This is a genomic window from Variovorax sp. HW608 (assembly GCF_900090195.1).
Lineage (GTDB): Bacteria > Pseudomonadota > Gammaproteobacteria > Burkholderiales > Burkholderiaceae_C > Variovorax.
In genome coordinates this window covers 3,895,666-4,008,688 of record NZ_LT607803.1, presented here as the reverse complement: position 1 = coordinate 4,008,688, position 113,023 = coordinate 3,895,666, and the positions used below count along the sequence as shown (strand labels likewise).

Here is a 113,023-nt window from a genome sequence, read left to right as displayed (position 1 = left end):
TACGAGCGCCCGCTGCAATTGCTGGCGCGCGAGCTGCGCTTTCGCGATCCGCTCAGCGGCGTGGAGCGCTTCTTCGCCAGCAAGCGGTCGCTCGCACTGCCGCCAAGGTGACGCGGTTCTCCGGTGCGCCGCACTAAGCTTGCGGCAGCTTCATCAGGAGACAACCGCATGGACACCACCCGACTCTTCTCGCTCGAGGGCCGCACTGCCCTCATCACTGGCGGCTCGCGCGGCATCGGCCGCATGATCGCCGAAGGCTTTCTGGCACAGGGCGCGCGCGTCTACATTTCGGCGCGCAAGGCCGATGCCTGCGACCAGACCGCCAAGGAGCTTTCCGCCTTCGGCCACTGCGTTTCGCTGCCGGCGGACGTCTCCACGCTCGAAGGCGCGCAGGCGCTCGTCGATGCCTACGCCAAGCACGAAGACAAGCTTGACATCCTCGTCAACAACGCCGGCGCCGCCTGGGGCGCGCCCTACGACGAGTTTCCGGAAAGCGGCTGGGACAAGGTCGTCGACCTCAACCTGAAGACGCCCTTCTTCCTGACCAAGGCGCTCACGCCGATGCTCAGGAAGGCAGCGACCGACCACCTCGCAAAGGTGATCAACATCGCGTCGATCGACGGCATTTCGGTCAACCCGCAGGAAACCTATTCATACGCCGCGAGCAAGGCCGGCCTGATCCAGCTCACTCGCCGCATGGCACTGCGCCTGGCGCAGGACCGCATCGTGGTCAGCGCGATCGCTCCGGGCGCGTTCGCGTCGAACATGAACAAGGAGGCGCGCGACCACGCCGACGAGATCAAGGGCCACATCCCCGCCGGCCGCATCGGCGAGCCGGAGGACATGGCCGGCGCGGCGATCTACCTGGCCTCGCGCGCGGGAGACTACGTGATGGGGTCGACGCTCGTCGTCGATGGCGGCGTGACCCACGCAAGGTAAGAGCGCGGCGGATCGGCGGCGAGTGCGGATGTTCATCGGCCGCCATCCCCGCCAGATCGCGATCGGGTTGGGCGACATCATCATCCTCCAGAAGATTCGAGGGGCTGCAGATGCGGCGCACGCGCTCACCAGCGCGGCACCGCCTCGTCCTTGAGCTGCCGGCGCAGCAGTTCGTAGTCAGGCACCACGCTTTCGACTGTTTCCCAGAAGCGCGGGCTGTGGTCCATCACGCGCAGGTGGCTCAGCTCGTGGGCGACGACGTAGTCGATGACGGACATGCGGAAGTGCACCAGCCGCCAATGCAACCGGATGCCGCCGTCGGCGCTCGCGCTGCCCCAGCGGGTGGCGGCGTTCGAGAGGCTCAACTTCTTCCACCGCACTCCGAGGCGCGGCGCGAAGTGTTCGAGGCGCTCGATGAAGATGCGCCGCGCCTGCCGCATGAGCCAGGCCTGTGCGGCGTCGCGGATCTGCGCCGGCGTGGCGTTGTTGGCGAGCGCGATGCGCAGGGTCGGTGGGCCCTCGCTGGCGGTGGCGTCGAGCACGGCGCCGACGCCCTCGAAGGCATGGTGCGGATCGAGCCGCACGGTGACCTGCTGGCCCAGGAAGGGAAAGCTGACGCCGTCTTTCCAGTCGATGCGGGTGGCTTCGAGCCGGTCCTGCCGCTGCTGGGTTTCGGAGAGCTTGCGCAGGATCCAGCCGGACTTTTCGACCACGGCGGCATCGACGTCGCGCAGCGCGACCCAGCGCGGTGCGCGCACCGACAGGCCTTCGGCACCGACGACGAAGCCGATGGTGCGGCGCCTGCCGCGCGTGAATTCGTAGGCGACGCGGGCGTTGCCGAGCACGACTTCGCGGCTCGCGCGCGGGTGGATGAAGCTGACCCGGCTCCGCACATCGGCGAGCGGGGTCGCGGGTGGGTGTTGCTGTGCGTCGTCGTCGAGGGTGGGCCGTTGCGGCTGCTTGGGGGGCTGTTGTTGCGGCGAGCGCACGGGCGCAGGCGCGGGCGGATCGAACAGGTCGAGCGTGAACTGCAGCAGCGCGCGCATGCGGGCCTCAGGCGGTGGTGGATGCGGCCGACGAGGGTTCGGTGACGTAGGCCTCGGGGTCGAGGCGGCGCATTTCGCTTTCGATCCAGGTCTCGACTTCGCGCATGAGTTCGTCGGGCCGGCGGCCGGTGCTCGGGATGGCGGGGCCGATGGAGACATCGACGGTGCCCGGCGTCTTGACGAAGGCCTTGCGCGGCCACACCTTGGCCGAGGTGACGGCGATCGGAATGACCGGCACGCCGGTTTCGCACGCGAGGCGGGTGCCGCCGGTCTTGTAGTTGCCCTGCTTGCCGCGCGGGATGCGCGTGCCTTCGGGGAACATGATGATCCAGATGCCCTGCTTGAGCAGCTCGCGGCCCTGCGAGACGACCTTGTTGAAGGCCTGGGTGCGCTGACTGCGGTCGATGTGGATCATGTCCAGGCGCGACATGGCCCAGCCGAAGAAGGGCACGTAGATGAGTTCCCTCTTGAAGACGAATGCCAGCGGGTGCGGCATGAGCGTGGGCATCAGGAAGGTTTCGTAGGTGGACTGGTGCTTGACGAGCAGGACGGCGCCGGCGAGCTTGTCCTGCGGCAGGTTTTCCATGCCGGTGACGCGGTAGCGGATGCCGAGGATCAGACGCGCGCCGCCGATGGCCCAGCGCAGCCACCGCACGGCCATCCAGTAGAGCGGGATGCCGCGCTTCCAGAGCGAGTTCACGCACATGATGATTCCCCACGGAACCACGGTAACGAGCATCCACAGGGCGTGGATGACAGAGCGGACGAAGGACATCAGACGGCCACCTTCAGGGCGGCTTTTTCTTCGCGTTCGAGGAGGAAGTCGACGAAGGCGGCGAGGTCTTCGTGAACGCGGGTGTTGGGTGGATATTCGGGCGGCAGCGGGTCCACGCCGCGGCAGGCGGCGCCCATGCCGGTGAGCAGCAGGTGCGGTTCGCACCCGGCGGCGGCGCCGGCCTGCAGGTCGCGCAGGCTGTCGCCGGCCACCGGGATGTGGGCGAGGTCGACGCCGAAGCGTTCGCCGATCTGGAAGAACAGGCCGGGCTTGGGCTTGCGGCAGTCGCAGTTCTCGTCGGGGCTGTGCGGGCAGTAGAAGACCGCTTCGATGCGCCCGCCGACCGCGGCGAGCATCTTGTGCATCTTGGCGTGCATGGCGTTGAGCGATGCCACGTCGAACAGGCCGCGCCCGAGGCCGGACTGGTTGGACGCGATCACGACGTGCCAGCCTGCATGGTTGAGTCTCGCCACCGCTTCGAGCGCACCGGGGAGCGGCGTCCACTCGATGTCGCTCTTGACGAAATCCTCACGGTGCACGTTGAGGGTGCCGTTGCGGTCGAGGATGACGAGTTTCATGGTGCCTAAGCTTACGCCGCCAGCCGCTCGAGTTGTGCAACACGGTTCATCGCGCCGTGCAGGATCATGAGCAGGCCGAGGCGATTCAGGCGCAGATCCGACTGCTCGGCATTGACCATGACGTCGTCGAAGAAGGCGTCGACCGGGTCGCGCAGCGCTGCCAACGTTTGCAGCGAGGCGGTGTAGTCGCCGGCTTCGAACTGGCGGTTGGCCACGGGCACGACCTGCTGCATGGCGGCGTGCAGGGCCTTTTCGGCGGCTTCCTGCAGCAGCAGTTCGCTCACGTGCGCGTCGGCCTCCGGCGACTTCTTCAGGATGTTGCCGATGCGCTTGTTGGCGGCGGCAAGCGCGGGCGCCTCGGGCAGCGCGGCGAAGGCGCGCACGGCGGCGAGGAGCTTGGGCACTTCGGCCAGGCGCTGCGGGCGCGGGCTGAGCACGGCTTCGACTTCCTGCGCGCTGGCGCCCTGTTCGCGCAGGCTGCCGGCGAGGCGATCGTAGATGAAGGCTTCGAGCGCGTCGGTGGGGTCAGTCAGCGCGATCTCCCCGCCCTTGTGTGCGCTGAAGGCCGCGAAGGCCTGGCTGAGCGTGGCGCGCAGGTCGAGCGCGAGGTGGCGCTCGATCAGCATGCGGATCACGCCGAGCGCATGGCGGCGCAGCGCGAAGGGGTCGCGGTCGCCGGTGGGCAGGTTGCCGATGCCGAACATGCCGACCAGGGTTTCGAGCTTGTCGGCCAGCGCGACGACGACGCCGACGTTGCTGCGCGGCAGCTCGTCGCCGGCAAAGCGCGGCTTGTAGTGGTCTTCGATGGCATCGGCCACCGTGTGGTCGAGGCCGTCGTGCAGCGCGTAGTAGCGGCCCATGATGCCCTGCAGCTCGGGGAACTCGCCGACCATGTCGGTGACGAGATCGGCCTTGGCGAGCTGCGCGGCCTGCACGGCGCGCGGCGCGAGGTGGGCATCGCCGACGGGCATGCCGACCTGCTCGCCGATGGCGTGCGCGATGCGCATGACGCGCTCCACGCGCTCGCCCTGCGTGCCGAGCTTGTTGTGATAGACGACCTTGGCGAGCGATTCGACGCGCGAGGCGAGCGATTTCTTGCGGTCCTGGTCGAAGAAGAACTTGGCGTCGGCCAGGCGCGGGCGCACCACGCGCTCGTTGCCGCCGATGACGGCGCTCGCATCGTCGGGGCTGATGTTGCTGACGACCAGGAACTTGTTGGTCAGGCGGCCGGCGGCGTCGAGCAGCGGGAAGTACTTCTGGTTGGCCTTCATCGTGAGGATGAGGCATTCCTGCGGCACGTCGAGGAATTCGCGTTCGAATTCGCAGGTGAGCACATTGGGCCGTTCGACCAGCGCGGTGACTTCGTCGAGCAGCGCGTCGTCATTGATGGGCTGCATGCCACCGCCGACCTTGATGGCGGCTTCGGCGAGCTGGCGGGCGATCTCGGCGCGGCGGGCCTCGAAGCCGGGGATCACGGCGCCTTCGTCCTGCAGCTGCTGGTCGTAGCTGTTGGCATGATGCAGCACGACGGGATCGACGCTGGCCTCGAAGCGGTGGCCGTGGGTCTCGCGGCCGGCTTGCAGGCCGAGCGCCTCGACGGGCACGACGGTATCGCCATGCAGCGCGACGAGCGCGTGCGCGGGGCGCACGAAGCTCACGCTGGTCCAGCCCGGCAGCTCGCAGCCGGTTTCGAGCTGGTAGCTCATGACCTTGGGAATGGGCAGCTTGGCGATGGCTTCGGCGAGGGCCTTCTGGAGCCCTTCGGCGAGCGTCGCGCCCTTGGCGGTGCTTTCGTAGAAGAGCGCTTCGGCCTTGCCGTCCATGGCGCGGCGCAGTTCGGGCACGACGCTGGCGTCGGCACCGAGCGCGCCGAGGCGCTTCTGCAGCGCCGGCGTGGCGTTGCCCGATGCATCGAGGCCGACCGAGACCGGCATGAGCTTCTGCGAGACGGCCTTGTCGGCCGCCTGCGCGAGCACGTTGGTGAGGTGCGCGGCCAGACGGCGCGGCGAGGCATAGGGCGTGAGCACCGAGCCGGCATCGGCCAGGCCCGCGGCGACGAGCTGGTCGCACAGCACGGTGGCGAAGGCTTCGCCGAGCTTGCGCAGGGCCTTGGGCGGGAGTTCCTCGACGAAGAGTTCGACGAGCAGGTTGTTCTTGGTGGTCATGCTTTTTCGACCCACTCGCGCGGCGCCATCGGGAAGCCCAGGCGCTCGCGGCTGTCGTAGTAGCTTTGCGCGACGCTGCGCGCGAGGTTGCGGATGCGGCCGATGTAGGCCGCGCGTTCGGTCACGCTGATGGCGCCGCGCGCATCGAGCAGATTGAAGCTGTGCGCGGCCTTGAGCACCTGCTCGTAGGCGGGCAGCGCGAGCTGCGCTTCCATCAGGTGCTTGGCCTGCTTCTCGTGCGCGGCAAAGGCGGTGAAGAGGAAGTCGACGTCGCTGTGCTCGAAGTTGTAGGTGGACTGCTCCACCTCGTTCTGCTTGTAGACGTCGCCGTAGCTCAGGCCCTCGGTCCAGGTCAGGTTGTAGACGTTGTCCACGCCCTGCAGGTACATCGCGAGGCGTTCGAGGCCGTAGGTGATTTCGCCGGTGATGGGCCGGCAGTCGATGCCGCCGACCTGCTGGAAATAGGTGAACTGGGTCACTTCCATGCCGTTGAGCCAGACTTCCCAGCCAAGGCCCCAGGCGCCGAGCGTGGGGTTCTCCCAATCGTCCTCGACGAAGCGGATGTCGTTCTTCTTGAGGTCGAAGCCGAGCGCTTCGAGCGAGCCGAGGTAGAGCTCGAGGATGTTGCTCGGCGCGGGCTTGAGCACCACCTGGTACTGGTAGTAGTGCTGCAGGCGGTTGGGGTTCTCGCCGTAGCGCCCGTCCTTGGGGCGGCGGCTGGGCTGCACGTAGCCGGCCTTCCAGGGCTCCGGCCCGATGGCGCGCAGGAAGGTGGCGGTGTGCGAAGTGCCTGCGCCGACCTCCATGTCGTAGGGCTGCAGCAGCGCGCAGCCTTGTTCGGCCCAGTAGGCCTGAAGCTTGAGGATGATTTGTTGGAAAGTCAGCATGGTGAGCCCGGTGGCCGGCCGGAGCATCAGCCCCGACCCGGCGAACCGGGCATTTTAGGTTCCCCGGCCCAACGAGCCCACGAAGTACGCGAGCCTGGGGTGGGCTCAATATTCCCAGAAGATCCGCTGCAGTTCCTTGGTGTCGTTGGTCTTCGTCAGGGCCACCATGGTCAGGATGCGCGCCTTCGAAGGACGCAGGTCATGGGCCACCACCCAGTCGTACTTGTCGTCGGGCTGCTCGGCATTGCGGATCACGAAACCGTCCGGCACGCGCGAGCTGCGGACGACGAGGATGCCGTCGCTGCGCAGCTTCTGCAGATTGGGGACGTTGCGGTCGGCCACCGATCCGTTGCCGGTGCCGCCATAGACCAGGGCCTTGATGCCGCTCTTCGCCAGTGCGTCGACGGCCGTCGTCGGCACGCTCTGGTAGCCGTAGGCGATCTCCACCGGCGGCAGGGCGTTGATCTGGTCGATGTCGAACTCCGACTGCATCGTGTGGCGCTTCACCGGCGCGCGGAACCAGTAGTTGCGTCCCTCGACGATCATGCCGAGCGGGCCCCATTGGCTCTTGAAGGCCTCGGTCTTGATGTTGACCGTCTTGTTGACGTCGCGCCCGGTGTGGATCTCGTCGTTCATCACCACGAGCACGCCCTTGCCGGCGGCGTCCTTGCTGGCGGCGACGTTGACCGCGTCGAACAGGTTCAGCGCGCCGTCGGCCGACAGGGCGGTGCCCGGCCGCATCGAACCGACCACGATGATCGGCTTGGGCGTGTGCACCGTGAGCGTCAGGAAGTACGCCGTTTCCTCGATCGTGTCGGTGCCGTGGGTGATGACGATGCCGTCGACGTCGGCCTGCTTCGACAGCGCCGAGACGCGCTTGGCGAGGGTCAGCAGGTTCTCGTTGGTCAGGCTTTCGGAGGCGATCTGGAAGACCTGTTCGCCGCGCACGTTGGCGACCTTCGACAGCTCGGGCAGGCCGGCGATGAGCTTGTCCACCGGCACCTTGGCCGCCGAGTAGGTGGCGCTGTTGACGGCCGAAGCGCCCGCGCCGGCGATGGTGCCGCCGGTCGCGAGGATGACGACATTGGGCAGGGCCGCCTGGGCGTGCGCAATGGCACTGGCGGTGATCAACGCGGCCGCGCCCGCGAACGCGCGAAGTCTGGAAGCAAAGTACATGGAAGCTCCTTTTGACAGTTGTGTGACGGAAGCGGGCGAGACGATAGCCAAACCACGCCTTCGTGGCACATGCACGCAATGCCAAGCACGCATGCCGTCATGCGGCCGGGAGGGCGAATGCGGCCGTGGAAGGATCCGGGCAAGCGCTACCATCGCCGACGCGATGACCGACACATCCCCCTCCGCCGCCGTAACCGCCCAGCAGATGCCCGCCCCGATGGGACCGCTGTCGCGCGCGCGGCCAGGGCGCGAGCGCATCCTCGCGGCGATCCGCACGGCGGCGATCACGGAGTTCAGCCTGCATGGGCTCAAGGGCGCATCGACGCAGGCGATCGCGGCGCGCGCGGGGCTCACCAAGCCGCAGCTGCACTACTACATCCCCGGCAAGGAGGAGTTGTACGAAGAGCTGCTGATGCAGGTGCTGCACGACTGGAAGGTGGTATTCGACTTCCAGGAGAACGCCAACGACCCCGGCGCGGTGCTGGCCGACTACATCCGCAAGAAGCTGGACCACGCCTTCGACAACCCGGAAATCTCGCGCATCTTCACGCGCGAAGTGCTGGATGGCGGCCGCAACCTGGAGCGCTACTGGCCCAACGCGCGGGCCTGGACGCAAAAGAAGGTGGACATCATCAACGGCTGGATCGCGCGCGGACAGATGCGACCGCTCGATGCGCGCCTGCTCCTGATGCACATCTGGGCGATGACCCAGAGCTACGCCGACTACGCCCTGCAGGCGCGGGTGATGCTGGGCCTGCCGCCCGACGCGCCGATCGACCGCGAGCCGATCGCGCGTGAACTGGTCGCCTTCGTGCTGGGCGGCTGCGGCATCAAGGCCTGATACTAAGTTGCGTTCAAAGATATAGAAGTTATCCAATCGAAACCGGTCATCGATCGGGTTCTCTCGTGATCTGATTCGAGCGCCACCAGCCCTGTCGTGAGGGCGCGTTCGACGGCGTCGAGGTTGGCGAAGACATGGTTGGCAAAGCAGTCCTCGCGAATCGCCTCCCACAGATGCTCGGCCGGGTTGAGTTCGGGGCTGTACGGAGGCAGGTAGATCAGTCGCATGTGATCCGGGACCGCGAGTTGACCTGCCAGATGCCAGCCCGCCTGGTCCATGACCATCACGATGAATTCCTCGACATGGCGCTGGGCGACCTCGGCCAGGAATAGCGACATGGTCTCGGCGTTCACCCAGGGCAGCACGAGGCTGTCCATCACGCCGTCGTGTGGGCTGACGGCACTGAAGGCATAGATGTACTTGCGCTCCAGGCGAGCGCCGACGACAGGTCGAATGCGGTGTGGCGCCCAGCAGCGACGCGGCGTGCCCAGCAATCCGAATCGCCCCTCGTCCTGGAACATCAGCCGCACCGCGCGACCTTGTTCAGCCTGGCGCACGACCTCTTGGCGTACCTGGCGGCGGAGTTTTTTTAAAGGCGGCCTGTGCCGCGACGTCCGCCTTGGGATGCCGGGGCCGGGGCACGACCTTGCGCCAGCCGTGACGGTCGAGCAGCCGATAGATCGTCGAGGGCGCCACCGCCTTGCCGAGTTGCTTCTGGTAGGCCTGCTGGATCTCAGCTACCGTCAACATCCCGCCTGCCTGTGCGCGTTCGACGAAGGGTGCCAGCAACTCCTGCTCCTGTTCGGCGCTCAAATGCTGGTGGTGTCTGCCACCGCGGCCTCGAAGATCGAAGATGGCATCACCTTCCTTGGCCCATCGAGAGTGCATCACATGCACGGTGGTGGTTGACCAACCCAGCAACTGTGCAATCTGCGCGGCCGAGCTGCCCAGCGTGGCCCTGATCAGCACGCACTGGATGCGCTGGTACTGCGCATGGCTGTCGGCTTGCTTGAGCCGTTCTGCCAAGCGCATCACGGTCGCCTTATCCCCAACGATCAGACTCTTCATCCACGACTCCTTGAAGTACGTGGACAGACATGATATCTAATCTATTGAACGCAAATTGGTATGAGAGCTTCTGTCGATGCGGCCGCCGCCGGGCCGCCCCAAGGCGGCCGCGCCTCCCCCTCGGGGGGTGGCGTTACACGCCGCGCAGCGGCGTGAAAAGCCGGGGGGCCTTCATTTCGCCGTGGGCATGACGAATTCGGCCCCCTTGCCGATGCTCTCCGGCCAGCGCTGCATGATCGACTTCTGCTTGGTGTAGAAGCGCACGCCTTCCTCGCCGTAGGCATGCATGTCGCCGAAGAGCGATTTCTTCCAGCCGCCAAAGCCATGCCAGGCCATCGGCACCGGGATCGGCACGTTGATGCCCACCATGCCCACCTGGACGCGCCGGCCGAACTCGCGCGCCACGTTGCCGTCGCGCGTGAAGCACGAGACGCCATTGCCGAACTCGTGCGCGTTGATCAGCTCCGCCGATTCCTTCAGGTCCTTCACCCGCACGCACGACAGCACCGGGCCGAAGATCTCCTCCTTGTAGATGCGCATGTCGGGCGTGACGTGGTCGAACAGCGTGCCGCCGAGCCAGAAGCCCGCGCCGCAGCCTTCGCCGGCCTCGGCACCCTGGAAGCCGCGGCCGTCCACCAGCAGCTTCGCGCCTTCCTTCTCGCCCTGGGCGATATAGCCGGTGATGCGCTCGTGCGCGGCGCGCGTCACGATCGGGCCCATCTCGGCCGCGAGGTTCTCGCCGTCCAACACCTTCAGCGCCTTGGTGCGCTCGACGAGCCTGGGCAGCAGCCGGTCGGCCACGTCGCCCACCAGCACCGCCACGCTGATCGCCATGCAGCGCTCGCCGGCCGAGCCGTAGCCGGCGCCGATCAGCGCATCGACCGCCTGCTCGATGTCCGCGTCGGGCATCACCACCATGTGGTTCTTGGCGCCGCCAAGCGCCTGCACCCGCTTGCCGTGGCGCGCGCCGGTCTCGTAGATGTAGTTGGCGATCGGGGTGGAGCCGACGAAGCTCACGGCCTTGACATCCGGGTGTTCGAGCAGCGCATCGACCGCCGCCTTGTCGCCCTGCACCACGTTGAACACACCGTCGGGCAGCCCCGCTTCCTTGAGCAGCTCGGCGATGCGCAGCGACGGGCTCGGATCGGTCGGGCTCGGCTTGAGGACGAAGCAGTTGCCCGCCGCGATCGCCACCGGGAACATCCACATCGGCACCATGACCGGGAAGTTGAAGGGCGTGATGCCCGCCACCACGCCCAGCGGCTGGCGCAGCGTCCAGTTGTCGATGCCGGTGGAGACCTGGTCGGTGTAGTCGCCCTTGAGCAGCTGCGGAATGCCGCAGGCGAACTCCACGATGTCGATGCCGCGCGTGACCTCGCCCTGCGCGTCGGTGAAGACCTTGCCGTGCTCGGCGGTGATCAGGTGCGCCAGTTCGTCGCGGTGCCTGTTGAGCAGCTCGAGGAACTTGAACATCACTCGTGCCCGGCGGATCGGCGGCGTGTCGGCCCAGGCCGGGAAGGCGGCCTGCGCGGCGGCCACGGCTGCATTCACCTGGTCGGCGGCGGCGAGGCCGGCACGGCCCGTGAGGGCGCCGGTGGCGGGGTTGAACACGTCCTGCGTGCGGCCGGAGGTGTTGGCCACGACGCGGCCCTGGATGTAGTGGTCGATGGCGGCGATGCTGTTCTTCATGGGTGGAATTCTCGAGGTCGGGCGAATGAAAGACGGATGCGGTCAGCGCGGCTCGTTCAGCGCTTCTCCGAGGGCGTTGACCAGCGCATCGATCTGCGACCGGTCGCTGACGAAGGGCGGAGCGAGCTGGATCGTGTCCCCGCCGAAGCGCACGTAGAAGCCCTTCTCCCAGCAGCGCATCGCGATCTCGAACGGCCGCCGCGCGGGTTCGCCCGGCAGGGCCTCGATCGTCAGGCCGGCCGCAAGACCGAAGTTCCGGATGTCCAGCACATGCTTCGATCCCTTGAGCTGATGCACCGCGGACTCGAAATACGGCGCCAGTTCGCGAACCCGTGCCGGCATGTCCTCCTTCTCGAGGATGTCCAGCGTCGCAAGCCCCGCCGCACACGCCACCGGGTGCGCCGAATAGGTGTAGCCGTGCGGGAACTCGATCGCATACGCGTCGCCGCCCGCGGCCATGAAGGTGTCGTGGATCTCCTTGCTCGCCACGATGCCGCCCATCGGGATCACGCCGTTGGTCACCTGCTTGGCGAAATTGAGGATGTCCGGCACGACGCCGAAGGCCTCCGAACCGGACCACGCGCCGGTGCGTCCGAAGCCCGTGATCACCTCGTCGAAGATGAGGAGGATGTTGTTCTGGGTGCAGATCTCGCGCAGGCGCTTGAGGTAGCCCACCGGCGGGATCACCACGCCGGCCGAGCCCGAGAAAGGCTCGACGATCACGGCCGCGATGTTCGAGGCGTCATGCAGCGCGATCAGGTCCAGCAGGCGGTTGGCCAGCGCCTCGCCGCCCTCGGCCGGCATGCCCTTGGCGAAGGTGCCCGGCGCCGGCTGCGTGTGGGGCAGGTGGTCTGCCTCCACGCCCTGCCCGAAGGTCTTGCGGTTGCCGGCGATGCCGCCCACCGAGATGCCGCCGAAGTTCACGCCGTGGTAGCCCTTCTCGCGGCCGATCAGGCGCGTCTTGCCGGCCTGGCCCTTGGCGCGCCAGTAGGCGCGCGCCAGCTTGAGCGAGGTATCGGCCGCTTCCGAGCCCGAGCCGACGAAGAACACATGGTCGAGCCCAGTGGGCATCTTCTGGACGATCCGCTCGGCCAGCCGGAAGGCCAGCGGATGGCCGAACTGGAACGGCGGCGCATAGTCGAGCTCGGCCACCTGGTGGCTCACCGCCTGCACGATCTCCGCGCGCCGGTGGCCCAGGCCGCAGGTCCAGAGGCCCGACAGTCCATCGAACACGCGCCGGCCGCGTGCGTCGCGGTAGTAGCAGCCCTCGGCTTCGACCAGGAGCCGCGGGTCTTTCCTGAACTGGCGGTTGCCGGTGAAGGGCATCCAGTGGGCATTGAGCTGTGCTTCGCTGACGAGGCTGCGCGGGAGGTCGCTGAGGTCCATGGGTTTGCTCGAAGGGAAATATTGATCCGACAAATTCTGGAGAGACCGTCGGTTTCGGTAAACTGACTTCATTGCCAGTTCACATTCAAGGGACTGAAACTTTCATGGTCAAGAAGGCCTTGCTGGGCCAGGTCAGCGACAACGAGATCCGGCTCTTGCGCATCTTCCGGACGGTGGTGGCGTGCGGGGGACTGGCCGCCGCCGAGCTCGAGCTGAACATCGGCCGTTCGACCATCAGCCGCCACATCAAGGAACTCGAGGAACGCCTCGGGCTGGTGCTGTGCCGCCGCGGCCGCGCCGGCTTCGCGCTAACGCCGGACGGCCAGCGGATCCACGAGGCCGGCCTGCAACTGCTGGGCGCGATGGAGGCGTTTCGCAGCGGCGTGCACGACATGCATGCCGAACTCGTGGGAACGCTGTCCGTCGGACTGTTCGACAAGACCGCGACGAACCCGCAGGCGCGCATCAGCCAGGCGATCCGGCGCTTCCGCAGGCAGGCGCCGGACGTGCTGATCGACGCCTCCGTCGGCACCCTGCAGGACATCGAGTCGGGCGTGATCGACGGCCGGCTCCACGTCGGCATCGTGCCCGATCACCGTCGCTCCGACAGCCTCGCGTACGTCGATCTCTTCGGCGAGACGATGTACCTCTACTGCGGACGGCAGCATCCGCTCTACGGGACCTCTGCCGAGCTGCACTGGGAAGACCTCCGGGACTACGACTACGCGGGCCTGGCCTTCCACTCGCCCAACATGGACGCGACGCATCGATTCCACCTCCGGCGCAAGGCCGTCGCGAGCGACCAGGAGGCGATCGTCTCGCTGATCCTCTCGGGCTGCTACCTCGGGTTCCTGCCCGACCACTACGCGGCAGGCTTCGTGAACGCGGGCCAGATCGAGCGCGTGGCGCATGCGGAGTGCATGTACGAATTGCGATTCGTCGCGATCTCGCGCCGCTCGTCGTCCGCCTCGCGCCTGGCCGCGACCTTTCTCGAAGCGCTGCAGCGCTCCCACCAGGCGCCGTGAGGCTCAGGCCGCCGTGACCCGCCCGGCCCACCGTCGCGGCAGCCTCAGCCTCCCCCACCTTCCCGCTCACAAAAGTCCGTCGCGGACCTCGACAACGGATCACGGCAGAACGCCCCCACGTAGCGCGGCCCGCTCATGTCATCCAGGTACTGAACAGCCGAGGTCTGGTTCAAGAGGTCCTGGAATGTGAACTCGGGCGCGGTGACCTTTTCAAGCACCTCGCTTAGCTCGAAATCGAGCGATAGCACGGGGACCATCTCTCTCGAGTCCGTATCGGTCGGATGCAGGGGGGCCTTCGCCACGAACCGGACGAGCCGGTTTTCGATCTCAGGGAAGAACTCGCGCATCCGTCGCAAGACCACCAATGCGTCGCTGGCGAATCCGGCCACCACGCTCGCCGGGTACATCGGCGATGCCTCCACAAGCGTGATCTCCAGCGCTCCGTCATGCGGCGCCTTGTCGACCACATCGCTGATGTTGGGATGGAGTTCTCTGACGTCCAATGGGGCGGAAACCAAGCTCCGCGGCAGATCGCGGCCCTCCTTGTCCATCAGGATCGCGCTCCCGAATGCCAGGAATATCGCCGCCAGGGCGGCAGAGAAGACCCATTCGGACCAGTCCGACACCTTCCGGCTTCGCTGCGGCGGCTTTGGCGTCGGCGGGGTGCTGCGCTTCGGCCGCTGATCCCGCGCTTCCAATGGCGCCCGCGAAGTGACGATTTCGCCAGGATGCACCTCCGCCGTCGCTTCTTCGTCATCGGCAAGCATGTCGGATGTCTCGTGATGGCCGCTCCTGACCCGGACTGTGCCACATCCGCCATTGCCCAGACCGCGCGAGGCCGCCCAGCACACGCTATTCGCTGAAGTGCATCGATTCGAACGGAATCGGCCGGGCGTTCCAACTGGTGTTGCATCCCGACGTCGGGTATTCGAAGTCGAATGCCACGGCCTGGCTCCCGTCGAGGCCGATCAGCCGCGCATGCGTCCCGTTGTCCGCGACGGCATAGCTGACCAGGACCGATGCGCCCGCCGGCGCCTCGTAGGCGCTCGAGCACACGCTGGAGTAGATGCTCTTGTTGTCGTCGAAGCGCCGGACTTCCGTCGCAGCCTGCTGCCCCGCATCGATCGAATAGGCCGAGACAGCACTGTAATTTCGGCTTTCTCCCGGCGCGGCGCCGGCCGGCTGATTGACGGAGCCCAGGCCGTCGTCGAACACCTGCACCAGGCCGTCGTGCGTGATCGACACCGCGTGCTGCCCGATGGGGTACAGGCCGCCGGCCGCGAGGGTCAGGCTCCTGGCCGCCAGCGAGGGAAACGTGTGCCAGTACTTCGCCGGGTCGCCGAGTATCCAGATCAGGCTGCCGCTGGCGTAGTCGATCTTCGCAATGAAGTTCTCGCGGCTGGAGACGATGAGCGAATCATCGCTCGGATCGTAGGTCGCGGCGTTCATGTGAAACCAGTCGGCCCCCGGCCGCACGAACGAAGCCGGGTCATCGCCCTGACTTTGCATGTAGCGCGACAAGATGTCGCCCAGGTCCCATCGCGCGAGCACGCTGCCGCTGTTCGGGTCGATTTCGACGAGCGTGCTCTCGATGTTCAAAACGCCGTTGAGCGTGGCGTCGACTTCGGCCAGCAGGCCGACCTTGCCGGGATCGACGTTGTGGTGAAAGTCGTTGATGTCGGTGGCGCCCAGGGGCGCCACGCTGGCCGTTCCGTCCAACTCCAGGCGCCGGACCTGAAGCGGTGTGTTGTCGCCGATGACGAATCGGTTGCCGACGAAGAGCGACGAGAAAGACGGCATCGCCGTCGGCACCACCCACCGGATCTGGCCGTCGGTGTCGACCACCACCGGACTGCCCAGCGCGGACTTCATGTAGAAGTAATCGAAACTCAGCGCATCGCCAACTGCACGAGCCTTCAAGGCGACCGGCCGGTCATAGATGCCGTTCGGATCGGTGTAGGCAGCGGTGTCGACTTCGATGCGCAATTCCTGGGTCGGTTCGCCTGCGGATTGCACGTCGACGTCGACCTGGTTTGCATAGTTCGAGTACAGGCCGAAGACGGGCACCGTGATGGTGCTGCTACCCGCGGCGGCATAGCCCCGCCGCTGCAAGGAGGCGATTGCATAGCTGACATCGACCGGACGCGACACGGTGCCCGGCTTTGCCTCGATGCGGTAGTGCACCGTGGTCGGGACCTCCCCGCCTGAAAAGTGCAGGTCCACGAAGGCGATGAACGGCGAGACCCCGGCGCGCACGGCGGACACGGTGAGAGGCGCCACCGCGGCCGGGTCTGCCAAGGCCGTGCTGCTTGCGTCTTGGCCTCCACCTCCGCCCCCGCAACCGCAGAGGACAAGCGCCGCCGCGGCGCACGGAATCAGGCTTGGCCGGCACATACCCAGCCTGCGAGCACGATGGAACACGATGCACCCCGCTTCTTTTCTTGTTGGCGCGCCAGGTCGCCCGCGATGATGCCGGTGCATTTCTGAGCTGGGAATTAGCGCCGGCAGATTCCTCCTCTTGGGCTGCCGCCGGACAAAGAAAAGGCCCCGGGCATCGCTGCGCGGGGCCGAGATCGGGTCCTTGCCGGACCCGAGGAGACATTCGGTCGATCAGAGCTGCTGGTCACCCTCGGAGGTGTGGACGCCGTGGATAACGAGGCCAGCGGCGGCGGCGAGTACGAGCGCGAGGGTGAGCATGTGAGCCTTGTGAATCGGTAAGGTCAATTTTAGGGTAAACCCTAGCCATCGCGTGGCACCCCTCCTGAAATAGCCACACAGCCCGAAGGCTCAACCTGGGGCCAGCCGCCGCCAGCAGCCGGGCGGGTGAGCCGACCGCTTCCCGCTCTTGGTGCAGGCCGGATTGGCACGTCGCTTGCATAACCTGACCGCTTGCTCTGATTAAGCGGTCAAACACACCATGCGAGTGCTCGTCGTCTACTGCCATCCGGTCGAAACCAGCTTCCATGCCGCCTTGCACCAGGAGGTGCTGCGCAACCTGCGCGCGGCGGGTCACGAGGTGGACGACTGCGACCTCTACGCCGAAGGCTTCGATCCGGTGCTGTCGCGCGAGGAGCGGCTGGGCTACCACGAGGTGCCGAGCAACCAGATTCCGCTCAAGCCCTACATCGAGCGGCTGCAACGGGCCGAAGGCATCGTCTTCTGCTTCCCGACATGGTGCTTCGGGTTGCCGGCCATGCTCAAGGGCTACTTCGACCGGCTCTTCATGCCGGGCGTGGCCTTCGACCTCTCCGACCCAAAGGACGTCAAGCCGATGTTGACGAACATCCAGCGCATCTCGGCGGTGGTGACCTACGGCCGGCCGCGCTGGGTCGCGTGGTACATGGGCGACCCGCCGCGCAAGATCGTCACGCGCTACATGCGCCGCCTGACCGGCCAACAGGCGCGGGTGGACTACCACGCGCACTACCACATGAACATCGCGACCGAGCCGCAGCGGAGGCGCTTCCTGAAGCGCGTGGGCCATGCGATGGCGCGCTTTGCCTGAAACGCTTTACAGGACTTTGCCCATGCTCCACGGCTACATCCCACCCCACCGCTTCCTGCCCTATCTGAGCTGGACCGAGATCGACGCGCTGCCCGATCGCGAGAACACCGTGATCGTGCTGCCCTGCGGCGCGATCGAGCAGCACGGCCCGCATCTGCCGTGTTCGGTCGACAGCGTCATCTCGTCCGGCGTGATGGGCAAGGCGCTCGAACGGCTGCCCGCCGAGGTGCGCGCCTTCGCGCTGCCGACGATCACCTATGGCAAGTCGGAAGAGCATCTGCACTTCCCCGGCACGATGACCTTGACGGGCACCACGCTGCTCGCGACCGTGATCGAGATCGGCGAATCGGTGTACCGCTCGGGCTTTCGCAAGCTGCTGTTCGCCAACGGGCACGGCGGCCAGCCGCAGGTGCTCGAGATGGCGGCGCGCGAGCTGCGGCTGCGCCACGGCGATTTCGTGGTCGTGCCACACGGCGTCTCGCGGCTGCCGAGCGCCGCGAGCAGGCAGGTGAGCGAGCAGGAGAAGCGCCTCGCGATGCATGCCGGCCATTCCGAAACCGCGCTGATGCTCGCGCTCGCGCCCGACACGGTGCACATGGAACGCGCGGCCGCCAACTTCCCGCCGCCCTTCCCGATCAAGCTGCTGTCGGCCGACGGCCGGCCCGCCTGCGCGTGGACCGCGCGCGACTTCGGTCCGAGCGGCGTGATCGGCGACCCGACCAGCGCGACGCGCGAACAGGGCGAGGAAATCCTCGACACGCTGGCCGACAGCTGGGTGCAGGCGCTGACCGAGCTCTACGCCCTGCGCTGGGTGGTGCGCGACGAACCCACCTGGGGGCGCAGCCATGAGCAGGGATTCATCCAGACCAGCCAGCCGGCCGTTGCCGGCTGATGCGGGCCGAGGCTCGTTCCTTGCATCGGCACGTTTCGTCCCTTTCCTTTCCCACCTCGAAGGTCTCACCATGCGCCAACACTTCGCTCCCACTCTCGGTCGTCTTGCCGCTGCCGCAGCGCTCGCCATCGCGGCGACTGCGCCCGCTCATGCGGAGGACAAGTTCGTCTACATGACCAACTGGTACGCGCAGGCCGAGCATGGAGGCTTCTACCAGGCGGTGGCGCAGGGCATCTACAAGAAGTACGGGCTCGATGTGACCATCAAGATGGGCGGCCCGCAGGTCAACATCACGCAGATGATGGCCGCCGGCCAGGCCGACTGCATCATGGGTTCGAGCGACATCCAGATGATGCAGGTGCGCGAAGGCGGCGTGCCTGTCGTCAACGTCGCGGCCTTCTTCCAGAAGGACCCGCAGGTGCTCATCGCGCATGACGACGTGAAGAAGTTCGAGGACCTGAAGGGCAAGACGATCCTGATCGGCTCGCAGGCCAACCGCGGCTACTGGCCCTGGCTGAAGGCCAAGTTCGCCTTCACCGACGAGCAGACGCGGCCCTACACCTTCAACATCCAGCCCTTCGTCGCGGACAGGAACACGGCGCAGCAGGGCTACCTCACGTCCGAGCCTTATGCGATCCAGAAGGCCGGCGTGAAGGCCACGGTGCTGATGTTCAGCGACCACGGCTTCCCGTCCTATGCCACCACAGTGTCGTGCATGGACAAGACGGTGAAGGAGCGCGCCAGGCAGGTCGCCGCCTTCGTGAAGGCATCGGCCGAGGGCTGGAAGAGCTACCTCGCCGATCCGGCGCCCGCCAACGCGCTGATCAAGAAGGACAACCCGAACATGACCGACGACCAGCTCGCCTACAGCGTCGCGAAGCTCAAGGAGATGGGCATGGTCACCGGCGGCGATGCGGCCACGCAGGGCATCGGCGTGATCACCGATGCGCGCACGAAAGCGAGCTACGACTTCCTCGTTGCCGCCAAGCTGCTCGACCCCGCGAAGGTCGAGATGGGCAAGACCTACACCACCGAGTTCGTGAAGGACGCGAAGGTCCTGCCCTGAAACACCGGCAGCCCGCACCGCGGGCCGCCTCTCGAAAGGCTTTGCATGAACGATCCCGAAACCGCCGCCTACGACCTGCCGATGCGGATCGCATCGACGCCCGCCGTGGAAGTGCTCTCGGCCGAGAAGACCTATCCGAACGGAACGCGGGCGCTGATGACCGTGGACCTCTGCATCGGCGAAGGCGAGTTCGTCACGCTGCTCGGTCCCTCGGGATGCGGCAAGAGCACGCTCTTGAAGATGATCGCCGGCATGCTCGAACCGACCGACGGCCGGCTCAAGGTGTTCCGCAAGCCGGTGCAGCAGATCGAGTCGAGCGGCCGCCGCATGGCCTTCGTGTTCCAGTCGCCCACGCTGATGCCGTGGGCCAGCGTGCGCACCAACGTGCGCCTGCCGCTGGACTTGGCCGGCGTGCCGCGCAAGGAAGCCGAGGCGCGTGTTTCGGAAGCGCTCGAACTGGTCGGGCTCGAGAAGTTCGGCTCGGCCTTGCCGCGCGCGCTCTCGGGCGGCATGCAGATGCGGGTATCGATCGCGCGCGGCCTGGTCACGCAGCCCGACCTGCTGCTGATGGACGAACCCTTCGGCGCACTCGACGAGATCACGCGCCACAAGCTCGACGCCGAACTGCTCGACCTGTGGCGCGAGAAGAAGCTGACGGTGATCTTCGTGACGCACTCGATCCACGAGGCGGTGTTCCTGTCGAGCCGCGTGATCATGATGGCCGCGCGCCCCGGCCGCGTGGTGGAGGAGTTCGAGATTCCCGAGCCCTATCCGCGCACCGCCGATTTCATGGTGTCGCCGCAGTTCAGCCGCCATGCGAAGAAGCTGCAGGACAGCCTGCTGCGCGCGAGCAGCGCAGCCGACGAGGTGGTTGAATGAGCGCGATCGCACCGACGAATGCGGCCGCCGCGTCGCCTGCGCCCACGAAGGCAGGTGCCAGCTCACCCACCGCCGCGAAGCCGCAAGCCAAGCCCGAGGCCAAGCGCACGCCGCTGCTGCAGCAGCCGCGCGTCCAGCGCATCGCCTATCCGCTGCTCGTCGGCGTCGTGCTGGTGGCACTCTGGCAGGGCATCGTGACCGCGATGGAGCTGCCGCCGTACCTGGTGCCCTCGCCCTACCTGATGCTGCAGACGCTGGTCACCGACTGGATGCCGCTCGGCATGGCGCTCTTGGTGACGCTGAAGATCACGGTGCTCTCGTTCGTGGTCGCGACCGTTGCGGGCGTGCTGATCTCGTTCCTCTTCGTGCAGAGCAAGCTGATCGAGACCGCGCTCTTTCCCTACGCAGTGCTGCTGCAGGTGACGCCGATCGTCGCGGTCGCGCCGCTGATCATCATCTGGGTCAAGAACCCGACCGCCGCGATGGTGGTCTGCGCGGCGCTGGTGGCGCTGTTCCCGATCATCAGCAACACCACGCTGGGCCTGCGCAGCGTGGAGCCCGATCTGCAGAGCTACTTCAAGCTCAACCACGCATCGCGCTGGCAGCAGCTGGTGCGCCTGCGCATCCCGAGCGCGCTGCCGTACTTCTTCGGTGGGCTGCGCATCTCCAGCGGCCTCGCGCTGATCGGTGCGGTGGTGGCGGAATTCGTCGCGGGCACCGGCGGCTCCGGCGCGGGGCTGGCCTACCAGATCCTGCAGGCGGGCTTCCAGCTCAACATCCCGCGCATGTTCGCCGCGCTGCTCCTGATTTCACTGACCGGCGTCGCGCTGTTCGTCCTGATGGCGTGGCTCACCAAACTCGCACTCGGTTCCTGGCACGCCAGCGAACTTTCACAGGATTGATTCGATGAATGCACCCGTTTCACCCATCGAGCGACTCCACCTCGAGTTGCCCGAGCTCGAATGGATCACCGACCCGGGCCGCATTGCGAGGCTGTCGCAGGACTTCGCATGGTTCAGCCCCGTGCTGGACCGGCAGCTCAAGGACAAGCGCGCCGATGCGGTCGTGCGCCCGCGCACCGAAGAAGAAATTCGAGCACTGGTCGGCGCCTGCGCGCGCATGAACGTGCCGATCACGATCCGCGGCAGCGGCACCGGCAACTACGGCCAGACGACGCCGCTCGCCGGCGGCGTGGTGCTCGACATGACCGGCTACAACGCGGTGCAATGGGTGCGGCCCGGCGCGGCGCGCGCGCAGGCGGGCATCCGGCTCGGCGAGCTCGAAAAGCACACCAGGCCCAGCGGACAGGAACTGCGCTGCCTGCCGTCGACCTACCGCAGCGCGACGCTCGGCGGGCTGTTCGGCGGCGGCTTCGGCGGTGTGGGCTCGATCAACTACGGACCGCTCGGTGCGCCGGGCAATGTGCTGGGGCTGCGCGCGATGACGATCGAGCCCGAGCCGCAGATCGTCGAACTGCGTGGCGCCGAGGCATTGCGCCTGCATCACCTGTGGGGCACGAACGGCCTGGTGCTGGAGCTCGAAGTGGCGCTGGCGCCTCAGCACCCGTGGCTCGAAAGCCTGGTCGTCTTCGATGCCTTCGACAAGGCGCTCGCCTTCGGCAACGCGCTTGCGAACGCGCCGGGCATCGTGAAGCGCGAGGTGGCGTTCTTCGCGAGCCCGGTGCCCGACCATCTCGCGCAGCTTGCCGACTACCTGCCGAAAGGCTGCCACGCCGTGCTCTCGCTGGTCGATGAATCGTCCGAATCCACGATGCTCGAACTGATGCAGGCGCACGGCGGCACGATGAGCTACCGCAAGACGGCCGAAGAGGTGCGCAAGACCAACCGCACGCTGATGGAGTTCACCTGGAACCACACGACGCTGCACGCGCTGAAGGTCGACAAGTCGCTGACCTATCTGCAAAGCAGCTTCGTGCCGGGGCAGCACGTCGAGCAGATCACGGCGATGGAGAACCTCTTCGCCGGCGAGATCCTGATGCACGCGGAGTTCCTGCGCAACCTCGATGGCGTCCTCACCTGCAGCGCGCTGCAGCTGGTGCGCTTTTCCACCGAGGAACGGCTGGGCGAGATCATCCGCATGCACCGCGAGCACGGCGTGCGCATCAACAACCCGCACACCTTCATCGTCGAGGACGGCAAGGCCGGCGGTGCGCTGGCACCGGAGGTCATCGCAATGAAGAAGCGCTTCGACCCGCAGGGCCTGCTGAATCCGGGGAAGCTGCGCGACTGGCCGGTCAGCCGGTGACGACAGAGGCCTGCATGCGCCGGCGGCGCTGCGTCCACAAGGTGGCCGCGACGACGGCGAGCGCGAGCCCCCAGAGCGGCCAGAGGCGCAAGCGCGAGACCCAGACGGCATAGGGCGTGAGGCCGGTGCGGCCTTCGACTTCGGCTTCGAGCACGCCGCGCGTGAGCCTCGGCAGTTCGTGCGTCACGCGGCCGCGGTGGTCGATGACCGCCGTCGCGCCGGTGTTCGTCGCGCGCACCATCGGGCGCTGGAATTCGAGCGCACGCATGCGCGAGATCGCGAGGTGCTGGTCGATCGCGACCGAGTCGCCGAACCACGCGATGTTGCTGACGTTGAGCAGGATGGTCGGCGCCTCGGCCTCGCTGCGGAAGTTCGCGCCGATCTCGTCGCCGAACAGATCCTCATAGCAGATGTTCGGCGCGATGCGCTGGCCCTGCCAGACGAACGGCGCCTGTGCGAGGCCGCCGCTGTTGAAGTCGCCCAGCGGGATGTTCATCATCTCGGTGAACCACCGGAACAGGCCCGGGACGAATTCGCCGAAGGGCACGAGATGGTGCTTCTCGTAGCGGTAGGGATGCGGCTCGCCGGGACGCAGCCCGACCACCGCGTTGCTGTAGCCATTGCGGTCGCCGAGCGGCAGGCCGACGATCGCGGCCTGGTTGCCGCTCGTGTAGCGCGCCGCGATGGCTTCGAGGTAGCCGGGGGGCAACTGCGAAGGCAGGAGCGGCAAGGCGGTCTCCGGCGTGATGACCAGCGGCGCGGTGGCGCTGTGCAGCTGTTCGCCATACCAGCGCAGCGCGGTCGCGATGCCGCCGCCGGGGATGAACTTCTCGTCCTGCGGGATGTTGCCCTGCAACAGCGCGATGCGCAGGTGGCCCTGCGATCGCGCGCTGTCATCGCCAGGCGTGCCGCGGATGGCCATCAGCAATGCCGGCGCGCACAGCACGATCAACGCGAGTCCCGCTTGGGTCGCGAAGGGGCGAACTCGGGCGCGGCGCAAGGCGATGGCCGCGAGCGCCGTGATGGCTGCCGCCACCGCGCCGATGCCGTAGACGCCGATCCACGGTGCATAAGCGGCCAGCGGGCCATCGACGTGCGCATAGCCGCCGGCGCCCCATGGGAAGCCGGTGAACCAGCTTCCGCGCACCAGCTCGGCCAGCGTCCACAGCGCGGCGAAGAAAGCGGCCGAGCCCCAGGCATTCGAAGGCGCAAAGGCCACGTAGAGGCCGCATGCGACCGCGTAGTAGAGCGCGAGCGCCGCCGACAGGGCGAACACCGCGATCGCGGCCAGCGGCGCCGGCAGGCCGCCGTAGGTGTGCATCGAGATGAAGAGCCACCAGAAGGTGCCGCAGAGCCACGCGGTCGTGAAGACCCAGCCGAGGAACGCGCCGCTGCGCCACGCGCCGCCGCGGCCATCGGCGTTGCGCAGGCCATCGAGCTGCCAGACGAGCGCAGCCAGCGAAAGAAGCTGGAGCCACCATTGCGGCTGGCCGTTCCACGGCGCGGCGATGGAAGCCGCCTGGGCGAGCCCCGCGAGCCCGAAGCCCAGGGCGCGGAGGAGCGCGTTCAATCGGAGGCGTCGTCGCCGCGCGCCGGCGAGACCTTGAACCAGCGCACCGCGCCACCCTTGGTGTGCAGCACCACGAAATCGAAGCTGCCGAGCGCGTAGTGTTCGCCGCGCTTGGGCACATGGCCCATCTCGTGCGCGATCAGGCCGCCGATGGTGTCGAACGCCTCGCCGTGTGCCTGGTCGTCGAAGTTGATGCCGAAGGCTTCGGCCACGCGCTCGATCGGGGTGTCGCCGGCGACCCGATAGGTGTGATCGGCGAGGCCGAAGATGTCGCCCTCGTCCTCGGGGATGTCGAACTCGTCCTCGATCTCGCCGACGATCTGTTCGAGCACGTCCTCGATGGTGATGAGGCCGGCCACGCGGCCGAATTCGTCGATCACCACCGCGAGGTGATTACGGTTGCCGCGGAATTCGCGCAGCAGGTCGTTGAGGCCCTTGCTTTCGGGCACGAAGGTGGTCGGCCGGAGCAGCGCGCGAATGTTCAGGCCCGGCGCGCGCTGCAGCTTGAGCAGATCCTTCGCGAGAAGGATGCCGATGATGTTTTCCTTCTCGCCCTCGTAGACCGGGAAGCGCGAGTGCGCCGTGTCGATGACCAGGTTCAGCAGCGTGTCGTAGGGCGCGTCGATGTTGACGAGATCCATGCGCGGCGCCGCCACCATCACATCCCCGGCCGTCATGTCGGCCATGCGAAGCACGCCCTCGAGCATCACGCGCGATTCGGCGCCGATGACCTCGTTGTCCTCGGCGTCGGCGAGCGTTTCGATCAGCTCGTCGCGCGAATCCGGGCCAGGGTTGATGAATTCGGCCAGCCTCTGGAAAAAGCTGCGCTTGTCCTCGCGTTCGGCGGGCGCGCGTTCAGGGTGAGGTTCGGCCACTGCAGGAGGGCAGAGTTGGGGAAGCACAAGGATACACCCCCAGCCTCGCCCAACCGGGGGCGAGCCTATTGCGCAGAACGGTCGCGGGCGGCTCGCACGCCGCTGCGGATGTCCTGCAGCTCGGCCAGGAAGGCCCAGAACTGCTTGGCGCGGGTCTTGAGTTGGTAGTCGACCTGGGCGAACTGCTCCAAGGCAAGCTCGCTCATTCGGCTGTCGAAGGTCGCAGCAGGCAGTTCGAGGTGCGCTTCGGATTCGGAGCCGCTGCGCACGACGGTCGCGCCGGCGTTGCGGGCGATCTTCAGCATGGCGGCGTTCTCGCTGAGCGCGTGGATGAACAGCATGCCGACACCTTCGTTGCGGGCGACGACCACGGCGCGCTCGAACAACCGGGCGCCAAAGCCGCGGCCGCGCGCATGTTCGGCCACGGAGACGCCGAATTCGGCGCAATCCTGCTCTTGATCGGCAGGCGGGAAGGCCAGGTGGGCCATCGCGATCAGGTCGAGCCGGCGGTTGTAGATGCCGAAGAGTTCGTCGCGTTCGAAATCGAGCCCGTCGACATAGCGCTGGACCTGCTCGTCCGAGGCGACATAGCCGAAGCGCAGATAACGGTCGTGCTGGGAAAGAGCAAGCAGGTGCTGCGCGATGCGATCGCGCTCGCGCGGTCCGATCGAACGGATCGGAACCATCACAGGAGCGGGCGTGGCTGCCCGTGGTTGCGCCTCAACCATCGGCGCCTTCAGGAACGAGCCGACGCCGAGTGAGGCTTTGAGGAGGGCCTTGGCGGTAAGCATGCCTCAAATATAAGGGTTTTCCCCTAACCCTCAAGTCCGTCGGGTCGCTTCCGTGTCTCATTGGTGAACAAATACCAGTTTCACGCGATACCCGAAGCCACACATGTAACGGCGCCGCTCAGATCGGCACGGCCGTCGTGGCCTTGACGAGCGCTTTTACAGTTGCAAACGGACGTCGCAAACCCCGCGGCGTGAAACTGAACCCCTCCCGAAACCCCACCCGAGAGACAGCGCCATGAGCAGCACCGCTACCCCAGCCTTCACGCCTTGGGAAAACCCGGCGGGCACCGACGGCTTCGAATTCATCGAGTACGCCGCACCCGACCCCGCCGCCATGGGCAAGGTCTTCGAGCAGATGGGCTTCCGGCCAATCGCGAAGCACCGCCACAAGAATGTGCTGCTCTATCGCCAGGGCACGATCAATTTCATCATCAACTCCGAGCCCGATTCGTTCGCGCAGCGCTTCGCCCGCCAGCACGGCCCGAGCATCTGCGCGATCGCGTTCCGGGTGCAGGACGCGAAGGCCGCCTACGAGCGCGCGATCTCGCTCGGCGCCTGGGGCTTCGCACCCGGCGCCGGGCCCGGCGAGCTGAACATCCCGGCCATCAAGGGAATCGGCGACAGCCTGATCTATTTCGTCGACCGCTGGCGCGGCAAGAACGGTGCAAAGCCCGGCGACATCGGCAACATCGGCTTCTACGACGTCGACTTCGAGGCGCTGCCGGGCCTCTCGGCCGTCGAGGCGCTCGCGCCCGAAGGCCATGGCCTGACCTACATCGACCACCTGACCCACAACGTGCACCGCGGTCGGCTGAAGGAATGGGCGGACTTCTACGAGCGCCTGTTCAACTTTCGCGAGATCCGTTACTTCGACATCGAAGGCCGGGTCACCGGCGTGAAGAGCAAGGCCATGACCAGCCCGTGCGGCAAGATCCGCATCCCGATCAACGAAGAGGGCAACGAGAAGGCCGGCCAGATCCAGGAATACCTGGACAACTACCACGGCGAGGGCATCCAGCACATCGCGCTGGGCTCGCGCGACCTCAAGCATTCGGTGGATGCGCTGCGCGCCTCGGGCGTCAAGCTGCTGGACACGATCGACACCTACTACGAGCTGATCGACAAGCGCATCCCGGGCCACGGCGAAGACGTGAGCGAGCTGAGGAAGCGCAAGATCCTCGTCGACGGCAAGAAGGGCGCGCTGCTCTTGCAGATCTTCAGCGAGAACCTGCTCGGCCCGATCTTCTTCGAGTTCATCCAGCGCAAGGGCGAAGAAGGCTTCGGCGAAGGCAACTTCAAGGCGCTGTTCGAGAGCATCGAGCTCGACCAGATGCGCCGCGGGGTACTGGCCGCCGCACAATAAAGCTCCACTTCATTTCAAGGAACTGCGCATGCGTCTCGCGACTTCGCTTCGTACATCTCTCTTCATGGCAGCTGTGGCGTTGACGTTGGGCGGATGCGCGATGCCCACGCAGCCAGGGGCAACGACCACGACTTCGCGTCTCGACGCGGTCCAGAAGGCCGGCGCGCTTCGCGTCTGCACGCCGGGCGACTACCGGCCCTTCAGCTTCCAGAAGACCGATGCGAGCTACGAAGGCATCGACGTCGACCTGATGACCGCCTTTGCCGGCAGCCTCGGCGCGAAGCCCGAGTGGGTCAAGACGACCTGGGCCAACCTGCTGCCGGATCTTGCCGCCGGCAAGTGCGACATCGCAGTGGGCGGCGTTTCGGTGACGACCGACCGGCAGAAGCGCGCCTTCTTCAGCGCACCGTACATGGTCAACGGCAAGACGCCGATCGCGCGCTGCGCGGACGTGGCCAAGTACCAGACCGTGGAGCAGATCGACAAGCCCGAGGTGCGGGTGATCTTCAATCCGGGCGGCAGCAACGAGCGCTTCGCGCGCACGAACTTCAAGCGCGCCAAGCTCACGCTGCACGGCGAGAACGTGACCATCTTCGACGAGATCCTCGCGAACCGCGCCGACGTCTTCGTCACCGAATCGGCCGAAGCGATCACGCAGCAGAAGCTCAAGCCCGGCCTGTGCGCGATCAACCCCGACAAGCCGCTGCAGTACGGCGAGATGGCCTGGATGCTGCCGCGCGACGACGTGGCCTTCAAGGCCTACGTCGACCAATGGCTGCACCTCTCGCAGGCGAGCGGCGACTTCCAGCGCACGATGGATCGCTGGCTCAAGTAGTCAGCCGCAGCACGCGGCGGGCGGCCGATCAGTCGAGCAGGGCGAGTGTTTCTCGCCTGAGCCGCTCGTCGAAGGCCGCTTCGACGTGGCCCCGCCCCGGGATCAGGCGGTTGTCCGCGCCGGCCAACGTCGCCACCGACGGCGGGAAGACGATGTTGTCGCTGTTCGAGTGCCAGCAAGTGAAGGGCACATGCCGGGCGCTGGTCTGATCGCAATCGATCTTCTGGAGCCACTCGCCGCCCATCCGCATTTCCCTGCCGTTCGCCGTACGGCCGAATCGCGCGAGCCAGGTGCCCTTGTGCGGCGTGGCGATGGTGACGATGCGGTGCACGCGCACACCGTCGCCATCGCGCAGCCAGGCCCTTGCGGCGAGGCCGCCCATGCTGTGGCAGATGAGAAGCGGTGGTCGGCCGGTCGCTCGGGTCACTCGCAGGATCGCGTCATCGATGGTGCGAACGTAGTTGTCGATGGAGCCGAAGGGCGGCTCCAGGTTGACCGCGACGAAGCTTCGCCCGCGGGCGCTGAGCTCGCGCAGCCAGGGATTCCAGAAGCCGCGGTTGCCGACGAAACCGTGAACCAGCACCGCGCCGCGGCGGTCGTCGGCCTGAAGGCGGTCGGGGAACGACGCCCACCGAAACGGCTGCTGCCAGCTGAAAACACGCGGCGCGACACAGCATTCGGCGAGCCATGCGCGCAAGTACTGCTTCATGCTGGCGCGCGGTATCGGGTCATTCGCTCCCACCCGATAGCTCGCGATGAACTCGATTGCCAGAAACCCCGCGTGGCCGAAAAGCACGACGCACAGGCCGATGAGTGCGATGGCCGGCGAGGACCTCCACCAGTAGCTCACCCAAAGGATCGCGATGAAGAGTGAACCCAGCACCAACCATCGCTGCAGCCGCGCAACCATGGGCGCAACTATCGCACGCGGGGCCAGGCAATCATTTCCCCTTAGGACAAGCCCGGTGGCAGTGGGAGGCGACAGCCTCTCACAATCCGCGCCAAAGGAGATCACACATGCAGACCGCTGCACGACCGAGCTACCCGCCGGGTGTCCCGCACGAAGTGCACCCCGAGCAGTACCGCAATCTCGGGCAACTTTTCGGAGAGTCGTTCACGCGCTATGCGACGCGGCCTTTTTCGGTGTGCATGGAAAGGTGGATGTCCTATGGGGAGCTCGACACGCTGTCCCAGGCCATGGGCGCGTGGCTTCAGGCACGCGGCCTCGAGCCGGGGGCGCGCGTGGCCATCATGCTTCCGAACATCCCGCAGTTTCCGGTGACGATGTGCGGCGTCTTGCGCGCGGGATTCACCTGCGTCAACGTCAATCCCCTGTACACCGCGCGCGAATTGGAGCATCAGCTCGGAGACTCCGGCGCCACGGCGATCGTGATCCTCGAGAACTTCGCGGCGACGCTCGAGCAGGTCGTCGACCGCACCGCCATCCAGCATGTCGTCGTGGCATCGATGGGCGACCTTCTGGGGGGTCTCTATGGCGCCTGGATCACGCTGGCCGTTCGGCATCTCGCCAAGATGGTCCCGGCGTACAAGCTGCCGCTGGACAAGGGGCGGACGGTGACGCCATTTTCCAAGGCGATCGAAGAAGGCCGCGGACGCTCGCTGGCTGCGGACCCGAGCACGCTCGATTCGATCGCGTTCCTGCAGTACACGGGCGGCACCACGGGGCTCTCGAAAGGCGCGGTGCTCACGCATCGGAACATCGTCGCGGCGACGCTCCAGGCAGAAGCCTGGTTCTCGCCGGCGCTCGCGCGCGCCGGCGATCTTTCGAAGGTCAACAGCATTGCTGCGCTGCCGCTTTATCACATCTTCGCTTTGACGCTTTGTCTGCTGGCCATCCGGCAAGGCTCGCATCTCACGCTGATCCCGAATCCACGTGACTTCGACAAGTTCGTCGCCGTTCTCAAGCGGCGTCCGTTCCACATGCTGCCGGCGGTCAACACCTTGTTCAACGCCCTGCTGGTGCATCCGCAGTTCAAGACGGTGGACTTCTCTTCCCTCTTCGTTTCGCAGGCCGGAGGCATGGCGGCATCCGAGGGCACGGCGCGCAAGTGGTTCGAGGTGACCGGGTGCCCGATGATCGAAGGATGGGGCATGAGCGAGACCTGCGCGATCGGCACCAACAACCCGGTCTCCAACAGCCAGTTCACGGGCACGATCGGCCTGCCTCTGCCGGGGATCGAAATCGCGATCAAGGACGACGAGGGGCGCTCGCTGCCTCCAGGCGAAGCTGGAGAGCTTTGCATCAAGGGGCCCAATGTCATGGCCGGCTACTACAACCAGCCCGCGGAGACCGCCGCGGCGTTCACGGCCGATGGCTTCATGCGGACGGGCGATATCGCCATGATGGAGCCAGATGGCTACAGTCGCATCGTGGACCGGAAGAAGGACATGATCCTGGTCAGCGGCTTCAACGTCTTTCCCAACGAACTCGAGAACGTGATCTCCCTATGTCCCGGCGTCGTCGAATGCGCCGCGGTGGGTGTGGCCGACGAAAAGCAGGGGGAAGCGATCAAGGTCTTCGTGGTTCGCAAGGACCCCTCCGTGACGGAAGAGACGGTCATGCGCTACTGCCACGATCAACTGACCGGCTACAAGCGGCCGAAACACATTGAATTTCGGGAATCGCTGCCCAAGACCAATGTCGGGAAGATTCTGCGCCGGGAACTGCGAGCGGCTGCGCAACACTGAGCAGAACGAAAAAGCGGTTGATCGATGCCGCTTTCCCTTTGCAGGCGAGGCATGAAGCCGCAATAGCAAAACAAAAAGCCCAGCCTTTTGAAGGGCTGGGCTTTTTGAGGCTGTAAGAGCCTGACGATGACCTACTTTCACACGGGAACCCGCACTATCATCGGCGCTGAGGCGTTTCACTGTCCTGTTCGGGATGGGAAGGAGTGGGACCACCTCGCTATGGTCATCAGGCATAAAGGGTTGTCGTGCTGATTTTTTGGTCAGCACGACGAATTCATAGAGTTTGGAATCAGCTTGGTGTTTTGACTGCGTCAACTTGGCATAACACCTTGATCTGACAGATCAAAGTTATAGGGTCAAGCCGCACGAGCAATTAGTATCGGTTAGCTTAACGCATTACTGCGCTTCCACACCCGACCTATCAACGTCCTGGTCTTGAACGACTCTTCAGGGGGCTCGAGGCCCCGGCAGATCTCATCTTGAAACGAGTTTCCCGCTTAGATGCTTTCAGCGGTTATCTCTTCCACACTTAGCTACTCGGCAATGCCACTGGCGTGACAACCGATACACCAGAGGTGTGTCCACTCCGGTCCTCTCGTACTAGGAGCAGGCTTCCTCAAATCTGCAGCGCCCACGGAAGATAGGGACCAAACTGTCTCACGACGTTTTAAACCCAGCTCACGTACCTCTTTAAATGGCGAACAGCCATACCCTTGGGACCGGCTACAGCCCCAGGATGAGATGAGCCGACATCGAGGTGCCAAACACCGCCGTCGATATGAACTCTTGGGCGGTATCAGCCTGTTATCCCCAGAGTACCTTTTATCCGTTGAGCGATGGCCCTTCCATACAGAACCACCGGATCACTATGTCCTGCTTTCGCATCTGCTCGACTTGTCAGTCTCGCAGTTAAGCACGCTTATGCCATTGCACTATCGTCACGATGTCCGACCGTAACTAGCGTACCTTCGAACTCCTCCGTTACGCTTTGGGAGGAGACCGCCCCAGTCAAACTGCCTACCATGCACTGTCCCCGATCCAGATGATGGACCTAGGTTAGAACCTCAAACACACCAGGGTGGTATTTCAACGTTGGCTCCACAGGATCTAGCGACCCTGCTTCAAAGCCTCCCACCTATCCTACACAGATCTGTTCAAAGTCCAATACAAAGCTACAGTAAAGGTTCATGGGGTCTTTCCGTCTTTCCGCGGGGAGATTGCATCATCACAAACATTTCAACTTCGCTGAGTCTCAGGAGGAGACAGTGTGGCCATCGTTACGCCATTCGTGCAGGTCGGAACTTACCCGACAAGGAATTTCGCTACCTTAGGACCGTTATAGTTACGGCCGCCGTTTACTGGGACTTCAATCAAGAGCTTGCACCCCATCATTTAATCTTCCAGCACCGGGCAGGCGTCACACCCTATACGTCCACTTTCGTGTTTGCAGAGTGCTGTGTTTTTAATAAACAGTCGCAGCCACCGATTTCTTGCAACCCGTTCATGCTCCGTTGTTCACTTCACACTAATAGGGCACACCTTCTCCCGAAGTTACGGTGTCAATTTGCCGAGTTCCTTCTCCTGAGTTCTCTCAAGCGCCTTAGAATACTCATCTCGCGCACCAGTGTCGGTTTGCGGTACGGTCGTCAATAGCTGAAGCTTAGTGGCTTTTCCTGGAACCTCGTTCAGTCACTTCACAAGCAAGCTTGCTCGATCGCTGGCCTCGGTATATGACGGGCGGATTTGCCTACCCATCGCCTACATCCAGCTAAACCGGGATATCCAACACCCGGATGACCTATTAAGATCCGTCCCCACATCGCACTATTGATCGGTACAGGAATATTGACCTGTTTCCCATCAGCTACGCATCTCTGCCTCGCCTTAGGGGCCGACTCACTCTACGCCGATGAACGTTGCGTAGAAAACCTTGCGCTTACGGCGAGGGGGCTTTTCACCCCCTTTAACGCTACTCATGTCAGCATTCGCACTTCTGATACCTCCAGCATCCTTTACAAGACACCTTCACAGGCTTACAGAACGCTCTCCTACCACTTGCACTTGCGTGCAAATCCGCAGCTTCGGTAACTGGCTTAGCCCCGTTACATCTTCCGCGCAGGACGACTCGATCAGTGAGCTATTACGCTTTCTTTAAATGATGGCTGCTTCTAAGCCAACATCCTGACTGTTTTAGCCTTCCCACTTCGTTTCCCACTTAGCCAATTTTAGGGACCTTAGCTGGCGGTCTGGGTTGTTTCCCTCTTGAGTCCGGACGTTAGCACCCGGTGCTCTGTCTCCCAAGCTGTACTCTTCGGTATTCGGAGTTTGCCTTGGTTTGGTAAGTCGCCATGACCCCCTAGCCAAAACAGTGCTCTACCCCCGAAGGTAATACTTGAGGCACTACCTAAATAGTTTTCGGAGAGAACCAGCTATTTCCAAGTTTGTTTAGCCTTTCACCCCTATCCACAGCTCATCCGCTAGTTTTGCAACACTAGTCGGTTCGGACCTCCAGTACCTGTTACGGCACCTTCATCCTGGCCATGGATAGATCACTTGGTTTCGGGTCTACACCCAGCGACTGGACGCCCTATTCGGACTCGATTTCTCTACGGCTTCCCTATTCGGTTAACCTTGCCACTGAATGTAAGTCGCTGACCCATTATACAAAAGGTACGCCGTCACCCTTGCGGGCTCCGACTTTTTGTAAGCATGCGGTTTCAGGATCTATTTCACTCCCCTCCCGGGGTTCTTTTCGCCTTTCCCTCACGGTACTAGTTCACTATCGGTCGATGATGAGTATTTAGCCTTGGAGGATGGTCCCCCCATCTTCAGACAGGATTTCTCGTGTCCCGCCCTACTTTTCGTCAGCTCAGTACCACACAAGTCTTTTCACATACGGGGCTATCACCCACTATGGCCAGCCTTTCCAAGCTGTTCTGTTAAGTCTCGTGCTATCACTGACAGGCTCTTCCGATTTCGCTCGCCACTACTTTCGGAATCTCGGTTGATGTCTTTTCCTCGAGCTACTGAGATGTTTCAGTTCACCCGGTTCGCCTCGCACCCCTATGTATTCAGAGTGCGATACCTTTCGGTGGGTTTCCCCATTCGGAAATCTCCGGATCAAAGCTAATTTGCCAGCTCCCCGAAGCTTATCGCAGGCTATCACGTCCTTCGTCGCCTATCATCGCCAAGGCATCCACCACATGCTCTTATTCACTTGACCCTATAACTTTGACGTTTCTTCACAGAAACCAAAGTCCATCAAGGAATTGCCAGGTCTTTCACCTGGCGCGTTATGCCGTCTTCAGACTTCGAGTTCCCTCGAAATTGAAGTTCATTTGACGCAATCAAAAATTCAAGTTGCCGGCGGCACGGTGAGCCATGACGCTCTTTCCGCCAGCAACGCTGATTCGACTCTATGAATTTTTAAAGAACAGCCGATCGATCGAGAGATCCCGATCAACAACAAAAATGCCTCTTGCAAAGCATCTTTGGTGTTGATGAATTCTTGTCGGAATGGTGGAGGATGACGGGATCGAACCGACGACCCCCTGCTTGCAAAGCAGGTGCTCTCCCAGCTGAGCTAATCCCCCAGGCCTCGCAAGAGCCGCCACCGCGGCACCCGCAACCATTGGAACGAACCATTGGAGGAATTTGGTGGGTCTAGTTGGGCTCGAACCAACGACCCCCGCCTTATCAAGACGGTGCTCTAACCAGCTGAGCTACAGACCCATGTCGATGGAATCGACTTCATCCAACAACCGATAAGTGTGGGCGTTCAATTGGAACGGCACGTTTTCCAGAAAGGAGGTGATCCAGCCGCACCTTCCGATACGGCTACCTTGTTACGACTTCACCCCAGTCACGAACCCTGCCGTGGTAATCGCCCTCCTTGCGGTTAGGCTAACTACTTCTGGCAGAACCCGCTCCCATGGTGTGACGGGCGGTGTGTACAAGACCCGGGAACGTATTCACCGTGACATTCTGATCCACGATTACTAGCGATTCCGACTTCACGCAGTCGAGTTGCAGACTGCGATCCGGACTACGACTGGTTTTATGGGATTAGCTCCCCCTCGCGGGTTGGCAACCCTTTGTACCAGCCATTGTATGACGTGTGTAGCCCCACCTATAAGGGCCATGAGGACTTGACGTCATCCCCACCTTCCTCCGGTTTGTCACCGGCAGTCTCATTAGAGTGCCCAACTAAATGTAGCAACTAATGACAAGGGTTGCGCTCGTTGCGGGACTTAACCCAACATCTCACGACACGAGCTGACGACAGCCATGCAGCACCTGTGTTACGGTTCTCTTTCGAGCACTAAGCCATCTCTGGCAAATTCCGTACATGTCAAAGGTGGGTAAGGTTTTTCGCGTTGCATCGAATTAAACCACATCATCCACCGCTTGTGCGGGTCCCCGTCAATTCCTTTGAGTTTCAACCTTGCGGCCGTACTCCCCAGGCGGTCAACTTCACGCGTTAGCTTCGTTACTGAGTCAGTGAAGACCCAACAACCAGTTGACATCGTTTAGGGCGTGGACTACCAGGGTATCTAATCCTGTTTGCTCCCCACGCTTTCGTGCATGAGCGTCAGTGCAGGCCCAGGGGATTGCCTTCGCCATCGGTGTTCCTCCGCATATCTACGCATTTCACTGCTACACGCGGAATTCCATCCCCCTCTGCCGCACTCCAGCAATGCAGTCACAGATGCAGTTCCCAGGTTGAGCCCGGGGATTTCACAACTGTCTTACATCACCGCCTGCGCACGCTTTACGCCCAGTAATTCCGATTAACGCTCGCACCCTACGTATTACCGCGGCTGCTGGCACGTAGTTAGCCGGTGCTTATTCTTACGGTACCGTCATGAGCCCTCTTTATTAGAAAGAGCCTTTTCGTTCCGTACAAAAGCAGTTTACAACCCGAAGGCCTTCATCCTGCACGCGGCATGGCTGGATCAGGCTTGCGCCCATTGTCCAAAATTCCCCACTGCTGCCTCCCGTAGGAGTCTGGGCCGTGTCTCAGTCCCAGTGTGGCTGGTCGTCCTCTCAGACCAGCTACAGATCGTCGGCTTGGTGAGCCTTTACCCCACCAACTACCTAATCTGCCATCGGCCGCTCCATTCGCGCAAGGTCTTGCGATCCCCTGCTTTCATCCGTAGATCGTATGCGGTATTAGCACAGCTTTCGCTGCGTTATCCCCCACGATTGGGCACGTTCCGATGTATTACTCACCCGTTCGCCACTCGCCGCCAGGATTGCTCCCGCGCTGCCGTTCGACTTGCATGTGTAAGGCATGCCGCCAGCGTTCAATCTGAGCCAGGATCAAACTCTATAGTTCGATCTTGAATATTCGCCTCTCTCGAGGCAACTCATAAAAACGGAATTGAAGTGAACTTCACTTCTATTCTCATGAGCGTTTAAAAGTCCGAAGACTTCGTTCCGAAGAACTTGGCCATTCGCCTCAAACGCCCACGCTTATCGGCTGTATGTTTTTAAGGATCCCAACGCTCGACATCTGCTGTCTTGCGTCGTTTGCTTGCTGCGATCAGCGAAGCCCTCTACTATAACACGATTTTTTCGAAGATCAGAAAATATTTTAAAAATCTTTTCTTTTCTTCCCCCGCCCAACTCATCACATTCCGAAGAACCTGATTCGCTGCCGTGTTTGGCGGAGCCTGCGATTATTACACGCTTTTTGAAGAATCGAAAAAACTTTTTGAAGATTTTTTCTTTTCCTCTTCCTCTTCCTCTTCCTCTTCCTCTTCCTCTTCCTCTTCCTCTTTCCTCCGCTTAACCCTTGAGCCCTTTCACCGACCCTCTCGGGCGTCATAAGCACTGTCGCGTTTAGCGGAGCCTTGAATTATGGCACTGTTTTCGAGCCATCGGCAAGCCACCAGAACTTTTTTTGTTCGCCCCTACTGCCGCGCCGTGCGCACGTTCTCGGGCAGGGCCTGCGGCCAGCTCGTGCGGAAGGGGTTGATATCCAGTCCCCCCCGACGGGTGTACCTCGCATACACGGCCAGCTTGTTGGGCTGGCAGCGGCGCCAGACGTCCGTGAAGATCCGCTCCGCGCACGGCTCGTGAAACTCGTTGTGATTGCGAAAGCTGACGATGTACGCCAGCAGGCCGGCCTGATCGATCGGCGGCCCGCTGTAGCGGATCTCCACGCTCCCCCAGTCCGGCTGGCCCGTGACGAGGCAATTGCTCTTCAAAAGACGGCTGGTCAAGGTTTCCGTCACGGGCGCCTGGGTCGTGTCGCTCGCCAGCAGTTCGGGCGCGGGCTGGTATTGGGAGCACTCGATGTCCAGTCGATCCAGGTCGAGGCCACTCAGCTCACGCACCTTCTCGTTCTCGAACGCCGCCGGCGGCACCAGCTTGACGCCGACGCTGCCCGTACGGCCGCTCCCGCGCCAGACCGCCTCGCTCAGGTCCGCGCGCAGGCGCTGCCGAACGGCATCCTGGTCCACGAAGACGCTGCTGTTGAAGCTGTTGAGATAGAGCTTGAATGACTTGCTCTCGATGATGTTGGGCGTCTCGCAAGGCACCGTGAAGTGCGCGATGGCGAGTTGCGGCTTGCCTCGGGGATTGAGCCAGCTCAGTTCGAAAGCCGTCCAGAGATCCGCGCCGAAGAACGGCAGCGCGCCTTCCCTGATGCCCATGGCTTCACGCTGCGTCGCGCGCGGGATCGGGAAGAGCAGGCTCGGGTCATATTGATCAGCGTAGGCGGAGGCGCGGCCCAGCTTCGACTGTTCGGGCGTGTTGTCGAGGCTCATGATCGGTTCTCGGCAGTCTGTAGAAAAGGAACGATGTGCTGCAGGAGGATTTCGATCACGGGCGGCGGCAGATCGTGCCCCATGCCAGGAATGCCGACGAAACGAGCCCCGGGAATGCGCCTTGCGGTGTCCCTGCCGCACGCGATCGGCACCAGCGGATCGACCTCGCCGTGCAGGACCAGGGCCGGGCTTTCGATGCGCGAGAGCAGGTCCGCACGCCCGCTGTCGGCGGTGATCGCGAGCATCTGCCGCACGACGCCGGCGGGCCGATACGCGCGTCGCAGCGCACGGGTGATGCGGTCCGCCTGCGTACGCTCGTCCCGCGCATAGGCGGGGCTCGATATCAGGCGGGAGAACTTGAGGCCGTGTTCGACCAACGCCGCCTCGGTCCTGCTGGCGGGCCGCCGCAGCAGCGCGGCGGCCACGTCCGCCCGCGGCCCCGGCAGATTGCGCGCGCCGCTCGAGCTCATGATGCTGACCAGGCTCGCCATCCTGCCGGGTGCGCCGGCTGCGAGGCGCTGCGCGATCATCCCGCCCATCGAAGCCCCGATCACATGGGCGCGTTCGACGCCCAGCGCGTCGAGCACGCCGAGCGCGTCATCGGCCATGTCCTGAAGCGAATAGGCCGAACGCACCGGCAGCCCCAGCCGCTGCCGGACGCTCTGCCAGACCACATTGCCGGTGCCGGCCTGGTCGAAGCCCTGGCTCAGTCCGATGTCGCGGTTGTCGTGCCGGATCACCCGGAATCCCGCATCGACCAGCGTCTGGACGAATTCCGCCGGCCATGCGATCAGCTGCATGCCGAGCCCCATGATGAGCAGGATCACAGGGCGGCCATGGGCGCCACTGTCCTCGACTTCGATCTGGATGCCATTTGCCGTGACTTGCATGCCGGGGCGCGCTCAGTCGGTCACTTGAATTCGCGCTCGCGCAGCCACTTGGTCGCGACCCACTTCTCACCTGCAAGGACCGGGGCGCCGCCGTGCAGGGTGCGCGTCGCCGGGTCCGGCCGCTCGTAACTGAAGAAGACGGCGGTGCCGCGTTTGGGCGCGACTTCGAGGCCGACGTCCGGGAAGGTCGTGCCGCCGCCCTGCTCAGGCTCGTGCAGATACATCACGAGCGTGCCGACGCGCTGCCCGCCCCGCCTCAGGATGATCGGCGTGCCGGGTTCGGCCGGATCGAAGTAGTCGTAGTGCGGCCGGTACTGCGCGCCCGGCGCATAGCGCAGGATCTGCAGCCCCTCGCCGAATTCGAGCGGCCATCGAAGAAGCGTGGCGATCCGCTTCTCAATTCGTGCGACCAACGGGTTTTCGCCGCGCTCGAAGAACATGCCGTCGCTGGTCCGGTCGACGTTGAGCGCCTCGCCGCCGGTCTGCGTCTCGACGGTCAGCGAGCGCGCGAGCCGCTGGCGTGCCGCCGAGATCAGTGCTTCGCACTCCTCGTCGGACAGCAGGTCCCCGAAAACGACGACGCGTGGATTGCGCATGGTCTGCAGCACGTGGACTCGGCGGTCGCCCGCGTCGATGTAGAGCGGCGAGTTCGAAAGATCGGGCCCGGGCATTGCCTTCGTCGACTCGGTGGCCCCCATGGCCTGCCGCTCGACCTCGGCCAGGGCGGCATCCGCGGCAGCGTCGTGCCAGCCGGCTGCCTGCATGGACGCGCGCAGGCTCGGCACCGAATGGCCGGCGGCCAGCTGGGTCGTGATCCACTCGCGAAGCTCTGCGCTGATGACTTGTCCGTGACTCATGATGCCCTCCGTCGAAACACCAACCGATCGGGCCTCGAGGCCGAAGCGTCGAAGCCATAACCCTCGAGGTCGAACTTCTCCAGTGCCTTGGGCGTCACGGCCTTGTGAAGGACCGCCCAGCGCGCCATGAGACCGCGTGCCCGCTTGGCGAAGAAGCTCACGATCTTGTAGCGGCCGGGATCGGCCGCACCCGCGCCGCCCTTCCACTCTTCGAACACGCACTCGACGACGCGCGCCTTGAGTGCGCTCCGGTCGACCGACTTGAAATATTCCTGCGAAGCGAGGTTGATGACAACCGGCGTCCGATCCGCGGCAAGCCGCTCGTTCAGGTAGCCGGAAATGCGATCGGCCCAGAAAGCGTAGAGATCCTTGCCGTGCCGGTTGCCGAGCTGGGTGCCCATTTCCAGCCGGTAGGGCTGCAGCAGATCGAGCGGCCGCAGCACGCCGTAAAGCCCGCTCAGGATGCAGACATGGTCCTGCGCCCACGAAAGCTGGCTCTCGGTCAGCGTCTTCGCGTCGAGTCCGCCGTAGACATCGCCATCGAACGCCAGCGCGGCCTGCTTGGCGTTCCTGCTGGTGGCCTTGGACGACCATGCCGCATAGCGTGCCACGTTGAGCGCCGAAAGCTTGTCCGACAGGTGCATCAATTCGCCGATCTGCTGGGGCGACTGTTCGCGCAGGATCCTGATGAGTTCGGAGGCCGGACCCCGGGGCCCTTCGAAGCGGGGCTGGGTGGCCAGCAGGGTGTCGGGGACGGGGGTTTCGAAATCGAGCGACTTGGCGGGCGAGAGCAGGAAAAGCATCGCGGGATTATCAGCGGCTCATCCATGGCCGCTCCCGGGCGCCGCCATCCGGGCGTCGAATAAAATCTCCTCACTTCCACCCACAAGCGGCATCCTGCGGGATGCCGTTCGTCTTTGTACCGCCATGAGTGAGACCCTGCCCCAACCCGGCCTCGAGAGCCTGTCCAAATCCTTCGAACCTGCCGCCATCGAAGCGCACTGGGAGCCCGAATGGGAGCGGCGCGGCTATGCGGCCGCCGGCTTCCGCGGCACGCAGAGGCCGAAGGAAGGCGCGCCCTCCTTCGCGATCCAGCTGCCGCCGCCGAACGTGACCGGCACGCTGCATATGGGGCATGCGTTCAACCAGACGATCATGGACAGCCTCACCCGCTATCACCGCATGGCGGGCGCGAACACGCTGTGGCTGCCGGGCACCGACCACGCCGGCATCGCGACGCAGATCGTCGTCGAGCGCCAGCTGCAGGAGCAGAAGGTCAGCCGCCACGACCTCGGCCGCAAGAACTTCGTCGCGCGCGTGTGGGAATGGAAGGAAAAGTCCGGTAACACCATCACCAACCAGATGCGCCGCATGGGCGACACGGTGGACTGGAGCCGCGAGTACTTCACCATGGACGAGAAGCTCTCGAAGGTCGTCACCCAGACCTTCGTGCAGCTCTACAACGAGGGACTCATCTACCGCGGCAAGCGGCTGGTCAATTGGGACCCGGTGCTCAAGACCGCGGTGAGCGACCTGGAAGTCGAGAGCGAGGAAGAAGATGGCTTCCTCTGGCACATCGCCTATCCGCTGGAAGACGGCTCGAGCTCGCTCACGGTGGCCACCACCCGTCCCGAAACGATGCTGGGCGACGTCGCGGTGATGGTTCATCCCGAGGATGAGCGCTACAGGCACCTGATCGGCCAGCGCGTGAAGCTGCCGCTGGTCGACCGCCTGATTCCCGTCATTGCCGACGACTACGTCGACAAGGAATTCGGCACCGGCGTCGTCAAGGTCACACCGGCCCACGATCACAACGACTATGCGGTCGGGCTGCGCCATGGTCTGCAGACCATCGGCGTGCTGACGCTCGATGCGGCCATCAACGACAACGCGCCCGAAAAATACCGGGGCCTCGACCGCTTCGTGGCACGCAAGGCGGTCGTTGCCGATCTCGAGGCACTGGGCCTGCTCGTCGAAACCAAGAAACACAAGCTCATGGTGCCGCGCTGCGCGCGCACCGGCGCCGTGGTCGAGCCGATGCTGACCGACCAGTGGTTCGTCGCGATGACCCGCCCCGACGCCAACGGCCAATCGATCGCGCAGAAGGCGATCGAGGCGGTGCGTTCCGGCGAGGTGCGCTTCGTCCCCGAGAACTGGGTCAACACCTACAACCACTGGATGGAGAACATCCAGGACTGGACGATCTCGCGCCAGCTCTGGTGGGGTCACCAGATTCCGGCCTGGTACGACGAAGAGGGCAAGGTCTACGTCGCGCACGACGAGGCCGAGGCCCAGGCGCAGGCGCCCGGCAAGAAGCTCAGGCGCGACGAGGACGTGCTCGACACCTGGTATTCGTCGGCGCTCGTCCCCTTCTCGTCGCTCGGCTGGCCCGAGAAGACCGAGGACCTCGACCTCTACCTGCCGTCCACGGTGCTGGTCACCGGCTACGACATCATCTTCTTCTGGGTCGCCCGAATGATCATGATGACCAAGCACTTCACGGGCAAGGTGCCCTTCAGGCATGTGTACATCCACGGCCTGGTGCGCGACTCGCACGGCAAGAAGATGAGCAAGTCCGAAGGGAACGTGCTCGATCCGGTCGACCTGATCGACGGCATCGCGCTGCCCGAGCTGCTCGACAAGCGAACGCAGGGCCTGCGCCGGCCGGAGACCGCGCCGACGGTGCGCAAGAACACGCAGAAGGAATTCCCGGACGGCATCCCGGCCTTCGGCGCCGATGCACTGCGCTTCACCTTCGCCTCGCTCGCGTCGCTGGGCCGCAGCATCAACTTCGATGCCAAGCGCTGCGAGGGCTACCGCAACTTCTGCAACAAGCTCTGGAACGCCACGCGCTTCGTGCTCATGAACTGCGAGGGCCACGACTGCGGCCTGCGCGAGCACACCAAGGAAGAGTGCGCGCCCGGCGGACCGGCCCACGGCTACCTGAGGTTCAGCCAGGCCGACCGCTGGATCGCGTCCCAGCTGCAGCGCGTCGAGGCCGAAGTCGAGAAGGGCTTCGAGGAGTACCGCCTCGACAACGTCGCCAACGCCATCTACCAGTTCGCCTGGGACGAGTTCTGCGACTGGTATCTGGAAATCGCCAAGGTCCAGATCCAGCAGGGCGACGACGCCCAGAAGCGCGCCACGCGCCGCACGCTGATCCGCACGCTCGAGGCCCTGCTGCGCCTGGCTCATCCGGTGATCCCGTTCATCACCGAAGCACTCTGGCAGAAGGTCGCGCCGGTGGCGGGCCGCGCCGGCGATTCGGTCATGACGGCCGCTTACCCCAAGAGCCAGCCCGAGAAGATCGACGAGGCGGCCGAGGCCCACGTCGCGCGCCTCAAGTCGCTGGTCGATGCCTGTCGCACCCTGCGCGGCGAGATGAATGTCTCGCCGGCCACGCGGCTGCCGCTCTATGCGGTGGCCGACGATGCGGCGAGCGCCGCGTTCCTGCGCGAGGCGGCACCCGTGCTGCAGGCGCTCGCCAAGCTCAAGGAAGTGAAGGTCTTCGACGACGAGGCCGCCTGGGCCGCAGCGGCCGAAGCCGCGCCCGTCGCGGTGGTCGGCAGCGCCCGCCTCTGCCTGCACATGGAAATCGACAAGGCCGCGGAAAAGGCACGCATCGGCAAGGAACTTGCTCGCATCGAGGCTGAGATCGCAAAGGTCAACGCTAAGCTCGGCAACGAGTCCTTCGTCGCGAAGGCGCCGGCGGCGGTGATCGAGCAGGAGCGCAAGCGGCTCAGCGACTTCAGTGCCACGCTCGAGCGCTTGCGGGATCAGCTTGTCCGCCTAGGCTGACAGACGTGTGGCACGGCGGTAAATAGTATGTGAGCATCCGGGGTGGGCGTCTGGGACGCCATCCCCTTCCTTCGATCCACGTCTTCGATTCACACGAAATTCACATGTCCAATTCCTCGACGCCCTCGACGCGCATTCGCAAGGCCGTGTTCCCCGTAGCCGGCTTTGGCACCCGCTTTCTGCCCGCCACCAAGGCGCAACCCAAGGAAATGCTTCCGGTGGTGGACAAGCCCCTGATCCAGTACGCGGTCGAGGAAGCGTACGCGGCAGGCATCCGCGACATGATCTTCGTGACGGGTCGCAACAAGCGGGCGATCGAGGACCACTACGACGCCGCCTACGAGCTCGAATCGCAGCTCGAAGCCAGCGGCAAGAAGGAACTGCTGGCGATCGCGCGTTCGGTCATGCCCGACGACATGACCTGCTCCTACGTACGCCAGCCGCGCATGCTGGGCCTCGGTCACGCCGTGCTGTGCGCCGAGCACCTCGTCGGCAACGAAGCTTTTGCAGTCCTGCTCGCCGACGACCTGATGGTCGGTCCGCCGGGCGGCGAACCGGTGCTGGCGCAGATGACCCGCGCCTTCGAAAAGCTCGGCGGATCGCTGCTCGCCGTGCAGGAAGTTCCGCTGGAACACGTCAAGCGCTACGGCATCGTGGCCGGCGACGTGATCGAGGAAGGCCTGGTCAAGGTCAACCGCATGGTCGAAAAGCCGAAGCCGGAAGATGCACCTTCCCGGCTGGGCGTCGCCGGCCGCTACATCCTGACGCCGGCCGTGTTCAGCCACATCCGCAACCAGCCCAAGGGCGCGGGCGGCGAGATCCAGCTCACCGACGGCATCGCCGCGCTGATGGCCAAGGAGGCGGTCTACGCCTACTCCTACGCGGGCACGCGCTACGACTGCGGCAGCAAGGAAGGCTTCCTGCAAGCCTCGGTCGAACTGGCGCTGGCGCACCCTGAAGTGGGCGCCTCGTTCCGCGAGTACCTGAAGAGCCTGGAGCTCTGAGCTTCGTTCGGCTGCTGCGCCGTTCGTTCAGCGGCGGCGCAGCACGTGGATGAACTCGTCGCCGACCGTCTGCTGTTCGACGAGGTCGTTGCCGGTCTGCCGGGCAAACGCCTGGAAATCCCGCACCGAACCCGGGTCGGTGGCCACCACCCTCAGCAACTCGCCGCTCTGCATCTCATTGAGCGCCTTCTTGGCCTTGAGAATGGGCAGCGGGCAGTTGAGCCCGCGCGTGTCGATTTCCTTATTCACTTGCATCTGATTTCCTCCTTCGCGCGGCTCAACTGGCGAGCCCGCGTCGACGCTCCTCGTTCTCGGCGTCGGTGAAAAAGCGCGGCTCGTGGCCGCGCGTGCGGAGCCAGTCGGCCAGCGCATAGCCGGTTCCGGCGGGCCAGCACTTCAGGTCGGGCAGGTCGTAAAGGCGATAGTCCACCAGCTCCGGCGACAGCGACACTTCGCCATCGGCCACCACGTGGTAGGCGATGATGACCTGGTTCATGCGCTGGAAGTCGTAGACGCCCACGAGATTCACCTCGCTCACGTCGAGGTTCGTCTCTTCCTTGACCTCGCGCGAGATGCCTTCCTGCGGCGTCTCGCCGGCCTCCATGAAGCCGGTGATCAGCGCAAACATCTTGGCCGGCCAGGCCGCGTTGCGGGCGAGCAGCACCTGCCCCCCGTATTCGACGATCGCGGCCAGTACCGGCGTGGGGTTGTTCCAGTGCGTCCAGTCGCAGGCGGGGCAGCGCAGACGGGACTTGGGGCCTCCATCCTCCAGCGCTTCGATTTGCGCCAGCGGCGTGGCGCACGAGGGGCAGAAGCGGGGATCGTTCATGGCGGCTCAGGCAGGGAAGACGCCGGTCGACAGATAGCGGTCGCCCCGGTCGCAGACGACGAAGACGATGGTCGCGTTCTCGACCGTCCTGGCGATCTCGAGCGCCACCCAGAGTGCGCCCGCGGCCGAGATGCCGCCGAAGATGCCCTCTTCCCGCGCAAGGCGGCGGCACATTTCCTCGGCGCTGTCCTGGCTCACATTGACCACCTGGTCGACATGGCTCGGGTCGTAGATCTTTGGCAGGTATTCCTGCGGCCACTTGCGAATGCCCGGGATGCGCGAGCCTTCATCGGGCTGCGCGCCAACGATCCGCACGGCCGGGTTCTTTTCCTTCAGGAAGCGCGAGACGCCCGTGATGGTGCCGGTGGTCCCCATCGCGCTCACGAAGTGGGTGATGCGGCCTCGCGTGTCGGCCCAGATCTCGGGGCCGGTCGTCTCGTAGTGGATGCGCGGGTTGTCCGGGTTGGCGAACTGGTCGAGCACGCGCCCCTTGCCCTGCTGCATCATCTGCTCGGCGAGATCGCGCGCGTACTCCATGCCGCCGCTCTTCGGCGTCAGCAGCAGCTCGGCGCCGAAGGCCTTCATGGTCTGCGCCCGCTCGACGGACAGGTCCTCCGGCATGATGAGCACCATGCGGTAGCCCTTGATGGCGGCCGCCATCGCGAGGGCAATGCCAGTGTTGCCCGAGGTCGCCTCGATCAGCGTGTCGCCGGGCTTGATTTCGCCGCGCTCCTCGGCGCGCTTGATCATCGACAGCGCGGGCCGGTCCTTGACCGAGCCGGCCGGATTGTTGCCTTCGAGCTTGCCAAGGATCACGTTGCCGCGCTTCGCATTCGCTTCTGCGTCGATGCGCTGCAGAGCAACGAGCGGCGTCTTGCCGATCGCGTCTTCAATCGTTGGATATTGCATGGGGGGTCACTGTGCCATAATTTCTGGCTTTCCTCCTTCCCGCCCGGGTGGTGAAATTGGTAGACGCAGGGGACTCAAAATCCCCCGCCGCAAGGCGTGCCGGTTCGATTCCGGCCCCGGGCACCAGCGCTCTTCAGCGGTGGTTCGAGGCATCTGGCGCGAGCCCTGCTTCGACGGTCGGATAGCGCAGCCGGATGCGCAGTTCACGCTTGAGCCGCGCGTTGTCGAGCCGGCGCGATTCACCCATGAAGCTCAAGAGCGAAAGCGGAAGGTGCGCCTTGGCATCTTCGCGCGCGATGCGCGGCGGCGGCGGCATCCCGTACAGCCTGGCAGCCAATTCGACGTAGTCGCCCATCTTGATCTCGCTGTCGTCGCTCGCATGAAACACGCGCTGCGGACCGCCGCGCCACAAGGCGAAGACGCAGGCCCGGGCGAGATCGTCGGCATGGATGTGGTTGGTGTAGACGTCGTCTTCCGCACGCAGCACCGGCGTGCCGCGCTGGAGCCGCTCGCGGGGCGTGCCGCCTTCGCGGTCGGGCGCGTAGATGCCCGGGATGCGCAGGATGCGGACCGACACCCCGGCGCGGCCGAGCCACCGCACGCTGCGTTCCGCGTCGACGCGCCGATGCGCGCGCGGCGTCTCGGGCCGCACGGCGCGCGTCTCCGTGACCCGGGCACCGCCGCAATCGCCGTAGACGCCGCTGGTGGAGCCGTAGACGAACGACGAAGGCATCGTCCTCAGGCGCAGCACCCGAACGAGCGCGAGCGTGCGCGCATCGCGCCACCATTCGCCGCCTTCGACGCGCGGCGGTGGCGCGAGATGCAGCACGCGGGTCGCGATGCCTGAAAGACGCTTCAACGAGGTCGGATCATCGAGATCCGCGACAATCGGCCTCACGCCCGCCTGTCGCAGCGCAGGCACGCGTGGCGGCGACGAGGTCGATGCGAGCACGCTGACACGCCCACCCAGCAGACCGACCACCCGCAGGCCGACATCTCCGCATCCCACGACGAGCACGCGCTCGCGACGGAAGCGCGAGGGCTTCGCGCCGAGAGGACTGTTGATTGAGGGCAAAATTCATCTCCCTTCGAGTAGCGTTAAAGAATAACCATGACCAGCACGGCCCCGAACGAATCGGGCTTTCACATCACTGTGGAACCAAGCGGACGCCACTTCCAAGCGTATTCGGACGAAACCATTCTCGCGGCCGGCATCCGCCAGGGCATCGGTCTTCCGTACGGCTGCAAGGACGGCGCCTGCGGTTCTTGCAAGTGCAAGAAGCTCTCGGGCACGGTCACGATGAAATTGCACCAGAGCAAGGCCCTCTCCGCGGACGAGGAACTGGCCGGCTACGTCCTCACCTGCTGCGCGACCGCCGAGAGCGACGTGGTGCTCGAATCGCGCCAGGTCACCGAAGCGGGCGCCTTCCCGATCCGCAAGATGCCGGTGCGCGTGGCCGCCATCACGAAGATGTCGCACGACGTCGTGATGCTTCGCCTGCAACTGCCGGCAGGCGAGCCGCTGCAATTCCATGCGGGCCAGTACATCGAATTCATCCTGCGCGACGGCACGCGGCGCAGCTATTCGATGGCCAACGCGCCGCACACGCTGCAGGAGCCGGGCACCGGCATCGAACTGCACATCCGCCATCTGCCCGGCGGCAAGTTCACCGACCACGTGTTCGGCACGATGAAGGAAAAGGAAATCCTCCGCGTCGAAGGCCCCTACGGCAGCTTCTTCCTGCGCGAGGAATCGGCCAAGCCGCTCGTCTTCCTTGCCTCGGGCACCGGCTTCGCGCCGATCAAGGCGGTCATCGAGCACATGAAGCTCAAGGGGATCACGCGCCCGACCAGCCTGTACTGGGGCGGCCGCCGCCCGGAGGATCTCTACATGGACGAGTGGGTGCGCGCGCAACTCGCCGAGCTGCCGAATCTTCGCTATGTGCCCGTGATCTCGAACGCGGTGCCGGAGGACAACTGGAACGGTCGCACCGGCTTCGTCCACCTCGCGGTGATGGAGGACTTCGACGATCTGTCGGGCCATCAGGTGTATGCCTGCGGCGCGCCGGTGGTCGTCGACTCCGCCCGGCACGACTACGTGTCGATGCGCGGCCTGCCCGAGGAGGAATTCTTCGCCGACGCCTTCACGACGGAAGCGGACAAGGCCATCCCCTGAACCTCGAGAAGACACCAACGCACAACCGAGACACATGAACGCCAGAAGACATTTCCTCGCCGCGCTGGCCGCCACCACGGCAGTCATCGCCGCGCCCCACACCATCGCCCAGAACCGTCCGATCCGCCTCGTCGTCCCCTATGCGGCAGGCGGCCCGATCGACGTCACCGCGCGCGCTCTCGCCGAAGGCGTGAAGGACTCGCTCGGGACGGTGATCATCGACAACAAGCCCGGCGCCGGCGGCAACATCGGCGCGGACATGGTCGCCAAGGCGCCGCCGGACGGCCTCACGATCGGCATCGCCGCGACCGCCACGAACGCGGTCAACCCCTGGCTCTACGCCAAGATGCCGTTCAACGCCGCAACCGACTTCGTGCCGATCACGCAGATGGTCCGCGTGCCCAACGTGCTGGTGATGAACGCGGACACGGCTAAGCGGCTCCACATCGACAACCTGCGCGACCTGATCGCCTACGCCAAGGCGAATCCCGGCAAGCTCAACTACGGCAGCGGCGGCAACGGCAGCGCCGGGCACCTGGCCGGCGAGATGTTCAAGAAGGAAGCGGGCATCTTCGCGGTGCACATTCCGTACAACGGCGGCAATCCGGCGCAGCTCGCGCTGTTGTCGGGCCAGGTCGACTTCAATTTCGACAACCTCGCCACCGCCGCGCCCAACATCCGTTCAGGCAAGCTGAAGGCCATCGCCGTCACCACCAACGAGCGCAGCAGCGCGCTGCCCGACGTTCCGCCGGTCGCCGCGACGCTGAAGGGTTTCTCGATCGACACCTGGTGGGGCCTGGTCGCGCCGGCGGGCACGCCGCCGGACGTGGTGGCCAAGCTCAATCGGGCCTTCGTGGCGGCGCTCAAGACGCCGGAGACGAAGACCCGTTTCGCTTCGTTGCTCGCCGAGCCCGTCGCCAGCTCGCCCGAGCAGTTCGGCGCGTTCATGAAGAGCGAACTCGCCAAGTACGAAAAGGTGGTGAAGGCGACAGGCGCCCAGGTCGACTGACGACCAGCCCCTGGAAGGGGGTTGGCGGCTACGCGAAGCGAGCAAGCCTGGGGGTCATTCCCCCAGGTACGCCGCCCGCACCTTCGGGTCGCTCAGCATCACCTTGGCATCGCCGCTCATCGTGATCAGCCCCGACTCCATCACGTAGCCGCGATCGGCCAGTTGCAGCGCGCGGCTGGCATTCTGCTCCACCAGCAGCACGGTGACGCCCTGGTCGTAGACCTGCTTCACCACCTCGAAGATCTTGTCGACCATGATCGGCGACAGGCCCATCGAGGGCTCGTCGAGCAGCAGCACCTTGGGCCGTGCCATCAGCGCGCGACCCATCGCAAGCATCTGCTGCTCGCCGCCGGACATGGTGCCGGCGAGCTGCGTGGCACGCTCCTTGAGGCGCGGGAAGGTCGCGAAGACGCGCTCGATGTCGCGCGCGATCTCGGCCTTGTCGTTGCGGATGTAGGCACCGATCTGCAGGTTCTCGGTGATCGACATGCGCGCGAACACGCCACGGCCTTCGGGCACCATCACGAGCCCCTGGCCCACCAGGTCCCATGCGCCCCGGCCTTTGATACTCTTGCCCAGGAACTCGATGTCGCCACCGAGGAACGGCAGCGTGCCGGTGATCGCCTTCATGGTCGTGGTCTTGCCCGCGCCGTTGGAGCCGATCAGCGAGACCAGCTCGCCTTCGCGGACCTCGAAGTCCACGCCCTTCACGGCCTGGATGCCGCCATAGGCGACCTTCAGGCCGCTGATCTTCAAAAGGGTTTGCGCCATCTCAATGTCCTCCGGTGCCGAGGTAGGCCTCGATCACCTTTTCGTTCTTCTGCACGTCCGCGGGCGTTCCCTCGGCGATCTGTTTTCCGTAGTCGAGCACCGTGACCCGGTCGCACAGGCCCATCACGAGCTTCACGTCGTGCTCGATCAGCAGGATGGTGCGATCGTCCTTGCGGATGCGGTCGATGAGCTGGCGCAGCTGCACCTTCTCGGTGGCGTTCATGCCGGCCGCCGGCTCGTCGAGTGCGATGAGCTGCGGATCGGTGGCCAGCGCGCGGGCGATCTCCAGCCGCCGCTGGTCGCCGTAGCTCAAGGTGCGCGCCTTGTAGTCGGCGAACTTGCCGATGCCCACGTAGTCGAGCAGTTCGTGCGCGCGCTTGGCGATCGCAGCCTCCTCGGCCTTGAAACCGCCGGTGCGGAAGATCGCACCGAACAGGCCCGAGTGGGTGCGGATGTGGCGGCCCACCATGACGTTCTCGAGCGCGGTCATCTCCGCGAACAGGCGGATGTTCTGGAAGGTGCGCGCGATGCCGGCCTTGGCGACCTCATGCACCGCGGTCGGCTGGTAGGGTTTGCCGGCCAGCTCGAAGGTGCCGCCGTCGGGCGTGTAGAGGCCGGTGATGACGTTGAAGAAAGTGGTCTTGCCCGCGCCGTTGGGGCCAATCAGTCCGTAGACCTGGCCGCGCATGATTTTCATGCCCACGTCGGACAGCGCCTGCAGCCCGCCGAAGCGCTTCGAAATACCTTGGACGTTGAGGACGGTGTCTGTCATGTTCTCTCTCCCATCCCTCACGGATTGATCGACATCGGACGCGAAGCGATACCCGGCACTTCGTCGGCCGGTTCTTCCACGCCCGGCGCAGCGGCCGGCATGCCCGAAGCGGGCGCCGTGCCCTTGCGCGCCAGCGACTTGCCGTGCTCGGGCGAGGGCCACAGGCCGCGCGGACGCACCAGCATGATGATGATCATCGCCAGCGCGACGAAGAGCTGGCGCAGGATGGAGGCATCGAGCCGGCCGCCGGTCATCGCCTGCAGCGGGGCCGCGACGTAGCGCAGCACCTCGGGCAGTGCCGACAGCAGCACCGCGCCCAGAATCACGCCCGGCAGATGCCCGATGCCGCCCAGCACGACCATCGCGACGATCATCACGGACTCCGAGAGGGCGAAGGACTCGGGCGACACGAAGCCCTGGAAGGCCGCGAACATCGAACCCGACACGCCGCCGAAGCTCGCACCCATGCCGAAGGCCAGCAGCTTCATGTTGCGCGTGTTGATGCCCATCGCCTTGGCGGCGATCTCGTCTTCGCGGATCGCCATCCAGGCGCGTCCGATGCGCGAGACCTGCAGGCGGTGCGAAATCAGGATGGTGATGAGCACCAGCGCCAGGAACAGGTAGTAGTAGAGCGTGACGGAGGAGATCGTGAAGCCGTTGAACTTCAAGGCCTTGCCGAGGTTCAGGCCCCAGAAATGGATAGGCTCGATGCCCGTGATGCCCTTCGGGCCGTTCGTGATGTTGAAAGGCTGATCCAGGTTGTTCAGGAACACGCGGATGATCTCGCCGAAGCCGAGGGTCACGATCGCGAGGTAGTCGCCGCGCAGCTTCAGCGTCGGCGCACCGAGCAGCACGCCGAACGTCGCAGCAAGACCCAAGCCCAGCGGTATGACGATCAGCAGCGAGCTGTGCAGCCCGTTCGGGAACATGGCCTTGAAGGCCGGGAATGTCTCGCTCAGGTGCGGCGATTCCAGGAGCGCGTACATGTAGGCACCGATGGCGAAGAAGGCCACGTAGCCGAGGTCGAGCAGGCCGGCGTAGCCGACCACGATGTTCAGGCCCAGCGCCAGCAGCACGTAGAGCAGCGCGACGTCGGCGATGCGCACCCAGGCGTTGCCCTGGGACTGCAGCAGCAGCGGCAGCACGAGCAGGCCGATCGCTGCGATGACGATGATGAGGAGTTTCTTGCCTTGTTGCATGGCCGTCTCCTCAGGCGCGATCCGCCACACGCTCGCCGAGCAGACCGGACGGCCGCAGCGTGAGCATGATGATCAGGACGATGAACGCGATGATGTCGCTGTACTGGCTGCCCAGCACATCGCCGGTGAGGGTGCCCAGATAGCCCGACCCGATGGCCTCGATCACCCCGAGCAGGATGCCGCCGACCACCGCCCCCGCGAGGTTGCCGATGCCGCCGAACACCGCGGCCGTGAAGGCCTTGAGGCCGGGAATGAAGCCCATCGCGTGCTGCGCGATGCCGTAGTTGGAGGCATACATGACGCCGGCGATCGCCGCCAGCACCGCGCCGATGATGAAGGTGGCCGAGATGACCATGTCGGGGCGGATCCCCATGAGCGCCGCGACGCGCGGGTTCTCGGCGGTAGCCCGCATCGCGCGGCCGAGCCTGGTGTAGTTGACCAGCCAGGTCAGGATCGCCAGGCAGATCGCGGTCACGCTCAGGATCATGACCTGCGTCGGCGAGATCACCGCGCCGCCCAGGTGAATCGGCGTGGTGGGGAGCAGGTTGGGATAGGCCTTGTACGTCGGCTTCCAGATGATCATCGCGAGCGTCTGCAGCAGGATCGAGACGCCGATGGCCGTGATCAGCGGCGCCAGCTTGGGGCTGTTGCGCAGCGGCCGGTAGGCCACCTTCTCGATCACGAAGTTGAGCGCGGCGGCCACCACGCACGCGATGATGAGCGCCAGCAGCAGGATCAGCCAGCCCGGGGTGCCCGGCATCGACTGCTGCATGAGACCGATGACGCTCCAGCTGGTCAGCGCTCCGACCATGAGCACTTCACCGTGGGCGAAATTGATGAGGTTGATAATGCCGTACACCATCGTATAGCCCAAGGCTATCAAGGCGTACATGCTGCCCAGAACCAGACCGTTGATGATCTGTTGCAGCAAGATGTCCATAGCGAGATTCCCTTTTTTGTGTCGACACCCTTGAGAGGTGCCTTCAGCCGACCCGGCGTACCGGATTGACGCCTGGTTTCACTTAGCAAAAAACCCGCCAGCATGTGTCGACGGCGGGTTTTTTGTGGGCGGAATTTTAGACACGGCTCCCTGACATTTCGGCCGTTGTCGGACCGGGGTTTTCCCGCTGGCGCAAAAACTCAGGCGCGCGGGGGCACAAGTCGCTCACCTTACGCGCAAATGCGTATCAGCGCGCACCTTCGTTGCGCCTGCGCAGTTCGCGAACCTTCTCGGCGATCCTGATTTCGAGGCCCCGCTCCACCGGCCTGTAGAAGGGCGGCGGATCGATCCCGTCGGGCATGTAGCGCTCGCCGGCCGCGAAGCCGCCCTCCTCGTCGTGGGCGTAGCGATAACCCTTGCCGTAGTCGAGTTGCTTCATCAGGCGCGTCGGTGCGTTGCGCAGGTGCATCGGCACGGGGCGCGTTCCGTCCGACTTGATGAAGGCCTTCACCTCGTTGTAGGCCTTGTAGACCGCGTTGGATTTCGGCGCGATCGCAAGGTAGACCACGCACTCGGCCAGTGCGAGTTCGCCTTCCGGCGAGCCGAGGCGCTCGTAGACCTCGGCGGCGTCGAGCGCGAGGCGCAGCGCCCGCGGGTCGGCCAGCCCGATGTCCTCGCTCGCCATGCGCACCAGCCGCCGCGCCATGTAGCGCGGATCGGCACCGCCATCGAGCATGCGCACGAACCAATAGAGCGCGGCATCCGGATCGCTGCCGCGCACCGACTTGTGCAGCGCGGAGATGGTGTCGTAGAACTGGTCGCCGCCCTTGTCGTAGCGGCGCATCCGCTCGCCGAGGACGCGCAGAAGCCATTCGTCGCTGATGTGGTCGAGCGACTCCGCACCGGCCGCGATCGAAAGCGTCTCGAGCGTGTTGAGCAGGCGCCTCGCATCGCCGTCGGCGTAGGCGATGAGCCGCTCGATCGCCTTGGCCTCGATCGCGGGCACCGCCTGGATCGCCTGCGCGCGGCTCACGATCTGCTTCAGGTCGTCTTCGCTCAGGGGTTGGAGCACATAGACGGCCGCACGCGACAGCAAGGCGGAGTTGACCTCGAACGACGGGTTCTCCGTCGTCGCGCCGATGAAGGTGAAGAGGCCCGACTCCACATGCGGCAGAAACGCATCCTGCTGGCTCTTGTTGAATCGATGCACCTCGTCGACGAACACGATGGTGCGGCGCTGCTCGAGTCCGTCGCGCGCCACGAGCGCACGATCGACCGCATCGCGGATGTCCTTCACCCCGCCCAGCACGGCGCTGATGCTGAGGAACTGCGCGTCGAACGCATCCGCCATGAGCCGCGCGATGGTCGTCTTGCCGACGCCGGGCGGCCCCCAGAGAATGCACGAGTGCGGCTGACCGGACTCGAAGGCGATGCGCAACGGCATGCCGGGCCCGAGCAGATGCTGCTGACCGATGACCTCGCCGAGGTTCCTGGGGCGAAGCCGCTCGGCGAGCGGTTGATGCGCGGAAGTAGCCATCAAAGGGATGAAGACCGCCTATTGGCGGACCACATCGGCGCCCGGTGGCGGCTTGAACTGGAAGGTGTTCGCGGGAAGAGAAGGATTCACCTCGACCCGGCCGAACTTCAGCACCGACTTCTGGCCGAAGCTGTCGAGAATCTCGAGCGCCGCGAGCGAGTCGCCCTGAAAGCCGATCTGCACGCTCTGGAGCTGGCCATCCTTGCTCTTCGGTGTCGCCTTGACCCACTGCAAGCCGTCGCGCTCGGGTGCGGACTCGAGCGCGAAATCGGCCTGCAGGGCCTTCAGGTCGGGCGCGGACGCGATCAGCGCGGCCGGCGTCGACCCGAGCGCCTGCGCCTGCTTGCGCTGCGTGACCTGGTTCAGGTCGGCGTCGAAGAGCCAGAGGGTTTCGCCATCGGCGACGATGTTCTGCACGAACGGCTTCTTGTAGTCGAAGCGGAATCTGCCGGGCCGCTGGAATTCGAAGGTGCCGGTCGACACCTTGTCGCGCGCGGTCTGACCTTCCTTCGGCGGGGAGGTCACGGTCTGCGTGAACTCGGCCCGCCCCGACCGGGCGTTCTTCACGAAGGCCTCGAGGCTTTCCATGCCACCGGCCGATGCGCTCGCCACGAGCGCCGCGAGCCCGAGGCCCGCGATCAGTTTCTTCAACGACATCTCTGCTCTCCCTGGAAGCGCGCCGGACTCACTCGGTTCGGGCCGGCACCAGGATCTCCCGCTGGCCGCTGCCGCTCATCGCGCTCACGAGGCCGGCCTGTTCCATTTCCTCGACCAGCCGCGCAGCGCGGTTGTAGCCGATCTTCAGGTGGCGCTGCACCAGCGAGATGCTGGCCTTGCGGTTCTTGAGCACGACTTCGACCGCCTGGTCGTACATCGGGTCCTTCTCGCCGCCTTCGCCGCCGCCCTCGCCCAGCAGGTCGCCGTCGCCATCGACCGTGCCGCCTTCGAGCACGCCCTCGATGTAGTCCGGCTCCCCCTGCGACTTGAGGTAGGCGACGACGCGGTGCACCTCGTCGTCGCTCACGAACGCGCCGTGGACGCGCACCGGCAGCCCGGTGCCGCTCGGCATGTAGAGCATGTCGCCCATGCCGAGCAGCGCCTCGGCGCCCATCTGGTCGAGGATGGTGCGCGAATCGATCTTGCTCGACACCTGGAACGCGATGCGGGTCGGGATGTTGGCCTTGATGAGGCCGGTGATCACGTCCACGCTCGGGCGCTGCGTCGCGAGGATCAGGTGGATGCCGGCCGCGCGCGCCTTCTGCGCCAGGCGGGCGATCAGCTCCTCGATCTTCTTGCCGACGACCATCATCAGGTCGGCCAGCTCGTCGATGACGACCACGATGTGCGGCTCGCGCGCCAGTGGCTCCGGGCTGTCCGGCGTGAGGCTGAACGGGTTGTAGATGAACTCCTCGCGCGCCTTCGCCTCGTCGATCTTGGCGTTGTAGCCCGCGAGGTTGCGCACGCCGAGCTTGCTCATGAGCTTGTAGCGGCGCTCCATCTCGGCCACGCACCAGTTGAGGCCGTGCGCCGCCTGCCGCATGTCGGTGACCACGGGCGCGAGCAGGTGCGGGATGCCTTCGTAGACCGACATTTCGAGCATCTTCGGGTCGATCATCAGCAGGCGGACATCGCGCGCCTCGGCCTTGTAGAGCAGGCTCAGGATCATCGCGTTGATCCCCACCGACTTGCCGGAGCCGGTGGTGCCGGCCACCAGCACGTGCGGCATCTTCGCCAGGTCGGCGACCACCGGATTGCCCACGATGTCCTTGCCGAGCCCCATCGTCAGCAGCGACTTGCCTTCGTTGTAGATCTGCGAGCCGAGGATCTCGCTCAGGCGGATCGATTGGCGCTTGGCGTTCGGCAGCTCGAGCGCCATGTAGTTCTTGCCGGGGATCGTCTCCACGACGCGGATCGACACCAGCGACAGCGAGCGCGCGAGGTCCTTCGCCAGGTTCACGATCTGCGCGCCCTTGACACCGGTGGCCGGCTCGATCTCGTAGCGGGTGATCACCGGTCCCGGCGACGCGAGCACGACGCGGACCTCGACACCGAAGTCCTTCAGCTTCTTCTCGATCAGCCGCGAAGTCATCTCGAGCGTATCGGCCGAGACGGTCTCCTGGCGCGACTGCGCAGCGTCGAGCAGATCGATCTGCGGCAGCTTGCTGTCGGGCAGTTCGCGAAACAGCGGCTTCTGGCGCTCCTTGGCGACGCGGTCGCTCTTGGGCACTTCCACCATGGCGGGCTCGATCTGCACCGGCGGCGACGGCGCGCGCCGCTTGGGACGCGGCACCGCCCGCAATTCTTCGTCGGGAGCGTCGGGCTCCGGGCTTGCGTCGAAGGCCGTCACCTCTTCACGCTCGCGCACGGCCTGCTTGCCCATCGCGATGTCCTGGGCGATTTCGCGCCGCTCGCGCCGCATCTCGAACAGCGAGTACAGCCGGGCACCGATGCGCTCGGCGATCTGCCCCCAGGAAAACCGGAACACGAGCGCCGAACCGATCACACCGCCGGCGATCGCGATCAGGGCCGAGCCCGTGAACCCCATCCACTTGACGCTCGCCGGCCCGACGAAATAGCCCAGGATGCCGCCACCGTGCCCCGGCAGGCGGAATTCGAGGCGATAGAGCCGCGACCATTCCAGGACGGCGCTGGCGCACAGGAGCAGGATCAGGCCGAACCAGAAGGCGAGGCGACTGCGGTTGAACCGGCCGCGCGGCGGCTCCTCGGTATGCGCCTGCCCACCGGCGCGCATCCAGTTGGCCAGCGAAGACAGCCAGACACGCAGGCCCGCGGCGAGGCACCACCAGACCGAGTAGCCGGCGAGGAAGTAGCTCGCGTCCGCGAGCCACGCCCCGATGCGTCCGCCCCAGTTCTTCACCTCGCCGCCGGTCCCGGACGTCGACCAGGCGGCGTCCGAAGGCGTGAAGCTCAGCATCGAGAGGAGCCAGAACAACAGTGCGACGAAGCCCGCGATCAACGTGATCTCGTGCGCGAAGCGCAACGCACGCGCCCGGACCGGTTGTCCCTCGGCCGACGACGATTGAAGGGTGTTGAGCGAATAAGTCATGAAAGGCAAAGCGACCCGTCCGGGGCAACGGACCGGTGGCTTGAGGAAACTACAACGAAACCCATCGCGGCCAGGTTGTCACGGCCGACGAAGCACAGGGCCGGTGCGCCGCGGCGCGGCCGGCAAGAAGATTAGGCCAGCGATGAAAGCCGTTCCTTGATGATCATCGAGCCGTCGGACTGAGTCTGCACGAATCCGCGCTCTTCGAGGTCCTTCATGACGCGGCTGACCATTTCGCGCGATGCGCCGACCATTTTCGCCAGGTCCTGGCGCGAGATCTTGTCGCGCACCTTCAGGTTGCCGGCGCCGTCGTCGACCGCGAACTCCAGCAGCGAGCGGGCGACGCGGCCATAGACGTCCATGAGCGCCAGCGATTCGATCTTCCGGTCGGCGTGGCGCAGGCGCGTCACCAGGCCGCGCATGATGTTGTACGACATCGAAGAGCTTTCGGGCAGGCAGCGCGCGAAGGCTTCGCGGCCGAGCATCAGCACGTCAGTCTGGATTTCGGTGCGGACGGTGGCCGAATGCGGCTCATCGTCGATCATGCTCATCTCGCCGATGTAGTCGCCCGGATGAAGCGTCGCCAGGATGACCTCGCGGCCGCGGGTGTCCGTGCTCATGACACGGGCACGACCGGTCAGGATGATGTAGAGGGCGTCCGACTTCTTGCCCTGCTCGACCACGACCTCGGCGCGCTTGAAGCGCTTCTTGACGATCGCATCGGCAATGCTCGCCGACTGCGTGGGCGTCAGCGCCGAGAAAAGCGGCACGCGGCGGAGCAATTCAAGATTGGACAGCATCGACATTCATCAATCCCCGGATTCCGCGCGATTCGAACCCCATGGATTAATACAATCGCGCGCATTGAAAACAGCCCCCGCCCGGTCTTGAACCGAACGGTGATACTCCATACCTATCACCCTTGAAAATGTACACGCTGACGCAGCGTCAATCCTAGGTTTTCTACACATGTCAACGCCACGCCACGCCAAGGTTCTCATTCTCGGCTCCGGCCCCGCCGGTTATACCGCTGCAGTCTACGCGGCCCGAGCCAATCTCCAGCCCCTGCTCATTACCGGAATTGCACAGGGTGGCCAGCTCATGACGACCACCGACGTCGACAACTGGCCAGCCGATGTTCATGGCGTGCAGGGCCCCGATCTCATGCAGCGTTTTCTGGAGCACGCCGAGCGCTTCAAGACCGAGATCGTCTTCGATCACATCAACAAGGTCGACCTCGGCAAGGGCCCCTTCACCCTGACCGGCGACAGCGGCACCTACACCTGCGATGCGCTCATCATCGCGACGGGTGCCTCGGCCAAGTACCTCGGGATCGAATCGGAACAGCACTTCATGGGGCGCGGCGTGTCGGCGTGCGCGACCTGCGACGGCTTCTTCTATCGCGACCAGGAAGTCTGCGTGATCGGCGGCGGCAACACCGCGGTCGAGGAAGCGCTCTACTTGTCCAACATCGCCAGGAAGGTGACTCTGGTGCACCGCCGCGACAAGTTCCGCGCCGAGCCGATCCTCGTCGACAAGCTCAATGAAAAGGTCGCCGAAGGCAAGATCGAGCTCAAGCTGCACAGCACGCTCGATCAAGTGCTGGGCGATGACTCCGGCGTCACCGGTATCCGGATCAAGAACATCCAGACGAACGAAACGGAACAACTCGACCTGAAGGGCTGCTTCGTCGCGATCGGCCATCACCCGAACACCGACATCTTCCAGGGGCAACTGGAGATGAAGGACGGCTATATCGTCACGCGAACCGGCCTGCAGGGCTTCGCCACCATGACCAGCATCCCGGGCGTGTTTGCCGCCGGGGATGTGCAGGATCACGTCTATCGCCAGGCCATCACGAGCGCAGGCACGGGCTGCATGGCTGCTCTGGACTCGCAGCGCTTTCTGGAACAGGACTAGCCTTCACGGCCGGCCCGGCGTCGGAGTGCTTCCGGCTCGGGCTCGCTAGCGCTATAATGCTTGGCTTTGCTGAATTTGCCGGCTCCCGGCCAGGAGCTCCGGCAGAAAGCGGCAACTCCGGGATACCGCCACCCGACACTGGCGAGGTCAAGCTGCAAACCACCCCGCAACCCTCGTTGCATCAGGTGCCAGCTGTTCAAGAAAGAGTGTCCTCATGGCACGCGTATGTGAAGTTACGGGCAAGGGCCCGATGGTCGGGAACAACGTTTCCCATGCCAACAACAAAACCAAGCGCCGGTTCCTGCCGAACCTGCAATACCGTCGTTTCTGGGTCGAATCCGAAAACCGTTGGGTTCGCCTGCGCGTTTCGAGCGCTGCCCTGCGCCTGATCGACAAGAACGGCATCGACGCCGTGCTCGCAGACCTGCGTGCGCGCGGCCAAGCCTAAGGAGCTGAATCATGGCAACGAGCAAAGGCGGACGCGAAAAGATCAAGCTGGAATCCACCGCGGGTACCGGCCACTTCTACACGACGAGCAAGAACAAGAAGACGATGCCTGAAAAGATGTCGATCATGAAGTTCGACCCCAAGGCACGCAAGCACGTCGAATACAAGGAAATCAAGCTGAAGTAATTCAGCCCCTTCCTTGCCAAAGAACCCGCTGCAACCCAGCGGGTTTCTTTTTTGACAGGTACAAAAAAGCCGGCTCGATGAGCCGGCTTTTTGCTTTGGGATGGAGACCGTCAGGCGCGCGCGGCACGCAGGCGCGTCGAGAACTCGCGCAGGCCGGCAATGCCGCTCGCTTCGGCGCGGTGGCACCAGCCCGCGAGATCCGCCGCGAGTTGTTCGCGCGACTGCGAAGTGTTGAGCCACAACTGGCGCAGCTCTTCGCGCATCGTCACCATCTTGTCGAGCACCGGGTGCGCGGCACGCGCCTGGACCAACTGGGTCCGTGCAGCTGCGGGCACCTTGTCGTCGTCGCGATGAAGCCAGCGCTTGGCCGCCTTGAGCGCGGAGAGGTCGGCCCCCTTCGCCTTGAGCAAGGCCAGCTCGCCCTTCGTGGTGCGGCGCATCTCGCGCGCGAAGTTCGCCATGACTTCGTAGCGGTTGGCGATGACGGCTTCGAGCGTCTTCGCGTCGGCCACGGGCTGGACATCGCCGATCTGCATCTTCGGCGGCACTTTCTTGACCTTGGCCCAGCCGATCTTCTGCATCAGGCTGATATAGATCCAGCCGATATCGAATTCGTACTTCTTGACCGAGAACTTGGCCGAAGTCGGATAGGTGTGATGGTTGTTGTGCAGCTCTTCGCCGCCGATGATGATGCCCCAGGGAATCAGGTTGGTGCTGGCATCGGCGGCTTCGAAGTTGCGATAGCCCCAGTAGTGGCCGATACCGTTGACCACACCGGCCGCCCAGAACGGAATCCAGAGCATCTGGACCGCCCAGACCGTGAGGCCGAGGGCGCCGAACAGCGCAACATTGAGGATCAGCATCAGGCCCACGCCCTGCCAGCTGTAACGCGAGTACAGGTTGCGCTCGACCCAGTCGTCAGGCGTGCCGTGGCCGAAACGGTCCATCGTGTCCTTGTTCTTGGCTTCCTTGCGGTACAGCTCCGCGCCGCGCCACAGGACTTCGTCGATGCCCTTGACTTGCGGGCTGTGCGGGTCTTCTTCGGTTTCGCACTTGGCGTGGTGCTTGCGGTGGATGGCCACCCACTGCTTGGTCACCATGCCGGTGCCGATCCACAGCCAGAAGCGGAAGAAGTGCGACGGGATGGGGCCGAGATCCAGGGCCCGGTGCGCCTGCGCCCGGTGCAGGAAGATCGTGACCGCCGCGATCGTGATGTGCGTGGTGGCGAGCGTGTACAGCACGATCTGCCACCAGGTGAGATCCCACAAGCCGTTTCCGAGCCAATCGATGGCCGCGCTCAGGACGGCAGAGTCAGGAAGCAACATTGAATTCGGTACTCCATGGCCACACGAAGGTGCAGCCTTCAGGTAACCCGCGATTTTAAAGGCTCACCCCCTTGAACGGGGGCTAAATCCTTGATGCGCCGCAAGTTTCGACCGTCTTTGGAGCTTTGTACCTACTTCCGGTTCCACACGGCGGCAAAGAATCCGTCGGTCGCGTGCCGGTGGGGCCAAAGCCGAAGGAAGCGCTTGCCGGCCTCGCCGCCCGAGCACAGGCTTTCGGCGCCGTCGACCTTGAGGCCGTGCAGCAGTTCGGCCGCATCCATCGGCGCGAAATCCGGGTTCGCGGCGCCGAAGGCCTCGGCGATCGCCTCGTTCTCCTCGGGCAGCATGCTGCAGGTCGCGTAGACGAGTCGCCCCCCCGACTTCACGAGTCGCGCCGCGCTCTGCAGGATGGCGGTCTGCTTCGCCGTGAGCTCCTGGACCGATTGCGCGGACTGGCGCCATTTGAGGTCGGGATTGCGCCGCAGGGTGCCGAGCCCCGAACACGGCGCATCGACCAGCACGCGGTCGATCTTGCCTGCGAGCCGCTTGATGCGATCGTCGCGCTCGTGGGCAATGGCGGCCGGATGCACGTTCGAGAGCTTGCTGCGCGCCAGACGCGGCTTGAGCGCATCCAGCCGGTGCGCCGAGGTGTCGAAGGCGTAGAGCCGGCCGGTGTTCCGCATCGTCGCGCCGATCGCCAGCGTCTTGCCGCCGGCGCCGGCGCAGAAATCCACCACCATCTCGCCACGCTTCGCTTCGAGCAGCAGCGCGAGCAGTTGCGATCCCTCGTCCTGGACCTCCACCGCGCCACGGGCGAAGGCATCGAGCTTCGTGAGCGCCGGCTTGCCTTCGATCCGGAGGCCCCAGGGCGAAAACGGGGTCGCTGTCGACTTGATGCCGGCCAGGCCCAGCTCCTTCTGCACGTCGGCCCGCTTGTCCGTCAGCATGTTGACCCGGAGGTCCAGCGCTGCCGGCTGCTGCAGGCTGTCCGCCAGCGGCCAGAACTCGTCGCCCAACTGGGCCTTGAGGGGTTCCGCGAGCCACTCCGGAAGGTTGTGCCGGTGGCGGTCGAGCAGTTCGTCGGGCTTCACCGAATCGCAGCTGTCCAGCCAGCGCCGCTCCGTTTCGTTCAGGGCGCTCTTGAGGAAATCCCTCTGGCCGTGAAAGCCGAGGATCGCCATCCGGCGCTCCTTGGGGCCGGTTCCCGAGCGCGCCAGGTGCTCGAACAAGAGCTTCTTGCGCAGCACGGTGTACACCGTCTCGGCGAGCGTGGCGCGCTCGCGCGGACCGAGTTCGCGGTGTTCGCGGAAGAAGCGGGAGACGACCTGATCGGCCGGATGATCGAATTTCAGGACGAGGCCGACCAGGTCGGCCGTGGCCTCGAGCAGGGCTTTGGGATGCATGCCCCGATTGTCTCAGCCACCACCGGCCTCAACCTGCGGCGCGTGTCCAGACCGGCGTGAAAGCATGCCGCTCGATCTCGGCGAGCGTCGGCGAATGTCCCGCCCACAGGACCAGGGCGGCGCCCGGCAGCGAGAGGGTCTGCTCCAGTTCCCGGCACAGGCTCCAGCGCTCGTCGTCCGTGAGCCCCGGCAGTTCGAGGAACACGATGTAGGCACGCCGCCACGGAAATTCCCGAAGGATCTTGCGCACCACCCAGGCCCGCGCGACCGCACCGCCGCACACGAGGTCCGCACGCAATTCGCCGAGCTCGAATTCGCTCAGGTCGTGTCGCGCGATCTGGGTGAAGAGCGGGGTCGCCGTCATCTCTTCCCAGGCGCGCTGTTCGGCGGCTTCAGCCGTCTTCGCCCGTTCGCGCCAGAGCTTGAGGGCCCGCTCATCGTGCCCTCCCGCATCGGGATCCTCCAGGATCGACACCGCGGTCTTGGCCGCCCACCACTGGCTGGCGTTGCTGGTTTCGTGCAGGCGCTCGAGCATCGCGAGGCGGGGCGCGCGGTCGCGGGCGGGCAGCACCTGCGCCAATCCGCGCAGGGCACCGGCATGGTTCGGCGTGATCTCCAGCGCACGGTCATACAACGCGCGAACGTCGGCGTCGGCATCGAGGCGGCGGGCGCAATCGGCCCATTCGACCATTTCCTCGGCGTTGTTGCGGCCGGCGCTGCCGGCGAGCGCCGCCACGCGCTCGCGCACGCGCATCAGATAGGCGTGGTGCTGCTTCCAGTCGTTTGCATGACCGCTGCACCACTCGGCGTCGAAATGCGCGATCCACTTCGGCGCGTCGGCCAGGAGCGCAAGCGCCGATTTGGACGACCAGGAAGGCGCGGTGGGCTTCTCATCCAGCGCTTCGAGCCGGTCGCGCAGCACGGGATGGGTGTCGTCGACGTCGCTGATGCTGCGCAGCGCGCCGCGCAAGGCGGCCCGGGCGAATTCCTCCTCGATCGGCGCACTGAATTTCGGCGCCATGGACGAGAACGGCCCCACGGGCAGCGGCGCATCGATCGCAAGCGCCCAATGGCCGGGCCAGAACCGGTCCGCGTACCAGGCGCTCTTGATCGAAATCTCCTTGAGTGCCGCAGCCACCACGCGCGTCCCGAGGAGCCGGGCGGCGACGCGGTCGGCCTCGTACTCGTCCTGGCGCGCCAGGGCGAAAGTCTTGGCGGCAAAGCGCGGGAAGTACCAGCGGAAGAAGGCCTGCGACGCGAACGCCATCAGGCCCTCGTTGCGCTGGAAGTTGGCATCCAGCTTGAGCCACGACAGGCGCGTACGGTAGATCCACGCGCTCAACCTCCCGTGATTGCCGCGCAGGTGGCCGTACTCGTGCGCCAGCACCGACACCAGGCGGCGGCGGTCCAGCGCCATCAGGAGCGGAAGCCCCACGTTCAGGTAGTTGATCGCGCCACCGAAGAGCCCGTAGCGCGGCAGCTGGCGGATGCTGGCGTTGAAATCGCTGTCGAGGTACACGCGATGCACCGGCGGCCCGTCGATGCGCTCGCGGATGCGGTCGAGCGTCTCGAAGAGACCGGGCGCGTCCTCGCGCCGCAGCTCCACGCCTTCGGGCTCCTCCAGCCGGACCCACAGCGCGCGCAAGGTGGCCCACAGCAAGCCGAGCGCGAAAAGCAGCAGCCATCCGCGCGTGAAGTTGAAGCGCCCGGCCTGCCCCAGGCCGCCGATCACCCAGGCGATGATGCCGACGGCCAGCGCGAGGCAGGCGAAGACCCACAGGTATCCCAGGGCGGCGAAGAAGGCGACGCCCCGCCGGTAGCCGAGGCTGTCGTCGGCACTGGCATGCTCGCTCAGTCGCACCAGATGTACAAAATCCGCCCGATTCATCCTGACCTCTCAGCCCTTCGAAGGAAATGACCCGCTTGTCAGACCACAGCCTCCCCCCATTGATCGAAACCCCACCCGGCCGCTACCGCCACTACAAGGGCGGCGAATACGAAGTGCTCGGCACAGTACGCCACAGCGAGACGCTGGAGCCGATGACGCTGTACCGCGCCCTCTACGGCGAGCGTGGACTCTGGGTTCGCCCGGCCGCCATGTTCGGCGAGACCGTGGATGTGAAGGGGGCGCCCCAGCAGCGCTTCGTCAAGATCGATTGACCCTCCATCCGACTCCCTCGGCACGCGAAGGGGGATTGTGTCAGTTTGTTTCCACGCGCTGGAGCCAGTCGGCCACCGCCCTAGGGTAAACCCTGTGTTCCTGAGCCAACACTCGTGCGGCCAGCGTTTGCGGTGTGTCTCCTTGCAGGACCGGCACCGCGGCCTGGGCCAGGATCGGGCCGTGGTCGAGTTCGACCGTCACTTCATGCACGGTCACGCCGGCGATCCGGCACCCCGCTTCGATCGCGCGCCGGTGGGTGTCCAGCCCCGGGAAGGCGGGCAACAGCGACGGGTGGATGTTGAGCAGCCTTCCGGCGTAGTGCGTGACGAAGCCCGGCGTGAGGATCCGCATGAATCCCGCAAGCACCACCAAGGTCGGCGCATGAGCATCGATCTCCCGGGCCAGCGCGGCGTCGAATTCCTCGCGGCTCGCGAAGTCCCTGTGCGAGACCACGGCGGTCGCGATGCCGTGCTCGCGGGCGATCGCCAGCCCGCCCGCGTCCGGCTTGTTGCTGATGACCGCGGCCACCCGCGCATCGAGGCGCGCCGCCCAACGCTCGCTTTCGGCTGCCTTGACGATCGCCGCCATGTTGGAGCCGCCGCCGGAAATCAGGATCACAATGTTCTTCATGGGACGCGGGATTATCTGTGTTCGCCCGGGCCGCCCCGGCTTGTCGCGGCGCGGACACCCCAAACCCGCACGACCGTGCTAAAACCGCCGCTTCCGGAGACATGCCGCCTTTCGCGGCGTTCGATCAACACAGAGAGGCACGCATGGATTTGAGCTTCACGCCCGAAGAACAGAAGTTCCGCGAAGAGATTCGCGCCTGGGTCAAAGAGAACCTCCCCGCCGACATTTCGCACAAGGTGCACAACGCCCTGGAGCTCACGCGCGACGATCTGCAGCTGTGGGCCAAGATCCTCGGCAAGAAGGGCTGGCTCGGCTACGCCTGGCCCAAGGAATTCGGCGGCCCCGGCTGGACCGCGGTCGAGAAACACCTCTTCGAAGAAGAAGCCGCGCTCGCCGGCGCGCCGCGCATCATCCCCTTCGGCCCGGTGATGGTCGCTCCGGTGATCATGGCCTACGGCAATGCGGAGCAGCAGAAGCGCTTCCTTCCCGGCATCGCGAGCGGCGAAGTCTGGTGGAGCCAGGGCTACAGCGAGCCGGGCTCGGGCTCCGACCTCGCGTCGGTCAAGACCAAGGCCGAGCGCAAGGGAGACAAGTACATCGTCAACGGGCAGAAGACCTGGACCACGCTCGGCCAGTACGGCGAGTGGATCTTCTGCCTGGTCCGCACCAGCAACGAAGGCAAGCCGCAGACCGGCATCAGCTTCCTGCTCGTGGACATGAAGTCGCCCGGCGTCACGGTGCGGCCGATCAAGCTGCTCGACGGCAGCTACGAGCTCAACGAGGTGTGGTTCGACAACGTCGAAGTGCCGGTCGAGAACCTCATCGGCGAAGAGAACAAGGGCTGGACCTATGCCAAGCACCTGCTCTCGCACGAGCGCACCAACATCGCCGACGTGAACCGCGCCAAGCGCGAACTGGAGCGCCTCAAGCGCATCGCGAAGAGCGAAGGCGTCTGGGAAGACCACCGGTTCCGCGACGAGATCGCCAAGCTCGAGGTCGACATCGTCGCACTGGAGATGCTGGTGCTGCGCGTCCTCTCGGCCGCGACCTCGGGCAAGAACTCGCTCGACATCGCCGGCCTGCTCAAGATCAAGGGCAGCGAGATCCAGCAGCGCTATTCCGAACTGATGATGCTCGCGGGCGGCCCCTACGCGCTGCCGCTCGTGCGCGAAGCGATGGAGGCCGGCTGGCAGGGCGACTTCCCCGGCGGCCATCCGCAGCTCGCACCGCTTTCGTCGACGTACTTCAACCTGCGCAAGACCACCATCTACGGCGGCAGCAACGAAGTGCAGCGAAATATCGTCGCTCAGACTGTTCTCGGCTAGAGCCGAGAACAGTCTGCGCTATGCGCTCATGTTTGGCTCCCCCACACCCCCTCCGGGAGGGGGCTCCAGCTAGGCTTACGCAAGGATTTGGATATGGACTTCAATTTTTCTGACGACCAGCAACAGCTTCGCGACGCGGTCGCCAAGTGGGTCGAAAAGGGCTATGGCTTCGAGCGCCGCCGCGCCATCGAGGCCGCGGGCGGCTTCTCGCGTGAAGCCTGGGACGAACTGGCCGAACTCGGCCTGGGCGGCCTCTACATTCCCGAGGACGAAGGCGGCCTGGGCATGGGTCCGGTCGAAGCCATGGTCGTAATGGAGGAGCTGGGCCGCGGCCTCGTGCTGGAGCCGCTCGCGCAATCCTTCATCGCTGGCGCCGTGCTGGCCGGCCACGCCGACGAAGACACCAAGGACAGCTGGCTGCCGCGCATCGCGGGCGGTCAGGCGCTGGTGGCGCTCGCCTACCAGGAGCGCAAGGCGCGCTACCGGCTCGACGTCTGCGAGGCCCGGGCCACGAAGGCCGGCAAGGGCTGGACGGTGACCGGCGCCAAGAGCCTGGTGCCGGCCGGCGACGAGGCCGATGCCTTCATCGTGCCGGCGCAGCAGGACGGCAAGATCGCCCTCTTCCTCATCGAGCGGGCGGCCGACGGCGTCGCCGCGCGCGGCTACGGCACGCAGGACGGCAGCCGCGCCGCCGAGGTCGTCTTCGAGAAGGCGGCCGCCATGCTCATCGCGCAGGACGGCCTGCCGGCCCTCGAACACGCGGTGGACATCGGCATCGCCTCCGTCTGCGCCGAAGCGGTGGGCGTGATGGACAAGACGCTCGCGATCACCGTCGAATACATGAACACCCGCAAGCAGTTCGGCGTGGCGATCGCCACCTTCCAGGCGCTGCGCCATCGCGTGGCCGACATGAAGATGCAGCTCGAACTGGCCCGTTCGATGAGCTACTACGCCACGCTCAAGCTCAATGCCCCTGCGGCCGAACGCCGGCAGGCGCTGGCGCGCGCCAAGTACCAGCTCGGCGTTTCGATGCGCTTCGTCAGCCAGCAAGCGGTGCAACTGCACGGCGGCATCGGCGTGACCGACGAATACATCGTGAGCCACTATTTCAAGAAGCTCACGCAGCTCGAAATGACCTTTGGCGACAGCCTGCACCACCTGGGCGAGGTGTCGGCACGCATGCACGACACCGCGGGCGTCTTCGCCTGAGCTCGAACCGCTGCCCGCGACGACAGCACGCGACGCCCGCCGGCCCCAAGCTGGCGGGCGTTTTTCTTTGGAAACCCCCTCTCGCCATGCACACTCGCCGTCAACTGCTTCTTCTCGGTTTCTCGACGACCATGCTCGCCGCCTGTACGACCCTGCCTTCCTCCAACGAACGTCCGCCGATCGTGTTCGTGCACGGCAACGGCGAATCGGCGGCGCTCTGGCAGACGACGATCTGGCGCTTCGAATCCAACGGCTGGCCGCGCGACCGGCTGTTCGCGCTCGACCAGCCCTTTCCGCTGGCGCGCGACGACGACACCGTGGTGCAGGCCGGGCGGAGTTCCACCGCCGATTCGATGGCCTTCCTGAAGTCGGAAGTCGAGCGCGTGCTGAGGACGACCGGTGCCACGCGGGTGGTGCTGATCGGCAATTCGCGCGGCGGCAACGCGATCCGCAACTACGTCCAGAACGGCGGCGGCGACCGGGTCGTGAGCCATGTAGTGCTCGGCGGCAATCCGGCGCATGGCATCTGGGCGATCAAGGGGCGGCAGGAGCGCAGCGAGTTCTCCGCCCTGAGCCCCTTTCTCCAGCAGCTCAATGCACCGAAGAACGGCGACGGCGACGAAGTCACGCCCGGCGTGAAGTGGTTGACGCTGCGCTCCGACAGGAACGACAAGTACGCCCAGCCCGACGGCATCTGGATCGGCATCCAGGGAACGCCGACCAACGTCGGCTTCGATGGCCCGGCGCTCAAGGGTGCAACCAACGTGGTGCTGCCGCGCGTGGACCATCGGGAAACCTCGTTTTCGCCCGCCGCTTTCGCCGCCACCTGGCGCTTCCTGACCGGCGAAGCGCCGCGCGCGCTCGAGGTCGAGCCTGAAGCGCAGATCACCCTGTCCGGCCGGGTCACCGGTCTCGGCCTCGATCCGCAGAAGCCGGACAGCGGCGCCTTCAGCAACAACCTGCCCTTGGTCGGCGCCCGCCTCGAAGTGTTCGCCATCGATGCCGTCACCGGCGCTCGAAACGGCGCTGCAGCGTGGCAGCAGACCATCGCGCAGGACGGCCGCTGGGGTCCGTTTGCCGCGCAGCCCGATACGCGCTACGAGTTCGTGCTGAGCGCGCCGGGCTATGCCACGACGCACATCTACCGCAGCCCGTTCCCGCGCTCCAGCAGCATCGTCCATCTGCGGCCGGAACGCATCGCCGAGGCCGACCGGGACGCCAAGGCGCTGGTGACCTTCACCCGGCCGCGCGGCTACTTCGACGCCGAACGCGACAGCCTGCGCTTCGACGGCCAAGCCCTGCCGCCGGGCGTGCCGCCCAGCGGCTCGGGCGTTTCGAGTTCGAAGATCAAGCTCGCGAACGACGCGCCCCGCACCATCGCGGCCGAATTCAACGGCGAGCGGCTGGTCGGCCGGACCTGGCCGGCCTCGGGCGGCGATGTCAGCGTGCTCGAACTGACGTACTGAGCACGGCTAGCCGTGCAGCCGGGAGCTCTGGGGCAGATGCGCCATCAGGAACTCCATCTGGTCCGCCAGGATGCGGCGGTTGCGCAGGATGAAGTCCTCCCACAGGCTCGGCACGTAGGGCGTGTACAAGAGCGGCATGCCGGCCTGTTCCGGGGTGCGGCTGCTCTTGCGATGGTTGCAGGGCCGGCATGCGGTCACGACGTTCATCCAGCTGTCGATGCCGTTCTGCGCAAAGGGGATGATGTGCTCGCGCGTCAGGTCTTCCTCGTGGAAGTGGCCGCCGCAATAGGCGCAGACATTCCGGTCGCGGGCAAACAGCTTGGCGTTGGTCAGCCCCGGCCGCTGCGTGAAGGGATTGATGCGCGGCACGCCCTTGGTGCCGATGATGCTGTTGACGGCGATTTGCGACTGCTGGCCCGTGATCGCGTTGTGGCCGCCCCTGAACACCGCCACCTGAGCGCCCACCTCCCAGCGAACCTCGTCGGAGGCATAGTGGATCACCGCCTGCTCGAGCGAAATCCACGATTGGGGCAGCCCTTGGGCCGACAGCTTCAAGACCTTCACCACACGCTCCTCATTCGAAGGAAACACGACAAAGACCAAGACATGGCACCCGCCGGAACGGCTTGCGCATGACGCAGTGCGTCACAATATACCGGCTTTGTGACAAAACGCGCTGATGTGCCCATTCTGCGGGCTCAAAGTGCTATCAAAAAGATAACGACCGATGCAGATTTTCCGGGGTTTTCGGCATCCTGGGGTGGCTCCGGCCTGCGCCCTGACGATTGGCAACTTCGACGGTGTCCATCGCGGCCACCAGGCCATGCTCGGGCTGCTCAACACCGAGGCGCGGCAGCGCGGCCTGCCGAGCTGCGTCCTGACTTTCGAGCCGCATCCGCGCGACTACTTCGCCGCGATCGCCAAGCGGCCCGAACTGGCGCCGGCCCGCATCGGTACCCTGCGCGACAAGCTCAGCGAACTGGCGGCCAGCGGCGTCGGGCAGACCATCGTCCTGCCCTTCGATGCCCGGCTCGCCTCGCAGGCGCCCGAAGACTTCATCCGCCATGTGCTCATCGAAGGGCTGGGCGCCAGGTACGTCCTGGTCGGCGACGATTTCCGCTTCGGCGCCAAGCGCGCCGGGGACTACGCGATGCTCGATCGCGCCGGCGAACAGAACGGCTTCGACGTGGCGCGGATGAACAGCTACGAGGTGCACGGCCTGCGGGTGTCGAGTTCGGCGGTGCGGGAGGCGCTTTCCGAAGGCCGGATGGCCGATGTGCAGGCGCTGCTCGGCCGGCCCTACGCGATCTCGGGCCATGTGGTCCACGGTCGCAAACTGGGCCGCGCGCTGGGCGCTTCGGCGCCGGGGCGCAATGACGGCTTTCGCACGCTCAACCTGCGCTTCAAGCACTGGAAGCCCGCTGCCAGCGGCATCTTCGCGGTGCTCGTGCATGGCCTGACCGAGCAGCCGCTGCCGGGCGTCGCCAACCTCGGCGTGCGGCCTTCGCTGGACGCCAACGACGTCAACGCGGGCCGCGTATTGCTCGAGACCCATTGCCTCGACTGGCCGGCCCATCTCGGCGCGGAGGGGGCCTACGGTAAAATCGTCCGCGTGGAACTGCTGCACAAATTGCACGACGAATTGCGCTACACCAGCCTCGAGGCCCTCACGGCGGGCATCGCGAAGGATGGTCGCGACGCGCGTGCATTCTTTGCCTCCACCCACGCCGAGACCCGTCGCCAGACCACGCGCGACCGAATTTAAAGCGGAACCTCGCTTTCCGCCGCGTCCGGCCGCGCCTTGTCCCGCGAAGGCCGAACGCTCCCTCGATCCTCTCGATCCGATCCCTTCGCGCTGCACGGCAGCGCAGATTTTGGAACTTCCATGGCTCTCGACAACAAGACCGACGGCGGCACCGATTACCGGGCCACGCTGAACCTGCCCGACACCCCCTTCCCGATGCGCGGCGACCTGCCCAAGCGCGAGCCGGGCTGGGTCAAGGAATGGAACGACGAGGGCATCTACCAGCGCCTGCGCGACGCCCGCCACGGCGCCCCCAAGTTCATCCTGCACGACGGCCCGCCCTATGCCAACGGGCAGATCCACATGGGCCACGCGGTCAACAAGATCCTGAAGGACATGATCACCAAGGCGCGCCAGCTCGAAGGCTACGATGCGCTCTACGTGCCCGGCTGGGACTGCCACGGACTGCCGATCGAAAACGCGATCGAAAAGAAATACGGCCGCAACCTGAGCCGCGACGAGATGCAGGCCAAGAGCCGCGCCTACGCCACCGAGCAGATCGCGCAGCAGATGGCCGACTTCCAGCGCCTGGGCGTGCTCGGCGAATGGGACCATCCCTACAAGACGATGGACTTCGCCAACGAGGCGGGTGAGATCCGCGCCTTCAAGCGCGTGATCGAACGCGGCTTCGTCTATCGCGGGCTGAAGCCGGTGTACTGGTGCTTCGACTGCGGCTCGTCGCTCGCCGAGTTCGAGATCGAATACGCCGACAAGAAGTCGCAGACGCTCGACGTCGCCTTCAGGGCGCACGACCCTGCCCGGCTCGCCGCGGCCTTCGGCCTGCCGGCGCTGCACAAGGATGCCTTCGCCGTCATCTGGACCACCACCGCGTGGACGATCCCGGCCAACCAGGCGATCAACCTCAATCCCGAGCTCGAGTATTCGCTGGTCGACACCGAGCGCGGCCTGCTCGTGCTCGCCGCCTCGCTGGTCGAGATGTGCATGACGCGCTACGCCCTCGACGGCAAGGTGCTCGCCAGCGTCAAGGGCGAGCGGCTCGGCGGCCTCGAATTCGAGCATCCGCTCTACGACGTGGATGCGGGCTATCGCCGTCTGTCGCCGGTCTACCTGGCCGACTATGCGACCGCGGACGACGGCACCGGCCTCGTCCACTCCTCGCCGGCCTACGGCGTGGACGACTTCAACTCCTGCATCGCGCACGGCGTCAAGTACGACGACATCCTCAATCCGGTGCAGGGCAACGGCTCCTATGCAGCCGACTTCCCGCTCTTCGGCGGCCAGAACATCTGGAAGGCGGTCCCGGTCATCATCCACGCGCTGCGCGATGCCGGCCGCCTGATGACGACCGAGCAGATCAGCCACAGCTACCCGCACTGCTGGCGCCACAAGACGCCGGTGATCTACCGCGCCGCCGCGCAGTGGTTCATCCGCATGGACGAGGGCGAAGGCGTGTTCACCAGGGACAAGGCGCCGAAGACCCTGCGCCAGACCGCGCTCGAGGCGATCGAAGAGACCCGCTTCTACCCCGAGAACGGCCGGGCGCGCCTGCACGACATGATCGCCAACCGGCCCGACTGGTGCATCAGCCGCCAGCGCAGCTGGGGCGTGCCGATCCCGTTCTTCCTGCACAGGGATTCCGGCGAGCTGCATCCGCGCACGATGGAGATCCTCGACCAGGCCGCCGAGATCGTCGAGAAGGGCGGCATCGAGGCCTGGAGCCGCGTGACGGCCGAGGAGATCCTCGGCGCCGCGGATGCGCCGCACTACAGCAAGAGCACCGACATCCTCGAGGTCTGGTTCGACTCGGGCTCGACCTTCTCGCACGTGCTGCGCGGCACGCACCCGAACGTGCACCACGAGACCGGCCCCGAGGCCGATCTCTACCTCGAAGGCCATGACCAGCATCGCGGCTGGTTCCATTCGTCGCTGCTGCTGGCCTGCGCGCTCGAAGGGCGCGCGCCGTATCGCGGCCTGCTGACGCACGGCTTCACGGTCGACAGCCAGGGCCGCAAGATGAGCAAGTCGCTCGGCAACGGCATCGACCCGCAGGAGGTCAACAAGAAGCTCGGCGCCGAGATCACGCGCCTCTGGGTGGCCGCGAGCGACTACTCGGGCGACATCGCGGGCGACGACAAGATCCTCGCGCGCGTGGTCGATGCCTACCGCCGCATCCGCAACACGCTGCGCTTCCTGCTCGCGAACACCAGCGACTTCGACATCGAGAAAGACGCGGTGCCGCTTCGCGAGCTGCTCGAGATCGACCGCTATGCGCTCAGCCGCGCCGCGCAGTTCCAGGCCGAGGTGCTCGCGCACTACAAGGTCTACGAGTTCCACCCCGTGGTGGCCAAGCTGCAGGTGTACTGCTCCGAAGACCTCGGCGCCTTCTACCTCGACGTGCTGAAGGACCGGCTCTACACCACCGCGCCAGGCTCTCGCGCGCGCCGCAGCGCACAGACCGCGCTGTGGCACATCACGCAGGCGATGCTGCGCTGGATGGCGCCGTTCCTGAGCTTCACCGCCGAGGAAGCCTGGAAGTTCTGCGGCGACGGCCGGTCGATCTTCGTTCAGACCTACTGCGACCTCGGCACGCCGGACGAGGCGCTGCTGGCCAAGTGGAACCGCATCCGCGAGATCCGCGATGCGGTCAACAAGGAGATCGAGACGGTGCGCACCGAAGGCCGGGTCGGTTCCTCGCTGCAGGCCAACGTGACGATCACGGCGCCCACCGACGACCATGCGCTGCTGGCCTCGCTGGGCGACGACCTGAAGTTCGTCTTCATCACCTCGGCGGTCGCGCTGGCTGCCGGCGATACGCTCGCGGCCGCGGTGTCGGCCAGCAGCGCCACCAAGTGCGAGCGCTGCTGGCACTGGCGCGACGACGTCGGCCACGACCCGGCGCACCGCGGCATCTGCGGACGTTGCACCAGCAATCTCTACGGCGCGGGCGAAGCAAGGAACATCGCCTGATGGCCCGCCGCTCCTCCGGCTCCAGGGGCCTCGGCATCTGGCCCTGGCTCGGCCTTGCGCTGGTGATCGTCACCATCGACCAGTACACCAAGACGCTGATCCTCGGCTACTACAAGTACGGCGACGCGACCTACGTCACCAGCTTCTTCAATGTGGTCCGGGCGCACAACACCGGCGCGGCGTTCTCGTTCCTGGCCGATGCGGACGGCTGGCAGCGCTGGTTCTTCATGGCGATCGGCGTCGCCGCGGCGGTCTTCATCATCTGGATGCTGAAGTCGCACGCGGGCCAGAAGCTTTTCTCGTTCTCGATGGCCGCCATCCTCGGCGGCGCCATCGGCAACGTGATCGACCGCATCATGCACGGCTACGTGGTCGACTTCCTCGACTTCCACCTCGCGGGCCGGCACTTCCCGGCCTTCAACGTGGCAGACAGCGCCATCACGATCGGCGCGATCTGCCTCGTCATCGACGAACTCCGGCGCGTCCGCAAAGCGAAATAGCTCACAACGTGAGAATGGTGCAGCCCGTGGTCTTGCGGGCCTCCAGGTCGCGGTGCGCCTGCTGCACGTCTTCCAGGCGGTAGCGCTGGCCGATCGGGATCTTCACCGCGCCGCTCTCGACCACGGCGAACAGATCGTCCGCCATGGCCTGCGTGCTCTCGCGCGTCGCCATGTGCGAGAACAGCGTCGGCCGCGTGACGTAGAGCGAACCCTTGGCAGCGAGCAGTCCGAGGTTGAACGGCGGCACCGGCCCCGATCCATTGCCGAAGATCGCCAGCAGCCCGAAAGGCCGCAGGCATTCGAGCGATCCTTCGAAGGTGTCCTTGCCCACCGAGTCGTAGACCACCTTCACGCCCTTGCCGCCGGTGATCTCCTTCACGCGCGCGGCGAAGTTTTCCTTGCTGTAGTTGATCGCGTGCGCGGCCCCGTGGTCGAGGGCCAGTTGGCACTTGGCATCGGTGCCCGCGGTGCCGATGAGCTTCAGGCCCAACGCCTTGGCCCACTGGCAGGCGATCAGGCCGACACCGCCCGCCGCCGCGTGGAACACGATGAAGTCGCCGGGCTGCAGCCCCTCGGCCGGCAGCGTCTTCTTCAGCAGGTACTGCGCGGTGAGGCCCTTGAGCATCATCGCGGCGCCGGTCTCGAACGAGATCGCATCGGGCAGCTTGCAGACATTGCGGCCCGGCATCACGCGCAGCTCGCTGTAGGCGCCGGGCGGCTGGCTGGCATACGCGGCGCGATCGCCGGCCTTCAGGTGCGTGACGCCCTCGCCCACCGCCTCGACCAGCCCCGAGGCTTCCATGCCGAGCTGCAGCGGCATCGGGAAGGGATAGAGGCCGCTGCGCTGGTAGGTGTCGATGAAGTTGAGGCCCACCGCCTTGTGGCGGATGCGGATCTCGCCGGGGCCGGGGTCGCCGACTTCGACGTCGACGATCTTCAGTTCCTCGGGACCGCCATTGCGGTCGATGCGGACGGCTTTGCTCATGTTTGAGGCTCCTTCGTGTGAGCCGCGTATGCTGCCACGGTCCGCGATTCACTGCCGGCGCCCGGAAACGCCACGCGCACCCGGTACAGTCCAACCGCATGCAGCAGCGATTGACTCCGGGCACCGCCCTTCTTCTCGCGGTGCCGCCCCTGCTGTGGGCCGGCAATGCCGTCGTCGGCCGCATGGTGCGGGACTTGGTCTCGCCGATGACGCTGAACTTCATCCGCTGGCTGCTGGCGTTCATGGTGCTGCTGCCGTTCGCCGCTTCCATGCTGCGCCGCGAGAGCCCGCTGTGGACGCACTGGAAGCGCTTCACTGTGCTCGGGCTGCTGGGCATCGGCTGCTACAACGCCTTCCAGTACCTGGCGCTGCAGACCTCGACGCCGGTCAACGTGACGCTGGTCGGATCGAGCATGCCGCTGTGGATGCTCGCGACCGGCACGCTCTTCTTCGGCGCGACGATCACGCGGCGCGAGCTGCTCGGCGCCGCGCTCTCGATGGCGGGCGTGCTGCTGGTGCTGAGCCGCGGTCGCTGGGAGCACCTTGCTGCGTTGCGCCTCGTGCCCGGCGATCTCTACATGATGCTGGCCACCATCTCGTGGGCGTTCTACAGCTGGATGCTGTCGCGCACCACCGAGCCTGCCGAGGCACGGCGCGACTGGGCCTCGTTCCTCATCTCGCAGATGGTGTTCGGGCTCGCGTGGTCGGCGCTCTTCGCGGCCGGCGAATGGACGGTGACCGATGCGCACATCGACTGGGGATGGCCGCTCGCCGCCGCGCTGGTGTTCATCACGCTCGGCCCGGCGCTCTTGGCCTACCGGTGCTGGGGCCTGGGCGTGCAGCGCGCCGGCCCGCAGACGGCCGGGTTCTTCACCAATCTCACGCCCCTCTTCGCGGCGCTGCTCTCGGCGGCGTTCCTCGGCGAGCTGCCGCAGTGGTTCCACGGCGCCGCGTTCGGCCTCATCGTGGGCGGGATCTGGGTGTCGTCCCGCCGCTGACCGTCAGTAGGTTCCGGGGTAGGCGCCGCCGTCGGCCAGCACGTTCTGCCCGGTCATGTAGCCCGCATGCGTGCTGCAGAGGAAGGCGCAGATCGCGCCGAACTCGGCCGGCGTGCCGAAGCGCCCGGCGGGGATGGTCTTCTGCCGCGCGGCGCGGATCGTCTCGATGTCCTGGCCGGTCTTCTTCACCGCGCCCTGCATCGTTCCGCGCAGACGGTCGGTGTCGAAGGCGCCGGGCAGCAGGTTGTTGATCGTCACGCCCTTGGCCGCGATGCCCGAGCGCGAGAGCCCGGCCACGAATCCGGTGAGCCCGCTGCGTGCGCCGTTGCTCAGGCCCAGGATGTCGATCGGCGACTTCACCGCGCTTGACGTGATATTGACGATGCGCCCGAAGCCGCGCGCCGCCATGCCGTCCACCGTGGCCTTGATGAGCTCGATCGGCGTCAGCATGTTGGCGTCGACCGCCTTGATCCATGCCTCGCGGTCCCAGTCGCGGAAATCACCGGGCGGCGGGCCCCCGGCATTGGTGACGACGATGTCGAAGTCCTTGTGGAGCGCAAAGGCCGCGGCGCGGCCCTCCGTGGTGGTGATGTCCGCCGCCACGTGCTTCACGAAGGGCTTGGCCGGATGCGCGGCCGCAACGGCCTGCAGCGATTTCGCCGCCGCTTCGAGCGCTTCGGCGCCGCGCGCGACGATCACCACGCTGACGCCCTCGCGCACCAGCGCCTCGGCGCAGCCGTAGCCCAGTCCCTTGCTCGCGCCGCACACCAGGGCGGCCTTGCCTGCAATTCCCAAATCCATGTCTTGTCCTCCGGGCTCAACGGCCCATGCGTGTGAATACGAAGATGCCGGCGATCACCAGCGCGGTGCCGGCCGCGATCCACGCCGTGAAAGGTTCGCCGAGAATGACGACCCCCATCAGGATGGTCGACATGGGCCCAACCATACCCGTTTGTGCCGCCATCGCGGGACCGATGCGCTCGATGGCCATCATCACGGCAAGGACCGGCAGCGCGGTGCACACGGTCGCATTGAGGATCGACAGCCAGATGACCTGCGGCGCCACGTCGAGGACCGAGCCGATCGGCCGCAGCAGCACGAACTGCAGGATGCACAGCAGGCAGGCCACGCTGGTCGCGAGCCCCACGAGCCTGAGCGAACCCAGCCGCTTGACGAACTCGCCGCTCGCGACGAGGTAGATCGCATAGCTCACCGCGCTCATGAAGACCAGCAGCGCGCCCCACGCGGCCGAGGCGCTCTGGCCCAACTGCACTTCGTGGCCGAACACCAGCAGCACGCCGCAGTAGCTGATCGCCATGCCCGTCAACTGGCCGCGGGTGATGCGCCGCCGGTAGACGATCCAGCCGAACAGCAGCACCAGCGTCGGGTTGAGATAGAGGATCAGCCGCTCGAGGCTCGCGGTGATGTAGGCCAGCCCTGCGAAGTCCAGGAAGCTGGAGAGGTAGTAGCCCGAGAAACCCAGCCCCACGACGCCGATCCAGTCGCGCCGCGTGAGCGGCGGCTTGCCGCGCCCCGCCCACCACGCCATGACCGCGAAAAGCGGCAGCGCAAAAAGCATGCGCAGCATGATCAGCGTGACCGCATCGACGCCATAGCGATACGCCAGCTTGACGATGATCGCCTTGCCGCTGAAGGCGATCGCGCCGAGCGTCGCCAACGCGAGGCCCGGCCCGAGACGTTTGTGCGCGTGCTGCTCCGCCGGCACCTTGTCAGAACCCGGCCGCAAGGCCGTCGCGCCGCGCGTCGCTCGCGGCGACGTAGCCCTCCACCGCCGGATCGCCGGCACGCCAGATGAACTGGCCGGCACCGAAGTCCTGGTAGGAGTCGTTGATGACGTCCACCTTGTGCCCGAGTTCGGCGAGGCCCTTCACCGTCGCCGGATTCATCGCCGCCTCGACGTTGATCTCCAGCCCCGAGTTGAAGCGCCAGCGCGGCGCGTCGCAGGCGGCCTGCGGGCTCTGGCGGTAGTCGAGCATGCGCACCAGCGTCTGCATGTGGCCCTGCGGCTGCATGTTGCCGCCCATCACGCCGAAGCTCATCACCGGCGCGCCGTCCCTCGTGAGGAAGGCCGGGATGATGGTGTGGAAGGGCCGCTTGCCCGGCGCGACCACGTTCGGGCTGTCGGCCTTCAGGCTGAAGCCGTGGCCGCGGTTCTGCAGGCTGATGCCGAATTCAGGCTCCACGCAACCCGAGCCGAAGCCCATGTAGTTGCTCTGGATGAAGCTCACCATCATGCCGCTCTCGTCGGCCGCGGTGAGATAGATCGTGCCGCCCTTGACCGGGTTGCCGGCCTTGAAATCCTGCGCCTTGTTCACGTCGATGAGTTTGGCACGCGAAGCGAGATACCCCTCATCGAGCATTTGCAGGGGCGTCACCTCCATCGACGATGGCTCGGACACGTAGCGGTAGACGTCGGCGAAGGCGAGCTTCATGGCCTCGATCTGCAGGTGCTGCGAGGCGACCGAATCGACCGGGATCGATGCGATGTCGAAGTGCTTGAGGATGCCGAGCGCGATGAGCGCCGCGATGCCCTGGCCGTTCGGCGGAATCTCGTGCAGCGTATGGCCGCGGTACGCCTGGGCGATCGGCTCGACCCACTCGGGCTTCCAGTTGGCGAGGTCGCTCACCTTCAGGCTGCCGCCGTTCGCGCTCGAGAACTTCTCGAGCGCCTCCGCGATCTCGCCGCTGTAGAAGGCCTCGCCCCGGGTGGCGGCAATCGCCTTCAGCGCCCGCGCCGCCGCCGGGAAGCGGAACAGCTCACCGACTTCAGGCGCGCGGCCCCACGGCAGGAAGCCCTGCGCGAAGCCCGGCTGCGACTTCAGGATCGGCGTCGCGGCGGCCCACTTCTGTTGCACCACGGGCGGCATCAGGTAGCCGCGCTCCGCGATCTCGATCGCCGGTGCCATCAGGTCGGCAAAAGGCAGCTTGCCGAAGCGCTCCGACAGCGCGACCCAGCTCGCCCCGGCGCCGGGCACCGTGACCGAGTCGAGCCCGCGCTGCGGCGGCGTGGCGGCGTCGTTGCCGTACTTGCGGCGAAAGTAGTCCGGCGTCCAGGCCTGCGGCGCGCAGCCCGAGCCATTCAGACCGTGCAATTTCTTGCCGTCCCAGAGGATGCAGAAGGCATCGCTGCCGAGCCCGTTGCTCACCGGCTCGACGATGGTCATGGCTGCAGCGGTCGCGACCGCCGCATCGACCGCGTTGCCGCCCTGATAAAGGATGCGCAGCCCGGCCTGCGAAGCCAGCGGATGCGAAGTCGAGACGACGTTGCGCGCGAAGACGGGGATGCGGGTGGAAGTGTACGGATTGGCGTAGTCGAATTTCATGTTCAGTCCCCGGTGATCTTGCGTTCCACGATGATCTTTTTCCACTTGGCCGACTCCTGGGCCACCATGCTGGCGAACTCGGCAGGCGTGCTGATGGTCGGCGAAATGCCCAGGCGGGCGAGCTTGTCGCGCATGTCAGGATCGGAGAGCGCCTGGTTCGCGGCGGTGTTGATGCGCGTCACCAGATCCGCGGGCAGTCCCTTGGGGCCATAGAGCCCGAACCAGGTGTTCGACTCGAAGCCCGGCAGCGTGTCCGCGATCGGCGGCAGGTCCGGGGCCAGCGGGCTGCGCTTCTGCGAAGTCACGCCGAGCGCACGCAGGCGGCCGTCGCGCACATGCGGCATGCCGGTCGGCAGCGCGTCGAAGAGCACATCGACCTTGCCCGTGACCAGGTCGGGAATCGCGAGCGCGGTGCCCTTGTACGGGATGTGCGTCACGAAGATGCCGGCCTGCGCCTTGAAGAGCTCCGCCGTGAGCTGCACGATGGTGCCGTTGCCGCTCGATGCGTAGTTGAGCTTGCCGGGGTTCTTCTGCGCGTAAGCTATCCATTCGCGCACCGTCTTGGCGGGCGAGCTGTTCGGCACCAGCATGATGCTCGGCGCATCGCCGACGTGCGCGATCGGCGTGAAGTCGCGCACCGTGTCGTACGGCACCTTGCTGATGAACGGGCCGATCGAGTGCGTGCTCGTCGTCGCCAGCAGCAGCGTGTAGCCGTCGGCCGGCGACTTGGCCGCGAGGTCGGAGCCGATCGCACCGCCGGCGCCGGGCTTGTTGTCGATCACCAGTGTGCCACCGAGCTTCTCGCCCATCTTCTGCGACAGGGTGCGCGCGAACAGGTCCGTTGCGCCGCCGGCCGGGAACGGCACGATCAGGCGGATCGGCTTGCTCGGAAAGGCCTGCGCCATGCTGGCGGACGAGGCGGCGAGGCACAGCGCGGCGGCGCAGGCCTTGAGAAACTGCTTGCGTTTCATGGTCTGGATTGTGTCCCTGTGGTGAATCCCGAATCCTATGCAGCGCGGGCCCATCAAGCCAGATAATCCGCCTTATCCAACTATGAGTCCTGCTTATGGCAGGGACACGGCATGGAAGAGATCTCCCTGCAACAGCTCCGGGCGCTGGCGGCGGTCGCCGAATCGGGCAGCTTCACGCTCGCGGCGGAAGCCCTGCAACTCAGCCAGCCGGCGATCAGCCATCTCATCAAGCGCATGGAGAGCGAACTCGGCCAGCCGCTGGTCGTGCGCGGCCGGCGCATCCGGATGACCAGCGCGGGGCAGATGATGGTCGACACCGCCGTGAGGGCGCTGCGGCTCGTCGACGAATCGGTCGGCGCCTGCCGCTCGCAGTCCCAGTTGCGCGAAGGCCGCGTGGTGCTGGCCGTGGGCCATCTCACGGCCGGTGCCCTGCTGCCGCCGCTGTTGCGCCGCTTCTCGGAGACGCACCCCGGGCTCGCGACCACGCTGCAGGACAGCACCGCGGAGCAGATGATCTCGCGCGTGCTCTCGCAGGAAGCGGACCTCGGCTTCGGCTCGGACATCGGACAGAAGCACTCCGAGCTCGCCACCGAGCCGCTGTTCACCGAACGCATGGGGCTGTTCATGCGCGACGACCACCCGCTCGCGCAACGGGTGGTGATCGATGCGAGGCAGCTCGATGGCCTGCCCTTCATCCACGTCAATCCGGACGCCAACATCTGGCGCTCCGTCAGCCGGCAGCTTTCGAGCGCGGCCAACGTCTATCCACGCGTGGTCCACCACGTCTCGATGCTTTCGACGGCCTTCGGGCTCATCCAGGCCGGCGCGGGCGTGGCGCTGCTGCCGCGCTACGTGGACGTGCTGATGCCCGCCAACCTGCGCGTGGTCACCGTGACGCGCCCCGCGCTCGAATACCCGGTGGTCGCCGTGCGGCTGGCCAAGCACCCGCTCAGCCCGGCAGCGATGGCTTTCCTCGCGATGGCACGCCAGCACATGAAACCGCTGCGCGCGCACAAGCCCTGAAACGAGAAACGGCACCCTCGGGTGCCGTTGTGCGAAAGGAAGACGGCGGCCGGCGTCAGGCCTCCTCCTCCTGGAAGGCCTCCTGGCGCTTGGACTTCACGGCCGGCAGCAGCACGATCACCAGGAGCAGGAGCGCTGCGGCAAGCAGGCCCGCCGAGAGCGGACGCGAGACGAAGACTGCCCAGCTGCCGCGCGACAACAGCAGCGCGCGGCGCAGGTTCTCTTCCATCATCGGGCCCAGGATGAAGCCCAGCAGCAGCGGCGCAGGTTCGCAGCCCAGCTTGAAGAACATGTAGCCGATGAAGCCGAAGGCCGCGACCATCCAGATGTCGAAGGTGTTGTTGTTGGTCGAGTACACGCCGATGGCGCAGAACAGCACGATGGCCGGGAACAGGAACTTGTAGGGCACCGACAGCAGCTTGATCCACATGCCGATCAGCGGCAGGTTCAGGATGATCAGCATCGCGTTGCCGAGCCACATCGAGGCGATCAGGCCCCAGAAGAGCTCGGGGTTGCTGCTCATCACCTGCGGACCGGGCTGGATGTTGTGGATCGTCATCGCGCCCACCATCAGCGCCATCACCGCGTTGGGCGGAATGCCCAGCGTCAAGAGCGGGATGAACGAGGTCTGCGCGCCGGCGTTGTTGGCCGATTCGGGCGAGGCGACGCCGCGGATGTTGCCCTTGCCGAACGGCACTTCGCCCGGAGCCAGCTTGGTCTTCTTCTCGAGCGTGTAGGCCGCGAAAGCCGCCAGCAGCGCGCCGCCGCCCGGCAGGATGCCGAGCGCCGAGCCCAGCGCGGTGCCGCGCAGCACCGCGGGGAACATGCGCTTGAAGTCGTCCTTGGTCGGGAACAGGCCGGACACCTTCGCGGTGAAGACCTCGCGCTCATGCTCGGGACGCGACAGGTTGGCGATGATTTCGCCGTAGCCGAACACGCCCATGGCGATGGTCACGAAGCCGATGCCGTCGGTGAGCTCGGGGATGTCGAAGCTGAAGCGCGCCACGCCCGAGTTCACGTCGGTGCCGACGAGGCCCATCAAGAGGCCCAGCACGATCATGCCGATCGCCTTGAGCAGCGAGCCCGAGGCCAGCACCACGGCGCCGATCAGGCCCAGCACCATCAGCGAGAAGTATTCGGCCGGGCCGAACTTGAAGGCCAGCTCGGTCAGCGGCGGCGCGAAGGCAGCCAGGATCAGCGTGCCCACGCAGCCGGCGAAGAACGAGCCGAGGCCCGCCGCCGCCAATGCGGGGCCCGCGCGGCCCTTGCGCGCCATCTGGTAGCCGTCGATCACGGTCACCACCGAGGACGATTCGCCCGGCAGGTTGACCAGGATGGCGGTGGTGGAGCCGCCGTACTGCGCGCCGTAGTAGATGCCGGCCAGCATGATCAGCGCCGACACCGGCGGCAGCGCATAGGTGGCGGGCAGCAGCATCGCGATCGTCGCGACCGGCCCGATGCCCGGCAGCACGCCGATCAGCGTGCCCAGGATGCAGCCGATCAGGCAATAGAGAAGATTCGTGAAGGTGAAGGCAACGCCAAAACCCAGCGAGAGATTGGTGATCAGATCCATGGCGCCGTCCTCAGCCCGTGATGAAGGTAGGCCAGACCTGGATCTGCAGCTTCAGCGCCCAGATGAAGGCGACGTAGCTGCCGCCCGCCAGCACGGTGGCAAGGATGAGCACGTCCTTCAGGTTGAAGTGCTCTCCCGCGCGACTGGCGATGACCACCAGCGCGTAGATCGCGACGATCATGCCCATCGCCGGCACGCCGATGCTCGGCAGGCCGCCGAGCAGCACGCCGAAGGCGAGGTTGGCGCCGAGGATGTAGGCGACCTGCTTCCAGGCCCAGCGGCCGATCTTTTCGCCGTCCTCGGTCTCGACCGAGAGGCCGGTGAACATGACGCCGAGCCCGATGATGGCCATCAGGATGCCCAGCATCAGCGGGAAGTAGCCCGGGCCCATGCGGGCGCCGGTGCCGACGCTGTACGTCGTGGCACCCCAGGCGAAGGCCACTCCGACGACGGCGAACATCACCCCCGCGAAGAAGTCTTTCTGACTCTTGATTTTCACGAACAGTCTCCACGAATAATTCGATCGCGAATTGTGGAGTCAGCCAAAAGTCAGGTCGATGTGGATTCCACCTACCGGGAATCGAGGGTTATCCCTGGCCCGTGGCCTCAGGTTCGTCGTGTGATGGGGTGCTCGTGGAAGAGGTGAAGACGGTGGGAAGCAGGTCCGCGCACCGCGCGGACCGGATCGGCGGCCGGACGGCCGCCGCGATCCGTCAGTGCCGCACGCCGTGAAAGGTGTCCGCCGATTTCTTGATGTGGCGGATCATGGAGCGGCTCAATCGGGACTCCTCGCGGTGGTTCAGAAGGTCGATCAACCAGCCACCCGCAACGAGCAGTGCCAGTGCGCCAATCGTGAGAACCTCAGAGTCCATGTCGTTCTCCTGAGTTGTCGGTAGGCTCGACTGTGCGACAGGCGGGGGCACCTGGGAATCATCCAAAAAGCCGATGTTGCTAACCGCATCGACCGTGAAATTCTTCCTTTTTCCGGCCCGCTGAGCCGGGCCCGCGCCCGCTATTCGAGCGGCGGCGTCGCGCTCAGCACTTCCTCGATGGTGGTCAGCCCTTCGGCGATCCGCAGCGCGCCGGCCAGCCGCAGCGGCCGCATGCCGTCGGCCACGGCCTGCCTTCGGAGGGGCGCCATGCTCGGCTCCTTGGTGACTTCGCCCTTGAAGGCCTCGGTCACGGTGAGCAGTTCGTACAGGCCCATGCGGCCCATGTAGCCCGTCATGCGGCAGTCCACGCACCCGACCGGCCGATAGGCGCGCACCGAGCCGCTGATCTGCCACGGCGCGACGAACTCCGCCAGCTTCTCGCGCGTGACCGATTCGTCGGGCGCCTTGCAGTGCGGACACAGCGTGCGCACCAGGCGCTGGGCCAGCACGCCGAGCATCACCGCGTTGATGAGGTAGGACGGCACGCCGAGCTCCATCAGCCGCGTGATCGCGCTCGGCGCATCGTTGGTGTGCAAGGTGCTGAACACGAGGTGGCCGGTCAGCGCCGCCTGCACCGCCATTTCGGCCGTGGCGAGGTCGCGGATTTCGCCCACCATGATGATGTCCGGGTCCTGCCGCATCAGCGCGCGCAGGCCCTCGGTGAAGCCGAAGTCGAGCTGCGGCTGCACCTGGGTCTGGTTGAACGAGGGCTCGATCATCTCGATCGGGTCCTCCACCGTGCTGACGTTGACTTCCTCGGTCGCCACGCGCTTGAGCGTGGAGTAGAGCGTGGTGGTCTTGCCCGAGCCGGTCGGGCCGGTCACGAGGATGATGCCGTGCGGCCGCGTCACGAGCTGCTCCCAGCGCTTCGCGTCGTGCTGCGCGAAGCCCAGCGCATCGAGGTCCTTGACCGCGGTGTCCGGATCGAAGATCCGCATCACCATCTTTTCGCCGAAGGCGGTGGGCAGCGTGGAGAGCCGCATTTCGATTTCCTCGCCGCGCATGTTGCGGGTCTTGATGCGGCCGTCGAGCGGGCGGCGCTTCTCGACCACGTCCATGCGGCCGAGCAGCTTGATGCGCGAGACCATCGCGTTCATCACGCCCATCGGCATCTGGTAGGCCGGGTGCAGCACGCCGTCGATGCGGAAGCGGATCACGCCCTGGTCGCGGCGCGGTTCGAGATGGATGTCGCTCGCGCGCTGGTCGAAGGCGTATTGCCAGAGCCAGTCCACCACCTGCACCACGCTCTGGTCGTTGGCGTCGAGCTGCTTGTTGGACTTGCCCAGTTCCACCAGCTGCTCGAAGCTCGCGCTGCCCGCGCTGGAGCCCGCCTTCTGCGCCGCACGGACCGATTTCGCGAGCGCGAAGAACTCCGCCGTATAGCGCTGGATGTCGGCCGGATTCGCGACCACGCGCCGCACCGAGCGGCGCGCCTGCCGCTCGACTTCGGAGATCCAGTCCGTGAGGAACGGCTCCGAGGTGGCGATCACCACCTCGCTCGGCGTCACCTGCACCGGCAGCACCTTGTGCCGCTCGGCATAGGCCGCGCTCATGGTGTCGGCGACCTTGCCCACGTCGACCTTGAGCGGATCGATGCGCAGGTACGCGAGTCCGGCCCGGCCGGCGAGCCATTGGGTCAGCATCTCCAGATCGAGCGGCTTGCCGTCGCTTTCGCGCGTCATCGCGACGCTCGCGAGACGCACCAGCGGCGGCTGGCGGCTCACGGCCTGGGCGCAGCGCGCGAGCGTTCGCTTGGCTTCGTGCGGCGAGATCAGGCCATCCCGGGCGAGCCACTCGATGAGGTGCCGCAGGTCGAGCGGCCCCTCGTAACGGGATTCTGAAGAGGGCAAGGTCACAGCATTCATGGAGGCAAGCCTGGACGCGCTCAAGCCACGGGCTTGAAGACGCGCAGCCATTTGGGGGCGGGCAAACTCCAGCGAGTCTGGATGGTTTGCGCACGGTCGGCAAGCACGGGCCGTTTCGGCCGGCTGGCTTCGCGCTGCGCCAGCACGATCGTGTTGCCTTCGCGCGTCGGCTTGAAGGCCCACACCGCTTCCTCGCCGAAGGCCGCGACGATCTTCGCGAGGCTGCGCTCGTAGCTCGACGAACGGCCGAAGAGGTTGACCGTCATGCACCCGTCCTCGGTCAGGAGGCCGCGGCAGTCGGAATAGAAATCCTCGCTGTCGAGCACCGGCGCGGCCGCCTCGTGGTCGTAGAGATCGACCTGCAGCGCATCCACCGTGCCGAGCCATTGCGGCTTGCGGATCTCGGTGGCCGCATCGGCGACCACGACCTGCAGCTTCGCATCGTCCGCCGGCAGCTTGAACCAGCCCCGGCAGGCCGCGACAACCTGCGGATTGAGCTCGATCGCGGTGGTGCGCATGCGGAGCTGCTTGCGGCAGAACTTCGTCAGGCTCGCGGCGCCCAGCCCGAGCTGCATCGCATGGCGCTTCGAGACCTCGGCGGGATCGACGAAGAGCAGCCACGCCATCATGCGCTGCACGTATTCGAGCTCGATCTCGAAGGGCGCATCGAGCTTCATCGAGCCCTGCACCCATTCCGTGCCCAGGTGCAGGTAGCGCACATCTCCCCAATCGGAGAAGTTGACCTCGGGGAGGGAAGCCTTCATGGAATGTCCAGATACCTTTCAAACACTTCGCGCCAGGCCGCAACCTTGCGCTCGAAACTCCACGATGCGTTGGCCGGGCTCGACGAAGGCAGCCGATGGACCGGCACGCCCAGCGTGCGCGTGTGCCTGGCGTGCCGGAAGCTCTCGCCGCCGTTGTGCGCGATGGCGCTCAGCCCGGGCAGACGAAGGCCGGCGATGTCGTTGACGACCGCATCGCGGATCGCCGTATCGAGGCTGCCTTCGCGCCGGCAGCTGGCGTAGACGTCCCACACGCCCAAGCCCCGGTCGAGCAGCCACTTGCTACGCTTTTGATAGCTGTCATCGCCCGCCGGGAGCGGATTTGCGGGCCACAGGGCCTGCAAAATTTTCCAGAAATGATTCTGCGGGTGCGCATAATACCGCTGCTCCGTGATCGATCGTGCACCCGGGAAACTGCCGAGGATCAACAAGGCGGTGTTGTCGGACACGATCGGTGCGAGGCCCGTGAGCACGGCGTCCGCGTCGCCTGGGCGCGAAGCTGGCTTATCCATGACGCTTGCCGGTGGTGTGAATCGCTGGCACCTGTGAGGAGAAGAACTTGAATACGGAAGCGATCTGGACGTTCATTACGACGCAAGGCGTCGATTTTGGCCTGAAAGTGATCGGCGCCCTGATCGCCTGGGTCATCGGCCGCTGGCTGATCGGCCTGGCCCAGAGGCTCGTCGGCAAGGCCATCGAGCGCGGCAAGCGCATGGATCCGACGCTGAGCAACTACCTGGTCTCGATCCTCGGCGTGATCCTCAACATCGTCCTCGTCCTCGCGATCCTCGACATGTTCGGCATCCGAACCACCTCCTTCGCGGTGCTGCTGGCCGGCGCGGGCCTGGCGATCGGCACCGCCTGGGGCGGATTGCTCACGCACTTCGCGGCCGGCGTGTTCCTGCAGGTGCTGCGGCCGTATCGCGTGGGTGACTTCGTCACCGTCGGCGGCGGCGTGACCGGCACCGTCAGGGAGCTCGGCCTCTTCGGCACCACGCTCGTCTCGCCCGACAACACCGTCGTGACCGTCGGCAACAACAAGGTGCTGTCCGAGACGATCCAGAATTTCAGCACCTTGCAGTGGCGGCGCGTCGACGTCACGGCCAAGATCGCCAACGGCGTGGACGTCGGCGACGCCATCCAGCGGCTCAAGGCCGCGCTGAGCGAGATCCCCAACGTCTCGAAGGAGCAGCCGCCGGACGTCGAGATCCTGCAGTTCACCGCCGAAGGCCCGCTGCTCGCGGTGCGGCCCTACACGCACACGGACCATTACTGGCAGGTGTACTTCGACACCCATCGCGCGATCGTCAAGACCTTCGGCGCAGCCGGCTACCCGACGCCGGAGACGCCGCTGGTGCAGCGCCACCTCACGAAGCCGGCCTGAGGCCCGAAAAACGCGAAACCCGCCTTCCGGCGGGTTTCTTTCATTCCGGCGCGAGGAACTCAGGGCTTCTTCGCTTCCTGCTTGACCTTCGCGTCGTGCTGCTCGGTGCCAGGGATCTGCTCACCGATCTTGTCGCCGGCCTTGCGCGTGGCGTCTGCGGCCGCGCCGCCCGCGTCGCCGACGGCCTTGCCGGTCGCATGCGCCCCGTGCTTGGTGGCGTCCCAGGCCTTCTTGCTGCCGCTCTTGGTGGCGTCCCAGGCCTTTTCGCTGCCGCTCTTCGTGGCATCCCAGGCCTTTTCGCCGGTGTGTTCGGTCGCCTTCGCTGCCTTCTTGCTGCCGCTCTTGGTCGCGTCCCAGGTCTCCTTGCCGGCGTTTTCCACCTTTTCGGTCGTCGAGGGCGCGGCGGTGTTCTGCGCCATGGCCGGTAGAGCGACCGACGCAACCGATGCGACGGCGAGTGCCAACGCGGCGGGAAGGATCCGGATGGAAGTCTTGATCATCTTGCAAAGCTCCTTGATAGGTTGAAGCACATATGCACGCAACGACTGTGCAGAACCCGAGGATGACACCGAAAACCCACGCCCGGGCCGCTGGCGCGCAAGTCGAGCGCTCGGCCTACGCGGTGCGCAGCATCGCCGCCGACGCGCCGATCAGCGAAGACAGACGCGGCAGCGCCGCCACGGCATTGCGGGTGGTCGCTTCGGCCAGCGCCTCCACCGACATGCCGCGCAAGTCGGCCACCACTTCGGCGATGCGCGGCAGTTCGCCAGGCTCGTTGCGCCCCTGCGGCTCGCCCGCGTCGCGCTGGGCCTGCGAGCGATAGATCCACTGCGGCTGGATGTCGGGCGCATCGGTCTCCATGACGATCGCCTCCAGCGGCAGGATCGAAGCCAGCCGGCGCAGTTGCAGGGCCCGCTCGAAGGTCACCGCGCCGCCGAAGCCCAGCTTGAGCCCGAGATCGATGCACGCCCGCGCCTGTTGCTCGCTGCCGTTGAAAGCGTGCGCGATGCCGTGCCAACGTTCGCCGGGCGCGACCTGCCGCAGGTGCTTGAGCACCTTGTCCACCGAGCGGCGCACATGAATGATCACCGGCAGTTCGTGCTTGCGCGCGAGCTGCAGTTGGGTGTGGAAGAACGCTGCCTGCCGGTCCGGGTCGAGTCCCGGGACGAAGAAGTCGAGCCCGATCTCGCCGACCGCGACCAGCCGCGGGTCGTCACGCCGGCGCTGCAGTTCGGCATCGAGCGCGTCCAGATGCTCATCCAGCGCCTGCCCCGTGCACATCGGGTGGATGCCGAGCGCATAGGCGTCGCCCTGAAGATGCGCCAGTTCCCGCACGGCGGCGAAGTTGAAGGCGGCCACTGCGGGAATCACGCAGAGACCGACGCCGAGGCGCGCCGCGCGCGCCCTGATCAGGGGCATTTCAGCGCCGAATTCGGGCGCGTCGAGATGGCAGTGGGTATCGACGAAGACAGCCATCTCGCGATCATGCCCGAAGGGCATGCAGACCTGTGGAAAGCGTGCTACCGTGCCCCCTCAAGCGTTCTCTTTTGCCGGAGGTGCCCGATGCGCAGGCCTGGTTTCTACAGCCGCTCGCCCAGAGAGCCGCACCGCGCGGCCGAACCCGGCGCGACGATCGCACGGCATGCGTCGGACGGTCCCGACACGACGCAAACCCAACCCGCCAAATCCGCCGCCGCGCCCCAGCGCTGGCAGCCCGGACGCCGCAGCTTCGCACTCCTGCTCGCGCTCGTCCTCGGCATGGGCGCCACCGGTGCGGTGATGTGGCCGAAGGCCAACCGCCAGCTCACGCAGAAGGACATCGACCAGGCGGTGCTGCGCACCCTGCACACCACCACCCTGCCCTCGCCCGCGGCCAAGGCGGCGGAGATCATCCGGCCCTCGGTGGTGCGCGTGGTGGGCTACGGCACCGAGAAGACCACGCCCGAAGCCAAGGTCGAGAAGCGCGGCCGCAATCTTGCCAAGGGCAAGCCCGCTGAGGCCACCGACGAAGCGCCCGGACAACAGGTGGAGCGCGGCGTCGGCACCGGCGTGGTGATCGTGGACAAGGGAATCATCCTCACCAACCTGCATGTGGTCGCGGGCTCCGAAACGATCAAGGTGACGTTCTTCGACGGCCTCGAGTCGCCGGCCACGATCACCGGCGTGCAGCCCGAGAACGACCTCGCGGTGCTGCAGGCGCAGAAGCTGCCCGACGACCTCATCCCCGCCACGATGCGCTCGACGGCCGACCTCCAGCCGGGCGACCAGGTCGTCGCCGTCGGCTTTCCCTTCGGCATCGGGCCTTCGGTGTCGGCCGGCGTGGTCTCGGGGCTGAACCGCTCGTTCCGCTCGCCCGAAGGCAAGCAGGAACTCGGCAACCTGATCCAGTTCGACGCCGCGGCCAATCCGGGCAATTCGGGCGGTCCGCTCATCAACATGGATGGCGAGGTGCTCGGCATCGTCACCGCCATCCTCAACCCCACCCAGCAGCGCACCTTCATCGGCATCGGTTTCGCCGTGCCGATCGAGAACGCCGCCTCCGCCGCCGGCTCGCCGCCCTTCTGACCCTTCGAAAGAAAGAGCACTCGCATGAGCACCGAAACCGAATCGACCTCCGCATCCACGGCCGAGCTGATGGAGCAGATCCTCTATCAGGTCAAGCGCGTCGTCGTCGGCCAGGACCGGTTTCTCGAGCGGGTGATGGTCGCCATGCTGGCCAACGGCCACCTGCTGGTCGAAGGCGTGCCGGGCCTTGCGAAGACGCTGACGGTCAAGACTCTCGCCGACACCGTGCGCGGACAGTTCAAGCGCATCCAGTTCACGCCCGACCTGGTGCCGGCGGACCTGGTCGGCACGCGCATCTACAACCAGAAGACCGGCGACTTCAGCACCTCGCTCGGCCCGGTCTTCGCCAACCTGCTGTTGGCGGACGAAATCAACCGCGCGCCGGCCAAGGTGCAGAGCGCGCTGCTCGAAGTGATGCAGGAACGCCAGGTCACGATCGCCGGCGAGACGCACCCGGTGCCGCGTCCCTTCCTCGTGATGGCGACGCAGAACCCGATCGAGACCGAAGGCACCTACCCGCTGCCCGAGGCGCAGGTTGACCGCTTCATGATGAAGGTGCTGGTCGACTACCCGACGGACGAGGAAGAGTTCGTGATCGTCGAGCGCGTGATCGGCCCGCCGGTCGCGGCCGCGGCCGTGGCGACGACCGACCAGCTCGCCGCGCTGCAGGCCGAAGCGCGCCGCGTCTATGTCGATCCATCGCTGATCCAGTACGCGGTCAGGCTCGTGTCAGCCACGCGCGCGCCGGAGAAGCATGGCCTGAAGGATCTGCGCCGCTTCATCACCTTCGGCGCGAGCCCGCGCGCGAGCATCAGCCTCACCGAAGGCGCGCGCGCGATGGCCCTGCTGCGCGGCCGGAGCTACGCGCTGCCCGAGGACATGACCGCGCTGGTGCCCGATGTGATGCGGCACCGCGTCACGATGTCCTACGAAGGACTCTCCGAGGGCCTCACGCCCGACAGCCTCATCGACAAGGTCATGCGGGCCGTGCCCGCGCCCGCGAAGCCGCTCGAGCATGAAAAGCTGGTGGCCTAGGCGCGCGAAAGCCGCCAACGACGAAGCGCTCGCGGCCGCCGAGGCCGCGGCGAGCGGCGTCGAACGCGCGCTGCGCCGGCTCGAATGGACCGTGATCCGCCGCCTCGACGGCCTGCTGCAGGGCGATTACCGCACGCTGATGCGCGGCACCGGCCTCGACCTCGCCGACCTGCGCGAGTACCAGCACCACGACGACGTGCGGCACATCGACTGGAACGTCACCGCTCGGCTGCAGACGCCCTACGTGCGCGTCTTCACCGAAGACCGCGAGATGGCCGCATGGTTCGTGCTCGACCTGAGCCGATCGGTGGATTTCGGCTCCGGCGCGCGTGCCAAGCGCGAGATCTCGGCCGGCTTCGTCGGCGTGATCGCGCGGCTGCTCACGCGGCACGGCAACCGCGTCGGCGCCATGCTCTACGGCTCGGACGTCGAAGCCGTGATTCCCCCGCGCACCGGCCGCCGCCACGTGCTGCAGCTGCTGCACGCCATGCAGCGGCGCTCTTCCAAGGCGGAGGTCAACCAACAGGGCATGACCCGGCTGGCCGAGCTGCTCCAGGCCGCCGCGGTGCTGATGCCGCGCCGCTCGACCGTGTTCGTGGTGTCCGATTTCCTGAGCGAGCCCGGATGGGAGCGGCCGCTCGGCCGTCTCGCGCAGCGCCACGACGTGGTCGCGGTGCGCCTGTTCGACCCGCTCGAAATCGACCTCCCCGATCTCGGCCTGGTGCCGCTGCGCGACGCCGAAACCGGCGAGCAGCTCTGGGTCGACACGCACGACGCGGGCTTTCGCAAACGGTTTGCGCGCCTGGCAGCCGAGCGCGAAGTCACGCTGCGCGAATCGCTGGCGAAGGTGGGCGTTGACACGCTCGAACTCTCGACCGACGATGACCTGGTGGAGGCCATCGTGCGATTCGCCGACATGCGAAAGCGTCGCGTGCGCACCGGGCCTGCGAACTCGACCGTGGTGGCAGCATGAATTTCCTCTGGCCCCAATTTCTCTGGCTGCTGCTGGCGCTGCCGCTGCTGGTGCTGCTGTACCTGTGGCTGCTGCGGCGCAAGAAGAAGCTCGCGCTGCGCTATGCGAGCCTGTCGATCGTGCGCGAGGCGATGGGCGCGGGCCAGACGATCCGCCGCCACATTCCGCCCTTGCTCTTCATGCTCGCGCTCGCGGCGATGCTGATCGCCGCCGCGCGGCCCATGGCGGTGGTGGTGCTGCCGTCGAACCAGCAGACCATCATCCTCGCGATGGATGTGTCAGGCAGCATGCGTGCGGCCGACGTGCAGCCCAACCGGCTCGTGGCCGCGCAGGAAGCGGCGAAGAGCTTCATCAAGGAACTGCCGCGCACCGTGAAGGTCGGCATCGTCGCGTTCGCCGGCAGCGCACAGGTGGCGCAGTTGCCGACCACCAACCGCGAAGACCTGATCACCGCGATCGACTCCTTCCAGCTCCAGCGCGCGACCGCGACCGGCAACGCCATCGTGGTGTCGCTCGCCACGCTGTTCCCGGATGCGGGCATCGACATCTCCGACTTCGGCCCGCAGAGCCGCGAGCGCGGCACGCCGATCGACCGCGCGGGCAAGCCGCAGAAGGATTTCACACCGGTCGCGCCGGGCTCGTACACCTCGGCGGCGATCATCATGCTGACCGACGGCCAACGCACCACCGGCGTCGATCCGCTCGACGCGGCGAAGGTGGCGGCCGATCACGGCGTGCGCGTCTATACCGTTGGCATCGGCACGGTGGACGGCGAGACCATCGGCTTCGAAGGCTGGTCGATGCGCGTGCGGCTCGACGAGGAAACGCTCAAGGCGATCGCCAACAAGACGAACGCCGAGTATTTCTACGCCGGCACCGCCACCGACCTGAAGAAGGTCTACACCGCCCTGAGTTCGCGCCTCACGGTCGAGAAGAAGGAAACCGAGATCTCGGCGCTGTTCGCGATGGCGGCCGCCGGGCTCGCGCTGCTGTCGGCCGGACTCTCGCTGCTCTGGTTCAACCGCATCCTCTGAGCTGCGGCCGCCCCCGCGCCTCACGTTGCTCGCCGTAAAAATTTGCCATGCGGCGACGGCAATGTGATGATGCGCCCCGCTCCTGCACGACGGGGGTGCAAGGAGCCCTATGAAAGCGCTGAAGCGGTCCGGTCTTTCGAAGTTCTTCGCCCTGGCGGGCAGCATTTGCTGCCTGCCCGTGGCAGCCCAGGTCAGCGATCCGGGTTCGGCCTGGCAACTGGAGATCACACCCTACCTGTGGCTCTCGACCATGCCGCTGCACGTGGACGTCGGCGCCTCGGGATCGAACGGAAGCACCCCTCCTTTCCCCGTCTTTCACACGGGTCTGGACTTCGCCGGCATGGGCGCCATCGAGGCACGCAAGGGTCCATGGGGCGCGCTGATGGACGTCCAGTACGTGAAGCTCGGCGTCACGGGCTCGCCCGCGGCCGCGGCGCTCACGCCATTCTCGAGCCTCGACTTGACGTACACCCAGCAGATCTGGACCTTCCTCGGGCTCTATCGCCTGGCGGACGGCCCTGTCGCGGTCGACCTGCTCGGCGGCGCCCGCTATCTCCATGCCAAGACAGACCTCGAGGTCAGCGCCCTGTCCCTGCCAGGGACGGTTGGCGGAACGCGGAGCAAGGGCTGGTGGGATGGCGTCGTCGGCGGCCGCGCGCTCATGCCGCTCGACGACAAGTGGTCGTTGCTGGGCTACCTCGATGTCGGAGGGGGCGGCTCCGAACTGAGCTGGCAGGCGATTGCCGGCGCGAACTACCGCTATTCGAACGCCACGACGTTCAAGTTCGGCTACCGCTATTTCCACTTCAAGCGCGACGACGCACCGGTGCTCAAGGCGAGCATGGGCGGCCTGTACGCAGGCGTCGGCTTCAAGTTCTGACCAGCAAGACTCAGTTCGCCAGCCGTCCGGCAGTCAACCTCAACACCCGATCACACTTCGCCGCCAGGCTCTCGTCGTGCGTCACCAGCACGAAGGCCGTGCGGCGCTCGTGCGCGAGACGCAGCATCAGCGCAAAGACCGCATCCGCCGTGGCGCGATCCAGGTTGCCGGTGGGCTCGTCCGCCAGCACGCAGTCGGGCTGCGTGACCAGCGCACGCGCGATCGCCACGCGCTGGCGCTCGCCCCCCGACAGTTCCGAAGGCCGATGCTGCACACGCTCTCCCAGGCCCACGGCGCGCAGCATGTCGGCTGCGACCTGATGCGCCTCGGCCGGCGGCATGCGGCGGATCCGCAGCGGCATCGCGACGTTGTCGAGCGCGGTGAATTCCGGCAGCAGATGGTGGAACTGGTAGACGAAGCCCAGGTGCATGTTGCGCAGCCGCCCCTGCTCGGCGGCATCGACCAGCGCCATGTTCTCGCCATGCAGCTCGACGCTGCCGCTCGTGGGCGCATCGAGCCCGCCCATCAGATGCAGCAGCGTGCTCTTGCCCGAGCCGGAGGCACCGACGATGGCCACCGTCTCGCCCGCATGCACGTCCAGGTCCACGCCGTGCAGCACCGTCAGGTCGATGCTGCGGCCTTCGTGGAAGCGCTTGGTCAGCGCGCGGACCTTCAGCACCACGCCGTTCTTCTTCACCTCATTCATAACGCAGCGCCTCCGCGGGATTGACGCGGCTCGCGCGCCAGCTCGGGTAGAGCGTGGCGACGAAGGCGAGGATCAGCGAGATCACGGTGATCGGGATGATGTCGCCGCGCTGCGGATCGCTCGGCATCTGGCTGATGAGGTAGATGTCCTTCGGCAGGAAGCTGGCGTGGAAGAGCCGCTCCAGCGCCGGCACGATCACGTCGATGTTGTAGGCGATGCCCAGGCCCAGCAGCAGCCCGCCGAGCGTGCCCATGACGCCGACCATCGCGCCCTGCACGACGAAGATGCCCATGATGCTCTTCGGGCTCGAACCCAGCGTGCGCAGGATCGCGATGTCGGCGCGCTTGTCGGTCACCGTCATCACCAGCGTGGACACGAGGTTGAAGGCCGCCACCGCGACGATCAGCGTGAGGATGATGAACATCATGCGTTTCTCGACCTGCACCGCCGCGAACCAGGTCTTGTTCGCGCGCGTCCAGTCGCGGATCAGGAACTGGCCCGGCAGCGTGGCGGCGAGCTCCTCCGCCACTTCGCGTGACTGATGCAGGTCCTTGAGCTTGAGGCGCACGCCGCTCGGCCCTTCGAGGCGGAAGACGCGTGCCGCATCCTGCTCGTGGATCATCGCCAGCGACGAGTCGTACTCGTAGTGGCCCGAATCGAAGGTGCCGACCACGGTGAACTGCTTCAGGCGCGGCACCACGCCGGCCGGCGTGACCTGCCCGCCCGGCGCCACCAGCGTGACCTGATCGCCTTCGCGCACGAAGAGCGAGCGCGCCAGCTCGACGCCGAGCACGATGCCGAACTGGCCCGGCACCAGCTTGTCCAGCGCACCGTTCTGCGCGGTAGTGGAGAGATCGGTCACCTGGCCTTCGAGCTTGGGCTCGATGCCGCGGATGATCGCGCCCTTCATGTCCTCGCCGCGCGCGATCAGCGCCTGCGCGGCGATGAAGGGCGCGACACCGATCACCTCGGGATTCTTGCGCGCGTCGGCCATGATCGCGTCGATGTCGCCGAGCGCCTGGCCATCGCGCGAGAAGATCTCGATGTGCGAGATGACGCCGAGCATGCGGTCGGTCACTTCCTTCTGGAAGCCGTTCATCACGCTGAGCACGATGATCAGCGCCGCAACGCCGAGTGCGATGCCGAACATCGACACGCCCGAGATGAAGTTGATGAAGCCGTTGCGCCGCGTCGCCCGGCCGGCGCGCGTGTAACGCCAGCCGAGTTGCAGTTCGTAGGGAAGTCGCATCAGGCCTCCCGACGGGCCGCCCCTAGGGAGGCCTGGCCCTGCAGGCCGCGCCGCTGCGAGACGCAGCGGCTCTTCATGCCGTCCAAGCCTGCGCAGGCAGGCTTGGAGCCGCGGCATTCAGCCCCCTCGGGGGGCAGCGAATACACGAAGTGAGGAGCGTGGGGGCAGATCATCTGCCGATTTTGGCATCCCGGACAATAGGCCCATGTCTGCGCTGCCCTCCCCCCGCCATTTGCTGATTCCCTTTGCCGGCCGCGGCTCGCCCGCCTGCCGCGAAGCCCTGGCGGGTCTGCGGCTGCCCAAGCTCGAAGCGCTGCTCTCGCGCCTGGCGCTGGTCAGCGGCGACACGCAGGACGACACCACCCTTTCGCCGCCGCACGAGCGCGCGCTGGCCAAGGCGCTGGGCATTTCCGCGGCCGACGGCTGCATTCCGTGGGCCGCAATGGAAGCGCGCAGGCTCGGCCTGCAGCCGATCGATGCCGGCGCGAGCTGGGGCGCCGCCACGCTGTGCCACTGGCAGGTCGGCATCGACGACGTGGTGCTCGGCGATCCCTCGGCGATCGAGATCGATGCCTCCGAATCCGCCGCGCTGCTCGCGGTGGCGCAGCCCTTCTTCGCCGAAGACGGCATCGCGCTGCATGCCTCGTCGGTGCCCGGCCGCTGGCTGGCGTGCGGCCAGGTCTTCGACGGACTTCCGACGGCGTCGATCGATCGCGCGGTGGGCTTTCCGATTTCGGAGTGGTCGCCGCTGTCCGACGCGGCGCGGCCCTTGCGGCGCCTTCAGAACGAAATGCAGATGCTCCTCTACACCGAGCGCGTGAACGACGAGCGCACGGCGCGCGGCGTGCCGCCGATCAACTCCTTCTGGCTCAGCGGCACCGGCAGCTTGCCGACCCCGTTCGCGCCCAGCCCTTCGCCCGAGCCCGAGGTAGCCGATGCGTTGCGCGCGCCTGCACTGCGCGACGACGGCGTCGCATGGGCGGCCGCATGGCAGGCGCTCGACAGCGGCCCGGTCTTCGAACTGCTCACGGCCTGCGTGAACGGCGCGGACGTGGCGATCACCCTCTGCGGAGACCGCGGTGCGCAGCGCTTCGGCGTGCAATCGCGCGGCCTCGGTCAGCGCCTTCGCAGCATGTTCAGCCGCCCTTCCCCCACTGCCGTGCTGGGGGCGCTGTGATGATGAAGATCATTGCCAGGGACATCCCTCCGCGCAGCGCCTGGGCGCTCGAGCAGGCCGGTGTGCATCCGCTGCTCGCGCGTCTCTATGCGGCGCGCGGCGTGCTGAGCCGGGCCGAGCTCGACGACGGACTCGCCCTGCTGCTGCCGCCCGACACGCTGCGTGGCGCGCGCGAAGCGGCGCTGCTGCTCGCGGATGCGATCCGTGACGACAAGCGCCTGTGCGTGGTCGCCGACTACGACTGTGACGGGGCGACCGCCTGCGCTGTCGCGATCCGCGGCCTGCGCCTGCTCGGCGCCAAGCATGCGAGCTACCTCGTGCCCGACCGCGTGACCGACGGCTATGGCCTCACGCCGCCGATTGCCCAGCGCGTCGCGGACAGCGGCGCGGACGTGCTCATCACCGTCGACAACGGCATCGCGAGCGTCGAAGGCGTCGCCGCCGCGAAGGCGCGCGGGCTCTCGGTACTGGTGACCGACCATCACCTGCCCGGCGCCGAGTTGCCGGCTGCCGATGTGATGGTGAATCCGAACCAGCCCGGCTGCGCCTTCGAGAGCAAGAGCATCGCCGGCGTCGGCGTGATGTTCTACGTGCTGATGGCCCTGCGCTCCGAACTGCGCGGGCGCGGCGTGTTCGACAAGGCGCAGCAGCCCAAGCTCGACGCGCTGCTGCCGCTGGTGGCGCTCGGCACCGTGGCCGACGTGGTGCGGCTCGATGCCAACAACCGCCGGCTGGTCGCGCAGGGCCTGCGCCGCATCCGCGCGGGCGCGATGCCCGCCGGCATCGCGGCCCTGTTCAAGGCCGCGGGCCGCAACACGGCGATCGCGACCACCTTCGACTTCGGCTTCGCGCTCGGGCCCCGCATCAATGCCGCCGGCCGGCTGGCCGACATGACGCTCGGCATCGAGTGCCTGCTGACCGACGACGCCGGCCGCGCCGACGAGCTCGCGCGCATGCTCGACGGCATCAACCGCGAGCGCCGCGACATCGAGGGCGGGATGCGCGACCAGGCGCTGCGGCTGGCCGAGTCGATGTTCGATGACACCCGGCAGCCGCCGGCCGCGATCAGCGTGTTCGGCGCCGACTTCCACGAGGGCGTGGTGGGCATCGTGGCCTCGCGCATCAAGGAGCGCTTCCACCGGCCGACCTTCGTGTTCGCGGCCAGCGGCGCGGACGGCAAGGAACACGAGCTCAAGGGCTCGGGCCGGTCGATTCCGGGTTTTCATCTGCGCGATGCGCTCGACCTCGTGGCCAAGCGGCATCCCGGCGTGCTGCTGCGCTTCGGCGGCCATGCGATGGCGGCGGGCTGCACGGTGGCGCGCGAGCAGTTCCCCGTGTTCGAGAAGGCGCTCGCGCAGGTGGCGCAGGAGTGGCTCGACGCGGCCACGCTCACGCGCCGGCTCGACACCGACGGGCCGCTCGCGCCCGAGTACCTGCGTGTCGACCTGGTCGACACGCTGCATCGCGAGGTGTGGGGGCAGGGCTTCGCACCGCCGACCTTCAGCGAGGAGGTCGAGGTCATCTCGCAGCGGCTGGTGGGCGAGAAGCACCTCGCGCTCAAGCTCAGGCACCAGGGCAAGCCGGTGGACGGCATGTGGTTCGGCCACACCGAGCCGCTGCCGGCGCGCGTGGTGATCGCCTACCGTCTCGATGCCGATGAATGGCAGGGCGTGCGGCGCGTGCGCTTTCTGCTCGAAGGCGCGGAGTTCTGACGCGCCCGAAGCTGCGCTCTCAGCGTGATGAGCGCCGGTTGCGGCTCTCGGCTTCGGCGGCGCGCGCCTCGTGGTCTTTCGCGATGGCCGCGATGACGTTCGCGTCGCGCTGGCGCCGCGAAAGGGGCGGCTGGTCGTCCTCGCCATCGGCCGCGGTCACGACGACGATCTCCTCCACGCAGACCGGCGGCACGTCTTCCACCGCGCCGCGCAGCGCTTCCATGACATGCGCGGTCCCGTGCGGCGATTGCAGATCGATGAGGATGCGGCGCGCGCCGAAGGCGCGTGCGTTGACCTGGAGAAAGTCCGCGAGATGGGCGCGCAGCTCCGCCCAGTGGAGCTTGTCCCAGATCACCTTGCGCGGCACCGCGCTGAGCGCCAGCGGGAAGAAGGTGGCTGCCTCGTCGCGCTGGTTGATGCGGCTGACGATTTCCTCCACCTGGTCACGGGGCACACGGCGCTTCGTATAGTGCGGCAGGGGGCCGAAGCCGGAGTCGGCGTAGGTCAGCACGTGGTAGTCGGAGATCGGGCCTTCGACCTTGTTCGACGGGGTCCGCACGATTCGCATAGCGAGCCTTTCGCGGGGGGTGTTCGACGACCAAACAGTGTGCGAGGATGCTTCGGATCGCGACATAGCGTTGTCAGTCCTCACTTGCAAAAAGCGTGAACTACATCACGGTTGGATGAAGCAGCCATGACACGCGGCCGGTGCACGCCGCGCATTGCGGGAACGCCCATTTCGTCTCCTGTGCTGTTGCGACGAGGCGGAGTCTGCATTCCGGCGCGGTGTTTGCACATCCGCCTTTCGGGGGATGCATGCGCTCACTCGGCACCGACTCAGGGCGTAGACCATGCCCGCGGAGCGGCCCGCGAAAGCTCGCTCAGAAGCCGGGGAACTCGTGGTTCAGACCGATCGCATAGCCCCAGACGCGCTGCGTCCCGCTGCGCGAGGCGCTCAGGTCGATGCTGACCGACGGGTTCAGGCTCCAGCGCAGCCCGCCGCGCGAGGTCCAGGCGCCGACCGCGCGGAAGCGCTCGAAGATCAGCGACACGGTGTCGTTCAGCGCCCACTCGGCCTGCAGCCCGCCGCGGCCGGTGCGCTCGCCGATGCCGGCGGCCCAGTCGGCGCCGAGGTTGGCGTGGATCCATAGGCTGTCGAGCGCCCGCCAGCTGACCGGGATCACCAGTTGCCCGCCGGTGTGTCCGCCGCGCGTCGCGTCGAAGGTCATGGTCGCCGACACGGCCGCCGCGAGCCGCGCCTCGGGGTCCTGGCCGAGGAAAGTCCACTTGACCTGCGGCCCCAGGAAGTAGGCATGTTCGCCGGGGGTCGAGTAGCGGTCGATGTTCAGGCCCAGCTCGACCGGACCGACCCGGCAGGCCGGCCCCAGGTGGTAGTCCGTGACCTTGGCTTCGCCAAAGCGGCCGCCCCAGACCTCGTACTGGCATCGACCGGGATCCAGCGTGCCCGCGTCATCGACGTCGAAATGCCCGCCCGCCTGCGAAGCGGAGGCGAGGGAGAAGAGGAAAGCGGCGAGGACCCGTCGGAGCATGCCGGCGGATTCTATGGAGTTCAGTTGAAACGCCGACGACAGGCACGGGGGTCCGGTTCCGGCGCGGCCGGGCTGCCTGGAGGCGGCGCGGGCCACCATCGCCGGCAGGCCCGCGCACCATCAAAGCCTATTGCGCCACGATGCGAACTTCGACGCGGCGGTTGAGCGCGCGGCCGCTGGCCGTCGCGTTCGATGCAACGGGATCGTTCATGCCGTGACCCTCGGCGACAAACTCCTGCGACATCACGCCATGGCTCCGCAAGTACTGCAGGACCGCTTGAGCGCGCGCTTCCGACAGTTTCTGATTGTGCGGACGCGAGCCGGTTGAATCGGTGTAACCGGTGATCGTCACGCGTCGGAACTTGACTCCCTCGTTCGCGCGCACGAATTTGTCGAGACCCGCTTTCGCCGTGCTGCTCAACACCGCGCTGCCGATGGCGAAATTCGCGTCGCCCTGCAACAGCACCTGGCGCCGCTCCTGAGGCTGGGGCTTCAGTTGAGGTTGAGGTTGAGGCGGCGGCGCTGGCACGGCGACGGATTGCGCCACAGCCGGCTCACCGCACATGAAGGTGATCTCGCGCGGATCGTTGGTGTTGACGCCGGACCTGATTGCGTCGACCGCCTCCACCACCGTGACTGGCTTTCCCTTGCATATCTCGGCCGCCACCTCGGTACAGGTTTGCGAGTTTCCGAGCAGGCCGCCGCATTCGACGCGATAAGTTGGCGCCTTTTGATCCGGAACGACGATGGCATGGGCGCTATAGGTCGGTCCGGATTGCGTCGTACATGCGGCCAGAAGCCCCAACGCTGTGCCCAGCAACGCCAGGCGTGGATAAGTCGAATATTGCTTGTTCATGTTTGCAGGTTCGCCTGAAGCGAACACCAGAAAGAATTTGAAAGATGCGAGGTAGCGCAGAGAGGGGGCGAACACCCCGCTCTCCTGTCAAACGCTTACCACTGGTACGAAGCACCCACGCCGGCAGTCGTGCCACTGCCCGAACGGCCAAGACCCGCTCTCATCTTGATGTTCTGCGTGATGCGAGCCGTACCGCCGATGGCGAAGGCGTGGTAGCCCTTGTAGCTCCCGGCCCCAATGCCGAGCGACAATTTCTTGTCCTTGTCGACGTCCGGAATCATCGTCAGCGCAGTGGCTGCCGCGATGCCCGAGTAGGCGTTCCTGGAAAGATCGCCGATCGCCTGGTTGGCGGCATTCACCCGGTTGTCGAGGCTCGACAGCGCATCACCCACGTTCGAGTACGTACCGTCCGACAGCTGATACGACGGGCCGGTCACCGCACCGGTTGTCGAATCGATACTGGCACCACCGCCCAGACCGTTCACCACCGATGTGAGCTGATCGACGTTGACCGCGTCCGTCGCCTGCGAGCCTGCTGCAACGTTGGTGATCTGGCGCTGGTTCGTCGCGGTGCCCACCGAGACCGTGTTGGCACGATCGGCCACCGAGCCCTGGCCCAGGGCCACCCCACCGGTCGCCGCCGCGGCCACCGAAGCGCCCTGGCCGATCGCCGTACCCGACGCCGCGCTGACCTGCGTATCGGCACCAACGGCGACTGCGTTGGTGGCAGCGGCCGACGTCACCGTGGCATTCGCACCCACGGCCACGCTACCGTCGGCGTGCACCTTGGCATTGCCGCCCAGCGCAGTGTCGTTCGGTCCCGCGGCGTAGCTGTCGTTGCCGATCGCCGTGCCGTAGCTGCCCAGGGCCGTCGCGTTCTGGCCCAGCACCGAGGCGTTTTCGCCCGTTGCCTTGGCGTTGTAACCGACCGCCACGCCTGCCGTGCTGCCGGCATCGGCGTTGTTGCTGCTGCTGCCGTTGGCGTTGCCGTCGACATAAGGCAGGCTGCTGCCACCACCGGTACCGTTGGCCTCGATGTTGGTCACGCGGTTGTCGAGACCGTTGATCTGGCTCACCAGCGTGGCAATCTGACCGCCATTCACCGCATCGCGGCTGCCGGCGGCAATGTTGCCGTCGGCCACGTTGCCCAACCTGACGGGCGTCGTCGCGCCCACGCCACCCAGCGTCACGATGCCCTTGGTCGCGTCGTCGTAGGTCACCGCATTCAGCGTGTTGCCGTTGCCGTCGAGCAGGCCCGAGTTCCTCAGCTGCGACACATTCACGGCGTCGTGGTCGTCCGTGCCATCGGCTACGTTGCCCAGCCTTACCGGCGTCGTCGCGCCGACTCCACCCAGCGTGACGCTCCTCTTGGTTGCGTCATCGTAGGTCACCGCATTGAGCGTGTTGCCGTTGCTGTCGATCAGGCCCGCGTCCTTCAGCTGCGACACGTTCACCGCGTCGCTGTCACCCGTACCCTTGGCCACGTTGCTGATCTTGGTGCCACCGGTGCCGGTCGCACTGTCGTACGGCGTGCCACCCAGCGTGACGCTGCCCTTGGTCGCGTCGTCGTAGGTCACCGCGTTCAGCGTGTTGCCGTTGCCGTCGATCAGGCCCGAGTCTTTCAGCTGCGACACGTTGACCGCGTCGCTGTCAGCCGTGCCTTTGGCCACGTTGCCGATCTTGGTGCCACCCGTGCCTGTGGCACTGTCGTACGGCGTACCGCCCAGCGTCACGCTGCCCTTGGTTGCATCGTCGTAGGTCACCGCATTGAGCGTGTTGCCGTTGTTGTCGATCAGGCCCGAGTCCTTCAGTTGGGCCACGTTGACTGCATCGCTGTCAACCGTGCCCTTGGCCACGTTGCCGATCTTGGTGCCGCCGGTGCCGGTCACACTGTCGTACGGCGTACCGCCCAGCGTGATGCTGCCCTTGGTTGCGTCATCGTAGGTCACCGCGTTCAGCGTGTTGCCGTTGCTGTCGATCAGACCTGAGTCCTTCAGCTGGGCCACGTTGACTGCATCGCTGTCAGCCGTGCCTTTGGCCACGTTGCTGACCTTGGTGCCGCCCGTGCCGGTCGCACTGTCGTACGCCGTGCCGCCCAGCGTCACGCTGTTGTGGCTGGCGTCGTCGTACTTGACCGCATCGGCCATCGCCGCGGAGGCGGCCGCATTGACCTGACCCACGGTGGCCGCGTCGCTGGCGTCCGTACCGTCAGCCACGTTGACGATCTTCTGGCCACCGGCATCGATGCCATCGACCGTCACGCTCGGGCCGCCGTTGATGGTCAGCCCGCTGTTGTTGATCACGGTGTTGCCAGCGGTCACCGAGGTGACCGCCAGGTTGTCGGCCATCTGCAGCTGCAGGTTGCCGTTGCTGTCCACGGCCGTCTTCAGGTTGGCACCGGAGTAGCTGCCCGACGTGCTGGCCTCGCCCTGGATCGACATCGTCTCGCCCAGCTTCCTGGCCACGCTGCCGCTGTTGCCCGCGAAGGTGATCGGGGTGTCGGCCAGCGTCGTGACGCTGTCGCCCAGGTTGTTGACCGTGTTGCCCAGGTTGGCTGATGTTGGTGGTGTTCTCGCCCACCTGCTGGTTGGTCGCATACAGCTGCGAGCCGTTGACCGCATCCGTGCTGGTCGACGTCACGTCGCCGGCCGCCACGTTGACGATCTTCGTACCGGCCACATTGGCTTCGCCGTTCGGACCGTTGAACAGCACAGCCTTCTGCGCGTTGCCATTGCTGTCGATCAGGCCAGAGTCCTTCAACTGAGCAACGTTCACCGCATCGCTGTCAGCCGTGCCCTTGGCCACGTTGCTGATCCTGGTGCCACCGGTGCCGGTCGCACTGTCGTACGCCGTGCCGCCCAGCGTGATGCTGTTGTGGCTGGCGTCGTCGTACATCACCGCGTCAGCGACCGAACCGGCCACCGAGGCCTTCAACTGGCTGACGTTCACCGCGTCGGTGTCGTTCGCACCCGCCGCCAGGTTGGTGATGCGGCGCGTGTTGCCGGCCGCGCCGACCGACACTTCACCGCCCGCCTTGCCGCCGACCAGGTAAGCCTCGTCGTTCAGCGTGCTGCCGTCAGCCAACGCGTTGGCGCCCAGGGCCACGCTGTTGCCGTGGCTGGCCGTTGCTTCGTAACCCAGGGCCGTCGCACCTGCCACCGTGGCGTGGGCGTCACCCGAGGTCAGACCCGTGTCGTTGGTCCGGGCGTACTTGACGCCACGGCCGTTGTTGGTGACATAGGTGTTGCTGGTGTCGCCGGCGATGTTGGTGATGCTGTCGCCCAGGTTGTTGACCGTGTCGCCCAGGTTGGTGATGTTGGTGGTGTTCTCGCCCACCTGCTGGTTGGTCGCATACAACTGCGAGCCGTTGACCGCATCCGTCGAGGTCGCGGACAGCTCGCCCTGCGCCACGTTGCTGATCTTGGTGCCACCGGTCACGCCGCCATCGGTGCTCACGGTGTTGCCCAGCGTCACGCTGTTGTGGCTGGCGTCGTCGTACTTGACCGCATCGGCCGTGATCGTGGACGCCACGGCATTGACCTGACCGACCGTTGCCGCATCGCTATCAGCCGTACCGTCGGCCACGTTGCTGATCTTCTGGCCGCCGGCGTTGATGCCATCGACCGTCACGCTCGGACCGCCGTTGATGGTCAGCCCGTTGTTGTTGATCACGGTGTTGCCGGTGGTCACCGAGGTGAGAGCCAGGTTGTCGGCCATCTGCAGCTGCAGGTCGCCGTTGCTGTCCACCTGCGTCTTCAGATTGGCACCGGAGTAGCTGCCCGACGTGCTGGCCTCGCCCTGGATCGACATCGTCTCGCCCAGCTTCCTGGCCACGCTGCCGCTGTTGCCCGCGAAGGTGATCGGGGTGTCGGCCAGCGTCGTGACCTTGTTGCCCAGGTTGGTGATGTTGGTCGTGTTCTCAGCCACCTGCTGGTTGGTCGCGTACAGCTGCGCACCGTTGACCGCATCCGTCGAAGTCGCGGACAGCTGGGCCTGCGCCACGTTGCTGATCTTGGTGCCGCCGGTCACACCGCCGTCGGTGCTCAAGGTGCCGCTCAGCGTCACGCTGTTGTGGGTGGCGTCGTCGTACTTGACCGCATCGGCCGAGGACAGGCCCACCGCCGCCTGCAGCTGGCTCACGTTCACCGCATCGGTGGCCGCCGCGCCAGCGGCGACGTTGGTGATGCGGCGCTCCTTGCCCGCGGCGCCGACCGAGAACTCTCCGAACGGGGTCGCACCCGCGATCGTGGCCGATGCGTTCGGGTTATAGGCACTCTGGGTCAGATCCGCCAGCGTGGTCGACTGGCGACCGATCGCGACGCCGTTGTCCTGCGAAGCTGCCGCACCGGAACCAACCGCCACGCCGCCGAGCGCACTCGCCGACGAGGCATTGCCAATTGCCACGCCGTACTGAGCAGCCGCCGTCGTCTTCGCAGTGAGGCCCAACGCCACCGAACGCTCAGCCGACGCGCTTGCTTGATAACCCATCGCCATGGCGTAGTTCGCGCCGGAGGCGGTAGACGCCCATGTGCCCATGGCGATGGACTGACCGCCGTTCGCCTGGCTCAGGTAGCCGATCGCCACGTCCGTGGTGCCGGTCGAGCTGGATAGCGCGCCAAGCGCGATGCCCGCGCCAGCCTTGACCGTGGCGCCCGGGCCAATGGCAATCTGTTGTGAGTCGGCCGTCTTGCTGGTTTCGCCGATCGAGATACCGCCGTTGGCGACGGCGCTGTCGCCGATCGCAATAGCCTTGCCCGAGCCCGAGGTCGCCTGCGCGCCATTGCCCATGGCGATCGCGCTGTTGCCAGCGGCGATGGCCTTGGGGCCTACCGCGATGGCATCGTTGCCGGTGGCCGACGAATCATCCTTGGTCGAGTTGGCGTGGAAATACTTGATGCCGGCGCCGTTGTTGATGTTGTTGACGGTATTGGAGACGTCCGCAACGTTCTGGTTGGTCGCATACAGCTGCGCACCGTTGACCGCGTCCGTGCTGGTCGCCGACAGCGCACCCTGCGCCACGTTGGTGATCCTGGTGCCGCCGGTCACACCGCCGTCGGTGCTCACCGTGTTGCCCAGCGTCACGCTGTTGTGGGTGGCGTCGTCGTACTTGACGACATCCGCCAGGTCGCTGCTGCCGGTGCCATCGCCCACGGACGCTCCGAACGCCTGGTAGGCGGCGTACAGCTGCGAGCCGTTGACGGCATCGGTACTGCTCGAGCTGACCCGGCCGGCGGCGACGTTGGTCACCGTGCGGTACAGCTTCGTCACCGAGTTGCCCACGCTGACCGTCGAGTCCGCAGTGCCGCCTGCATAGGCATAGTACTTGCCGTTGATGGTATTGCCGACGGTGCTGAATGGGGCGTTGGCGGCGCCATCGGCGAAGCCGGCATGGGAAAGCGCGCCCAGCGCGATGTTGCGGGTGTCGCTGCTCTGGGCACCGCGACCGAGCGCGATGCCGTCTTCGCCCGAGGCCCACGAGGCCAAGCCCGGGGTTGCACCCTGACCCGAGCCGCTGCCGCCGATGGCGATCGAGTTCTGGCCGCCAGCCAGTGCCGCGCGTCCGACGGCGATGGAGTCCTGACCGGCCGCCGAGGCGCCGCTGTAACTGCTGGAGCTGTCGTTGCCGGTGCCCGGCGTGCCACCGCCGATGGCGATCGAGTTCTGACCGCCGGCCGAAGACACACGGCCGATCGCGATCGAATCCTGGCCGCCACCGCTGGCGCGGTTGCCGATCGCCAGCGAACTCTGGCCGCCGGCGGCGGCGCTGAGACCCATCGCCAAGGAATTCACGCCGCCGGCGGTCGCTGCGACACCCACCGCCATGGAAGACACGCCGCTGGCAACGGCGCCGGCACCCAGCGCCGTGGCAGCCTGGGTGCTCGCAGTAGCACCAGCACCCAGCGCCGTGGTGCTGCCGCCTATGGCCTGCGCGCCGCGGCCCACCGCGGTCGCCTTGTCGCCCGTGGCCGTGGCCGAATCGCCCTGTGCGAGCGCACCGTCGCCGGTGGCTGCCGCATTGGCCCCCACCGCCGTTGCGCTCTTGGCGCCGGTGGTCGTGCCCGCATCCGCCTTGGACGAAGAGCCGATCGCCGTGCTCGTGCCCGTGCCGGTCTGCGCGCTGGTGCCGATCGCGACGCCGTTCGAATTCGCCGCCTTCGCAGCCAGGCCCAGCGCGATGGACGACACGCCCGCCGCGTTGGCGCCGGAACCCACCGCCACGCCCTGCTGAACCGCCTGCGCCGTGGATCCGAGCGCCACGCCCGCCGTGCCGGTCGCCGATGTGTTGTAGCCCAGCGCCATGGAATAGTCGCCGCTGGCATTCGCGCCGGTACCCAGCGCCGTTGCATTGGCCGCACTCGCCTTGGAGAGCGTGCCCAGCGCGATCGCGTCCTTTGCGGCCGCTGTGGTGCTCGCCTGAGTACCCAGCGCCAGCGACTGAATCCCCGCCGCACTGGCATTCCCGCCAAAGGCCATGGCGTAGTCCGCGGAGCTGGTCGCCTGCCAACCCAAAGCGACAGACTGCTGACCCGACGCGATCGCCAATATGCCCACCGCCGTCGCGTTCTGGTTGGTGGCCTTGGCCGCCGCACCTACCGCGGTCGCGCCTTGCGCCGACGCGGTTGCCGCCGCACCGACCGCGGTGGAATCGCCGCCAGTCGCCGACGCCGAGGTCGTCGACGTTCCCGAGTAGGTGCCGTTTTGCGCCTGGGCCGGCGTGGCGATGACCGCCGCATGCGCCGCGGCGCCACCGAGGATGCCCAGCGCAAACACGACCGTACGCAGCCGGGCCGTCCGGCTGGACTTGCAGGACTTCTTGCGACCCTTGGCGAATTCCGGCGCCACTACCCATGTCAGCGTGGCGGCATTCCAGACGATGCGATAGACCTGATTCATAGCGACTCCCTTTCGATTTCTCTCAATCAATAAAACAAATAGCCGAAGTCTCTGAAAGCACTCGGCTTCAATTCAGATTCGAGTTCGGCGTGATGATCTGCACCCCACCGAGCCGCGCAAATCTATCCATTGAGAATTTGAAAACGTATGAGAAAACTCTGAATTCCAGGCGGCCGCCGCCGCCAGACATGGTCCTATTGATCCCCGTCAAATTGAATTCGTGAAATAATTCACGCGCAAATAGTTTTTTACTATTTATTTCACAAAGCGCGAACCCCTGCAAATAGCCGCAGGGAAATTTCCCGACAGTTGCCACCATTTGATGGCGCAAGAAATATCAAAATAAATTGCGAGGAACTTCCTGCAAAAGGAATTGCCAAGGAATTTTTCTTGGCTCCGCGCTGCGCGCTGCGCGCGTCGGCACGGCGCAGGCAGGCAAGCCGAGCTCTATAGGCCGAAGCCGCGCGGCTGGCCGGAGGCGCCCTCAGATCTCGAACTGCGGCTGCAGCTCGCGGATGCGCTTGATCGCCACGCCCGCGGCCGCGGTGCGGGTCTCGACGCCGAGCTTGACGTAGACGCGCTCGAGGTGCTTCTTGGCGGTCGCGGGGCTGCTGCCGAGGATCTCGCCGATGTCCTTGTTGGTCTTGCCCTTGACCACCCAATAGAGCACCTCGGCTTCGCGCGCCGTGAGCTTCAGGCTCAGGCTCATGGCTTCGATCACCGCGGTGTCGGACACCTCTCGCATGATGATGAGCCACTCGCCACCGCCATCGTCCTGCCCGGTCTGCTGGTGCAGCCGCAGGTTGAGGCTGGCCGCGCCCTGCGTGATCGACAGCACCGGCGGCTCGACCTGCCGCTGCACCGCATCGGGCAGATGGCGCTGCAGCCATTCGATCACCGCGGCCGGCGTCACGGGCGCGCTGGTGCCGCAATAGCGCAGCAGCAATTCGCGCGCGAGCGCGGTCTGCCAGACCAGCTTGCCCTCGGGCATGCGCACCGTGAAGCTCGCGTAGCCGAAGGCATCGAGCGCATTGCGCGCCTGCCCGGCCTGCCGCGCCTCCTGCCGCGCGCGGCGCGCGCCCTGCAGATGCACGTTCATGCGCGCAAGCACTTCCTTGGGCTTGATCGGCTTGGTGACGTAGTCGACGCCGCCGGCCTCCAGCGCGGCGACGAGGTGCTCGGTCTCGGTCAGGCCGGTCATGAAGACGATCGGGATGTGCGCGGTCGCCGCATCGGCCTTGAGGCGGCGCGCCACTTCGAAGCCGTCGATGCCCGGCATCATCGCGTCGAGCAGGATGATGTCGGGCTTGGCCTGCACGGCCCGCTGCAAGGCCTGCTCCCCGCTGGTGGCGACGAGCACCGTGTAGCCCGATTCATCGAGCGCATCGTGCAGCACCGCGAGGTTGTCGGGCACGTCGTCGACGATGAGCACGAGGTCGCTGTTGCCGCCGCTTTCGCGCAGCGACTGCACGAGCGGGCTGGTGGGCGGCGTTGCGCTCATGCCGCACCTGCCGCTGCGGTCAGCGCGCGGCTCATGGCTTCGAACTGGAACTGCCGCGCGAGCGTGCGCTGGGCCGACGTCCACTCCGCGCATTCGGGCTGGGCCGCATCGATGTCGTCGAGCTGGTTCATGATTCCGCGAAAGTAGCCGAGGCTCACCGCCTCTTCGAGCGCGCGCAGGCGCTCCGGCGTGGGGACGACGATGCGCGGCGACTGCGCGGCGGGCGCCGGCGCCGCTGCGTCGTCGGTCCACTGCAAGGCGAGCCGGCGCTCGAGCCAATCGAGCAGCTCGCTGTGCCGTACCGGCTTGACGAAGAAGTCCTCGGGCGTGATGCCGACGTCGTTCTCCAGCCGCTTGTCGAAAGCGTTGGCCGAGACGATCGCCACCGCGGCGTCGGCAAGCCCGAGCGCGCGCGAGCGGCGGATGGTTTCCCAGCCGTCGATGCCCGGCATCGCGAGGTCGACGAACATCGCATCGGGATGCCAGCCGGCCGCGATCAGGTCGAGCGCATCGTGGCCGCTCGCGGCGGTCCGCAGTTCGAAGCCGAGTGGCGCCAGCACATCCACCAGCAGCTCGCGATCGGCCTCTTCGTTGTCGACCACCAGCAGCTTGCGGCGCCGGCCTTCGTAGCCCCGGCGCGCGCGCGGCGCGCCCACGCGGCGCGCACTCGCAACCGGCGCCTCGTGCACATGCGGCAGGAACAGGCGCACGCGGAACACCGAGCCCACGCCCGGCGTGCTCTGCACCGTCATCTCGCCGCCCATGAGGTCGATCAGCATCTTCGCGATCGTGAGGCCAAGCCCCGCGCCCGACGCCGCGCCCGCGGCGGTCGAGCCGCGCGCGAAGGGCTCGAAGATGCGGCCCAGCTCCTCGGTCGACATGCCGGGTCCGGTGTCCTCGATCTCGATCGCGGCGAACTCGCGCGCATAGCGCACACGCAGCGCGACCTCGCCGGCCGTGGTGAACTTGATCGCGTTGCCCAGCAGGTTGATGAGGATCTGCCGCACGCGCTTCTCGTCGGCGCGCACCACCTCCGGCAAGGTGCCGGTCGGCTCGAAGCGGAAGGCCAGTCCCTTTTCGAGCGCCTGCAGCTCGAACATGTCCGCGAGCTCGCGCATGACTTCGGCGAACTGCATCGGCTTCGCGCTCAAGGTGAGCTTGCCGGCCTCGATGTGCGCGATGTCCAGCGTGCCCTCGATCAGCGACAGCAGGTGCTCGCCGCCGCGCTTGATCACCGCGACCGCCTGCCTGCGGTGCGGCGGCACCGCGGCGTCCTCGCCCATCAGCTGCGCATAGCCGAGGATGCTGTTGAGCGGCGTGCGCAGCTCGTGGCTGATGGCGCTGATGTATCGGCTCTTGGCCTGGTTGGCCTGCTCGGCGCTGCGCTTGGCCTCCTGCAGCGCGCGATCGGTTTCGCGGTGCAGCTCGATCTCGCGCATCAGCAGGTGCGTCTGACGGTTCGACTCTTCCTGCGCCACCTTGCGGCTCTGGTGTGCGAGCACCAGCCACCACGCGATGATCCCTGCGATCAGCAGCAGCGCCATGTACGCCTTGAAGAAGCCCGAGCGCAGCGCGGCGGGCTGCATGTCGAGCATCGCGCCCTCGGTCAGCGCGCCTTCGGCCAGCGCGCGCAGTTCCTGCTGATAGAGCACGCCGAACACCGCCGCGAGCAGCGGCACGAGGATCAGCATCAGCAGCAGGAAGTGCCCGAGCCCCGTATCCAGGTAGGGCCAGACGCGGCGCGGCAGCAGCCAGCGCAGCGCGCCGGACCATTGCGCCGAGAGGCACGCCTCTGGCTTGCACAGATCGCCGCAGCGCGCATCGAGCGTGCAGCACAGCGAGCAGATCGGGCCCTGATAGGCCGGGCAATGCGCCATGTCCGGGCCTTCGTATTCGCGCTCGCAGATGGCGCAGTGCTGCACGGTCAGCCGCTGGTAGCGGCCGGCCTCGGATTCGACGCGCGCCCAGTGCACCACGCTGCCGGAAGACCGCGCGATGTAGTACTTGCCGCGCGTGGCCCACGCGATGACGGGCGAAGCGACGAACGCGGTGCCCAGCGCGATCAATGCCGAGAACGCCTGCGCCAGCGGCCCGAAGGCGCCGAGGTGCGCGGTGATCGACACCACCGATGCCAGCGCCATCGCGCCGACGCCGACCGGGTTGATGTCCCACAGATGCGCGCGCTTGAACTCGATGCCCGGCGGCGAGAGCCCGAGCGGCTTGTTGACGACCAGGTCGGCCACCACCGCCATCATCCAGGCGATCGCGATATTGGCGTAGAGCCCGAGCACGTCGCCCAGCACCTCGAACACGTTCATCTCCATCAGCATGAAGGCGATGAGCGCATTGAACACCACCCACACGACGCGCCCGGGGTGGCTGTGCGTGACGCGCGAGAAGAAGTTGCTCCATGCGAGCGAGCCCGCATAGGCGTTGGTGACGTTGATCTTGAGCTGCGAGATCACCACGAACACGGCGGTCGCGATCACCGCCCAGCCGTAGTTGGGGAACACGTACTCGTAGGCGGCGAGGTACATCTGGTTCGGATCGATCGCGCGCTCGGGCGGCACCATGTGGCTGATCGCGAGGTACGCGAGCAGCGCGCCGCCCAGCATCTTGAGCACGCCGAGCACCACCCAGCCCGGCCCGCCGGCCAGCACGCCGGCCCACCAGCGCCCGCGATGGGCCGGCGTGCACGCCGGCATGAAGCGCAGGTAGTCGGCCTGTTCGCCCATCTGCGTGATGAGCGCGATGCCGACGGTGAGCGCAGCACCGAAGAGGTGCATATCGAACCCGATCGAGGACGACCTGACACCGACATAGTGCGCAATACCCGAGAACGCACCAGGATCGCGCGCCAGCACATAGCCGAAG

The 113,023-nt window shown here is 66.1% G+C and carries 96 protein-coding genes, 3 tRNA genes and 3 rRNA genes (2 of these 102 running past the window's edge); 38 read left to right on the top strand and 64 right to left on the bottom strand.

Annotation, left to right across the window (positions count from 1 at the left end):
* On the top strand, nt 1–111 hold the 3' portion of the coding sequence (locus tag VAR608DRAFT_RS18925; protein WP_088955447.1) for a pseudouridine synthase. 801 nt of this gene lie to the left of the window's left edge; 111 of the gene's 912 nt are visible here — the last part of the coding sequence; the start codon falls outside the window, past its left edge; it ends in the stop codon at nt 109–111.
* Between the two features lie 57 nt (nt 112–168).
* Nucleotides 169–939: an SDR family oxidoreductase gene (locus VAR608DRAFT_RS18920; RefSeq protein WP_088955446.1), complete on the top strand. Its 771-nt coding sequence runs from the start codon at nt 169–171 to the stop codon at nt 937–939.
* Between the two features lie 125 nt (nt 940–1,064).
* Here the strand turns inward: VAR608DRAFT_RS18920 and VAR608DRAFT_RS18915 are convergent, their stop codons facing one another.
* From VAR608DRAFT_RS18915 to VAR608DRAFT_RS18890, 6 genes are all read right to left on the bottom strand, one after another.
* Nucleotides 1,065–1,985 carry a M48 family metallopeptidase gene (locus VAR608DRAFT_RS18915; protein ID WP_088955445.1) on the bottom strand — a complete coding sequence of 307 codons (921 nt, stop codon included), beginning with the start codon at nt 1,983–1,985 and terminating at the stop codon, nt 1,065–1,067.
* 7 nt (nt 1,986–1,992) lie between these two features.
* Complete coding sequence (locus VAR608DRAFT_RS18910; RefSeq protein WP_088955444.1) at nt 1,993–2,760, bottom strand: lysophospholipid acyltransferase family protein; 768 nt, start codon at nt 2,758–2,760, stop codon at nt 1,993–1,995.
* Entirely contained in the window at nt 2,760–3,338 is a 579-nt protein-coding gene (gene gmhB / locus VAR608DRAFT_RS18905; protein ID WP_088955443.1) for a D-glycero-beta-D-manno-heptose 1,7-bisphosphate 7-phosphatase, read from the bottom strand. The genes VAR608DRAFT_RS18910 and gmhB overlap by 1 nt, the downstream gene beginning before the upstream one ends.
* Before the next feature lie 11 nt (nt 3,339–3,349).
* Entirely contained in the window at nt 3,350–5,503 is a 2,154-nt protein-coding gene (gene glyS / locus VAR608DRAFT_RS18900; protein WP_088955442.1) for a glycine--tRNA ligase subunit beta, read from the bottom strand.
* Nucleotides 5,500–6,390, bottom strand: a complete 891-nt coding sequence (gene glyQ, locus VAR608DRAFT_RS18895; RefSeq protein WP_088958861.1) for a glycine--tRNA ligase subunit alpha — start codon at nt 6,388–6,390, stop codon at nt 5,500–5,502. Before glyQ ends, glyS begins: the two co-directional genes overlap by 4 nt.
* A 105-nt stretch (nt 6,391–6,495) precedes the next feature.
* Nucleotides 6,496–7,566: an asparaginase gene (locus VAR608DRAFT_RS18890; protein WP_088955441.1), complete on the bottom strand. Its 1,071-nt coding sequence runs from the start codon at nt 7,564–7,566 to the stop codon at nt 6,496–6,498.
* Between the two features lie 163 nt (nt 7,567–7,729).
* Here VAR608DRAFT_RS18890 and VAR608DRAFT_RS18885 point away from each other — a divergent pair, with 163 nt between their 5' ends.
* Nucleotides 7,730–8,407: a TetR family transcriptional regulator C-terminal domain-containing protein gene (locus VAR608DRAFT_RS18885; protein WP_331712999.1), complete on the top strand. Its 678-nt coding sequence runs from the start codon at nt 7,730–7,732 to the stop codon at nt 8,405–8,407.
* Between the two features lie 2 nt (nt 8,408–8,409).
* Here the strand turns inward: VAR608DRAFT_RS18885 and VAR608DRAFT_RS38050 are convergent, their stop codons facing one another.
* From VAR608DRAFT_RS38050 to VAR608DRAFT_RS18865, 4 genes are all read right to left on the bottom strand, one after another.
* The gene (locus VAR608DRAFT_RS38050) at nt 8,410–9,033 is read right to left on the bottom strand and encodes an IS630 family transposase (protein ID WP_231973569.1); all 624 of its coding nucleotides are present in this window, start codon (nt 9,031–9,033) and stop codon (nt 8,410–8,412) included.
* Nucleotides 8,951–9,475, bottom strand: a complete 525-nt coding sequence (locus tag VAR608DRAFT_RS18875; RefSeq protein WP_088953016.1) for a winged helix-turn-helix domain-containing protein — start codon at nt 9,473–9,475, stop codon at nt 8,951–8,953. The genes VAR608DRAFT_RS38050 and VAR608DRAFT_RS18875 overlap by 83 nt, the downstream gene beginning before the upstream one ends.
* A 171-nt stretch (nt 9,476–9,646) precedes the next feature.
* The gene (locus VAR608DRAFT_RS18870; RefSeq protein WP_088955440.1) at nt 9,647–11,164 is read right to left on the bottom strand and encodes a CoA-acylating methylmalonate-semialdehyde dehydrogenase; all 1,518 of its coding nucleotides are present in this window, start codon (nt 11,162–11,164) and stop codon (nt 9,647–9,649) included.
* A 42-nt stretch (nt 11,165–11,206) separates the two neighbouring features.
* Entirely contained in the window at nt 11,207–12,550 is a 1,344-nt protein-coding gene (locus tag VAR608DRAFT_RS18865; RefSeq protein WP_088955439.1) for an aspartate aminotransferase family protein, read from the bottom strand.
* A gap of 104 nt (nt 12,551–12,654) precedes the next feature.
* Between VAR608DRAFT_RS18865 and VAR608DRAFT_RS18860 the strand changes: the two genes are divergently transcribed.
* On the top strand, nt 12,655–13,575 hold the full coding sequence (locus VAR608DRAFT_RS18860) for a LysR family transcriptional regulator (RefSeq protein ID WP_088955438.1): 921 nt from the start codon (nt 12,655–12,657) through the stop codon (nt 13,573–13,575).
* Nucleotides 13,576–13,619: 44 nt separating this feature from the next.
* Here the strand turns inward: VAR608DRAFT_RS18860 and VAR608DRAFT_RS18855 are convergent, their stop codons facing one another.
* On the bottom strand, nt 13,620–14,342 hold the full coding sequence (locus tag VAR608DRAFT_RS18855) for a hypothetical protein (protein WP_088955437.1): 723 nt from the start codon (nt 14,340–14,342) through the stop codon (nt 13,620–13,622).
* Nucleotides 14,343–14,427: 85 nt separating this feature from the next.
* Nucleotides 14,428–15,873: an aryl-sulfate sulfotransferase gene (locus tag VAR608DRAFT_RS18850; RefSeq protein WP_172843873.1), complete on the bottom strand. Its 1,446-nt coding sequence runs from the start codon at nt 15,871–15,873 to the stop codon at nt 14,428–14,430.
* 619 nt (nt 15,874–16,492) lie between these two features.
* Between VAR608DRAFT_RS18850 and VAR608DRAFT_RS18845 the strand changes: the two genes are divergently transcribed.
* The 6 genes from VAR608DRAFT_RS18845 (at nt 16,493) to VAR608DRAFT_RS18820 (ending at nt 22,182) form a co-directional block, all read left to right on the top strand.
* Nucleotides 16,493–17,080, top strand: coding sequence for an NAD(P)H-dependent oxidoreductase (locus VAR608DRAFT_RS18845; protein ID WP_088955435.1), 588 nt, complete (start codon nt 16,493–16,495; stop codon nt 17,078–17,080).
* 22 nt (nt 17,081–17,102) lie between these two features.
* A complete protein-coding gene (locus tag VAR608DRAFT_RS18840; RefSeq protein WP_088955434.1) occupies nt 17,103–17,972 on the top strand; it encodes a creatininase family protein in 870 nt (289 codons plus the stop codon).
* Nucleotides 17,973–18,042: 70 nt separating this feature from the next.
* Nucleotides 18,043–19,038, top strand: a complete 996-nt coding sequence (locus VAR608DRAFT_RS18835) for an ABC transporter substrate-binding protein (protein WP_088955433.1) — start codon at nt 18,043–18,045, stop codon at nt 19,036–19,038.
* 45 nt (nt 19,039–19,083) lie between these two features.
* Complete coding sequence (locus VAR608DRAFT_RS18830; RefSeq protein WP_088955432.1) at nt 19,084–19,917, top strand: ABC transporter ATP-binding protein; 834 nt, start codon at nt 19,084–19,086, stop codon at nt 19,915–19,917.
* A complete protein-coding gene (locus VAR608DRAFT_RS18825) occupies nt 19,914–20,819 on the top strand; it encodes an ABC transporter permease (RefSeq protein WP_088955431.1) in 906 nt (301 codons plus the stop codon). Before VAR608DRAFT_RS18830 ends, VAR608DRAFT_RS18825 begins: the two co-directional genes overlap by 4 nt.
* A gap of 4 nt (nt 20,820–20,823) precedes the next feature.
* Nucleotides 20,824–22,182, top strand: a complete 1,359-nt coding sequence (locus VAR608DRAFT_RS18820) for an FAD-binding oxidoreductase (RefSeq protein ID WP_088955430.1) — start codon at nt 20,824–20,826, stop codon at nt 22,180–22,182.
* Here the strand turns inward: VAR608DRAFT_RS18820 and lnt are convergent.
* From lnt to VAR608DRAFT_RS18805, 3 genes are all read right to left on the bottom strand, one after another.
* Nucleotides 22,172–23,752: an apolipoprotein N-acyltransferase gene (lnt, locus tag VAR608DRAFT_RS18815; RefSeq protein WP_172843872.1), complete on the bottom strand. Its 1,581-nt coding sequence runs from the start codon at nt 23,750–23,752 to the stop codon at nt 22,172–22,174. The two genes, VAR608DRAFT_RS18820 and lnt, sit on opposite strands and share 11 nt — an antisense overlap.
* The gene (locus tag VAR608DRAFT_RS18810; RefSeq protein WP_088955428.1) at nt 23,749–24,627 is read right to left on the bottom strand and encodes an HlyC/CorC family transporter; all 879 of its coding nucleotides are present in this window, start codon (nt 24,625–24,627) and stop codon (nt 23,749–23,751) included. Before VAR608DRAFT_RS18810 ends, lnt begins: the two co-directional genes overlap by 4 nt.
* Before the next feature lie 65 nt (nt 24,628–24,692).
* Nucleotides 24,693–25,418 carry a GNAT family N-acetyltransferase gene (locus VAR608DRAFT_RS18805; protein ID WP_088955427.1) on the bottom strand — a complete coding sequence of 242 codons (726 nt, stop codon included), beginning with the start codon at nt 25,416–25,418 and terminating at the stop codon, nt 24,693–24,695.
* Nucleotides 25,419–25,653: 235 nt separating this feature from the next.
* On the opposite strand from VAR608DRAFT_RS18805, the gene hppD reads away from it, so the two are divergent.
* The gene (gene hppD, locus VAR608DRAFT_RS18800; RefSeq protein WP_088955426.1) at nt 25,654–26,781 is read left to right on the top strand and encodes a 4-hydroxyphenylpyruvate dioxygenase; all 1,128 of its coding nucleotides are present in this window, start codon (nt 25,654–25,656) and stop codon (nt 26,779–26,781) included.
* Between the two features lie 28 nt (nt 26,782–26,809).
* On the top strand, nt 26,810–27,616 hold the full coding sequence (locus tag VAR608DRAFT_RS18795; RefSeq protein ID WP_088955425.1) for a transporter substrate-binding domain-containing protein: 807 nt from the start codon (nt 26,810–26,812) through the stop codon (nt 27,614–27,616).
* Between the two features lie 28 nt (nt 27,617–27,644).
* Here the strand turns inward: VAR608DRAFT_RS18795 and VAR608DRAFT_RS18790 are convergent, their stop codons facing one another.
* Nucleotides 27,645–28,499, bottom strand: coding sequence for an esterase/lipase family protein (locus VAR608DRAFT_RS18790; protein ID WP_331712998.1), 855 nt, complete (start codon nt 28,497–28,499; stop codon nt 27,645–27,647).
* A gap of 134 nt (nt 28,500–28,633) precedes the next feature.
* On the opposite strand from VAR608DRAFT_RS18790, the gene VAR608DRAFT_RS18785 reads away from it, so the two are divergent.
* Nucleotides 28,634–30,325: an AMP-binding protein gene (locus tag VAR608DRAFT_RS18785; RefSeq protein WP_088955423.1), complete on the top strand. Its 1,692-nt coding sequence runs from the start codon at nt 28,634–28,636 to the stop codon at nt 30,323–30,325.
* Between the two features lie 118 nt (nt 30,326–30,443).
* Here VAR608DRAFT_RS18785 and rrf read toward each other — a convergent pair.
* From rrf to yaaA, 9 genes are all read right to left on the bottom strand, one after another.
* Nucleotides 30,444–30,556 (bottom strand): 5S ribosomal RNA (gene rrf, locus VAR608DRAFT_RS18780).
* Between the two features lie 121 nt (nt 30,557–30,677).
* Nucleotides 30,678–33,548 (bottom strand): 23S ribosomal RNA (locus VAR608DRAFT_RS18775).
* Between the two features lie 294 nt (nt 33,549–33,842).
* Nucleotides 33,843–33,918: transfer RNA gene (locus VAR608DRAFT_RS18770), tRNA-Ala, on the bottom strand.
* A gap of 62 nt (nt 33,919–33,980) precedes the next feature.
* A tRNA-Ile gene (locus VAR608DRAFT_RS18765) sits at nt 33,981–34,057 on the bottom strand.
* Between the two features lie 71 nt (nt 34,058–34,128).
* Nucleotides 34,129–35,663, bottom strand: a 16S ribosomal RNA gene (locus VAR608DRAFT_RS18760).
* The 16S, 23S and 5S rRNA genes sit together here with 2 tRNA genes alongside, the layout of an rRNA operon.
* Nucleotides 35,664–36,240: 577 nt before the next feature.
* On the bottom strand, nt 36,241–37,098 hold the full coding sequence (gene queF, locus VAR608DRAFT_RS18755) for an NADPH-dependent 7-cyano-7-deazaguanine reductase QueF (protein ID WP_088955422.1): 858 nt from the start codon (nt 37,096–37,098) through the stop codon (nt 36,241–36,243).
* Complete coding sequence (locus tag VAR608DRAFT_RS18750; protein ID WP_088955421.1) at nt 37,095–37,988, bottom strand: alpha/beta fold hydrolase; 894 nt, start codon at nt 37,986–37,988, stop codon at nt 37,095–37,097. Before VAR608DRAFT_RS18750 ends, queF begins: the two co-directional genes overlap by 4 nt.
* A 20-nt stretch (nt 37,989–38,008) precedes the next feature.
* The gene (locus tag VAR608DRAFT_RS18745; protein WP_088955420.1) at nt 38,009–38,845 is read right to left on the bottom strand and encodes a 2OG-Fe(II) oxygenase; all 837 of its coding nucleotides are present in this window, start codon (nt 38,843–38,845) and stop codon (nt 38,009–38,011) included.
* On the bottom strand, nt 38,842–39,648 hold the full coding sequence (gene yaaA / locus VAR608DRAFT_RS18740; protein ID WP_088955419.1) for a peroxide stress protein YaaA: 807 nt from the start codon (nt 39,646–39,648) through the stop codon (nt 38,842–38,844). The genes VAR608DRAFT_RS18745 and yaaA overlap by 4 nt, the downstream gene beginning before the upstream one ends.
* A gap of 124 nt (nt 39,649–39,772) precedes the next feature.
* Between yaaA and VAR608DRAFT_RS18735 the strand changes: the two genes are divergently transcribed.
* The gene (locus VAR608DRAFT_RS18735; protein WP_088955418.1) at nt 39,773–42,643 is read left to right on the top strand and encodes a valine--tRNA ligase; all 2,871 of its coding nucleotides are present in this window, start codon (nt 39,773–39,775) and stop codon (nt 42,641–42,643) included.
* Between the two features lie 104 nt (nt 42,644–42,747).
* On the top strand, nt 42,748–43,647 hold the full coding sequence (gene galU / locus VAR608DRAFT_RS18730; RefSeq protein WP_088955417.1) for a UTP--glucose-1-phosphate uridylyltransferase GalU: 900 nt from the start codon (nt 42,748–42,750) through the stop codon (nt 43,645–43,647).
* Between the two features lie 27 nt (nt 43,648–43,674).
* Here the strand turns inward: galU and VAR608DRAFT_RS18725 are convergent, their stop codons facing one another.
* From VAR608DRAFT_RS18725 to cysM, 3 genes are read right to left on the bottom strand one after another with little or no spacing between them, the layout of a single operon-like run.
* The gene (locus VAR608DRAFT_RS18725; RefSeq protein WP_088955416.1) at nt 43,675–43,902 is read right to left on the bottom strand and encodes a sulfurtransferase TusA family protein; all 228 of its coding nucleotides are present in this window, start codon (nt 43,900–43,902) and stop codon (nt 43,675–43,677) included.
* Between the two features lie 22 nt (nt 43,903–43,924).
* The gene (locus VAR608DRAFT_RS18720; RefSeq protein ID WP_088955415.1) at nt 43,925–44,476 is read right to left on the bottom strand and encodes an NUDIX hydrolase; all 552 of its coding nucleotides are present in this window, start codon (nt 44,474–44,476) and stop codon (nt 43,925–43,927) included.
* A 6-nt stretch (nt 44,477–44,482) separates the two neighbouring features.
* Nucleotides 44,483–45,385: a cysteine synthase CysM gene (gene cysM / locus VAR608DRAFT_RS18715; RefSeq protein WP_088955414.1), complete on the bottom strand. Its 903-nt coding sequence runs from the start codon at nt 45,383–45,385 to the stop codon at nt 44,483–44,485.
* Between the two features lie 41 nt (nt 45,386–45,426).
* Between cysM and VAR608DRAFT_RS18710 the strand changes: the two genes are divergently transcribed.
* Nucleotides 45,427–45,511, top strand: a tRNA-Leu gene (locus tag VAR608DRAFT_RS18710).
* A 7-nt stretch (nt 45,512–45,518) separates the two neighbouring features.
* On the opposite strand, the gene VAR608DRAFT_RS18705 is transcribed toward VAR608DRAFT_RS18710, so the two are convergent.
* On the bottom strand, nt 45,519–46,460 hold the full coding sequence (locus VAR608DRAFT_RS18705) for an SDR family oxidoreductase (RefSeq protein WP_088955413.1): 942 nt from the start codon (nt 46,458–46,460) through the stop codon (nt 45,519–45,521).
* Nucleotides 46,461–46,496: 36 nt separating this feature from the next.
* Here VAR608DRAFT_RS18705 and VAR608DRAFT_RS18700 point away from each other — a divergent pair, with 36 nt between their 5' ends.
* Nucleotides 46,497–47,561, top strand: coding sequence for a CDP-6-deoxy-delta-3,4-glucoseen reductase (locus VAR608DRAFT_RS18700; protein WP_088955412.1), 1,065 nt, complete (start codon nt 46,497–46,499; stop codon nt 47,559–47,561).
* Nucleotides 47,562–47,595: 34 nt separating this feature from the next.
* Nucleotides 47,596–48,570, top strand: a complete 975-nt coding sequence (locus tag VAR608DRAFT_RS18695) for a Bug family tripartite tricarboxylate transporter substrate binding protein (RefSeq protein ID WP_088955411.1) — start codon at nt 47,596–47,598, stop codon at nt 48,568–48,570.
* Between the two features lie 54 nt (nt 48,571–48,624).
* On the opposite strand, the gene VAR608DRAFT_RS18690 is transcribed toward VAR608DRAFT_RS18695, so the two are convergent.
* From VAR608DRAFT_RS18690 to VAR608DRAFT_RS18655, 8 genes are all read right to left on the bottom strand, one after another.
* Nucleotides 48,625–49,341: an ABC transporter ATP-binding protein gene (locus tag VAR608DRAFT_RS18690; RefSeq protein ID WP_088955410.1), complete on the bottom strand. Its 717-nt coding sequence runs from the start codon at nt 49,339–49,341 to the stop codon at nt 48,625–48,627.
* Nucleotide 49,342: 1 nt separating this feature from the next.
* On the bottom strand, nt 49,343–50,113 hold the full coding sequence (locus VAR608DRAFT_RS18685; RefSeq protein WP_088955409.1) for an ABC transporter ATP-binding protein: 771 nt from the start codon (nt 50,111–50,113) through the stop codon (nt 49,343–49,345).
* A gap of 17 nt (nt 50,114–50,130) precedes the next feature.
* Entirely contained in the window at nt 50,131–51,312 is a 1,182-nt protein-coding gene (locus VAR608DRAFT_RS18680; RefSeq protein ID WP_088955408.1) for a branched-chain amino acid ABC transporter permease, read from the bottom strand.
* A 10-nt stretch (nt 51,313–51,322) separates the two neighbouring features.
* A complete protein-coding gene (locus VAR608DRAFT_RS18675) occupies nt 51,323–52,252 on the bottom strand; it encodes a branched-chain amino acid ABC transporter permease (protein WP_088955407.1) in 930 nt (309 codons plus the stop codon).
* A gap of 247 nt (nt 52,253–52,499) precedes the next feature.
* Nucleotides 52,500–53,789, bottom strand: coding sequence for a replication-associated recombination protein A (locus VAR608DRAFT_RS18670; RefSeq protein WP_088955406.1), 1,290 nt, complete (start codon nt 53,787–53,789; stop codon nt 52,500–52,502).
* Between the two features lie 18 nt (nt 53,790–53,807).
* Entirely contained in the window at nt 53,808–54,446 is a 639-nt protein-coding gene (gene lolA, locus VAR608DRAFT_RS18665) for an outer membrane lipoprotein chaperone LolA (protein WP_088955405.1), read from the bottom strand.
* 28 nt (nt 54,447–54,474) lie between these two features.
* The gene (locus tag VAR608DRAFT_RS18660; RefSeq protein ID WP_088958859.1) at nt 54,475–56,856 is read right to left on the bottom strand and encodes a DNA translocase FtsK; all 2,382 of its coding nucleotides are present in this window, start codon (nt 56,854–56,856) and stop codon (nt 54,475–54,477) included.
* Between the two features lie 131 nt (nt 56,857–56,987).
* Nucleotides 56,988–57,662, bottom strand: coding sequence for a Crp/Fnr family transcriptional regulator (locus VAR608DRAFT_RS18655; RefSeq protein WP_088955404.1), 675 nt, complete (start codon nt 57,660–57,662; stop codon nt 56,988–56,990).
* Nucleotides 57,663–57,825: 163 nt separating this feature from the next.
* On the opposite strand from VAR608DRAFT_RS18655, the gene trxB reads away from it, so the two are divergent.
* The 3 genes from trxB (at nt 57,826) to rpmG (ending at nt 59,409) form a co-directional block, all read left to right on the top strand.
* Nucleotides 57,826–58,776, top strand: coding sequence for a thioredoxin-disulfide reductase (gene trxB, locus VAR608DRAFT_RS18650; protein WP_088955403.1), 951 nt, complete (start codon nt 57,826–57,828; stop codon nt 58,774–58,776).
* A 214-nt stretch (nt 58,777–58,990) separates the two neighbouring features.
* The gene (gene rpmB / locus VAR608DRAFT_RS18645) at nt 58,991–59,224 is read left to right on the top strand and encodes a 50S ribosomal protein L28 (RefSeq protein ID WP_088955402.1); all 234 of its coding nucleotides are present in this window, start codon (nt 58,991–58,993) and stop codon (nt 59,222–59,224) included.
* A gap of 11 nt (nt 59,225–59,235) precedes the next feature.
* Complete coding sequence (gene rpmG, locus VAR608DRAFT_RS18640) at nt 59,236–59,409, top strand: 50S ribosomal protein L33 (RefSeq protein ID WP_007830291.1); 174 nt, start codon at nt 59,236–59,238, stop codon at nt 59,407–59,409.
* Nucleotides 59,410–59,519: 110 nt separating this feature from the next.
* On the opposite strand, the gene VAR608DRAFT_RS18635 is transcribed toward rpmG, so the two are convergent.
* From VAR608DRAFT_RS18635 to VAR608DRAFT_RS18625, 3 genes are all read right to left on the bottom strand, one after another.
* Nucleotides 59,520–60,734: a DesA family fatty acid desaturase gene (locus VAR608DRAFT_RS18635; RefSeq protein ID WP_088955401.1), complete on the bottom strand. Its 1,215-nt coding sequence runs from the start codon at nt 60,732–60,734 to the stop codon at nt 59,520–59,522.
* Nucleotides 60,735–60,865: 131 nt separating this feature from the next.
* Nucleotides 60,866–62,137 (bottom strand): RsmB/NOP family class I SAM-dependent RNA methyltransferase, encoded by a 1,272-nt coding sequence (locus tag VAR608DRAFT_RS18630; RefSeq protein WP_088955400.1) that lies wholly within the window; start codon nt 62,135–62,137, stop codon nt 60,866–60,868.
* 28 nt (nt 62,138–62,165) lie between these two features.
* The gene (locus VAR608DRAFT_RS18625) at nt 62,166–64,025 is read right to left on the bottom strand and encodes a M48 family metalloprotease (protein WP_088955399.1); all 1,860 of its coding nucleotides are present in this window, start codon (nt 64,023–64,025) and stop codon (nt 62,166–62,168) included.
* Between the two features lie 35 nt (nt 64,026–64,060).
* On the opposite strand from VAR608DRAFT_RS18625, the gene VAR608DRAFT_RS18620 reads away from it, so the two are divergent.
* Nucleotides 64,061–64,297 (top strand): DUF1653 domain-containing protein, encoded by a 237-nt coding sequence (locus tag VAR608DRAFT_RS18620; protein WP_443082876.1) that lies wholly within the window; start codon nt 64,061–64,063, stop codon nt 64,295–64,297.
* 40 nt (nt 64,298–64,337) lie between these two features.
* Here VAR608DRAFT_RS18620 and purN read toward each other — a convergent pair whose 3' ends face one another.
* Nucleotides 64,338–64,928, bottom strand: coding sequence for a phosphoribosylglycinamide formyltransferase (purN, locus tag VAR608DRAFT_RS18615; protein WP_088955397.1), 591 nt, complete (start codon nt 64,926–64,928; stop codon nt 64,338–64,340).
* A 143-nt stretch (nt 64,929–65,071) separates the two neighbouring features.
* Between purN and VAR608DRAFT_RS18610 the strand changes: the two genes are divergently transcribed.
* From VAR608DRAFT_RS18610 to VAR608DRAFT_RS18600, 3 genes are all read left to right on the top strand, one after another.
* Entirely contained in the window at nt 65,072–66,253 is a 1,182-nt protein-coding gene (locus VAR608DRAFT_RS18610) for an acyl-CoA dehydrogenase family protein (protein WP_088955396.1), read from the top strand.
* Between the two features lie 93 nt (nt 66,254–66,346).
* Nucleotides 66,347–67,462 (top strand): acyl-CoA dehydrogenase family protein, encoded by a 1,116-nt coding sequence (locus tag VAR608DRAFT_RS18605; RefSeq protein WP_088955395.1) that lies wholly within the window; start codon nt 66,347–66,349, stop codon nt 67,460–67,462.
* Between the two features lie 86 nt (nt 67,463–67,548).
* Complete coding sequence (locus VAR608DRAFT_RS18600) at nt 67,549–68,928, top strand: alpha/beta fold hydrolase (RefSeq protein ID WP_088955394.1); 1,380 nt, start codon at nt 67,549–67,551, stop codon at nt 68,926–68,928.
* 6 nt (nt 68,929–68,934) lie between these two features.
* Here the strand turns inward: VAR608DRAFT_RS18600 and VAR608DRAFT_RS18595 are convergent, their stop codons facing one another.
* Nucleotides 68,935–69,492, bottom strand: coding sequence for an HNH endonuclease (locus VAR608DRAFT_RS18595; protein WP_088958858.1), 558 nt, complete (start codon nt 69,490–69,492; stop codon nt 68,935–68,937).
* Between the two features lie 163 nt (nt 69,493–69,655).
* On the opposite strand from VAR608DRAFT_RS18595, the gene VAR608DRAFT_RS18590 reads away from it, so the two are divergent.
* The 3 genes from VAR608DRAFT_RS18590 to lspA all read left to right on the top strand — a co-directional run bounded on the left by VAR608DRAFT_RS18590 (nt 69,656) and on the right by lspA (nt 74,160).
* Nucleotides 69,656–70,693, top strand: a complete 1,038-nt coding sequence (locus VAR608DRAFT_RS18590) for a bifunctional riboflavin kinase/FAD synthetase (protein ID WP_088955393.1) — start codon at nt 69,656–69,658, stop codon at nt 70,691–70,693.
* A 120-nt stretch (nt 70,694–70,813) separates the two neighbouring features.
* Nucleotides 70,814–73,660: an isoleucine--tRNA ligase gene (gene ileS / locus VAR608DRAFT_RS18585; RefSeq protein WP_088955392.1), complete on the top strand. Its 2,847-nt coding sequence runs from the start codon at nt 70,814–70,816 to the stop codon at nt 73,658–73,660.
* A complete protein-coding gene (gene lspA / locus VAR608DRAFT_RS18580; protein ID WP_088955391.1) occupies nt 73,660–74,160 on the top strand; it encodes a signal peptidase II in 501 nt (166 codons plus the stop codon). Before ileS ends, lspA begins: the two co-directional genes overlap by 1 nt.
* A gap of 1 nt (nt 74,161) precedes the next feature.
* Here lspA and VAR608DRAFT_RS18575 read toward each other — a convergent pair whose 3' ends face one another.
* Entirely contained in the window at nt 74,162–75,145 is a 984-nt protein-coding gene (locus tag VAR608DRAFT_RS18575) for a quinone oxidoreductase family protein (RefSeq protein ID WP_088955390.1), read from the bottom strand.
* 98 nt (nt 75,146–75,243) lie between these two features.
* Here VAR608DRAFT_RS18575 and VAR608DRAFT_RS18570 point away from each other — a divergent pair, with 98 nt between their 5' ends.
* Nucleotides 75,244–76,143: a DMT family transporter gene (locus VAR608DRAFT_RS18570; RefSeq protein WP_088955389.1), complete on the top strand. Its 900-nt coding sequence runs from the start codon at nt 75,244–75,246 to the stop codon at nt 76,141–76,143.
* 3 nt (nt 76,144–76,146) lie between these two features.
* On the opposite strand, the gene VAR608DRAFT_RS18565 is transcribed toward VAR608DRAFT_RS18570, so the two are convergent.
* From VAR608DRAFT_RS18565 to VAR608DRAFT_RS18550, 4 genes are read right to left on the bottom strand one after another with little or no spacing between them, the layout of a single operon-like run.
* Nucleotides 76,147–76,944: an SDR family oxidoreductase gene (locus VAR608DRAFT_RS18565; protein WP_088955388.1), complete on the bottom strand. Its 798-nt coding sequence runs from the start codon at nt 76,942–76,944 to the stop codon at nt 76,147–76,149.
* Between the two features lie 16 nt (nt 76,945–76,960).
* Entirely contained in the window at nt 76,961–77,890 is a 930-nt protein-coding gene (locus VAR608DRAFT_RS18560; RefSeq protein ID WP_088955387.1) for a DMT family transporter, read from the bottom strand.
* Nucleotides 77,874–79,487 (bottom strand): gamma-glutamyltransferase family protein, encoded by a 1,614-nt coding sequence (locus VAR608DRAFT_RS18555; RefSeq protein WP_088955386.1) that lies wholly within the window; start codon nt 79,485–79,487, stop codon nt 77,874–77,876. The genes VAR608DRAFT_RS18560 and VAR608DRAFT_RS18555 overlap by 17 nt, the downstream gene beginning before the upstream one ends.
* A gap of 2 nt (nt 79,488–79,489) precedes the next feature.
* Nucleotides 79,490–80,458, bottom strand: a complete 969-nt coding sequence (locus VAR608DRAFT_RS18550) for a Bug family tripartite tricarboxylate transporter substrate binding protein (protein WP_088955385.1) — start codon at nt 80,456–80,458, stop codon at nt 79,490–79,492.
* Between the two features lie 111 nt (nt 80,459–80,569).
* On the opposite strand from VAR608DRAFT_RS18550, the gene VAR608DRAFT_RS18545 reads away from it, so the two are divergent.
* Nucleotides 80,570–81,481 (top strand): LysR family transcriptional regulator, encoded by a 912-nt coding sequence (locus VAR608DRAFT_RS18545; RefSeq protein ID WP_088955384.1) that lies wholly within the window; start codon nt 80,570–80,572, stop codon nt 81,479–81,481.
* A gap of 55 nt (nt 81,482–81,536) precedes the next feature.
* Here VAR608DRAFT_RS18545 and VAR608DRAFT_RS18540 read toward each other — a convergent pair whose 3' ends face one another.
* The 6 genes from VAR608DRAFT_RS18540 to VAR608DRAFT_RS18520 form a co-directional block, all read right to left on the bottom strand.
* The gene (locus VAR608DRAFT_RS18540) at nt 81,537–83,054 is read right to left on the bottom strand and encodes a tripartite tricarboxylate transporter permease (RefSeq protein WP_088955383.1); all 1,518 of its coding nucleotides are present in this window, start codon (nt 83,052–83,054) and stop codon (nt 81,537–81,539) included.
* Between the two features lie 10 nt (nt 83,055–83,064).
* Entirely contained in the window at nt 83,065–83,553 is a 489-nt protein-coding gene (locus VAR608DRAFT_RS18535; RefSeq protein WP_088955382.1) for a tripartite tricarboxylate transporter TctB family protein, read from the bottom strand.
* A gap of 214 nt (nt 83,554–83,767) precedes the next feature.
* Nucleotides 83,768–83,926, bottom strand: coding sequence for a hypothetical protein (locus tag VAR608DRAFT_RS37125; RefSeq protein ID WP_157731047.1), 159 nt, complete (start codon nt 83,924–83,926; stop codon nt 83,768–83,770).
* Between the two features lie 140 nt (nt 83,927–84,066).
* A complete protein-coding gene (locus VAR608DRAFT_RS18530) occupies nt 84,067–85,851 on the bottom strand; it encodes a GspE/PulE family protein (RefSeq protein WP_088955381.1) in 1,785 nt (594 codons plus the stop codon).
* Nucleotides 85,852–85,871: 20 nt separating this feature from the next.
* Complete coding sequence (locus VAR608DRAFT_RS18525; RefSeq protein WP_088955380.1) at nt 85,872–86,615, bottom strand: spermidine synthase; 744 nt, start codon at nt 86,613–86,615, stop codon at nt 85,872–85,874.
* Nucleotides 86,612–87,145 (bottom strand): DNA-deoxyinosine glycosylase, encoded by a 534-nt coding sequence (locus VAR608DRAFT_RS18520; protein WP_088955379.1) that lies wholly within the window; start codon nt 87,143–87,145, stop codon nt 86,612–86,614. Before VAR608DRAFT_RS18520 ends, VAR608DRAFT_RS18525 begins: the two co-directional genes overlap by 4 nt.
* Nucleotides 87,146–87,192: 47 nt before the next feature.
* Between VAR608DRAFT_RS18520 and VAR608DRAFT_RS18515 the strand changes: the two genes are divergently transcribed.
* Nucleotides 87,193–88,017, top strand: coding sequence for a mechanosensitive ion channel family protein (locus VAR608DRAFT_RS18515; RefSeq protein WP_088955378.1), 825 nt, complete (start codon nt 87,193–87,195; stop codon nt 88,015–88,017).
* 59 nt (nt 88,018–88,076) lie between these two features.
* Here VAR608DRAFT_RS18515 and VAR608DRAFT_RS18510 read toward each other — a convergent pair whose 3' ends face one another.
* Both VAR608DRAFT_RS18510 and VAR608DRAFT_RS18505 read right to left on the bottom strand, forming a co-directional pair.
* On the bottom strand, nt 88,077–88,517 hold the full coding sequence (locus VAR608DRAFT_RS18510) for a hypothetical protein (protein WP_088955377.1): 441 nt from the start codon (nt 88,515–88,517) through the stop codon (nt 88,077–88,079).
* Nucleotides 88,518–88,632: 115 nt separating this feature from the next.
* Nucleotides 88,633–89,493 carry a TatD family hydrolase gene (locus tag VAR608DRAFT_RS18505; RefSeq protein ID WP_088958857.1) on the bottom strand — a complete coding sequence of 287 codons (861 nt, stop codon included), beginning with the start codon at nt 89,491–89,493 and terminating at the stop codon, nt 88,633–88,635.
* 87 nt (nt 89,494–89,580) lie between these two features.
* Here VAR608DRAFT_RS18505 and VAR608DRAFT_RS18500 point away from each other — a divergent pair, with 87 nt between their 5' ends.
* The 5 genes from VAR608DRAFT_RS18500 to VAR608DRAFT_RS18480 all read left to right on the top strand — a co-directional run bounded on the left by VAR608DRAFT_RS18500 (nt 89,581) and on the right by VAR608DRAFT_RS18480 (nt 94,504).
* Nucleotides 89,581–90,582: a S1C family serine protease gene (locus VAR608DRAFT_RS18500; protein WP_088955376.1), complete on the top strand. Its 1,002-nt coding sequence runs from the start codon at nt 89,581–89,583 to the stop codon at nt 90,580–90,582.
* A gap of 24 nt (nt 90,583–90,606) precedes the next feature.
* The gene (locus VAR608DRAFT_RS18495) at nt 90,607–91,617 is read left to right on the top strand and encodes an AAA family ATPase (RefSeq protein ID WP_088955375.1); all 1,011 of its coding nucleotides are present in this window, start codon (nt 90,607–90,609) and stop codon (nt 91,615–91,617) included.
* On the top strand, nt 91,598–92,590 hold the full coding sequence (locus VAR608DRAFT_RS18490) for a DUF58 domain-containing protein (RefSeq protein ID WP_088955374.1): 993 nt from the start codon (nt 91,598–91,600) through the stop codon (nt 92,588–92,590). Before VAR608DRAFT_RS18495 ends, VAR608DRAFT_RS18490 begins: the two co-directional genes overlap by 20 nt.
* On the top strand, nt 92,587–93,624 hold the full coding sequence (locus VAR608DRAFT_RS18485) for a VWA domain-containing protein (RefSeq protein ID WP_088955373.1): 1,038 nt from the start codon (nt 92,587–92,589) through the stop codon (nt 93,622–93,624). The genes VAR608DRAFT_RS18490 and VAR608DRAFT_RS18485 overlap by 4 nt, the downstream gene beginning before the upstream one ends.
* 109 nt (nt 93,625–93,733) lie before the next feature.
* Entirely contained in the window at nt 93,734–94,504 is a 771-nt protein-coding gene (locus VAR608DRAFT_RS18480; RefSeq protein ID WP_088955372.1) for an outer membrane beta-barrel protein, read from the top strand.
* Nucleotides 94,505–94,514: 10 nt separating this feature from the next.
* Here the strand turns inward: VAR608DRAFT_RS18480 and lolD are convergent, their stop codons facing one another.
* Together lolD and VAR608DRAFT_RS18470 are read right to left on the bottom strand one after the other, a co-directional pair.
* Nucleotides 94,515–95,210 (bottom strand): lipoprotein-releasing ABC transporter ATP-binding protein LolD, encoded by a 696-nt coding sequence (gene lolD, locus VAR608DRAFT_RS18475; protein ID WP_088955371.1) that lies wholly within the window; start codon nt 95,208–95,210, stop codon nt 94,515–94,517.
* A complete protein-coding gene (locus VAR608DRAFT_RS18470) occupies nt 95,203–96,459 on the bottom strand; it encodes a lipoprotein-releasing ABC transporter permease subunit (protein ID WP_088955370.1) in 1,257 nt (418 codons plus the stop codon). The genes lolD and VAR608DRAFT_RS18470 overlap by 8 nt, the downstream gene beginning before the upstream one ends.
* Before the next feature lie 205 nt (nt 96,460–96,664).
* Here VAR608DRAFT_RS18470 and VAR608DRAFT_RS18465 point away from each other — a divergent pair, with 205 nt between their 5' ends.
* Together VAR608DRAFT_RS18465 and recJ are read left to right on the top strand one after the other, a co-directional pair.
* Complete coding sequence (locus tag VAR608DRAFT_RS18465) at nt 96,665–97,636, top strand: hypothetical protein (protein WP_088955369.1); 972 nt, start codon at nt 96,665–96,667, stop codon at nt 97,634–97,636.
* Between the two features lie 2 nt (nt 97,637–97,638).
* Nucleotides 97,639–99,348, top strand: coding sequence for a single-stranded-DNA-specific exonuclease RecJ (gene recJ, locus VAR608DRAFT_RS18460; RefSeq protein ID WP_088958856.1), 1,710 nt, complete (start codon nt 97,639–97,641; stop codon nt 99,346–99,348).
* A gap of 19 nt (nt 99,349–99,367) precedes the next feature.
* Here recJ and VAR608DRAFT_RS18455 read toward each other — a convergent pair whose 3' ends face one another.
* From VAR608DRAFT_RS18455 to VAR608DRAFT_RS18425, 7 genes are all read right to left on the bottom strand, one after another.
* Nucleotides 99,368–99,916: a hypothetical protein gene (locus VAR608DRAFT_RS18455; protein ID WP_088955368.1), complete on the bottom strand. Its 549-nt coding sequence runs from the start codon at nt 99,914–99,916 to the stop codon at nt 99,368–99,370.
* A gap of 313 nt (nt 99,917–100,229) precedes the next feature.
* A complete protein-coding gene (locus tag VAR608DRAFT_RS18450; protein WP_172843871.1) occupies nt 100,230–100,898 on the bottom strand; it encodes a hypothetical protein in 669 nt (222 codons plus the stop codon).
* Between the two features lie 127 nt (nt 100,899–101,025).
* Nucleotides 101,026–101,829, bottom strand: coding sequence for an OmpA family protein (locus VAR608DRAFT_RS18445; RefSeq protein WP_231972891.1), 804 nt, complete (start codon nt 101,827–101,829; stop codon nt 101,026–101,028).
* 20 nt (nt 101,830–101,849) lie between these two features.
* On the bottom strand, nt 101,850–104,075 hold the full coding sequence (locus VAR608DRAFT_RS18440) for a YadA family autotransporter adhesin (protein ID WP_443082957.1): 2,226 nt from the start codon (nt 104,073–104,075) through the stop codon (nt 101,850–101,852).
* Nucleotides 103,963–108,648, bottom strand: coding sequence for an ESPR-type extended signal peptide-containing protein (locus tag VAR608DRAFT_RS38045; protein ID WP_088955366.1), 4,686 nt, complete (start codon nt 108,646–108,648; stop codon nt 103,963–103,965). Before VAR608DRAFT_RS38045 ends, VAR608DRAFT_RS18440 begins: the two co-directional genes overlap by 113 nt.
* Before the next feature lie 484 nt (nt 108,649–109,132).
* A complete protein-coding gene (locus VAR608DRAFT_RS18430; RefSeq protein WP_088955365.1) occupies nt 109,133–110,149 on the bottom strand; it encodes a response regulator transcription factor in 1,017 nt (338 codons plus the stop codon).
* On the bottom strand, nt 110,146–113,023 hold the 3' portion of the coding sequence (locus VAR608DRAFT_RS18425; RefSeq protein ID WP_231973567.1) for a hybrid sensor histidine kinase/response regulator. The gene runs 617 nt beyond the window's last position; the window shows 2,878 of its 3,495 coding nt (coding positions 618–3,495); the start codon falls outside the window, past its right edge; the stop codon is at nt 110,146–110,148. The genes VAR608DRAFT_RS18430 and VAR608DRAFT_RS18425 overlap by 4 nt, the downstream gene beginning before the upstream one ends.

What these genes read in the sequence shown, in the direction of transcription:
- VAR608DRAFT_RS18520 (WP_088955379.1), bottom strand. Translation starts at nt 87,145, where the DNA reads ATGGATAAGCCAGCTTCGCGCCCAGGCGACGCGGACGCCGTGCTCACG.
- queF (WP_088955422.1), bottom strand. Translation starts at nt 37,098, where the DNA reads ATGAGCCTCGACAACACGCCCGAACAGTCGAAGCTGGGCCGCGCCTCC.
- yaaA (WP_088955419.1), bottom strand. Translation starts at nt 39,648, where the DNA reads ATGCTTTTCCTGCTCTCGCCCGCCAAGTCGCTCGATTTCGAAACCCCC.
- VAR608DRAFT_RS18870 (WP_088955440.1), bottom strand. Translation starts at nt 11,164, where the DNA reads ATGAAGAACAGCATCGCCGCCATCGACCACTACATCCAGGGCCGCGTC.
- VAR608DRAFT_RS18455 (WP_088955368.1), bottom strand. Translation starts at nt 99,916, where the DNA reads ATGCGAATCGTGCGGACCCCGTCGAACAAGGTCGAAGGCCCGATCTCC.
- hppD (WP_088955426.1), top strand. Translation starts at nt 25,654, where the DNA reads ATGAGCAGCACCGCTACCCCAGCCTTCACGCCTTGGGAAAACCCGGCG.
- VAR608DRAFT_RS18735 (WP_088955418.1), top strand. Translation starts at nt 39,773, where the DNA reads ATGAGTGAGACCCTGCCCCAACCCGGCCTCGAGAGCCTGTCCAAATCC.
- VAR608DRAFT_RS18695 (WP_088955411.1), top strand. Translation starts at nt 47,596, where the DNA reads ATGAACGCCAGAAGACATTTCCTCGCCGCGCTGGCCGCCACCACGGCA.
- VAR608DRAFT_RS18485 (WP_088955373.1), top strand. Translation starts at nt 92,587, where the DNA reads ATGAATTTCCTCTGGCCCCAATTTCTCTGGCTGCTGCTGGCGCTGCCG.
- VAR608DRAFT_RS18725 (WP_088955416.1), bottom strand. Translation starts at nt 43,902, where the DNA reads ATGCAAGTGAATAAGGAAATCGACACGCGCGGGCTCAACTGCCCGCTG.
- cysM (WP_088955414.1), bottom strand. Translation starts at nt 45,385, where the DNA reads ATGCAATATCCAACGATTGAAGACGCGATCGGCAAGACGCCGCTCGTT.
- lolD (WP_088955371.1), bottom strand. Translation starts at nt 95,210, where the DNA reads ATGAATGAGGTGAAGAAGAACGGCGTGGTGCTGAAGGTCCGCGCGCTG.
- VAR608DRAFT_RS18465 (WP_088955369.1), top strand. Translation starts at nt 96,665, where the DNA reads ATGTCTGCGCTGCCCTCCCCCCGCCATTTGCTGATTCCCTTTGCCGGC.
- VAR608DRAFT_RS18680 (WP_088955408.1), bottom strand. Translation starts at nt 51,312, where the DNA reads ATGCAACAAGGCAAGAAACTCCTCATCATCGTCATCGCAGCGATCGGC.
- VAR608DRAFT_RS18555 (WP_088955386.1), bottom strand. Translation starts at nt 79,487, where the DNA reads ATGAAATTCGACTACGCCAATCCGTACACTTCCACCCGCATCCCCGTC.
- VAR608DRAFT_RS18915 (WP_088955445.1), bottom strand. Translation starts at nt 1,985, where the DNA reads ATGCGCGCGCTGCTGCAGTTCACGCTCGACCTGTTCGATCCGCCCGCG.
- VAR608DRAFT_RS18700 (WP_088955412.1), top strand. Translation starts at nt 46,497, where the DNA reads ATGACCAGCACGGCCCCGAACGAATCGGGCTTTCACATCACTGTGGAA.
- VAR608DRAFT_RS18745 (WP_088955420.1), bottom strand. Translation starts at nt 38,845, where the DNA reads ATGAGTCACGGACAAGTCATCAGCGCAGAGCTTCGCGAGTGGATCACG.
- rpmB (WP_088955402.1), top strand. Translation starts at nt 58,991, where the DNA reads ATGGCACGCGTATGTGAAGTTACGGGCAAGGGCCCGATGGTCGGGAAC.
- lolA (WP_088955405.1), bottom strand. Translation starts at nt 54,446, where the DNA reads ATGTCGTTGAAGAAACTGATCGCGGGCCTCGGGCTCGCGGCGCTCGTG.
- VAR608DRAFT_RS18885 (WP_331712999.1), top strand. Translation starts at nt 7,730, where the DNA reads ATGACCGACACATCCCCCTCCGCCGCCGTAACCGCCCAGCAGATGCCC.
- VAR608DRAFT_RS18625 (WP_088955399.1), bottom strand. Translation starts at nt 64,025, where the DNA reads ATGAATCGGGCGGATTTTGTACATCTGGTGCGACTGAGCGAGCATGCC.
- VAR608DRAFT_RS18910 (WP_088955444.1), bottom strand. Translation starts at nt 2,760, where the DNA reads ATGTCCTTCGTCCGCTCTGTCATCCACGCCCTGTGGATGCTCGTTACC.
- VAR608DRAFT_RS18865 (WP_088955439.1), bottom strand. Translation starts at nt 12,550, where the DNA reads ATGGACCTCAGCGACCTCCCGCGCAGCCTCGTCAGCGAAGCACAGCTC.
- VAR608DRAFT_RS18470 (WP_088955370.1), bottom strand. Translation starts at nt 96,459, where the DNA reads ATGCGACTTCCCTACGAACTGCAACTCGGCTGGCGTTACACGCGCGCC.
- VAR608DRAFT_RS18495 (WP_088955375.1), top strand. Translation starts at nt 90,607, where the DNA reads ATGAGCACCGAAACCGAATCGACCTCCGCATCCACGGCCGAGCTGATG.
- VAR608DRAFT_RS18530 (WP_088955381.1), bottom strand. Translation starts at nt 85,851, where the DNA reads ATGAATGCTGTGACCTTGCCCTCTTCAGAATCCCGTTACGAGGGGCCG.
- VAR608DRAFT_RS37125 (WP_157731047.1), bottom strand. Translation starts at nt 83,926, where the DNA reads ATGGACTCTGAGGTTCTCACGATTGGCGCACTGGCACTGCTCGTTGCG.
- VAR608DRAFT_RS18630 (WP_088955400.1), bottom strand. Translation starts at nt 62,137, where the DNA reads ATGCATCCCAAAGCCCTGCTCGAGGCCACGGCCGACCTGGTCGGCCTC.
- VAR608DRAFT_RS18875 (WP_088953016.1), bottom strand. Translation starts at nt 9,475, where the DNA reads ATGAAGAGTCTGATCGTTGGGGATAAGGCGACCGTGATGCGCTTGGCA.
- VAR608DRAFT_RS18690 (WP_088955410.1), bottom strand. Translation starts at nt 49,341, where the DNA reads ATGGCGCAAACCCTTTTGAAGATCAGCGGCCTGAAGGTCGCCTATGGC.
- VAR608DRAFT_RS18635 (WP_088955401.1), bottom strand. Translation starts at nt 60,734, where the DNA reads ATGTTGCTTCCTGACTCTGCCGTCCTGAGCGCGGCCATCGATTGGCTC.
- VAR608DRAFT_RS18835 (WP_088955433.1), top strand. Translation starts at nt 18,043, where the DNA reads ATGCGCCAACACTTCGCTCCCACTCTCGGTCGTCTTGCCGCTGCCGCA.
- ileS (WP_088955392.1), top strand. Translation starts at nt 70,814, where the DNA reads ATGGCTCTCGACAACAAGACCGACGGCGGCACCGATTACCGGGCCACG.
- VAR608DRAFT_RS18845 (WP_088955435.1), top strand. Translation starts at nt 16,493, where the DNA reads ATGCGAGTGCTCGTCGTCTACTGCCATCCGGTCGAAACCAGCTTCCAT.
- VAR608DRAFT_RS18505 (WP_088958857.1), bottom strand. Translation starts at nt 89,493, where the DNA reads ATGGCTGTCTTCGTCGATACCCACTGCCATCTCGACGCGCCCGAATTC.
- recJ (WP_088958856.1), top strand. Translation starts at nt 97,639, where the DNA reads ATGAAGATCATTGCCAGGGACATCCCTCCGCGCAGCGCCTGGGCGCTC.
- VAR608DRAFT_RS18500 (WP_088955376.1), top strand. Translation starts at nt 89,581, where the DNA reads ATGCGCAGGCCTGGTTTCTACAGCCGCTCGCCCAGAGAGCCGCACCGC.
- VAR608DRAFT_RS18550 (WP_088955385.1), bottom strand. Translation starts at nt 80,458, where the DNA reads ATGAAACGCAAGCAGTTTCTCAAGGCCTGCGCCGCCGCGCTGTGCCTC.
- gmhB (WP_088955443.1), bottom strand. Translation starts at nt 3,338, where the DNA reads ATGAAACTCGTCATCCTCGACCGCAACGGCACCCTCAACGTGCACCGT.
- VAR608DRAFT_RS38045 (WP_088955366.1), bottom strand. Translation starts at nt 108,648, where the DNA reads ATGAATCAGGTCTATCGCATCGTCTGGAATGCCGCCACGCTGACATGG.
- purN (WP_088955397.1), bottom strand. Translation starts at nt 64,928, where the DNA reads ATGAAGAACATTGTGATCCTGATTTCCGGCGGCGGCTCCAACATGGCG.
- VAR608DRAFT_RS18600 (WP_088955394.1), top strand. Translation starts at nt 67,549, where the DNA reads ATGCACACTCGCCGTCAACTGCTTCTTCTCGGTTTCTCGACGACCATG.
- VAR608DRAFT_RS18590 (WP_088955393.1), top strand. Translation starts at nt 69,656, where the DNA reads ATGCAGATTTTCCGGGGTTTTCGGCATCCTGGGGTGGCTCCGGCCTGC.
- VAR608DRAFT_RS18480 (WP_088955372.1), top strand. Translation starts at nt 93,734, where the DNA reads ATGAAAGCGCTGAAGCGGTCCGGTCTTTCGAAGTTCTTCGCCCTGGCG.
- VAR608DRAFT_RS18670 (WP_088955406.1), bottom strand. Translation starts at nt 53,789, where the DNA reads ATGGCTACTTCCGCGCATCAACCGCTCGCCGAGCGGCTTCGCCCCAGG.
- VAR608DRAFT_RS18510 (WP_088955377.1), bottom strand. Translation starts at nt 88,517, where the DNA reads ATGATCAAGACTTCCATCCGGATCCTTCCCGCCGCGTTGGCACTCGCC.
- VAR608DRAFT_RS18720 (WP_088955415.1), bottom strand. Translation starts at nt 44,476, where the DNA reads ATGAACGATCCCCGCTTCTGCCCCTCGTGCGCCACGCCGCTGGCGCAA.
- glyS (WP_088955442.1), bottom strand. Translation starts at nt 5,503, where the DNA reads ATGACCACCAAGAACAACCTGCTCGTCGAACTCTTCGTCGAGGAACTC.
- VAR608DRAFT_RS18450 (WP_172843871.1), bottom strand. Translation starts at nt 100,898, where the DNA reads ATGCTCCGACGGGTCCTCGCCGCTTTCCTCTTCTCCCTCGCCTCCGCT.
- VAR608DRAFT_RS18675 (WP_088955407.1), bottom strand. Translation starts at nt 52,252, where the DNA reads ATGGACATCTTGCTGCAACAGATCATCAACGGTCTGGTTCTGGGCAGC.
- VAR608DRAFT_RS18525 (WP_088955380.1), bottom strand. Translation starts at nt 86,615, where the DNA reads ATGAAGGCTTCCCTCCCCGAGGTCAACTTCTCCGATTGGGGAGATGTG.
- glyQ (WP_088958861.1), bottom strand. Translation starts at nt 6,390, where the DNA reads ATGCTGACTTTCCAACAAATCATCCTCAAGCTTCAGGCCTACTGGGCC.
- VAR608DRAFT_RS18610 (WP_088955396.1), top strand. Translation starts at nt 65,072, where the DNA reads ATGGATTTGAGCTTCACGCCCGAAGAACAGAAGTTCCGCGAAGAGATT.
- VAR608DRAFT_RS18545 (WP_088955384.1), top strand. Translation starts at nt 80,570, where the DNA reads ATGGAAGAGATCTCCCTGCAACAGCTCCGGGCGCTGGCGGCGGTCGCC.
- VAR608DRAFT_RS18890 (WP_088955441.1), bottom strand. Translation starts at nt 7,566, where the DNA reads ATGTACTTTGCTTCCAGACTTCGCGCGTTCGCGGGCGCGGCCGCGTTG.
- VAR608DRAFT_RS18490 (WP_088955374.1), top strand. Translation starts at nt 91,598, where the DNA reads ATGAAAAGCTGGTGGCCTAGGCGCGCGAAAGCCGCCAACGACGAAGCG.
- VAR608DRAFT_RS18575 (WP_088955390.1), bottom strand. Translation starts at nt 75,145, where the DNA reads ATGAGCAAAGCCGTCCGCATCGACCGCAATGGCGGTCCCGAGGAACTG.
- VAR608DRAFT_RS18685 (WP_088955409.1), bottom strand. Translation starts at nt 50,113, where the DNA reads ATGACAGACACCGTCCTCAACGTCCAAGGTATTTCGAAGCGCTTCGGC.
- VAR608DRAFT_RS18795 (WP_088955425.1), top strand. Translation starts at nt 26,810, where the DNA reads ATGCGTCTCGCGACTTCGCTTCGTACATCTCTCTTCATGGCAGCTGTG.
- VAR608DRAFT_RS18750 (WP_088955421.1), bottom strand. Translation starts at nt 37,988, where the DNA reads ATGCAAGTCACGGCAAATGGCATCCAGATCGAAGTCGAGGACAGTGGC.
- VAR608DRAFT_RS18920 (WP_088955446.1), top strand. Translation starts at nt 169, where the DNA reads ATGGACACCACCCGACTCTTCTCGCTCGAGGGCCGCACTGCCCTCATC.
- rpmG (WP_007830291.1), top strand. Translation starts at nt 59,236, where the DNA reads ATGGCAACGAGCAAAGGCGGACGCGAAAAGATCAAGCTGGAATCCACC.
- VAR608DRAFT_RS18825 (WP_088955431.1), top strand. Translation starts at nt 19,914, where the DNA reads ATGAGCGCGATCGCACCGACGAATGCGGCCGCCGCGTCGCCTGCGCCC.
- VAR608DRAFT_RS18860 (WP_088955438.1), top strand. Translation starts at nt 12,655, where the DNA reads ATGGTCAAGAAGGCCTTGCTGGGCCAGGTCAGCGACAACGAGATCCGG.
- VAR608DRAFT_RS18830 (WP_088955432.1), top strand. Translation starts at nt 19,084, where the DNA reads ATGAACGATCCCGAAACCGCCGCCTACGACCTGCCGATGCGGATCGCA.
- lspA (WP_088955391.1), top strand. Translation starts at nt 73,660, where the DNA reads ATGGCCCGCCGCTCCTCCGGCTCCAGGGGCCTCGGCATCTGGCCCTGG.
- VAR608DRAFT_RS18655 (WP_088955404.1), bottom strand. Translation starts at nt 57,662, where the DNA reads ATGTCGATGCTGTCCAATCTTGAATTGCTCCGCCGCGTGCCGCTTTTC.
- VAR608DRAFT_RS18540 (WP_088955383.1), bottom strand. Translation starts at nt 83,054, where the DNA reads ATGGATCTGATCACCAATCTCTCGCTGGGTTTTGGCGTTGCCTTCACC.
- trxB (WP_088955403.1), top strand. Translation starts at nt 57,826, where the DNA reads ATGTCAACGCCACGCCACGCCAAGGTTCTCATTCTCGGCTCCGGCCCC.
- galU (WP_088955417.1), top strand. Translation starts at nt 42,748, where the DNA reads ATGTCCAATTCCTCGACGCCCTCGACGCGCATTCGCAAGGCCGTGTTC.
- VAR608DRAFT_RS18855 (WP_088955437.1), bottom strand. Translation starts at nt 14,342, where the DNA reads ATGCTTGCCGATGACGAAGAAGCGACGGCGGAGGTGCATCCTGGCGAA.
- VAR608DRAFT_RS18605 (WP_088955395.1), top strand. Translation starts at nt 66,347, where the DNA reads ATGGACTTCAATTTTTCTGACGACCAGCAACAGCTTCGCGACGCGGTC.
- VAR608DRAFT_RS18430 (WP_088955365.1), bottom strand. Translation starts at nt 110,149, where the DNA reads ATGAGCGCAACGCCGCCCACCAGCCCGCTCGTGCAGTCGCTGCGCGAA.
- VAR608DRAFT_RS18805 (WP_088955427.1), bottom strand. Translation starts at nt 25,418, where the DNA reads ATGCTTACCGCCAAGGCCCTCCTCAAAGCCTCACTCGGCGTCGGCTCG.
- VAR608DRAFT_RS18820 (WP_088955430.1), top strand. Translation starts at nt 20,824, where the DNA reads ATGAATGCACCCGTTTCACCCATCGAGCGACTCCACCTCGAGTTGCCC.
- VAR608DRAFT_RS18785 (WP_088955423.1), top strand. Translation starts at nt 28,634, where the DNA reads ATGCAGACCGCTGCACGACCGAGCTACCCGCCGGGTGTCCCGCACGAA.
- VAR608DRAFT_RS18660 (WP_088958859.1), bottom strand. Translation starts at nt 56,856, where the DNA reads ATGACTTATTCGCTCAACACCCTTCAATCGTCGTCGGCCGAGGGACAA.
- VAR608DRAFT_RS18570 (WP_088955389.1), top strand. Translation starts at nt 75,244, where the DNA reads ATGCAGCAGCGATTGACTCCGGGCACCGCCCTTCTTCTCGCGGTGCCG.
- VAR608DRAFT_RS18840 (WP_088955434.1), top strand. Translation starts at nt 17,103, where the DNA reads ATGCTCCACGGCTACATCCCACCCCACCGCTTCCTGCCCTATCTGAGC.
- VAR608DRAFT_RS18565 (WP_088955388.1), bottom strand. Translation starts at nt 76,944, where the DNA reads ATGGATTTGGGAATTGCAGGCAAGGCCGCCCTGGTGTGCGGCGCGAGC.